Origin of the sequence: Arthrobacter ramosus, from assembly GCF_039535095.1 — a bacterium.
Taxonomy (GTDB): Bacteria; Actinomycetota; Actinomycetes; order Actinomycetales; family Micrococcaceae; genus Arthrobacter; species Arthrobacter ramosus.
The window spans coordinates 112,499-225,147 of the sequence record NZ_BAAAWN010000001.1 but is presented as its reverse complement, the minus strand read 5'-3'; the positions used below and the strand labels follow the sequence as shown (position 1 = coordinate 225,147).

The window sequence follows — 112,649 nt, the reverse complement described above, 5'->3', positions numbered from 1 at the left end:
CGCTCGGCGTGTTCGAAGGCTTCCAGGCCGAAGTAGCCCACGTGGCGATGGACAACGACGGCGTGGATCCCGACCGCCTCCAGGACGTCATTTCCGGGCTCAAAGCCGCGGGCAAGACCATCAAGTTCTTCTACACGATCCCCAACTTCAACAATCCCTGCGGCATCAGCCTTTCCCTTGAGCGGCGGCAGCGTGTGGTGGACATTTGCCGCGCGGAAGGCGTACTAATCGTCGAGGACAACCCTTACGGCCTGCTGAGCTTCGATGGCACGCTCAAGCCGGCCATGCACTCACTCGACCCGGACAACGTGTTCTACCTTGGCTCGTTCTCCAAGATCTTCGCCCCCGGCCTTCGCGTCGGTTGGGTCGTTGCGCCTCAGGAGGTGCGCGGGCGCCTCCAGATCGCCTCCGAGGCCACCACCATCTGCCCCTCGGTCTTGAGCCAACTGGTGGTGGAGCAGTACATCAGCAGCTTCGACTGGCGGGACCAGATTGCCGCGTACAGTGCCGTCTACGCCTCGCGCTGCAAGGCAACCCTGGACGCATTGGCTGCCTATATGCCCGAAGGTACCCGGTGGACCACGCCCACAGGTGGCTTCTTCACCTGGGTCACGCTACCCAAAGGGATCGACACCGAGCACGTTCTCGCGGCGGCCATCGAGGCAGGAGTCGTTTTCGTGCCCGGCAGTGCCTTCTACGCCGACGGCGGCGGCAGCAACCAGCTCCGCATCGCCTTCTCCTACGCCCCGAAGGAGCAGCTCACGGAGGGCGTCAAACGCCTGGCGGAGGCCATTCGCCGGGTCTAAGCAAACCGTCCCGACACGCCGGAAGGCTGCGGGATCGCCGGAAGGCTCCGGCGAACCGGCAGCTTTCCGGCGAACTGGCGCAGGCCTCGTCAGCCCGCGTACACCCGCACGCCGTTGACCCAGGTCTCGAGAACCTCGATACCGCTGATATCGCCTTCCGGTGCCTCCAGAGGGTCCGCGGCGAGGAGCACGAAGTCGGCCAGCTTCTCCGGCTCCAGGGAACCAAGATCCTTCTCACGCCCCATGGCCCGTGCCCCGTTGATGGTGTGGGCGCGGAGGGCCTCGACGACGTCGATCTTGAGATCATCCGAACCCAGTTGGACGCCGGAGCGGGTCTTGCGGGTCACAGATGTCTGGATGGCTTCCAGCGGACGGGGATCGGCAACGGGAGCATCCGAGCTCATCGTCACCGGCACGGCCGCGGCCACGAATTCGCCGAGGGGGTTGAAGCGCTCGCCCGGGGAGCCGATGGCATCCGTGACGCCTGGACCCCAGTTGTAGTAGTGCTGCGGCTGGTTGACGGGCATGATCCCCAGCTCGGCCATTTGCTCGATCTGCTCCAGCGTTGGCAGTCCGCAGTGCTCGATCCTGTGCCGGTGATCCGCCCGTGGCGAAACAGAAAGAGCCTCGCTGACGGCGTCGAGCACCAGCTGGATGGCAGTGGGCGATTGGGCGTGGGTCGCCGTCTGCAGCCCGGCGTTGTGCGCCTTGGCGACGAGGGCACGGTACTCGGACGGCTCATGGTAGAGCGAGCCGGTGCGGCAGGGATCGTCGCGGTAGCCCTCCGGGAAGTACGCCGTCCAGCCGCCCAGAGTCCCATCCGCATAGAGCTTGATCCCGGCGAAGGAAAGGAGGGAATCTCCGAATTTGTCCACGAGACCCAGTTCCAGGACCTCGTCCAGGAGGCTCGACAGGAAGTAGGCGTTGATGCGCGTCACGAGCTCGCCCCGTTCCACGAGGTCCAGGTAGGCGCCAAATTCGCGCTTGGTCACCTGCGCGTCGCCGATGGTGGTCACGCCGTGGCTGAGGAACTCGCGCTGGGCGTGCAGCAGCTGGGCGCGGTGGTGTTCTTTGCTGTCCCCTAGGTGGAAGTTCGGTCCGTGGTGCCCGAGTTTGACGCCTTCATCTCCCGTGAGGATGTCGCAGGCGGCGTCGGAGAGCTCACCGGTTAGCTCGCCGTCGGCGTCCCGGAAGAACGTACCGCCCGGCGGATTGGGAGTCTCGCGGTCCACTCCCGCCTTCGCGAGCACGTAGGAGTTCACCACTCCGCCGTGTCCGCTCGCGTTCATGACGTACACCTCCCGCGTGGTGGAGACTTTGTCGAACTCCTGCCGTGTGGGGTGGCGCTGTTCGGCAAGGTTGCGGTGCTCGTAGCCATAGCCCCGGATCGGAGTGTCCCCCGGGTTGTCGGCCGCCGCCTTCGCCAGCAGTTCAAGCATGGTGGGGATGTCCGGTGCCGCTTCCGGACCGCAATCCACCCAGGACAGCAGCTGTCCGTACATCAAGGGATGCGCGTGCGGGTCGATGAAGCCGGGCACCAGCGTGCGGCCCCGTAGGTCGACGACGTCGGGCACCGCCGTCGTGAGCTTAAGCGCCGCCTCGCGGCACTCCTGTGGCGTCCCGACGGCGGCAACACGGTTGCCGATGACCAGCATCGCCTCCGCGACGGAGTTCAGAGAGTCGACGGTCCGGACGCGGCCGCCGAAGAACAACGTTGCCGGGGGGGCTATGGGGGAAGTTTCATGGGATGCCAGGAATGACATGGGAATGACCTTTGCGTGTTGAAGTTTGCGGTAGGGCCGGAACTCAGCGGGCGGGCGCCAGCTCGAACAACGGGGTGTCCGGGGCTCCGGTGCGGGCCTGGGAAATGACGTTCTGCGCCTGGATCCTGACGTATTCGGCCAGCGTGTAGTCCGAGAGGAAGCCGACGTGGGGCGTCACGAGGATCCGCGGGTGGCCCATGAGCGGGTGGTCGGCAGGTGCCGGTTCGACGTCGAGCACGTCCAGCGCCGCTCCGCGGATGTGGCCGGAGTCGACGGCGGCACGCAGGGCTTCGTCGTCGATCAGCTGCCCGCGGCTGACGTTCACCAGGTAGCTGCCCGGCCGCATCACGGCGAGGCTTTCGGCGTTGATGATGTGCCGTGTTTCCTCCGTGAGCGGCATGTGCAAGGACACGACGGCGGATTCCGCCAGGACTTCTTCCAGGCCAGTCCGGCGGATGCCTGCCTTCGCCAGCATCTCCCTGGTAGCCGGGGTGTCCGGGAGGTAGGGATCGTAGCCGACCACCCCGCCGAAGACACCGGAGGCAAGCTCCCCGAGACGGCCGCCGATCCGACCGAGTCCGATCAAGCCAAGCCGCTCCTGGCTGAGCCGGAACACCCTGCTGTCCGGGCGGCCGTTCCAGTCCCCCGCGGCCACGCGTCGCTGGAAGAACGGGATCTCGCGCGTGACGGCGAGGGCAAGAGCCAGCGCGTGCGAAGCGACTTCCTCGGTGGCCACGCCGGGAAGGTTGCTGACCCAAATGCCGCGCTCCTTGGCGGCATCCAGGTCAACGTTGTCGAAGCCCATGGAGACCAGGGCGATGATCTTCAAGCCCGGGATGGCGTCCATGACCTCGGCAGTCACGGAGGCGTAGCCCACCAGCAATGCCTCCGCGTCTTTCGCCTGCTCCGCGATGACCGCGGGATCCTGGGTGCCGAGGTACCGGACGTCGTAACCGTTGTCCTCGAGCAGGGCGACGCCGGCGGAGTAGTCGAGGTCTTCCATGTCCGTGTAGACGGCGACGGGGCGGAGCTCAGTGGACATGGCTCAAGAACTTCCTGGTGCGCTGGTGCTGGGGGTTGTCGAAGAACTCGTCCGGAGTGGCTTGTTCCACGATCACACCGCTGTCGAACAGGGTCACTTCATCAGCCACCCGGCGGGCGAAACGGACCTCGTGGGTGACCACGATCATCGTCATGCCGTCGTTGGCCAGGCTCTCCATGACGTCCAGGACTTCGCCCACCAACTCGGGGTCGAGGGCGGAGGTCGGTTCGTCGAAGAGTAGGACGTCGGGGTTCATCACCAAGGCGCGGGCGATGGCCACGCGTTGCTGCTGGCCGCCGGAGAGCTCCGAGGGGAAATGCCCGGCACGGTGCGAAAGACCCACGCGCTGGAGCATGGCCATGGCCTGTTCTTCGGCTTGCTTATGATGGATGCCCTTCACGGAAGTCAGCCCGAGCATCACGTTGCGGCACGCCGTCAGGTGCGGGAACAGGTTGAACTTCTGGAAGACCATGCCAATATTGCGGCGCTCCTTGGCGAGTTCGCGTTCGGGGAGCGCCACGGCTCCGCTTGCCTTCTCACGGACACCGATGCGCCTCCCGCGGAGCCGGATCTCGCCGTCGTCGGCTGGCTCGAGGAGCGCCATCAGGCGCAACATCGTGGACTTGCCGGAACCGGAGGGACCCAGCACTGCCTTCACTTGTCCCTGACGGATATCGAATTCGACCCCGCGCAGGACGTGCTGGTCCTGGTAGCTCTTGTGGAGATTCCGCACGCTGAGCACGGGATCGTTGGTGGACCAGGTTTCCGGCATGAGTTCCGGGCCGCTGTGGGTCATGACTGCACTCCTTGGCCGACTGGTTCCAGGATGGATGGCTTCTTGGTTTTGGACCGTGACGTCCAGACGAACTTCTTTTCCACATAGCTTTGGAGAAGCGTCAGAAGGCTGACAATGATGAGGTAGTAGACGATTGCCGCCGCGTAATACTCGGCATAGCGGAACGTAATGTTCACGCCCACCTGGGCCGTGGTCAGCAGCTCCTGCAGGGAAATCACGGAGGCCAGCGAGGAGAACTTCACGAGGCCGATGAACTCATTGCCGGTGGGAGGCAGCGCCGTACGGATGGCCTGCGGCAGGACAACCTTGAGCATGACCTTGACCGGCGACATTCCAAGCGCCCGGCCGGCAAGAGCCTGGCCCTCGTCGATACTGAGCAACGCCGAACGGATGATTTCCGCCATGAAGGCCGCTTCCACGATGCCCAAGCCGATGAACGCGGCGATGAACGGGGAGAACCAGTCCTGGCGAAGGACCGGGAAGAGCTGCGGCAACGCGTTCCAGATGATGAGCAGCACCAGCAGCGCCGGGATGGCCCGGAAGAACCAGGTGTAGATTCCGGCGACGCCCTGGGCGATCCGGCTACGGGAGGTGCGTCCCAGGGCAACGGCAAAGCCGATGGCCGTGGCCAGGATGAGTGAAAGCACCGCGACGGCGACCGACAGGAAAGCCCCGGACACGTAGCTCGGATTCACGAGTTGTTGGACGAAGATGTTGACGTCGAATTCCATCACCAACTCCTTTCGCGATAGGTGGCGGAGGCCGCAGCGCAGTTGCGGCCTCCGCGGGGGGATGGCTAGGGGACGTCGACGATCGTGGAATCGAGCTTGTTATCCTTGGCGATCTTGGCCAGGGTGCCGTCCTGGTGGAGTTCCTTCAGCGCTTGCGCGATGGCGGGAGACAGCGGATCGTTCTTGCGGGTGAACACGCCGAATGTGGTGTCGGCCGGGAAGACTCCCGGGGCCACAGTGAGCTTGCCTTCGTTCTGGCTGGCCATGTAGGCGGCCGCCACATTGGTCTCGATCAGGGCCTCGGACTTGCCGTTGAGGACTGCAAGCACCGTTTCAGCGGTCTTGGGGTATTCGGTGAGCTTGGGCTCGTCCTTGCCGGCTTTCTTGCACTCATCTTTGAGTGCAGTGATGCGCGCGGCGTTGGCTGAGGCACTCTGCGCTGCGACGGAGTGGCCGCACAGGTCCAGAGACGTCTTGTAATTCCCGGCACTGATCGGGGCGGCGAGGATCGCGGGACCGGCGTTCATCACGGCTGAAGCGTCGGCGACGTCCAGGCGGGCCTTGCTCATATAAAGACCACCGAAGATGGCATCGCAGCGGCGGGTTTGGAGCCCCGGCATGAGGCCGTCGAATGTGGTCACTTCGAACTTGGCATCGACTCCCCAGTGTTTGGCGAGCGCCCGGGCGGCATCGGCGTCGAACCCTGCAATGTCACCGCTGGAACCGTTGGCGTAGTACTCCAGCGGCGCGTATTCGGGGTCGATACAGAGGGTGAGCTTGCCGCTCGTGGTGAGTCCCTTCGGCGCGGTAGCCGATGCTTGCCCCGTGGAACTGGGCGAAGCTGCGGCGGAGCAGCCGCTCAACAGCAGGGCCAACGCAGCGGCCGCCAGGGCGGGCTTCGTGAACTTGAGCATGTGCAGATCTCCAATGACTGTTGGGGTCGCGTGGAAACGCGGGTCGGAGTGCGCCGATGTGGCGTTGATCACGATGCTAGCGAAAAAACGGCGCAAATCAAGCGAATCAGTTGTTTAATACTGATGTGACACAGTTTTTGTACGTTCATCACGACTTCTTGATCCAAATCACTTGCCTATCGCTCGACTCGTGAAAGTATTGATTACGACGGCGGCGCTCGGCTCGCCGGGGCGCGGCACCTTCGCCAAGCACCCACTGCCGCGACCCCCAAGACAAGGCGGTTATTGTGAAGACCATGCATGATCTGGACGACAGGCTGATCCGCCTGCTGCAGGCCGATGGCCGCGCCTCGTTCAGCGAGCTATCGAAGCAACTGGGCGTGACGCGCTCCGCCGTGACAGCCAAGGTCAATGAGCTCACGTCCTCCGGGGAACTGCGGATTGTCGCGGCAGTCCATCCGCGCCTCCTGGGACTGACCGCCGTCGCGCACATCTCCATCCAGCTGAACGGTTCCGCACGCGCCGCCTTGGAGAAGCTGGGCCAACTGGACGGCGCCGTGTTCGCCTCCCTCACGACGGGCAGGTACGGCATCATCGCCGAACTCCGCCTGCCCACGGTGGAAAGGCTCTACGAAGACGTCGAGGCCATCCGCCTTTGCGAGGGCGTGGCGGCCGTCGATGTGCTCATGTACAAAGAGGTGGTCCGCAGCCTCTTCCTCGGCAAAGAACCACCGGACCCCCGCCTCGAACTTGATCAGGCGGACCTGCTCCTCATGAGCGAGCTGCAGGTGGACGGTCGCCTTGGTTTCGAGGCCCTCGGCGAGCGGATCGGGCTTTCGGCCAGCGCTGCCAGGATCAGGGTCCTTCGCCTGCTGGAAGCCCGCGTCATGCAGATCGGCCCCATCCGGAGCCGCTCCGGTTCTTCGCGGTCCATGGCCTTTGGCTTCGGAATCTCGACAGCAGCCGGAACCGAGGAAGCAATCGACTTCTTCTCGGCGACGCCCGGCGTGGAGTTCATCGCCAGTTGCCTCGGTAGGCACGATCTCGTAGCCACCGTGGGCGTCAGCTCCCTCGACGAAATGTACGAGGTCCTGGACAAGGTACGCGCGATGGACTCGGTGGCAAGCGTGGAGTGCTGGCTGCACCTGAAAATCGTCCAGGAACGATACGCCAAGCCCCTCGACAAGATGCTCGCGACCAAGGCCCAATCCAACGGCCACTAGCCTCCAGCCTCCCCGCCGACGCTCGCTCACAAACAAGGCCGTCCGGCGCGACGCCCGCTCGGGATTTGGCGGTCATATGTGAACGGGCGTCAGGCTTTGGCGATCGCTTCTTCGAGCGCACCAAGGACGAGCTTCACCGATGCCCTGTTGGCATTCGGACCCATCATGCCGATCCGCCAGACGGTCGACGTAAACGCACCCGCCCCGGAGCCGATTTCCATACTGAAGTTCTCCAGAAGGTAAGCACGGACGGCAGCCGAGTCCACGCCGTCGGGCACTTTGACCGTGGTGAGGCTCGGCAATCGCGAGCCCTCCGCGGCAAACAGCTCAAGCCCTATCGCTTCAAGGCCATCCCGCAACTCGGCCCCGGCTGCATGGTGCCGCGCTTGAACAGCCGCGAGCCCCTCGGCCAGGATGCGGTCCAGTCCGGCCTCGAGCCCGGCGATCATGGTCACGGGCGCCGTATGGTGATACGTCCGGCTGCCGCTCGCCGCGCCAACATACCCACCCAGAAGGCCGATATCGAGGTACCACGAACGCGGCTCCTTGATGCGCCGCTCGAACGCGCGCTCGGACACCGTGAAGGGGGACAAGCCAGGGGGCACTCCCAGGCACTTCTGCGTGCAGGCGTAGCCGACGTCGATCCCCCAGTCGTCAGCCCGGAGTTCCAGCCCGCCGATGGAGGTCACGGCATCCACGATCAGCAGGGCGTCACCTTTGCCTTCACCCAGGGGCGCGACGTCGGACAGGACACCTGTGGAGGTTTCGGCATGGACGGCGGCAATCACCTTGGGATGCGGGTGCGCGGCGAGGACCCGCTCCGCGTCCACGGGCTGGCCCCATTCATGATCGACGCGGACCACCGTGGCGCCGCAGCGCCGGGCGACCTCGCACATGCGCTCCCCGAAAAGCCCGTTGACGGCAATTACCGCCACGTCGCCGTCGGACACTGTATTAACGAAGGCAGCCTCCATGCCGCCAGAACCAGTAGCACTCAACGGCAGGGTGCGGGCATTCCGGGTCCCCCACACCGTCCGGAGCCCGGCGCATGTCCGGTCCAGTCGCTCTATGAACACCGGATCCAGGTGCCCGATCACCGGATATGCCAACGCGGCGGTCACTTCCGGATAGCAATTACTGGGACCCGGTCCGAAGAGATACCGGGAGGTCAGGACCTCTGGCATGGCGGAACTCCTTTGCCTCGTTGCTGACATTGTCCACCAGACGGCAAAGGTGAGCGAGCGTCTCGGTATCAGACGGCAAAGGTGAGCGAGCGTCTCGGTATCAGACGGCAAAGGTGAGCGAGCGTTTCGGTAAACGCCGCCAAAGGTGAGCGAGCGTCGCAGGGCGGGCCGGGAGGACCGGGGTGCGGTATTCTCTTGACACCACGGCAGTCATTGGATTCACTATTACGTATGCTGAAATAACAGTTCCATGATGTGGAAGGCCTGAGGTGCGGAGGCGCGCAGGTCCATCCGGCAGGAATCGCCGGAGTTCCGCATAGCCAACACCATGGATGCCAGCACTCGCACGAGGAATGAACAAGCATGCAGCTTGAAGTATTCAACAGCGTGGACCGTGCGGACGCCATCGACGTCCTCCGCCCATGCCTCGACATCCAGCGTTGGGTGGAGCACATCGCAGATGCGCGCCCCTTCAGCGGCTTGGACTCCTTGCTAGGCTTCGCCCGGGAAACCGCCGAGCCCTTCACCTCGGACGAAGTGGCGGCCGCGATGGCCCATCACCCTCGGATCGGCGAACGGCCCAAGGCCCAGACCACCGAAGCCGCGATGTCCCGCTCCGAACAGGCCGGCGTCGACCCCGGCGATAACGGCGTCGTCACCGCTTTGGCCGAAGGCAACCGCGAGTACGAGGCCAAGTTCGACCGCGTGTTCCTCATCCGCGCCGCGGGCCGGACAGCCAAGGAAATCCTGGCCTCCCTCCAAGAGCGCCTGAGCCACACCGCGGAAGAAGAAGACGTCATCGTGGCGGGCCAGTTGCGCGAAATCGCACTGCTGCGCCTTGCCGGCGTCATCAGCGAAACCAGGGCGAGCAATGAAGGAGTGTCCAACAAATGAGCGTTTCCCAGATAACCACCCACATCCTGGACACCGGCTCCGGACGCCCGGCGGCCGGCGTCGCCGTCGTTCTCTCCGTGCGCGACGGCGACAACTGGAAGCACGTGGCGAGCGGCACCACCGATGCGGACGGCCGGATCAAGGATCTGGGCCCTGAAAGGGTCGACGGCGGCAGTTACCGCCTCAACTTCGCGACCGGCCCGTATTACAAGGCACAAGGCGTGGACACCTTTTTTCCGGAGGTGGACTTGAGCTTCACGGTGTCCGACGCCGGCGAGCACTACCACGTGCCGCTCCTGCTCAGCCCCTTCGCGTTCTCCACGTACCGAGGAAGCTAACCCGCCGATTGCCCCGCCGGCCAGGAGCCCGGTGGGGCAATCGATGGACCTGAAAAGGCAGCTAGTCGATCGGGGTGACGTAGGCTCCGGAGATTCCGCCGTCAACCATGAAGGTCGACGCGGTAATGAAGGAGGCGTCGTCGCTCGCCAGGAAGGCGACCGCAGCGGCCAGTTCTTCGGGCTCGGCGAAACGTCCCAAGGGCACGTGGACCAAGCGGCGCGCTGCCCGCTCCGGATCGGAGGCGAAGAGTTCCTTCAGCAACGGGGTGTTGACCGGTCCGGGGCACAGCGCGTTGATTCGCACACCCTTACGCGCGAATTCGACGCCGAGTTCGCGCGTCATTGCCAGCACGCCGCCCTTGGAGGCGCTGTAGGAGATCTGCGAAGTTGCCGCACCCATCACGGCCACGAAGGACGCAGTGTTGATGATCGATCCCTTGCCCTGCTCCAACATGTATGGCAGCGCGTATTTGCAGCAGTAATAGACGCTCGTCAGGTTTACCTCCTGGACCCGGCGCCAGGCTTCAATTCCGGTGTCGAGGATCGAGGCATCATCCGGCGGCGAAATACCCGCGTTGTTGAACGCTATATCCACGCTGCCATAGTGGCTCTTGGCTGCGGCGAAGAGGTCGATGACTTCCTGCTCGTCTGTGACGTTGACTTTCACGAAGATGCCATCGACGGCGGCCGCGGCCGCTTCTCCAGCTGCCGGATCGATGTCGGCGATGACCACATTGGCACCCTCCGAGGCGAAACGCTTTGCCGTGGCCAAGCCGATCCCGCTGCCGCCGCCGGTGATGACGGCTGTGCGGTCCTTGAGTCGGTTTGAAATGAATTCGGTCATGGTGATCTCTCCTTGAATGATGGGGCTTCCAAAGTTGGTGGGTTCAGTGCGCGATGAAGACGTTCTTTACTTCGCTGAAGGAATCGAGCGCGTCAGGACCCAGTTCGCGGCCCAGGCCCGATTGCTTAAAGCCGCCGAACGGCGTCGAATACCGGACTGAAGAGTGCGAGTTCACCGAGAGGTTTCCGGCATCCACTCCGCGGGCTACGCGCAAGGCCCGGCCAATGTCTTGGGTCCAGATGGATCCGGAGAGGCCGTATTCGGTGTCATTGGCAATCCGCACAGCGTCCGCCTCGTCGTTGAAGGGAACGACGACGACGACCGGTCCAAAGATCTCCTCACGCACCGCCGGGTCGTCAAAGGAGTCGGGAGCCAGGACAGTGGGCGGGAACCAGAATCCCGGCCCTTCGGGCACCTCGCCTTGGAAAGCTATGGGCGCTCCTGAGGGCACGAAGCCCGCGACGGTTTCCCTTTGCCGGGCGGAAATCAAGGGCCCCATGACGGTACTTTCGTCCGCCGGGTCGCCAACTTTGACAGCCCGAACGGCGGGTTCCAAGAGCTCAAGGAAGGCGTCGTAGGCCGATTTTTCCACAAGAATCCGGGACCTGGCACAGCAGTCCTGGCCGGCGTTGTCGAACGCACCACCGGGAGCTGCGGCGGCAGCGGCCTGAAGGTCGGCGTCGGCGAACACAATGTTCGCGCTCTTGCCACCCAACTCGAGCGTCACCCGCTTCACTTGATCAGCACAACCGGCCATGATCTGCTTGCCGACCCCGGTAGACCCGGTAAAGACGACCTTTCGCACAGCGGGGTGGGTCACGAAGCGCGCCCCCACCACGGATCCCTTCCCCGGGATGATGGTCAGCACGCCGTCGGGCAAGCCGGCCTCGCGCGCCAGCTCACCCAGCCTCATCGCGGTGAGCGGCGTAAGTTCTGCAGGCTTGAGTACCACTGTGTTTCCTGCCGCGAGCGCCGGAGCGAAGCCCCACGCCGCGATCGGCATCGGAAAGTTCCACGGCACAATAATCCCTACGACACCCAGCGGCTCGTGGAACGTCACATCGAGGCCTCCGGCAACCGGGATCTGCCGACCGAAGTGCCGCTCGGGAGCCGCCGAGTAGTAGCTGATGACGTCGCGCGCATTGCCCGCTTCCCAGCGGGCGTTGCCGACCGTGTGTCCCGCATTGCGGACTTCCAGTTGTGCGAGGTTCTCCAGATCGGCGTCGACGGCGGCCGCGAACCGGCGCAAGAGCAGTGCCCGGTCCGACGGCGACACCTTCCGCCAGGTTTCAAACGCGCCAGCCGCGCGTGCAATCAGGGCGTCGGTCTCGGCCAGGGACGCCAGTTCAACAGTTTGAAGGAATTCCTCGGTAGCCGGATTGATGATGTCAAAAGTTGTGGCACTCACGCCCAGCTCTTTTCTGTCGGTTTGAATTCCGTCGATGGGTCGAAGCGCTCAGCGTAAAGTTCGCCGTCCCGGTACCTTCCGGCGGCCTCGACGAATCCTTCAAAGAGGCGCAAGTCGGAACCATTTTGTTCCGGGTGGAACTGAACGCCCAACACCCAGCTTCCTTGGGTCGACTCGACGGCCTCGATCGTGCCGTCCGCCGCGTACGCCGTGACGCAAAGCCCTTCGGCAACCCGGTCCAGAATCTGATGGTGATAAACGGGCGCCGATGCCCTCACGCCTAGTTGATCCGCGATGATGCTCCCCGGCCTGGTACAGAACTCCACTTCGCCAAAAACCCCCGAAGCGGGTTGGTAGTTGGCCTCGGGCAGCACGTCCGGCACGTGCTGGATAAGGTTTCCGCCCAGGGCCACGTTCAGGATTTGCGCCCCGCGGCAGATGGCGAAAAGCGGAACCCCCTTCTCCAACGCGGCCAGCGTCAAGGCGAGGTCATGCTCGTCCCGCGCGGGCTGGCTGCGGGTTCTCGGATGAGGCTCGGCGTCGTAATTTCCGGGGTCGACGTCGCTGCCTCCCACCACAATCAGGCCATCCACGAGGTCAAGTACGGAGGTATCCGTGCCGATAGGCGGCAGAAGAAGGGGTGTGCCGCCCGCCGCCACGACGGCCTCCAAATATGTTCCCGGAAGCACCGCTGCCCGCGCGTCCCAATCCCCCCATTTCGCGTCCTGCAGGTAGGTGGTCAGGGCGATCCGAGGCCGTCGGACTGGATCTGGAGCCGGCGTCTGATTCCTAGTCATCGCCCCTACAGCCTTTCGAAACCGCGGCGGAGCTCCCAGTCCGTGATGGCGGACTCAAATGCTGCCAGTTCGACGTCGGCGTAGTTGACGTAGTGCCGCACCACTTCCTCACCGAAGACTTCCTTGGCGATCACGGAGTTGGCGAACAGATCCCGCGCTTCCCGCATCGTCGTCGGCACAGTGGGAGCGCCCGAGGTGTAGGCGCTGCCAATGGTTGTCGGTTCGAGTTCGAGCTCATTTTCGATTCCGTAAAGCCCGCCGGCAAGCATGGCCGACAATGCCAAGTACGGGTTGACGTCGCCACCCGGCAGCCGGTTTTCCAGCCGGGCGCTCTGGCCATGCCCCACGAGGCGCACCGAGCAGGTGCGGTTGTCGAGGCCCCACGCCACCGCCGTCGGAGCGAACGAGCCTTTGACGAACCGCTTGTAGGAGTTGATGTTGGGAGCGTAAAAGAGCGTGAATTCCCGCATCGTGGCGAGGACTCCGGCAATGAAGTGATCGTAGGTTTTAGTGCGGGCGCCGCTTGCCTTGTCCCAGAAGACCAGCTCATCGTCCAGTCCGCGAAGGGACAGGTGGATGTGGCAGGAATTGCCCTCGCGCTCGTTGGGCTTGGCCATGAAGGTAATGGACTGGCCCATGTCATGGGCGATGTCCTTGGCCGCGGTCTTGTAGACGGAATGGTTGTCCGCCGTGGTGACCACTTCGTCGTACTTGAACGCGATCTCGTGTTGGCCGAAGTTGCATTCACCTTTGGCGGATTCCACGGTCATCCCGGCTGCGTACATCTCGTTCCGGATCCTGCGAAGCAGGGGTTCCACACGACCGGATCCCAGGAGCGAGTAGTCCACGTTGTATTGATTGGCAGGAGTGAGGTGCTTGTAGTCCAGGTCCCATGCCTGCTCGTAGGAGTCGTTGTAGACCACAAACTCGAGCTCGGTTCCGGCAAGTGCCTTCCAACCGTGCTCGGCCGCCTTGGCCGTCTGGCGCTTGAGCATGGCGCGGGGTGAAACGGAGACCGGAGTGCCGTCGGTCATGGACAAATCGCACTGGATCAGCGCACTCCCCTCGCGGTAGGGAAGGACGCGGATGGTGTCCAAATCCATGTCGAAGAGCATGTCTCCATAGCCCTTTTCCCACGAGGAAATGTCATAGCCATCTACAGTATTCATTTCGGTGTCAACGGCGAGGAGGTAATTGCAGCCTTCAGTGCCATGCTCCAGGACGGAATCCAGGAAGAATTGCGCGTGAAGGAGCTTGCCCTGAAGCCTGCCCTGCATGTCGGTGAAGCCGAGAATCACGGTGTCTATGGCGCCCTCGCCAATCTGCGCCTTGAGTTGCTCAACGGTGAGCATACGGTCATTGCGAGGGTGAACGGTGGAATCCACGGTGTTCGAAATGTCGTTCATGGTGCTGCTCATTTCAGTAGTCCCTTGAGTAGTGCGGCAGTGGACTCGCAGTGCAATTCCATGACGCTTCGGGCCGCTGCAGGCTCGCCGTCGAGGATGGCCTGCACTATCAATCGATGTTCTTGGTTTGAATGTTCGATATTCCGCTGCAGAAAGGGGATTTCCGCGAGGAATTCGTGGATCTTTGTCTGGATGGTAGTGCTGGCTTTGTTGAGTTCAGATGATCCCGCAACAGCGGAGAAAGCCAAGTGAAGGCGGGCGTCCGCTTGCCTGTATTCCACCGGTGAACCCGCGTTTTCGACCTCGGCCAACGAGTCAATCAGAAGCCGGCGCTGATCCTCGCTGAGCCGCATCGAGGCCGCCCGCTGGCAGGCCCCGGGTTCAATCACCGAACGGAAGATGAGGATGTCGCTGATTTCCTCCTGCCGGTCCTTGTTGCCTAGACGCTCCGGAGGACGGGCGTTGCCGACCGGTTCGACGATGGTTCCGCCGCCCCTCCCCCGGACGGTCGTGACGAAGCCGGCTGCGCGCAACGCGCTGATCGCTTCGCGCAGCGTGGCCCGGGAGACCTGCATACGCTCGGCCAGGTCGCGCTCGGGCGGGAGGCGTTCGCCGGTTTTGAAGATCCCCAGCTGAATTGCCGATCCCAAGTGCTCGACGCATGACTCGAAGGCCATATGTCCACGCGCGGGGAGCAAGACCGTCTCCAGTAGGGGGGATTCAATCGGTTCAACGAGGAACATGGCGACCTTCCTGGCTGGGAGGCCGCCGGCGAAGAACCGCCGGCGGCCCATGGTTGTGCTAGTTGAGCAGCTTATCCGCGTCGATCGTCAGATGCTCCTGTTCGGCGCTCGTCATGAACGTCCGACGCCCCGTGGTGTACCAAAGCACTGTGGCGAGAAGGAAGACGACCACGACGGCGATCGGCGCGTAGTTGAAGGTGTCGATAGTGATGTCTGCGACGGGCGGGAGGACGAAGAGAATCACGATGATGGCGACCCACACAATCGCTACCCAGTTGATGATGGGACTCCACTTGCCCAGGTGCCACGGGCCAGGGGTGAAATTCTTGTTGAGCCTGCGGAGCAACACCGGGGTGATGTACGCGATGTAGAGGCCGATGACGGCAACGCTCGTCACCGCAAAATACGCGGTTGTGTTGAACAGGGCGGGTGAAGCGAGCACAATCGCGCAGCCAACGCAGAGCCAGATGGAATTTGTGGGGGTGCCGCTCCGGGTGTTGACTTTGGCCCAGATGCGGGAGCCCGGCAGGGCATTGTCGCGGGAGAAGGCGTAGGTCATGCGTGAGTTGGCAGTCACTGACGCCATGCCGCAGAAGAACTGTGCGCCCACCACGATGGCGAGCAGGAACTTCGCTACCCCTGGGTTGCCCAGTGCGTCCAGGAAAATCTGTGCCGGCGGCAAGCCGGTTGGCGTGGCACCAAGGGTGGTCAGGCCGTCCTCTGAACCGTTCGGGATGGCAGCGACGAGTGAGTAGAGCAGAATCCAGCCACCAATGATGGAGATGACCACGCTCATGACAATCCCCTTGGGAGCCGCGATGGCTGCGTTCTTGGTCTCTTCGGCAACGTGGGCCGAAGCATCGTAGCCGGTGTAGGTGTACTGCGACATGAGCAGGCCCATGAGGAAGACGTACGGTCCGAAGGTGAAGCCGGTTTCGTTGTGCCACGCCGTCATTGTCCAGTCGAAGGACTGGTGGCTCGTGGGCATGATCCACAGCGCCGCCACGATAATCGCGACGCCCACGATGTGCCACCAGGCGGAGACATTGGACAGGAAACTGACAATCTTGACGCCGAAGCTGTTGAGCAGGGCGTGGATGATCATCAGGACGACGAACAGGGCAAACGTCGCGCCGGCGGTGGGCTCGACGCCGAAAGTCAGCGCCGCAAAAGCCATCATTGTTGTGGCACAGCCAAAGTCGATTGCGGCCGTGACGGCCACTTCACCGAGGAAATTGAACCAGCCGACGTACCAGGCCCAGGCCCTCTTGTTGCGTTTGGCGAGCCTGCCGGCCCAGAAATAGAGGCCACCGGCTGTGGGGTACCGCGAACAAACCTCGGCCATGGAGAGGGCCACGCACAGGACCAAGAGGCCAACGATTGGCCAACCCAGGTTGATGGCAGCCGGGCCACCGGACTTGAGCGCAATGCTGAAGGAGGTAATGCAGCCAGCCAAGATCGAAATGATGGAAAACGAGACTGCGAAGTTGGAGAAGCCGGACATGCCGCGATGTAGCTCTTGCTTGTAGCCAAGCTCGGCGAGGGCCGCAGCATCTGCGTCTTGCACAGCCTGCACCTTCGCTGCCGTAGAACGATCACTCATGATTATTCTCTTTCTAAACGGAAGGGGGGAACGGGCCGACACCGCTCGCATCGATAGTGACCCACTTCACACCGTTCTGTCAATGGTCTGACTTCAGACCACAAACCAACCTCCTCGAAACGGTAGGCTGGAAGGCATGGTTTCTGAGGACTCGAACGTCGACGGCACGTCACAAAGCGGCACGTCACACAACAGCACGGCACGCGACGCTACGTCAGAGGGCGGCACCCCCGAACGCCGCGGGATCACGGTCCGCCGTGCGCCGAAGTTCGTTCCATTCATGGGCCTGGGCGGGGTGCTCGGCATCATCGTTGCCGCGTTCGTGGCCTACGGGATCCCCGGCGACGAGAGTTTCGACACCGGGGCGGTCTTCGGTTTCTTCCTTGTGACCTTTGCCGCGGGCGGCGTGCTGCTCGGTGCCATCGCGGCCCTCGTCCTGGACAAGGTCAGCGTGCGGCGCTCCCGGCGAGCCGTCGTCGAGTCCGTACCCAGCCCGACAGAGGACGACGCCGAGGCATAGGATCCCGGTCACAATGTCGCGTGAGGGAAAGTACCATGCCAACATCATGCGACAATTGACCAGTGGCACGTGGCGACGGAAAACTTTCTCATGATCTTCTCCCCGACGAAAAAGGACCTCAGGACGCTTGTGGCGTCTTCGGGGTCTGGGCGCCGGGCGAAGAAGTAGCAAAACTCACCTATTACGGGCTGTATGCGTTGCAGCACCGCGGACAAGAATCGGCTGGTATTGCTACCAGTGACGGCAAGCGCATCAATGTCTACAAGGACATGGGCCTCGTGTCCCAGGTCTTCGACGAGACAACCCTGAACACCCTCACCGGGCACCTTGCCGTCGGCCACTGCCGCTACTCCACCACCGGAGCAAGCCACTGGGCAAACGCACAGCCCACCCTGGGCGCAACCGCCACCGGCACCGTTGCCCTCGCGCACAACGGCAACCTGACTAACACTGCTGAGCTCCGGGAAATGATCCTCGAGCTCAACGGAGGTCAGTTGACCGGTGAAATGAAGCAGGGCAACACCTCGGATACCGCCATGGTCACGGCCCTCCTCGAAGGCGAAGAGGGCAAGACCCTCGAACAGACCGCGCTTGAGCTGCTCCCCAAGATCCGAGGCGGCTTCTGCTTCGTGTTCATGGACGAAGGCACCCTCTACGCCGCCCGCGATACCTTCGGCATCCGCCCCCTGTGCCTTGGCCGCCTCGAACGCGGCTGGGTTGTCGCCTCCGAGCAGTCCGCCCTGGCAACCGTCGGCGCGAGCTTCATCCGCGAGATCGAGCCCGGCGAATTCATCGCCATTGACGAGAGCGGCGTCCGTTCCCAGCGCTTTGCGGAAGCGACGCCGGCCGGTTGCGTCTTCGAGTACGTGTACCTTGCGCGTCCCGACGCTTCGATTGCCGGGCGCTCCGTGTATGAGTCCCGCGTGGAGATGGGCCGCCAGTTGGCCCGCGAAAACACCCAGGTAGCGGACATCGTCATACCGGTCCCCGAGTCCGGAACTCCGGCCGCGGTGGGCTACGCCGAGGAATCCGGCATCCCGTTCGCGCACGGCTTCGTCAAGAATTCCTACGTGGGCCGCACGTTCATCCAGCCCTCGCAGACCCTGCGCCAGCTCGGCATCCGGCTCAAGCTCAACGCCCTCGAATCCGTAATCCGCGGCAAGCGCGTGGTGGTGGTCGATGACTCGATCGTCCGCGGAAACACCCAGCGCGCCATCGTCCGGATGCTCCGCGAGGCCGGCGCCGCAGCCGTCCACATCAAGATCTCCTCCCCACCCGTCCAGTGGCCCTGCTTCTACGGCATCGACTTCGCGTCCCGCGCTGAACTGATCGCCAACGGTGCCACGATCGAGGAAATCTCCCAGGCCATTGGAGCGGATTCGCTGGCCTACATTTCCGAAGACGGCATGATCGGCGCTACCCAGCAGCCGCGGGAACGCCTCTGTACCGCCTGCTTCACGGGCCAGTACCCCATCGCACTTCCGGGTTCGGACAAACTGGGCAAGAACCTCCTGGAGCGCACCGACCTCGGCGGGCTGCCGACGTCGGGCATCTCCGCCGAAGCCGTGACCGCGGACTCGGAAGACCCGGCCAACAAGCCCGGCGCCACGGGCTGCGATCCCGGACCCGACGCCGAGTTTGAGAACCTGCTGACCGACGCCGATAAGAAAGAGTCTGTATGACCTCCGCATCCTCCGCCGCTGAGAACACCACCGGCATCACCTATGCGTCCGCCGGCGTCGACGTCGAAGCGGGAGACCGCGCCGTCGAACTCATGAAGGACGCCGTCAAGGCGACCCACAACAGCTCGGTACTCGGCGGCGTCGGCGGTTTCGCGGGCCTGTACGACGTCTCCAAGCTGCTCACGTACAAGAGGCCCCTGCTGGCCACGTCCACGGACGGCGTCGGCACCAAGGTCGCCATCGCCCAGGCCATGGACATCCACGACACCATCGGCTTCGACCTGGTCGGGATGGTGGTGGACGACATCGTTGTAGTCGGCGCGGAGCCGCTATTCATGACCGACTACATCGCGTGCGGCAAGGTTGTCCCCGAGCGCATCGCGGACATCGTCCGCGGCATCGCGGCAGCGTGTTCCGTGGCGGGCACTGCCCTGGTGGGCGGCGAAACCGCTGAGCACCCGGGCCTGCTCGGTGAGCACGAGTACGACGTCGCGGGTGCAGCTACCGGCGTTGTCGAAGCCGACGCCCTGCTTGGCCCGGACCGCGTCCGCGCCGGCGACGTCGTGATCGGCATGGCCTCCTCGGGCCTGCACTCCAACGGCTACTCCCTGGTTCGCCGCGTGATCAACCACGCCGGCTGGGCCCTGGACCGCCAGGTCTCCGAACTCGGCCGCACCCTGGGCGAAGAACTGCTCGAGCCCACCCGGGTCTACGCCGCCGACTGCCTGGACCTGGCCCGCGCCTTCCCGGTGAGCGGCCTGAGTGCTGCGCCCGGAGCCGTGCACGGCTTCAGCCATGTCACCGGCGGCGGCCTCGCGGCCAACCTGGCCCGCGTCCTGCCGCAGGGCCTCGTGGCCACGGTTGACCGCGCCACGTGGGAACTGCCCGCCATCTTCAAGCTTGTTTCCGAGCTCGGGAATGTGCCGCTGGCCGACCTTGAGCGCACGCTCAACCTCGGCGTCGGCATGGTGGCCATCGTGTCGCCCGAAATCGCCGACGCCGCTGTGGCCCGCCTCAACGAACGCGGCCTGCCGTCGTGGGTCATGGGTACCGTGGCCGTAGACTCCGACTCGATCATCAAGAGCGGCCCGGACTACGTCCAGGGCGCCAAGGGTGTCGACGGCGGCGCCGTGCGCCTCGTGAACGCCTACGCTTAAGCGTTCTTAACGCAAAAGAGTGCCCACCCAATTGCCGATCCGGCAGTTGGGTGGGCACTCGATTTATTTAGGCACTTTCGCCGGCCATCACGCTAAAGGCTGCTCCGGCGGGATCGCCGAGGACTGCCATGCGGCCGACACCGGGGACATCGAAGGCAGGCGCGAAGACCTGGGCCCCGAGTTCCACGGCCTTAGCCACGGATTCGTTCACGTCCGCAACATTGAAGTAGGTCATCCAGAACGGCGGCACGCCCTCCATAGGCTGCTTCATGGCGCCGGCCACGGACTTCCCGTCCACCACGAACTGGGTGTATTCCTGCAGATCGCCGGCCGCGGCCGTCTCGCTGGAGCATCCCGTCACGGATTCGTAAAAGGCCACGGCCTTGGGGACGTCGTTTGTCTGCAGCTCGCTCCAGACCACCGTGCCCGGTTCATTGACCAACCCGGCGCCGTGGTGGCTTCCGGCCTCCCAGAAACCAATCTGCGCACCCGTCGGATCGGCGGCGAAGAACATCCGGCCACTCCCGTTGGGGACGCTGTCCGGCGGGAAGAGGATGTTGCCACCCGCCACCGCCGCGCGCTCAGCAGCCTCGTCGACCGAATCGACGGCGAGGTAGTTGGCCCAGTAGGACGGCGCACCGGCCGCAGCCATGTCCGGCATCTGCTGCATCATGCCCGCAACGTAGCGGTCCTGCAGCTTGGCCATGTAGTAGGTCATGCCGTTACCGGCATCCATCGCGTCCAATTCCCAGCCGAACAGATCACCATAGAAGGCCTTGGAAGCCTCGACGTCCGACGACGACAGGTCCACCCAACACGGAGTTCCCTGCTTGTAGCTATCAACCTGCGGCATTGCTATCCCTTCGTTGAGTAGCCGGCTTACGCCAGCGGATACCACGTTCAACGTAGTACGGGGGTCCGACACTGACAACAGCCAGCGGCGTCGAAGGCCCTAAGCGTGAACTGCCCGGCCCGTGAAAGCGACCAGGCGCTCCAGGCTGGATGCCGTCTCTGCGACTTCCTGGGCCGGGGCGAAGCTGCCGCTTGCGCGGACCTGCTCGCTGATGGTGTTCTGCGCGAGGACCTCAACGTAGTCGGTGAGCTCATCCGCAACCGACAACTCAAGGCCCAGGGCCTTGGAGAAGTCCCAAGCGTGAACGAGGAACTCGAGGTTGAGGATGGAGGCGACTATCGCGGCCGGCAATTCGGCGAAGCCCATGTCGATGGTGCCTTCGAGGCCGCGGCGGTAGAAAGCTTCCAGCGTGGGCTGGGCGAGGTCGGCGATGCGCACTTCAGGCGACTTTCCGGCGTCGTCGGCTACTTCGGCACCCAGGGCCTTGGCGATGCTAACAATCGAGCCGGCAAGGTGGTCAAGCAACTGCGACACGTTGAAATCGGCGCACGGAGTCTGGGTCTGCGCGTCGGCTTCGGTGACGTGCGCCAGCACGCGCTGTACGACGGCAAGCGTGGCGTCCGCAGAAGTGAGCTCGTTGAGATCGGCAGGGGCCGCGGCCCATTCGTCGGCACCTGCGTCGCCCGTGGAGGCCTCGGCGAGGAGACGGTCGAGGTAGTGGTTCCAGCCCTCGGAGTGGGCTGCGACGGCTTCCGGCGTCGGAAGGCCTTCGTGCACGAAGCGCACGGTGGTCCCGCCGTCGGCCGGCTCAAGGGTGATGGCTACGGTGGAGACGTTGTCCGCCGGGGCCTCAGGCTGCTCCCAGGCCCACGTGAAGACCACGCGCTTGCCCGGTTCGATTTCGATGAAGGTTCCGGCTGCGTGATGGCCCGGAGTAACGGTCCAGCGGTACTCGCCGCCGACCTTCAGGTCGACGCGTGCGGCAACGGTCTGCCAGCGGCGGAGGCGTGCAGGCTGCGTGATGAGTTCGAACGCCTGGTCGACGTTGAGGGGAAGAAGAACGGTCTTGTCGTAAATCATGATGATTCCTCTGTTGTTTGAAGGCGGTCGGTGGTGAAGTTTTGTGCGTCAGCGACGAGCATGTCCAGCTCCGCGGTCCAGAACTGCTCGAAAAGCATCCGGAGTTCTCTCATGCCGGCGTTGTCCAAGCGGTAGAAGCGGTTGCGTCCTTCTTTGCGGGCAGCAACGAGGCCTACCTGCTCCAGCAGCAACAAGTGCTGCGAGATGGCGGATCTGCTCACCGTGAATTCGAGTGCCAGCTCCGTCACGGTGCGCTCTCCCGCCGCAAGCAGGTGCAACAGACGCCGCCTATTCGGCTCCGCGGCAACTTCCAGTGGGTCGAGCATGATTAATACGTTAGCCGCCACTAACGCATTCTGTCAACAACTTTCGAGAGCGCACTATCAACACCTACAGAACTGCCGAAAAAAACGCCTTGGGGTTATAGGGATCTGCGTCGGTTCGTGTTGCTGCCTGATCGCCGCTGTCGCCTGGCAATGGCTTCCGGTAAGCGAAGCTAGTGTCCTGCGCCTGAAATTCGGTTCAGAAGTCGGCCGATTGATTCGAGAATCTGTTCTGCCGTCTTGGTCCAGGTGAAGGGTGTGGGGTTGGTGTTCCATTCACTGACCCATTTGCGGATGTCGGACTCGAGCGCCTGGACGCTGCGGTGGTCGCTGCGGCGCAGGAGGTCTTCAGTGACGAATCCGAAGAACCGCTCGACCTGGTTCAGCCAGGATGAGTAAGTCGGAGTGAAATGCATGTGGAAACGCGGGTGGTTCTGCAGCCACGTCTTCACAACAGGCGTCTTATGGGTCTGGTAGTTGTCGCAGATCAGGTGCACGTCCAGGCCCTCGGGGACCTGAGCGTCGATCTTGGCCAGGAACTTCCTGAATTCGATGGCCCGGTGTTTGCGGTGCAGGCTGGAGATCACGGACCCGTCCGCGGTGTTCAGCGCCGCGAACAGGGTTGTGGTCCCGTGCCGGACGTAGTCGTGGGTCCGCTTCTCCGGCATCCCTGGCATCATTGGGAAGGCCGGCTGGGACCGGGCCAGAGCCTGGACCTGCGACTTCTCATCCACACTGAGCACCACGGCTGATTCGGGCGGATTCAGGTACAGACCCACGACGTCGTACACCTTCTCCACGAAGAAGGGGTCGTTCGAGAGCTTGAACCCGTCTGCGCGGTGGGGCTTGAGCTCGAACGCCTTCCAGATCCGCCCGATCGTGGACTTCGACAGACCCGACCGCTCAGCCATCTTCGCCCTTGACCAGTGCGTGGCGTTCTTCGGCGTCGATTCCAGCGTCGCAACCACGACATCCTCGACCTGATCGCTGGTGATACTTGCAGGACGGCCGGGTCTGGGATCATCGACCAACCCGTCCAGCCGGCGCTCCAGGAAACGGCGCCGCCACTTCGCTACCGTATGAGGTTCGACTCCGCACCGGACGCCCACGTCCATGTTGCTCAGGCCCTCGGCGCTGCCCAGCACGATCTTGGAGCGCGTGGCCAGCGCCTGTGCCGACTTGGACCTGCGGGCCCACCGGGACAGCGTTTCCCGCTCTTCATCCGACAGTTCCAGTGGGGCCTTCGGCCGTCCAACGTTCGCCATACCCCATTCTATAATTACGAAGCGAATTTCAGGCGCAGGACACTAGTTCGAGGATCTATGGACACCGTCGGATTCTGCTGGATCATTCTCTTCGCCGAAGTTGCCGGTCCCGTGATTCCGCGGGCCCGGAATTTATCCATTCGAATGATTAAGCAGAATCCGACATCCGAGCGAAGACGATCCCGGGACGGACATCACCCGCCGGGGATTTACACCGTTTTGTCCTAGAAAACGCCTTGGTCCGGCAAAAGGGAAACGAAAAGGCCCGTAGCGCACGCCAATCATGGCGCGCCCTACGGGCTCTGTGTTTCGGGAGGCATCTGGGGATGCTAAATGACTTCGTGTACGACGGCGGTACGCAACTCGATGCCGAAAGGCACCTGATTGTTGCTACAGCTATCCGATACGGCGGGTGTCTACCTCGTCGTCATCGTCTTCCAAGTCCTGTGCGTACTTGTCCTCGTAAGCCGAGTAGTCCGGCTCCGGCGGATCGTCCGCGAATCGGCTCGTCGCACGACTTGATGGCCCAGTCAGCTCCCGCTGAAGGGCCGAATAGTCAGTGTTCGGGGAGTAGTACTTGATGTCCCGAGCCTGCTTGGTAGCTTTTGCCTTTTGACGGCCGCGCCCCATGGCGTGACCCCCTTTTGTACTTGGACCGGAGGTGGTCACCTTGGCGATCGGTGAGGCCCCGGAATGTTTGGTCAATTTGTCGTATGTCTAGATTACATGCTTTCTGGAGCAACTGCGTGCCACGACCTTCGCGAAAGCGGCGTCACAGTTCCACTTGGCAGTATCTCCATTCATTGGCATGAAAAACTTGGGTAGAGTCGCCCTAATATCGGGCCGCACGCATGAAAGGCAGCAAACTCAGACATGGGCCAGGACAACACGATCCCGGGCAAAAACGGTGCAGGCGACAACGAGTCGCCGGTAGACCCTGGTTCAGGGACCGGGTATCCGGGGACTTCGGGCAATTACCCGGATACCGGCATGCCTGGCGAAACCGGGCCCGAGGACGGCTTTCCCTCCGAAAAAGGCTCGTCCCTGCGGACTGCCCTGGACGCCATAACGCGGTATCGGCTCATCATTGGCGGCATTGTGCTGGCTGTATTGATCCTCATCGGGGTAGTGATCTGGGTCCTCGTTGGAGCCTTGGCCAACCATCCGGTGGCCGCGCCCACCCCCGTACCGGCCACGTCCACCAGCCGCGGCCCCCTCCCCGCGGACGTCGAGGCAAAGGACTACCAGCTGGGCGATTGCTTCGCCGATTTCGACTCCAACGCCACCAAGTCCAAAGTGGTGGACTGCACCACCGATCACTCGGCCCAGCTGGGCGCCATCTTCCGGTACAAGGCTGACGACACCTTCCCCGGCGCCACTGCCTTGCGTGACAAAGGCCGCGAAATCTGCCGTGATGTGATGCTCAACGAGGCCTCCACGAAGTACGCGCTCCTGCAGCAGAACGTGTACCCGAGCGCCACCAGCTGGGACAACGGCGACCGCCGCGTGGACTGCTTCATCGTGGTGAACTCGGGGAACACACTCAAGGAATCCGTGCTGCAAAAGTAGTCCATCCGGCCGTCCCGGCGGCCAGGCCAGTCGGCCGCAGTTAGTCCTTCCGCCTCACCGTCAGGCCGCTACCCGCCGGGGCCCCGCCGTCGGGACCTGTCAAAGCTTCGAGCCCCTCGATGGTGAGTTCGTCGACGTCGGCCGCGGTGTCCACCAGTACCGTGTCGCCGTCCGCGATCTCTCCGGCGAGGATCTCCTTGGCCAAGCGGTCGCCGATCTCGCGTTGGACCAGCCGTCGCAACGGACGGGCGCCGTACGCGGGATCGTAACCGGACATCGCGAGCCAGGCACGGGCGCCGTCACTGACCTCAAGGGTGAGCCGGCGGTCGTGCAGCCGCTTGGTCAGCTCGTCCACGTGCAGCTCGACGATCCTGGCGAGCTCGTCCACGCTGAGCGGATCGAACAGGACAATCTCGTCGAGCCGGTTGAGGAACTCCGGCTTGAAGGACGCGTTGACCACGGCCATGACCGCATTCCGCTTCGCCGTGGCGTCCAGCGTTGGATCCACAAGGAACTGGCTGCCCGAGTTGGAGGTCAACACCAGGATGGTGTTCCGGAAGTCCACAGTGCGGCCCTGCCCGTCGGTGAGGCGACCGTCGTCGAGCACTTGCAGGAGGATGTCGAACACTTCCGGGTGGGCCTTCTCCACCTCGTCGAGCAGGATCACGGAGTATGGGCGGCGGCGGACCGCCTCAGTCAGCTGCCCGCCTTCCTCGTAGCCCACGTATCCGGGAGGGGCGCCGACCAGCCGGGCCACGGAGTGCTTCTCCCCGTACTCGGACATGTCGATCCGCACCATGGCGCGTTCGTCGTCGAACAGGAAGTCCGCGAGTGCCTTGGCGAGCTCGGTTTTGCCGACGCCGGTGGGGCCCAGGAACAGGAACGAACCCGTCGGGCGGTTGGGGTCGCTGATGCCCGCACGGGCGCGTCGGACGGCGTCGGAGACAGCAGCCACAGCCTTGGACTGGCCGATCAGCCGCTTTCCGATCTCCTCTTCCATGTGCAGCAGCTTCTGGGATTCTCCCTGCAGCATGCGGCCGGCGGGGATGCCCGTCCAGGCCGAAATGACCTCGGCGATATCGTCCGCCGTGACTTCGTCCGCGACCATCAGGGCGGGCTTCGCTTCACCCCGCGCTTCCCGGGCTGACTCTTCCTCGGCGGCTGCGCTGAGCTCGCGCTCCAACGCGGGCAGTTCGCCGTAGAGAATGCGCGAGGCAGCTTCAAGGTCGCCTTCGCGCTGGTACTTTTCGGCGGCCGAACGTAATTCGTCGATTTTTGCCTTGAGGTCACCGACACGGTTGAGCCCGGCCTTCTCGGATTCCCAACGGGCGTTCAATGCCGCCAGGGCTTCCTTCTTGTCCGCCTTGTCCGCGCGCAGCGCAGCGAGTCGTTCGATGGAGGCCGCGTCAGTCTCGCGGGCGAGGGCCAATTCCTCCATGGTGAGACGGTCCACGGCACGGCGAAGCTGGTCGATCTCCTCGGGAGCCGAGTCGATTTCCATGCGCAGCCGGGACGCGGCCTCGTCCACGAGGTCGATGGCCTTGTCAGGCAACTGCCGGCCCGAGATGTAGCGGTTGGAGAGCGTGGCGGCGGCTACCAAGGCGGAGTCGGCGATGGCCACCTTGTGGTGGGCCTCGTACCGTTCCTTGAGGCCGCGGAGAATCCCGATGGTGTCCTCCACGCTCGGCTCACCCACGTAGACCTGCTGGAAGCGGCGTTCCAGGGCAGGGTCCTTCTCGACATTCTCGCGGTACTCATCCAGGGTGGTGGCACCGATGAGCCGCAGCTCGCCGCGGGCCAGCATTGGCTTGAGCATGTTGCCTGCGTCCATGGCGCTTTCGCCGGTAGCACCGGCGCCCACCACCGTATGGATTTCGTCGATGAACGTGACGATCTGCCCGTTGGAGTTCTTGATCTCCTCCAGCACCGCCTTGAGCCGTTCCTCGAATTCGCCGCGGTACTTCGCTCCGGCCACCATGGACGCGAGGTCCAGCGCGATCAGGGTCTTGCCCCGCAGGCTTTCCGGGACGTCGCCGGCCACCATGCGTTGGGCGAGCCCTTCGACGACGGCGGTCTTGCCGACGCCGGGTTCACCGATCAGCACGGGGTTGTTCTTGGTGCGGCGGCTCAGGACCTGGACGACCCGTCGGATTTCGCTGTCCCGCCCGATCACGGGATCCAGCTTGCCGGAGCGCGCGACGGCTGTGAGGTCCATACCGTATTTCTCGAGGGCCTGGAAGGTGTTTTCCGGGTCTTGTGAGGTGACTTTCCGGTCGCCACGGACACCCGGCAGGGCGGCGAGGAGCGCTTGGTGGGAGGCGCCGGCGTCGCGCAGTAGCTTCCCTACGGCGTCGCTACCGGCAGAGAGCCCCAAGAGGAGGTGCTCAGTGGACACGAAGGAGTCGCCGAGCTTCTCAGCCTCGTTCTGGGCGGCCTGGATGGCCTGCATGGAAGGACGGGAAAGCTGCGCTTGCTGCACGGAACTGCCCGACGACGACGGCAGGGCCTTGATGGCCGAACTCGCCTGAACGCTCACGGCATCCGGGTCCGCTCCAGTGGCGCGCAACAGCGCAACGGCGACGCCCTCGCGCTGGTCCATGAGCGCTTTGAGTAGGTGAGCCGGCTCCAGCTGCGGATTTCCGGCGGTCGAAGCGTTCATGGCCGCTGCGGAAAGAGCCTCCTGGCTCTTGGTGGTGAATTTGACGTCCATGGAAGAGCTCCTCTCGGGAAGACGACTGTTTCTCAAAGTTGAGTCTACTATGCTCAACTTTGACGAATCATACCTCCTGCTCCATGTTTGCCGACGGCGAAACCGCTGTCCATAGCCTTCACCGCTTACGTTGAAAAGCCCCTCGCTGTTTCCGACTCGTAGCCCTAGGATCAGGTGTGACCGGGCGGAACACCCCCTGGCGAGCATGAGAAAAAGGACACGCAATGAAGAAGTTCGTCGTTCTCTACAATGCACCGCAATCGGCAGAATCGGCCATGGCTGACAGCACCCCCGAAGCAGCAGCCGAAGGCATGAAGCTGTGGATGGACTGGGCCGCGAAAGCCGGCGACGGGATTGCCGATCTTGGCACGCCACTCGGCGGCGGCAAGGTGGTCGGGAACTCCGGAGTATCCGATGCAGAGACCGGAGTGGGCGGTTACAGCGTCCTGCAGGCCGAGGACATGGACGGAGCCCTGAAGCTCCTCGAAGGCCACCCCCATTTCCTCATGGCACCCGAAGCCTCGATCACCGTCTACGAAGCGCTCGACATCCCGGGCATGTAACGCAGCACCCGCGGCGGCACCCGCCGTCGAAACCGTGGGTCCGGGCCGTGGGCTGCGTGCCGGAACGCAGCGCGCGGCCCGCACCCACGATCCCGACAAAGCACCGTACGATATGCACATGGCACCCTTCACAGTCACTCGCAATGCGCTGATCCCCGCCGCGCCCTCCGACATCTTCCCCTTCGTCAACAACTTCCACGAGTGGACCAAATGGTCTCCGTGGGAAGCCGTTGACCCCAAGCTGAGCCGGAGCTACTCGGGCAACGAGTCCGGCGTCGGAGCTAAGTATGCCTGGAGCGGCAACAACAAGGCCGGCACCGGAACCATGGAAATCGTCGGCTCGGAGGAGCCCGGCAAGATCGACATCCGCCTTGAATTCACCAAGCCGATGAAGGCCGTCAACCCCACGGGGTTCACGTTCGTGCCCGAAGGGGACGGCACCCGTGTCACCTGGACTATGACCGGCGAGAACAAGGGCCTCGGCAAAATCTTCGCTTTGTTCATGAACATGGAGAAGATGGTGGGCGGCGACTTCGAAAAGGGCCTGACCGCGCTCTCAGCGGTAGCCACCCGAAAAAACCCGTAGTTTCTTGGGCGCAGGCCATGGCCGTCTACGTTGATCCGCCGCTGTGGCCCGCGCACGGGACCGTGTTCTCCCACCTCGTCTCTGACACCTCGCTCGAGGAGCTGCATGCCTTCGCCGAGGCCGCGGGGATTCCCGAGCGCGCCTTCGACGGCGACCACTACGACGTCCCGGAACGCCGCTACCAGGACCTCCTGTCCGCAGGTGCCATCCCCGTGGAGGCCCGGATTTTGGTGCGGAAATTGATCGCGAGCGGCTTGCGGATCCCCGCCCGCCAACGCAGCAAGGCCCTCACCGTGCCCTTGCTGGAGCGCTGGAATTCGATACTTCCGGGACATGAGGAACTGGGTTTCGAGCTGCTCGAACGCTGGGGCGAGGACCATCGGAAGTACCACAGCCGCACGCATTTGCTGGCGGTCCTGGAAGCCTTGGATCTCCTCACCGAACCCGGGCCGCCCGCGCGCTCGGTGACTTTGGCCGCGTGGTTCCACGACGCCGTCTACGAGGGAATCGCAGGGCAGGACGAAGAGCAGTCTGCCAGGCTGGCTGAAGACCGGCTGGCCATTGCGGGACTTCCCGGGCCAGTGATCGACGACGTTGCCCGGCTGGTCAGGCTGACCTCCACCCACAACCCCGTACCGGGAGACCACGCCGGTGCCCTCTTGTGCGACGCCGATCTGTCCATCCTCGGCGCGGAACCCGCGGCTTACGCGCGCTACCTGGCTGCTGTCCGCGAGGACTACGCCCACGTCGGCGATGCCGACTTCGCCGCGGGCCGGGCCGCCGTCGTCCGCCAGCTGCTCGCCTTGGATCCGCTCTTCCACAGTGAACGCGCCAAAAGCCTGTGGCTCGAGGCCGCCCGCCGCAACCTGGAGGCCGAACTGTCATGACCACGGCGGGGACGGTGCACCGGCAGCTTCCGTTCACGGTGAGGTTTGAATGGGGGCTCGACGGCGCCCGTGCGGTCGCGTCCGGAGCGGACCTCGCCGTCGTGGTTGACGTCCTCTCCTTCACCACATGCGTCAGTGTCGCCGTCGACCGGGGCGCCATGGTGTTCCCGTATCCGTGGAAGGACGCCGGGGCCGAGGATTTCGCCGCCCACCATGATGCCCAGCTGGCTGGTCCGCGGGGTGGAGGCGGACTGAGCCTGTCGCCGTCGAGCTTGCGGGACGCACGGATGTTGAGCCGCATCGTGCTGCCTTCGCCCAACGGCTCATCCATCGCGCACGAGCTCGCCCGGGACGTCCCCCTTATCGCGGCCGTGTCACTGCGTAATGCAGCGGCCACCGCGGATTGGGTGGCGTCCGAACTCCCCCCGGATGCGGTGGTGGCAGTAATCGCGGCCGGCGAGCTATGGCCCGGCGGTTCGCTCCGGCCCGCGCTGGAGGATCATATCGGAGCCGGCGCCTTCATTGCCGGGCTCGCTGCCGCAGGGCGGGGCGGCTTCACTCCGGAGGACGGCAGGGAAGGTTTCGCGCCGGAGGCAGATGCCGCGATGGCGGTGTACAACGCTGCCGAACCCCGGCTCCATGAGGTTCTGCGGGGCTGCTCCAGCGGCCGTGAGTTGATCGGCGCAGGGTACGCGGACGACGTCGAGATCGCCGCCGAACTTGACGCCGGGACCGCCGTGGCCCTGTTGAGGGACGGCGCGTTCCAGCGGCCCTGAGTGCGCTCAGTGCGGTTTCCATAGGGGCTTGCGCTTCCACTACTTAGCGGTACTATGTACCAGTAGCTAGTAACACTGAGTAGTGAAAGGAGGTGTCCGATGGGCAGGCAGATGACGGAGATGCTCAAAGGGACCCTGGAGGGCATCGTCCTCGCCCTCCTGACCGGTAATCCCGCGTACGGGTACGAAATCACGACGCTGCTCCGGGGGCAGGGCTTCGCCGAGATCGCCGAGGGCACCGTGTATGCGCTGCTCGTCAGGATCGAGCAAAAGGGCCTTGTCGATGTCGAGAAGCGGCCGTCCGAGAAGGGCCCGCCGCGCAAGGTCTATTCGCTCAACGAGCAGGGCGAGAAGGAACTGGACGAATTCTGGAATACGTGGAGTTTCCTGTCCGAGCGACTGGAACAGCTCCGAAAGGGAGGAAAGTGAACATGGCCACAGGGTGGATCGAGCAGCTCACGGGATCGCTCGAACAGAAGAAGCAATACCGGCAAAACAAGGCACGCGTGGAGCACCTTCCCGCGGACTATCGCGCGGCGGCGACCGCGCTGGAACGGTACCTGATGTACTTCGGGGCCATCACCAAGGGCGACGTGCTGCTGCGGATGCTCGGCGATCTCACCGACCTTTTCGAAGAGAGCGCCGCGGACGGAACGCCGATCCGCTCGATCGTCGGCGACGACCCGGTGGAATTCGCCGAAACGTTCATGCGCAACTACACGGGCGGTCAGTGGATCAACAAGGAGCGGGAACGCCTGGTCAAGGCAATTGACGCCGCCGCCGGAGACGATGGGAAGGAGAGGTAGTCATGACCAGTGCATCCACCACCCGCGAACCCGCGATCCGCGTGCAGGGCATGGAAAAGTCCTACAAGGAGTTGCACGTGCTGCGCGGCGTGGACTTCGACGTGGCACCGGGCACCATCTTCGCCCTTCTGGGCTCCAACGGAGCAGGAAAGACCACGATAGTGAAAATCCTGTCCACGCTGCTGAGTCCGGACGCCGGCACGGCCACCGTCAATGGATTCGACGTCGTGACCCACCCGCTGCGGGTTCGGGAATCCATCAGCCTCACCGGACAATTCGCAGCAGTCGATGAAATCCTGTCCGGTCGGGAAAACCTGGTGCTGGTTGCAAGGTTGCGGCACCTGAAGGACCCCGGCCAAGCGGCGGATGATCTTCTCGCGCGCTTCAACCTGTCCGATGCGGCATCTCGAAAGGTGTCCACGTATTCAGGAGGCATGCGCCGTCGCCTTGACATCGCCATGAGCCTGGTCGGGCAGCCCGAGGTGATCTTCCTCGACGAGCCGACCACCGGACTCGACCCCGAAGCACGCATCGAGGTGTGGCAGGTGGTCCAGGAGCTCGCCAACCACGGCACCACGGTTCTGCTCACCACGCAGTATCTCGACGAGGCCGAACAACTCGCGGACCGGATCGCCATCCTTCATCACGGTCGGATCATCGCGAACGGCACCCTCGCCGAGCTCAAGCAACTACTCCCGCCAGCGAAGGTCGAGTACGTCGAAAAGCAGCCCACCCTGGAGGATATCTTCCTCGCACTTGTGGGCAACGAGGGCAAGGTCGCGTCAAGTGAGGACCAGTCATGAGCACACATTTCTTCGGAGACACGGCCGTCTTGCTGGGCCGCTCCATGCGTCACATCTTCCGCAGCGCGGACACCATTATCACCACCGCGATCACACCGATCGCCCTCATGCTGCTGTTCGTCTACGTGTTCGGCGGCGCCATCAGGACAGGCACCGAGAACTACGTCAACTACCTGCTGCCGGGAATCATGCTGATCGCGATAGCATCGGGCATCGCGTACACCGCCGTTCGCTTGTTCTACGACATGCAGAGCGGGATTTTCGAGCGGTTCCACTCCATGCCGATCGCACGATCGTCCGTGCTGTGGGCGCATGTGCTGACTTCCCTCGTCGCCAACGGGCTCTCACTCGTGATCATCATGGTGGTGGCCCTCCTCATGGGATTCCGCACATCGGCAAGCCTGCTGGCATGGCTCGCCATCATCGGGATCCTGGCGCTGTTCACCCTGGCACTCACTTGGCTCGCAATCATTGCGGGCCTGACAGCGAAGTCCGTGGACGGTGCCGGAGGGTTCTCCTACCCGCTGATCTTCCTGCCGTTCATCAGCTCGGCTTTCGTCCCCACGGCCACCATGCCGGGTCCCGTGCGCGCCTTCGCAGAGAACCAGCCGGTCACTTCGATCGTCAACACGATCCAGGATCTGTTTGAACAACGGCCAATCGGCAGCGACATATGGGTCGCTCTCGCATGGTGCCTCGGCATCCTCGTTCTCGCCTACTTCTTCGCCACGGCGGCCTACCGGCGCAGGATCAGCTAAGCACCCAAGGCGCCATCTCGTATCATGGAGGTGTGACCTCCTACCTCCAGCGCAATGGTGCCGCACTCCCCCAAGCCCGTCCCGACGTCGAGCACGTCCTGGCGGTGCGCGGCACGGGAGGCTACCGGCAGTACCGCATCCCCGCGCTGACCGTTTCCACGGCGGGAACAGTGCTCGCCGCCTATGACGGCCGGCCGAACCTGGACGACCTGCCCAATCCGATCGATCTCCTGCTCCGGCGCAGCACGGACAGTGGCCGCAGCTGGGAGGAACAACGGGTAGTCCGCAACGGCTCGGGGCTCAACGGCTACGGCGATCCGAGCCTCCTGGTGGACGCCGTGACCGGGCGGATTTTCATGTTCCACGCCGCAGGGACACATGCCGGTTTCTTCGAGGCGGTAGGCGGCCTGGAACCGGATGACGACGTGCAGCATTGCGATGTCAGCTTTTCCGACGACGACGGCGTCACCTGGCAGCATCGGCGGCTCACCGATCAGCTCAAGCTGGGCCGCAGTACCGGTGCCCGCGACCGCGGCATCACGGGGATCTTCGCCGCTGCCGGGCAGGGAATCCAGATGCACACCGGTCCGTTCGCCGGGCGCCTGGTGCAGCAGTTCGTGGCGCTCGCGGACGGCGAAATCATGGCGGCTTCCGCGTACAGCGACGACCACGGCGAGAACTGGACGCTCGGTTCGCTCATCGGAAAGGGCCCGGGCGGGGTCGGCCCCAACGAGAACAAGGCTGCGTGCCTCGACGACGGCCGCCTCCTCCTGCACTCGCGCGCCACTCCCCGGCGGGTGGCAGCAGTCTCCAATGACGGCGGAGAGACGTGGAGCCAACTGGAACCCGTCGACGACCTCCCCGACCCAAGCGACAACGGCTCTCTGGTCCGCTTCGACGGCCTGCCAAGCGTGATTTCCTTGGCCACCCCGGCCACGAACAGCTGGCTGCTCGCGAGCAACAACCAGGACACCTCCCTGCGACGCAACACCGTCCTCAGCCTGTCCACGGACAACGGGGCCAGCTGGCCCGCCAAGCTGGTCCTGTGCGAGGGGAGCTCGGCCTACTCGACGGCGGCGCGGCTTCCGGATGGCAACATCGGCGTCTTGTACGAGCGGCAGGGATACCGCGAGATCGTCTTCGTTTCCGTGCCGGTGGAGCAGTTGACAGGGCAACTCCCCGGGGCGGCGGGTGCGGCCAGGGCACCCGAAACCCAGCTCCGGTCCGACCATCTCGAGTTTCACATGGAACTGCGCTCCATCACGCCCGGCCGACCCGCTGTGTGGCAGAACGCCGGCGAATTCCATGTCATCTCCCCGGAGAACGACTGCGATTGGGACGTGCAGACCTGGAAGGAAGTGGGCCAAGGCTACTCCGCGGAGCAGGCACAGGTCCTCGGAACCCGTGAAGCCCAGGACCTCAACTACGGGCCGATCATTCCGGGCTACAAAGCCGGGGACATCCTCGCCTTCACCGGACGCGCCCGCAACGTGGGCACCCAGCCGGCCACCGGCGTCGTACTCCTGGGACCGCACGCCAATCCGGCGGACTTCCCGCCCGCGGATCTGGCACCGGGCGCGGAAGCCCTGTACTTCACTCCTGTGTACACGGTCACCGAGGAGGATCTGGCGCGGGACTCGCTCGAACTGGCTTTTGCGGTGGCGTACGACGGCGGCACGGGGGTCATCGAGCGCAGCTTCAGTTTCGATCTGCGCACGGGAGCCGTGACGGCTAACTAGGGCGGGGCTCGGCTCCGACTAGAAAATCTGGCGGATGTTGGTCTTCGCGAGGTCGATGAGCTGGTCGCCGCGGCCGGAGAGGACCGTCCGGATCGCGTAGAGAGTGAAGCCCTTGACCTGTTCGGCGCTGATTGCCGGCGGAATGGACAGTTCCTGCCGGGCCGTGCGGACGTCGATGAGGGCCGGGCCGTCGTGGGCGAAGGCCTCAGCCAGTCCCGCCTTCAGCCCGGAGGAGTTGTCCACCCGGATACCGCGGATGCCCAGAGCTTCTGCTAGTTTGGCGAAGTCCGGATTCTCGAGCTCCGTGCCGAAATTGACGAACCCCGCGGCCTTCATTTCGAGCTCGACGAAGTTCAGCGAGGAGTTGTTGAAGACCACCACTTTGACCGGGAGCTTGTTCTGCACCAAGGTGATCAGCTCGCCGAGCAGCATGGTCAGGCCGCCGTCGCCGGCCAGTGCCACCACCTGGCGCCCGGGGTACGCGGCCGCCGCGCCGATTCCGTGCGACAGTGCATTGGCCATGGTTCCGTGGTTGAACGAGCCGAGCAGCCGGCGTCGGCCGTTCATACCCAGGTACCGGGCCGCCCACACAGTGGGGGACCCGACGTCGCACGTGAAAACCGCATCCGGTGCCGCCAACTCGTCCACTAGCCTTCCCACGAACTGCGGATGGATGGGCTGTCCGTCCTTTGCAGGAGAGGCGAGGTCGTCGAGTTTGGCGCGGGACTTGGCGTAGTGCTTGAGCGAAGTACTCAAGTGTGTTCGTTTCCCCTTGCGCTCGATCAAGGGCAGCAGCGAAGCCGCAGTGTCCTTGACCGTGCCCACAAGGCCAAGATCGATCCTGGCCCGCCTGCCAAGCTGCTCGCCCCGGATATCCACCTGGATGATCTTGGCGCTCTCCGGGTAGAACTGCTGGTACGGAAAATCGGTGCCCAGCATGAGCAAGGCCTCGCAGCTCTCCATCGCGCGATAGCCGGAACTGAACCCCAAAAGGCCCGTCATGCCGACGTCGAACGGGTTGTCGTATTCGATGTGCTCCTTGCCGCGCATTGCGTGGACGATCGGCGCGCCCAGCGCGTCCGCCAAGGCCATGACCTCGGCGTGCGCACCCGCAGTGCCGGCGCCGGCCAGGATGGTGACTTTGCCGGCCGCGTTGAGCATGTCCGCTGCCTCGGCGAGCTCCTGCGGGTTGGGCCGGATTTCCGGCCGGGCGGCGCGAATCACCGCTGTGCGGTCGCTTTGCGACTCCGCGAGGGCGACGTCGCCGGGAATCACGACGACGGCGACACCTCGCCTCTCGACCGCCGTCCGCATGGCGATCTCCAGGACCCTGGGCATCTGGGAAGGATGGGCGACGTGCTCCACGTAAACGCTGCACTCCCGGAACAACTCCTGGGGATGAGTCTCCTGGAAGTACTGGCTGCCGATCTCTTCGCTGGGAATGTGGGCGGCGATGGCCAACACGGGAACCCTGGACTTGTTGGCGTCGTAGAGGCCGTTGATCAGGTGCAGGTTGCCAGGGCCGCAGGATCCGGCGCACACCGCGAGTTCATCAGTGAGACCGGCCTCGGCTGCGGCCGCCAACGCCGCGGCTTCCTCGTGGCGGACATGCACCCAACGGATGCTCTCTTCCTCCCTCAGCGCGTCCGTGAATCCGTTCAGCGAATCCCCGGGGATCCCGTAGACGCGCTGGACGTTGTTGGCTTTGAGGGTGGCGACGATGTTCTTGGCAACGGTGTTCCTGGCGGCGGACATGGACTGTTCCTTTCGAGGGGAGGCAGTGCAGACACGGCCTACGCTACTCCGGAACAGTCCATGGCGCCGGATGCCCGACGCGGGAAGAGCTAGTGGTAGGTGCTGACGAACGGGCGGTTGCTAGGCACGATTTGCTTGCCCAGCGGCATGAGCGATACCGGAATGAGCTTCAGGTTGGCGATGGCCAGGGGGATCCCGATGATAGTGATGGCCATGGCGAAGGCCGTGACCACGTGGCCGATCGCAATCCAAATGCCCGCAACCAGCAACCAGATGACATTGCCGATGAGGGGGAAGACTCCCCCGCCTCCGGGCTTGTCCACGACCATGCGCCCAAACGGCCAGAGCGTGTACGAGGCAATCCGGAACGACGCGATGCCCCACGGGATGGTGACGATCAACAAGCAGCAGACAATTCCGGCCATGAAATAACCCAAGGCCAGAACGAAGCCGCCGAAGACGAGCCAGATGATGTTGAGCAGCGTTTTCATATCTCCCATTGTCCCCTGCGGAACGCGGACTGGGCCTAGGGGTTCGCCCTGAAATCCCCCTGATTTATCGTTTCCCGGTGTCCAGGACCGCTGACAAATCGAACTTCACGGGTTCCTCAAGCTGCTCATAGGTGCACGACTCCGGATCCCTGTCCGGCCGCCACCGCACGAACTGCGTGGTGTGCCTGAACCGCTCCCCTTCCATATGGTCGTAAGCCACTTCCACAACGAGTTGGGGCCGCAGGGGCGTGAACGACAGGTCCTTCCCTGCGCTCCAGCGGCTGCCTTCGGCGTTGCGGGGTGTCCGGCTGCCTTCCTCCTGTTTGGCCCATGCCCAGGGATGCCCATCGAACGCAGTCACGAGGGGTTGGAGTTCGTCGAACAGTTCCTTGCGTCTGTGCATCGAGAAGGATCCCACCACGCCGACGTTGGATAGCCGGCCGCCGTCGTCATAAAGCCCCAACAATAGTGAACCAATAAGGTCGTCACCGGTCTTATGAACCCGGTAGCCGGCCACAACGCAGTCGGCGGTCCGCTGGTGTTTGACCTTGAACATCACGCGCTTGTCCGGTTGGTAGGTACCATCGAGCGGCTTGGCGAGCAGGCCGTCCAGGCCTGCGCCCTCGAACTGGTTGAACCACTGCTCTGCCGTTCCCATGTCACGGGTTGCCGCGGTGAGGTGGATGGGAGCGGCGGCGCCTGCAAGTGCTTGTTCAAGCGCTGCCCGCCGTTCGGCGAAGGGCCGTCCCGTGAAGTCCTCATCGCCAAGGGCGAGCAGGTCGAAGGCCACGAATTTCGCCGGCGTCTGCTCGGACAACAGCTTGACCCTGCTGGCTGCCGGATGGATGCGTTGCTGGAGGGCTTCAAAGTCCAAGCGGTCACCGGAGCTGCCGACCAGGATGATCTCACCGTCGAGGACGCAGCGTTCCGGCAGGTTTGCCTTCAACGCCTCGATGAGCTCCGGGAAGTACCGGTTCATGGGCTTCTCGTTGCGACTACCGATTTCGACGTCGTCACCGTCACGAAAAACGACGGAGCGGAAACCATCCCATTTAGGCTCGTAGCTCATGGCGCCGTCCGGGATGGCGCCAACCGCCTTGGCAAGCATGGGTGCGACAGGGGGCATGACTGGCAGCTGCATGAAGCCATTCTTGCCGCGGCGCCGGGACCGCGCTACCTGTTCATTCGCTTAAGTGGATAAAGGACTACTTGCAGTTGGCGCTCAGCCAAGTGGTAACGGGAGCCATCGCCTTTTCGAACTTGCCGCGCGAGTAGACAGTCTGGTCTTTCAGACCTGCGATCGCAGTGTCCTTGAGATTGGTGAAATCAGCCTTGAGCGCGTCCGGGACGCGATCCGCCGTGGCGGCGAGTTCTGCCTTGTATTGCTCCAGCTCGGCGGTCTTTCCCTGCGCCGCGGACATTGGCAGCAACGAAGCTCCCGTCGCTTCTTTAGAGATGGTGGAGCACATTTCGGCTGCCGAGGCGAAGCCCCCGAATGGCCCCGATGAAGGAGTTGGGCTTGCGCTTGCGGTTGCGGAGTCGCCCGCAGAAGAGGACGACGGCGTGCCCGCCGCGGCCGAGCCCCCTCCCTGTGTGGAGCAGCCGGACAGCGCCAGTGCGGCGAAGAGGGCGACTGTCAGGTATCGGATAGGGCTGTTGAGACGTTTCTGAAGGATTTTCAAAGGTCGCATTCTGCTTGATCGTCTGTCTCCGGAGCCGTTCGGCCTCCAGAGCAATGGCATTCTGTCCCCGCCGTGGAGTCTAGCCCGGATGGGCCCTGGCCTTCCAAGTTGACTTCGGGCCCCCTTTTAGACCGCTTACCTATTCCCGCAGCAGCAAGGTGTCCAGTTTGGTAAACGAGGTGCCCCATCCCTCCCGGGTCATGTCCACCCATTCGTCGGAGTCGAAGGGACCCTGCGTGAGATGAAGCCGCGTACGGCCGCCATCCAGTACCTCGAACTCAAGGCGCATTTCCAGCAAAAGTGTGATCCCGGCGTCGGGCTCTGCTTTCTGGGTGGCGACCAGCAGGGCCGGCGGATCGTACGCGGTGATGACGGCGTCGATGGGTGATTCCTTGGCATCGCCGTCCTCCTCCCAGGTCATGACGAGCTGCCAGACTCCGCCCACCCGGGGGTCGACGACTATCCGGTCGCGCGGCGAATCCACGCCCACCGGCCCGAACCACGCGGCGAGCTGGTCGGGGTCCACGAAGGCTTGGAAGACGAGCTCGCGCGGGGCATCGAATTCGCGGGTCATGGTGAGGATGTGCTGTTCCGTGTTCATTGCTTGACTCCTGGATCCTTTGAATCGTTCTGAATCTTGCGTAGGTGGGCGTCGAGGCTGATCAGCCCCGCGTTTTCCAGGACCTTGAGATGCCGCGAGACGGCGGGAAGGCTGATGTCGAACGGTTCGGCAAGTTCGTTCACGGTGGCCTCGCCCTCCGAAAGCCGGGCCAGAATGGCCCTTCGGGTGGGGTCGGCAAGAACCGAGAAGATGAGACTGAGCCGGTCTGCGGACATCGGCTGTCAAGGGTTTCTTGCGACGCTCGCTCACTTTTGAGGGCAAAACCGCGGACCCTCGCTCACATCATCTGAGCGAGCGTTTGGCGAAAGGGCGTTAAAGGTGAGCGAGCGATTCGGAGGGGACGTCAGGATTTTGCGGCTTGGACGAAGGCGCGCACGAGGTCGAGGTCCTTCACCCCACGCGAGGACTCCACGCCGCTGGACACGTCGACGCCCCAGGCCTCGGCTTCGAGCACGGCGGCTCCGACGTTGGACGGGGTCAACCCGCCAGCCAACAACCAGTGGCGCGCACCCAGGCCAAGTTTCCGGACCGAGGCATAGTCCCACGCCTCACCCGAACCCGGCACAGCGGCGTCGATCAGCAGAAGTTCCTCGCCCCACTCCCCGAACTCGTCCGGAGCGGCACCCATGGTGACGGCCCGGATGAGCTGCATGCCGGCGTCGTGCACGATCTTAACGTCTTCCGGCGAGCGGCTTCCGTGCAGCTGGACCCATTCGAGGCCGGCTTCGCGGGCGGTTGCGACGGCGTCGGCGGCTGCCTCGTGACGGAAGACCCCGACGGCAGTGACACCTTCCGGTACATGGACCAGCAAGTCTCGGGCACGGTCGGGCGATACCTCGCGGGGACTCTTCGTCAGCACGAAACCCACGGCGTCTGCACCGGACTCGACGGCGGCCTGCACGGATTCAGGCGTGCTCAAGCCACACACTTTGACGAACATTCCGCGCCTCCAACCGTTTATCTCCCTACGACGTTAGCAAGGGCGTCCGGGATTGTTGAACCGTGCCAAGGTTGCACCGATGTTACGCGAGCGTTCAATCAGCCAAAGGCTGGCTCGGGCTAGGCTGGAGCGCATGGAGATCATCCGCTTTGCCGAGCTCAAACCCGAACCGTGGCGCAACGGAGGCGGGGTGACCCGCGAACTCGCAAGCCATCCGAAAGCGGCGTCGGCGCAAGACGGAGCGTGGGACTGGCGGGTCAGCATCGCCGACGTCGGATCGGCCGGCGATTTCTCGACGTTCCCGGGCATGGAGCGAGTCATCACGGTGATCGACGGCGAATTGCTGCTGCTTACGGTGGACGGCGAAGAACACCCCTTGGAAAAGTATCGGCCGTTCCGGTTTTCCGGCGAGGCGGCCTCTGCCAGCGCACTCCCGACTGGCGACATCCGGGACCTCAACGTGATCGCCCGGGCAGGCGAATTCAAGGGCTACACGTCCATCGTCGAGCTCTCCAAGAAGCGCGCACACCCCGTGTTCGAAGGCCAGTTGGCCCTCCTTTTGGAGGGCAAGGCTTCAGTTAGTCCCGGCGCGGAAGCTGCGGAAACGGCTGTTCCTGCGGACAGCTCGGACGGGGAGGCTGCCGCACCGACCGCCGAATCCGTCGAACTCGCCCGCTACGACGCAGTAGTAGGTTCCGACACCCGCAGCCCGGAAATCCTGGGCCGTGGATTCATCGCCGTCATCTCCATCGACCGCGTGGAGCATGCGCACTCCTAGGTCCCAGCACTGGACATAACAGCAATATGCCGACACGCTCACCCCAACGTTGGACATGTCCCTCGATTAGGCCCGCGACCGCGCATGTCCCTTGGTGAGGCTCGCCACCAAAGCTGGCCACCCGGCGTCGGGCTTTGCTAGCCTCGAAGCAAGGCCCGCACAGGGACCTCCGGACGACGGTTCAGTACCCGGCACGCGACAAGACTGGCCAAAGGATCTGTCATGTCGTGGTTAATCCTCATTCTGTCCGGCGCGCTTGAGGCCGTCTGGGCCGCAGCGCTCCACCGTTCCAACGGCTTCCGCAAACCGGTCCCCTCCGCCATCTTCCTGGTCACCGTGATTGCGAGCACCGCGGGCCTGGCCTTCGCGATGCAGTCCATTCCCACCGGAACCGCGTATGCGGTGTGGGTCGGAGTCGGCGTCGTCCTCACGGCCGCTTACGCGATGATCACCAAAGTTGAGCGCCCGACGGCGGCCCGGCTGCTCCTGCTCGCCGGGATCGGTGTGTGCGTGGTCGGTTTAAAGGTGGTGGCGTAGCCATGACCGCCAAGTTTGCATGGGCCATTCTGCTGGCCTCCGCCGTGCTCGAAGCTGTGTGGGCGACGGCCCTCGGACTATCCGACGGCTTCAGCCAAGCCCTCCCCACCGTGGTCTTCGCCGTCACTGCAAGCCTCAGCATGATCGGCCTCGGCATCGCAGTGAAGCGGATTCCCCTGGGAACGGCCTACGCCGTCTGGGTCGGGATCGGAGCAGCACTGACGGTCGGCTGGGCCATGGCCACCGGCGTCGAACCGGCCAGCCCGCTCAAGCTGCTGTTCATTGCGGGAATCGTTGGTTGCGCGGCCGGGCTGAAGGCCCTTCCCACTGAAGCGGTGGAAGTGGCCGAGCCGGCCCGGCCATAAGCGCGGAATACTCCCCCGCCCCACGGAGTTGCCAGCGATGAGACGAACACTCGGCGAAGGAGAACTACCATGAGCCCGGAAACCACGAACGTACAGCTCGGCGATGGCCTGACCGTGAGCCCCCTAGGTTTCGGCGGGATGGCACTGACGCCCGTTTACGGCGAGGTGGATCCCGCCGAATCCCTCAAGACGCTGCATCACGCCGTGGATGCCGGCATCAGCTTCATTGACACCGCGGATATTTACGGCGCGGGCGACAACGAGGAACTGATCGCGAAGCTGCTGAAGGATCGCCGCGACGAGGTCCAGTTGGCCACCAAGTTCGGAATCGTGGGCAACCCACGCGAGGGCTACACCGATGTCCGGGGAGATACCGCGTACGTGGCCCAGGCGGCGGAAGCGAGCCTCCGCCGCCTGGGCACCGACGTCATCGACCTCTACTACATGCACCGCCGCGACCTCCGCGTTCCGATTGTGGAAACCGTGGAGGCCATGGCAGAGCTTGTCCGGGCAGGCAAAGTCCGGCACCTTGGCCTGTCTGAAGTGACAGCCGAGGAGCTGAGGGAAGCCAACGCCGTGCACCCGATCGCCGCCGTGCAGAGCGAGTGGTCCATCTGGAGCCGGGACGTTGAACGCAACGTCGTCCCGACTGCGGCAGAGCTGGGTGTGGGCTTCGTGCCCTATTCGCCGCTTGGACGGGGCTTCCTCACCGGAACCGTCAGCGCCGATCAACTCGGCGAGAACGATTTCCGACACCGCATCCCCCGTTTTGCCGACGGCGCACTCGACGCCAACCAGGCGGTCGTTGCCGCGGTGCGTGCCGTGGCCACCGAGCTGTCCGGGAGCACCGGCCGGGATGCAACTCCCGCCCAAGTGGCTTTGGCCTGGCTTTTCGCCCAGGGCCGCCGCCTCCAGCTCAGCGTGGTCCCCATCCCCGGTACGCGCAAAGCGAACCGGATCGATGAGAACCTGGGCGCCCTGTCGCTCGAGTTGAGCGCCGCCCAACTGGACGTGCTCGACGGCGCCGCGGACGCCGTCGTCGGCTCACGGTCCGCGGATCCCACCTGGGTTTCGCAGGGCCGCGAATAGGCGGTAAGCCGCAGGCAGCTTCCGTAGAGTGGACGAATGGACTCACTCATTCATTCACTGCGCGACATCACCATCCGGCGAATCTCGGTCAGCGAGATGAACAACAACGTGTATCTGCTCACTGCCAAGGCAAGCGGCGCGCAACTCCTGATCGACGCCGCGGACGACCTTCCGGCCATCCAACAGATGATCGAAGACTCGGCCGCGGACACCACCGCCACGCCGAAACTGGCCCTGATCGCCACGACGCACCAGCACTGGGACCACGTCCGCGCGCTTCCCGGGTTGGTGGAAGTTACGGGCGCGAAGACCTCGGCCGGAGTGGACGACGCCGACGCGCTGCCTGTGCCCGTGGACGTGCCGCTGCGCCATGGCGACGTGGGAAACTTCGACGGTTTCGACATCACCGCGGTGCACTTGCGCGGCCACACTCCGGGTTCAATCGCCTACGTGTACCTGGACCCTGAAGGGCCCGCGCACATTTTCAGCGGCGACTCGTTGTTCCCGGGAGGGGTTGGCAACACCCAGAACGATGCCGCACGCTTCACTTCGCTGTTGAACGACGTGAGCGAACGGCTGTTCCAGGCCTACCCGGATGACACCGTGGTGCATCCTGGCCATGGAGATCCGACCACGCTCGGTGCAGAGCGGCCACACCTTGCGGAATGGCGCGAGCGCGGCTGGTAATCCCTAGGGACATGCTCATTCTTCGGGCCTAGGAACGGACATATCAGGAATATGTCCACGCCTTGCTACCAAGGTTGCGCATGTCCAGCGGAGAACCTGGCGAACGGACAATGAGCATGCCCTGCTCTTGGTTCAGAGAGTGGACATATCAGGAATATGCCCACTCCTCGTTGCCCACGTTGAGCATGTCCAGCGGAATGCCTAGACCAAAAGTGGCTTAGCGGCTGCGGCGCTCGTTCGACGCCGGAGCCGAGGCACGGCGCGGGCCGCTGCGGGCTGGACGGCCGGAACCCGAGTTGCCTGAGCCGGAGCCATAGGAGCCACCGGAGTTGCCACCCGTGTTCGAGGACCATACGGACTTGTTGCCGCTGGTACGCGTGGAAGTAGCGGATTCGGTGCGCGGAGCCGAAGCCGAGCGGTTGCCGGCGGCAGCACGCTGACCGGTTGCCGGACGTCCGCTGCGACCACCCTGGCCCTGTGCGCCTGGAACGTCGTTGCGGTGACCGGAAGCAGCGTTGCCGCGTCCACGTGAGCTGCGGGCGACGTCGTCGTTCGCTGCTGCGCGGCGATCGGCGCGGTTGATGTCGGTGCGCACGGGCTCGGCCGCAACCTTGCCACGGCCACCGCGACCACCACGGCCACCCGCAGTGGGTGCAGCCTGGGTGGAACGGCGGTTGCGCTTGCGCTGGGCGTTGGCACCAGTGGAGGTGCCGCCGCCCGGCTGCTGGGTCTTCGCTGCGAGCAATGCCGCACGGGTGCGGGGATCAACCTTGTCGGCAACCTGGCCCACCAGCTCGGCTATCAACGGGGAGTTGGCCGTGACGCGCTCGAACGAGACGTCGACGCCCGCAGCCTTCATGAGCTTCTTGACGTCGGACTGCTGCTCGGGAAGCGTCAGCGTGACCACGGTGCCGTCGGAACCTGCGCGGGCCGTACGGCCGGAGCGGTGCAGGTAAGCCTTGTGCTCTGTGGGCGGGTCGACGTGGATGACGAGTTCGACGTCGTCGACGTGCACGCCGCGGGCCGCGACGTCGGTGGCCACCAGGACCCGGACCTCGCCACTGGCAAACTCGGCGAGGTTACGGTCACGGGCATTCTGCGACAGGTTGCCGTGGAGATCGACGGCGGGGATGCCGCAATCGGTCAGGGTCTTGGCCAACTTGCGTGCGTGGTGCTTGGTCCGCATGAAGAGCAGACGTCGGCCGGCGCCGGAGGCCAACTCCACGATCAGCTGCTTCTTGACGGTCTGGTCGTTGACCACCAGGACGTGGTGCTCCATGGTGGTGACGGCGGCCTGGGGGTCATCCACCGAGTGGGTCAGCGGGTTGGACAGGTAACGGTTGACCAGTTTGTCAACACCGTTGTCCAACGTCGCGGAGAAGAGCAGGCGCTGACCCTGGGTAGGGGTCATGTCCATGAGCTTCTTGACCACCGGGAGGAAGCCGAGATCGGCCATGTGGTCGGCCTCGTCCAGGACTGTGATCTCGACAGCTTCGAGGGTCAGGATGCGCTGGCGGATGAGGTCCTCAAGGCGGCCCGGGCAGGCGATGACAATGTCGACGCCGGCGCGCAACGCCTTTTCCTGGCGGGCCTGGGAGATGCCACCGTAGATGACCGTGGTGTTCAGGCCCATGGCCTTGGCGAGCGGTTCGATGGTGGCGTTGATCTGGGTGGCCAGTTCGCGGGTCGGTGCGAGGACCAGTCCCATCGGGCGGCCGGGCTTGCGGAAGTGCTTGGCTTCGCGCTCGGCGAGACGTGCCACAAGCGGGATAGCGAAAGCGATGGTCTTACCGGAGCCGGTGCGGCCACGGCCCAGGACGTCGCGGCCCGCGAGCGTATCCGGGAGGGTCTTGACCTGGATGGGGAAGGCTTCTTCGATGCCATCTGCAGCGAGGGACTCGGCGATGGCCTTGGGCGTGCCAAGGGCAGCAAAAGTAGTCATGTGTTTCAAGGGTCTTTCTGGCGGTGTCCAACGGACATCGTCCCCCGACGCCGGTTGGGCCAAGGGTTCGCCGAGGAAAAAGTCAGTGATCGACCGGTAGGCAATAAGCCTGGCCAGGACCAGAGAAAACGCGTTCATCGACGCAGGATGTGCCTCTCACATGAAAAAAGCCCACTTCCCAAATTTGGAACTAAGCCAAATTCGGGGACTAGCGGGCATCACTGCACATCAAGTAAACCCATTCTAGCATCTGCGGGTCGCCGGCCTTTCCACAGGGGCCTTTGGGCGGCCGTTGCGTCGCCTGGGCACGTCAGGGCAGGCTTGAGCCATGACGCACCAGCACGACGGCGGAGCCCACCTTCACAGCGAACCCGAACACGACGCCGACGCGGCGCAGTTTTGGGACGAGGTGTACCGGGAAAAGGCGAAGAGGTGGAGCGGGAATCCCAATCCGCAGCTGATCGCGGAAGCCAAGGGCCTGGCTCCCGGCACCGCCCTGGATCTCGGCTGCGGCGAGGGCGCAGACGCCATCTGGCTCGCCCAGCATGGCTGGACGGTGACCGCGGTGGACGTCTCCGCCGTCGCGCTTGAACGGGCAGAAGCCCATGCCGCCGACGTCGGGCTACAGGACCGGATCACGTGGCTGCAACGGAACTTCGGCTCCTGGCGCCCTGACAAGGGCTTCGACCTCGTGTCTTCGCAATTCCTTCATTCTCCGCTTCTTCCGTGGTGCGATTCGCTCGTCTCGGCCGCGTCCGCGGTGGCTCCCGGCGGCGCTTTGCTCGTGGTCGGGCATCATCCTGATGGCCTGACTCCTTGGAGCGGGCACAAGGATATGAAGGACAAGTTCTTCACTCCCGAGGACTTAGTCGAGGCGCTCACGCGCGGCCCGGGCTCGTGGAGGATCAATGTTGCTGATTCCCGGGAACGCGCGGTGACGGGTCCGGATGGCCAACACGCCACCACCATCGACAGCGTTCTCCGGGCCACGCGAACGTCCTAGGCCCGCACGTCGTCCGCCTCGGCGGCGCGGTGCGCCTCCGCACCGTCCACGCTTTCAGCACCCGAGGGCCGCCGGACAGCAACCCGCGGCGCAATGATGAGTCCGACGACGGCGATGGTCGACGTCAGCGCGAACACTCCCGCGAAGGAAGCCGCCGTCGTCGTCAGCGCACTGAAGACGAGTCCCGTCACGGCGAGCGAGAGGGCACCGCCGAGGGAATCGGCGATGGACATTGCCGAACTGTTGAAGCCTTGGTCCTCGGGCTTGGAAAGGGCCAGGGTCATGACGCTCAAGCGTGGGTACATCAGGCCCATCCCGGCGCCCGCGAACAGCCAACCAGCAATCGCCACCGCGGCGGGCCACGAAAACAATGTGGTCACGAGGACAATTACCACCGACCCGAGCACCAGCGCCGACCCGATCCGTACTGCCAGGGCGTTGCCAAGCCTGGAACCCATGCGGCCCTGCACAGCGGACGCCGCTGCCCAGGCGATTGCCGATCCAGTCAGCGCGAGCCCGGCAAATGCCGGGGTGAAGGTGTATCGCTCCGTGAGGAGGTACGGCACGTAAACCTCGGTACCGAAGAATGCGGCCGAAGCGACTCCGCGCATCAAAATGACGCTCGGCAGTCCGCGGTGCGCGCCGAGCGTGCCGCGGGGAACCAGCGGCCGTACTGCCAGCATCGCGGTGACGAGCGCGACGGCGGCAATCACCCAGCCGACGCCGGGCACGTGGCCGGAGAGGTTCAGGCCGAGAACCGCAAGGGCCGCGAGCGCTGCCCATCCCATGCGGCCGAAGGCCCAGGGAACGTCGGCGCCTTCGGGCTTTGCCCCGCCGGCAGCCGCCTTCGAGGAGCCCGTCTTCGGGGAGCCGGCCTCCCGCGGGGCCGCGTTCCGCGCGTCCGGCGTGGACCGCACGCCCCGCATGGCGGGGAGGATCATTGCCAAGGCCGGAACCACGAGGCCGACGACGCCGAGGAACACCCAGTGCCAGCTGCTCAACTGGGCAACCACGCCGGCGGCGAAGGGACCGATCATCGAGGGAATGACCCAGGCCGCCGAGAACGCAGCAAAGACTTGGGCGTGCAACCTGGCGGGATAGACCCGGGCGATCACCACATACAGCGCCACGGTCATGGCTCCGCCGCCGAGGCCTTGGACCAGCCTGCCGGCCACGAGTATCGGCATGGAAACCGAGGTACCGGCGATGAGCAGTCCGGCCGCGAACAGCGCCACGGATGCGTACAGCGGGGCGGACGGACCGCGCCTGTCCGCCCAGTTCCCTGCGGCCACCATCCCGATCACGCCAGTGGCGAGCGGTCCGGCGAACGCCAATGCATAGAGGCCGGCACCGTCCAGCTCGCGGCTCACCAGCGGCATGATGGTGGTGACGGCCATGGATTCGAAAGCTGCAAGGAAGACCAACGCGCAGGCACCCGCTGTCGCCAGGAGATAGGGGCGCTGCAGTATGCCGGCTGTTGAGTCGTGGCTTGTCATCATCCCAGCCTAGAAGCCCAAACGAGTTTGGGGCCACAGAGCCGGCGCGCGGCGGGCGGCCATGCCTGCAGGAGGGCAAGCCATGTGCGGGTGCGTTCGGCGGGTCGTGGAGCGATAACCCGGGCATCCGCTCCCTGGTTTTCCTAGGACTGAGCGACCCACCTTCCCTATGGAAAGCCCGAATGCGGCAGCGGAGAATTGAAGGCATGGGTCAGGAGTTAGCGCTAGGTTTCCGGTGTTTGAGGCATTGTGGTGGAGCTTAAGAGAAGGGCATGGCTAACGAACGCGGCGGCCGCTCGTGTGAGTGGCTTTGAGCGGTGGATGAGGTAAACGTCGTAACTGATCTGTGGTTGCAACGCGGACGCGACGGCTCCTTGTTTCTGGGCTTCCCGGGCTACAGAGCTGGTAACAAACGCGCTTCCGACCCCTTCCAGGACCAAGGGCACAACGGCTTCACGGTGTGGAGTTTCAACGACGATCCTGAGATCGATCCCGCTCTCCCTCGCTTCATTCAGAACTGTTCGGGTACGGGTTCCTGGGAGGCTGCTGATGAATGAGCGCCCAGTGAGGGCTTCCAAAGGAATCTGCGTGGGCTCCTCGTGTCCGGTCCCTGGTGGTGAAATGACCATGATCTCGTTGCGGGCGATGACGTGCGCGACCAGATCCGAGGAGTGAGGTTGACGATCGACAATTCCGATCTCGCATGCAGCGGACAGTACGGCTTGAGTCGCCAGGTTGCCGTCCTCTGCAGGCAGCATGGACAACGTTACGGCGGGGTACTTATCGCGAAATCTGCCAACAATCTGGGCGAGCGGGTCGACACTAAGACCGGGAGGCGAGGTTAGACGAACGTGGCCGCCCTGGAGCCCCTTAAGGGCAACCATCGCTTCGCGCGCTTCGTCCAGGTCCCGAAGAAGGTTTCGGGCCATCGGAAGAAGAACAAGACCGGACTCGGTCAGCACAACTCCCTTGCCCACTCGATGGAAAAGGGGCGTTGCGAGTTCGCGTTCCAATCGCCGGATGCCCTCCGAGAGAGACGGTTGGCTGACGTACAGCACATCCGCCGCGGCGGTGAAACTCCCCGCATCTGCTGAGGAGACGAAGTATTGAAGCCCTCGGAGGTCCATAGACAAATCCTATGGGTATCGAAAGAAAAATAGGCTACCAGGAGGGCAAGTAATGCGGTTCAGTAGATCAAACAGCCGCCACCGTTCAGATTCCCCCTTTGATCACGGTGCCCGGCCAAACATAGGAGAGGCTATGCCCACTGAAGCAACAATCATTCGCTCGAAGGACGATGTTGTCCGCGAAGTCAATGAGACCCCCCGGCTGGGAGGCCGAACGCGGATGATCGGCACCATCGCACTTGGCGGTTTCTTTATCGACGCCTACGACTTCACCAGCCTGAGCGCAGGTTCTGTCCAACTTCAGCAGGAGTTCCATCTCGATGCCCAGACTTTGGGCCTAGTTACTGCAGTCATGGCCTTTGGAGCCATCCTGGGAGCCTTCTCAGGCGGCTACTTTGTCGATCGCTTCGGCCGGCTGAAGATGTTCATGGTGAATATACTGCTGTTCGTCGTCGCCACGATCGGTGCAGCTCTATCGCCCAACTACGGGACGCTCGTGTTTTTCCGCCTCCTCATCGGGATAGGCGTCGGGCTGGACGTGCCCGTCGCGATGGCATTCCTCGCTGAATTCATGGCCGTGAAGAAGAAGGGCAAATGGGTTGAATCGGCAGCGGCCATGTGGTCCGCCGCCACCATCGTCGGGCTCCTCGTCGCACTCGGCATGAACCACGCCGGCGTCGGAACTGAACTCTGGCGCTGGGCAGTTGGCCTGGGCGCTGTACCCGCCATCGTTATCCTTGCCCTGCGGTTCAAGTACATGTCGGAAAGCCCCATGTGGGCAGCAAACCGCGGCGATCTTCCCGAGGCGGCACGAATTCTGAGCAAAATGAACAACCGCCCTTATTCCGTGGATAAGAATGCTGCACTCAACATCATCGAAGCTAAGGACTCACCCGGATTCTTCAAGGTCATGAAGATGCTGTTCGCCAAGCAGTACCGGAACCGCAGTATCCTCATCGTCCTCATCAGCGCGGCCCAAAGCGTTCAGTTCTCCTCTGTCGGCTTTTACCTGCCATTGATCGTTTTCTCTTTCATCTCCAAGAGCGTCGACGTTTCTCTCACGGCGTCAATTGCTGCCAACGCATGCGGATTGGTAGGAGCGCTACTCGCCGGCTCGATGGTCAACCGTCTGGGCTTGCGGAGGCTCTCTATCGTTGGCTTCGGCGCTGTCGGCGTTATCCTCGTCATTCTCGGAATCTGGGGTCAGTCGCTGCCGGCTCTGCTCGGGGTTGCACTCCTGGCGCTCTTCATTGGCTTCCACACCTTCGGCCCCGGCTCGACTGCCCAATCCTTCTCGGCTTTGTCGTACCCCACGCAAATCCGCGGTGCAGGCGCTGGTCTTTCCCAAGCGGCCAACCGCACGGGAAGCCTTACCGCACTGTTCCTGGTACCCATTCTTCTCGCAACGTTTGGTCTTTACGGAACACTGTTCACTCTTGTTATCGCCCCCGTGGTGGGTCTGATTGCTCTTGCGATCGTCAAGTGGGAGCCGATCGGTAAGAACACGGAGGAGGAGGTCGAGGAGTCCCTTGTCCCGATGCACTGAGGCAGCCGTGAAGCAGCCAAACCAACAACTACGAGGACCCTTGAAACCACGAGCGGAATTACTTCAATGGCTCAACCCAAATCTCGACTACGTCACCGCAGAGGGTGCCGGGGACTTGCTGGATGCGGTCGCGGCCAGCCTGCAGGGCCATGGTCCTACCAATCTCTTTGATGACCCGCCACCGCTGATCTTCGATCCTGTGAAAGCATCGGCTTATCGGCCCGATCCGGTTGAGCTCCCCGGTTCCCGGACCGACGAAGCCCGGGAACCAGATCTCGACGGCCTTCCCTGGATTCCCGGACATGTGCTGGCCGACCTTACGGCGCGGGGTGTCCTGACGCGCTCCGAGGTGATAAAGGCCTTCTCCTACCAGATAGACACGTGGGACTCTTCCCTCAACGCCTTTATCCGCGTAACCCTTGATCCCCAGACTGATTTCGGTGATTCGGGCGGTCTTTTGAAAGGCATCCCCATAGGACTGCAGGACATGGTCTGCACGTCCGGGATCCCTACGACTGCGGGATCGAGTATTCTGCGTGATTTCGTTCCTGACAGAGATGCGGCGGCTTGGAAGCGGTTGAAAGGCGAGGGAGCGATGCTCGCCGGCAAGCTCAATACTCAGGAGTTCGCAGCAGGAACGACCGGAACGAACGATCACTATGGCAGCATGCGCAACCCCTGGGACCTGGCACGCACGGCCGGAGGGGCAGCGGGCGGTGCCGGAGCCGCTGTTGCTGCGGGCCTCGTCTCTTCTGCGGTTGGCACTGATCCGGGAGGATCAATCAGGGTTCCGGCAGCACACTGCGGAATCGTGGGTCTCAAGCCGACATTTGGTGTCATGGATCGAAGCGGGGTAGTTCCCCTTACGTGGACTACCGAAACCATGGGCGTTTTGGCACAGACAATCAGCGGTACAGCGAGTATCGCGGACATGCTTCTGGATGGTCGGGCACGGCAGAGGTATGGAATGTCCTGTCAAGAAGCGTCGGCCCGTGGGTCTGCCCGGGATCGGATTGATCTACGCATTGGCGTGCCGACTAACTGGCTTGAGATGGGCTTGGACGACGGGGTACAGCGCGCTTATCTTCAGGCCCTAACGGAGCTGGCCAGCTTAGGCGCGACCGTTCATGAGGTGGTATTGCCGGACGCAGCTGCCATAGCGCCAGTTCACCGCGCTATTGCCTTTTCGGAAGCGTCCAGTATTCATGAGGAGCTCATCAGGGATCGAGCGACTGAGTATGGCCAGGACATCCGACAGCGACAGGAAGCAGGCAGAGGGGTCATGGCAAGTGAGTATCTCAAGGCCGCTCGGCTGCGAGGGTTCTTTGCCCGCCAATTCTCGGAAGTCTGGAAGGACGTGGATGTCATCGTAACGCCGACGACGCCGGTCCCCGCAGCTCCGGTGGATACCCCTTCCATCAGTACTGGATCCAGGGGCGAAGAAGCGGCTCACACTGTTTACACGCGCTATGCGGCTCCTCTAAACACTTTGGGATTACCTGCGCTCTCGGTGCCGTGCGGGTTCACGAAGGAAGGGCTCCCTGTCGGGCTGCAGTTGTGTGGACCGCCGCACAGTGAACCGATGCTCTTCTACGTTGGTGCTGCGTACGAAAGCAAGACGCCTTGGCATCTGCGTCATCCGAACCACCCTGTAACTCCCGGCGGAAAGTGAACAAGCTCGTGAACAACATCGAACCCTTCGACGTCGTCATTGTCGGCGGAACTGTCGTTACCCCTGAAGGCACCCGACGGGCCGATATCGGAATCCGAGGCGAAACGATCGCCGCGGTGGAACCGGATCTAAGCCAGATGGCAGCGAAGAATGTTGTGTCAGCCGTAGATCGAATCGTTCTTCCCGGCGCTATTGATTCGCATGTGCATTGTAGGACCTGGACGGATCACTCAGATGAAATCGGGGACAGTCATCGTTCCGCGGCCTTTGGAGGCGTAACAACGGCCATTACCCAAATTCGGGCACCAATCGACATGGCTCCGTCGGATGCCATCGAGCATTTTATCGACCTAGGCAGCCGTACATCGGTTATAGATTTCGGACTTCACACGATTGTGCGACCTGAGCACGACCTGGACAAGGAAATTCCCAAGCTGATGGTGCTGGGAAGCGCCTCGGTCAAGTTCTTTATGTCCTATAAGGACATGGGAATCATGATGCCCGACAATCTTTTGCTCCGCGGCTTGGGTTTGATCCGCGACGCCGGTGGCCTTGCCATGGTGCACGCTGAAGACGGGGAGATGATCGGCCACCTTATTGCGGGAAGCCGCGCAGCAGGCAAGACCGCCATCAGCGATTTCGCGGCAGCGGAACCGGCAGCAGCAGAGGATCTGGGAACCATCAGGGCGTTGACTTACGCCGCGGTGATGGATTGCCCGCTCTACGTTCTTCATATGACAACGAGCGGCGCCATCCGGGCACTGCGGGAGGCACAGAAGGCCGGGCAGAGGGCGTGGGGGGAGACTTGTCCGAAGTATCTCACCCTGACTAATGACGACCTCATCGCCCGGGGTCCTTTGGCGAAAGTTGGGCCGCCTTTGCGGACGGCCTTCGACAACGACAGTCTTTGGCAAGCACTTTCTGACGCAACGCTTTCTGTGGTCGCAAGCGATCATGCACCGCGTGATCGTGAAAGCCTGACGGAGACGACAGACATTTTCGCAGAACCCTACGGTGCGCCTGGAACTGAGACCCTGCTGCCCATCATGTTTGATGAGATGGTCAGTCGCCGGGGCCTGGATCCGGCGGAGCTTGCTGCCGTTCTGAGCAGTAATCCTGCGAAAATCTATGGGCTCTACCCCAAGAAGGGGGCAATCCAAGTAGGATCCGACGCTGATTTGGTCATTATCGATCCCAAGCGGACGGAGACAATTCAGGCTCGTACGCAGCACACGGGTGCGACGTACAGCCTTTACGAGAACCGCTCAGTTACGGGATGGCCTACACACTCCTTCCTCCGTGGGCGCGCGCTCTTGGTGGACGGTTCTTTGGCTCAGGAACCTGGCTACGGCAGTTATCTGCCGAGGAAGGCCGAGAATCTCATGCAGCTGGCTCCGGGGCAGAAGGCCACGTGAGAAAAGCCATCCTTTGGCAGCTCTCGGCGGTTGAACAGGCTGACGGAGTCCGGGAAGGCCGGTGGTCCGCAGAAATGCTGACCACCGCCGTCCTGGAGCGGATCGCTGACGTCAACCCGAGGCTGAACGCCTATGTCACCATGAATGATCAAGCATTGGATGAGGCCCGGGCCGCAGACCGCAGGCAAGCGGCGGGGGAGCCGACCGGTCCACTGCACGGCGTACCATTTTCGGTGAAGGACCTCATCCCCACAAAGGGGTTGCGTACAACACTGGGAAGTTTGGCCCATCAGGACTGGGTTCCGGATCAGGACGAAATCTCGGTGGCAAGGCTCCGCGAGGCCGGAGGCATACTGATCGGCAAGACGAATACTCGAGAGTTGGGATACGGCGTCGTCACAGATAACGAGCTGTTCGGCCCGACACGCAACCCGTGGGATGTTGGCATGACGGCGGCGGGCTCATCGGGGGGTGCCGCAGCCGCCGTCGCCGCGGGCATGGGATCGATAGCGCTGGGTAGTGATGGCGGCGGATCTTTGAGGGTTCCGGCAGCCATATGTGGCGTTTTTGCACTAAAGCCCACATTCGGCGTGGTCCCGTTGTACCCGTCGTCGCGCCTGCCACTCAGAACTGGTCTAAATAGCTGGGAATCGCTTGAATGCATCGGGCCGATCACGCGCACAGTCGCTGACAGCGCACTGGTCATGTCGGTTATTGCCGGGGTGGATGTTCGGGATCGGCATTCCGTACCGCTGGACATGGGACACGGAACATCCCGGCAAAGAGATCTCGTCCTTGGGTACAGCCCAAGTCTTGCCGGGGCGGAGGTTGACTCCGAAGTGGCCGAGATAGTCGAGGCGGCCGTTAGGGCGGTGGCTTCGCGGCAGTCATGGATCGTCCGGGAAGCGTCCCCTCAGTTGCCGGCATTGCCGGATCTCCGGGAAATATTTGCGGCAACAGTGGCGATGGACACGGACCTTGAGGAACTTCGCAAACTCGCAGATCATGTGACTGTTTCTCCGGATATCCGGGAGCTTGTTGATCGACAGTGGACCGGTGATGAGCTGACACGGGCGCGGAGGAATCGACAGATCGTCTATGACACCATGCGAAGGTTTGGTGAACTCCACGACGTTCTCCTAACGCCTACCACAGCCACTCCGGCATTTCCTGTCGGGATGCGATTTCCCGAGGATGGAGACTGTGGAATTGCTGACGGACGCCAATGGTCACCGTTCGCATTTCTCTCCAACCTCACAGGGCAGCCTTCGGTCAGCATCCCGGTGGGACGTACCCGCAACGGGCTTCCAGTGGGTGTGCAAGTCAGTGGCCGGCATTTTGCTGACGATACATTGCTGGACGTCGCGCAGGCATTTGAGCAAGCGCATCCCTGGGATCACAGCTTCCAATATGGAGGCCCTGGATAGCGCTCCGACGCCGCACACCTACCCGGCCCGGTGAGTCACGCCGTCGTCGTCCATTCGATTGCGGGCAGCATCTCACCGGCGGCGGTCGGCACGACGGCGCCAGTCGCCGTCGAGTCCGGGTTCAGCATCCAGCCGACCCGCTTGGCCGTGCTCAGCATCACGACGCTCTCGACGAGTTCGATGCCGGGAATCCGCTGCTGGATGGCGAGTTCCATCTCCATGACCTCGGCCAGCGAGCGCAGCCACATGATGATCACAAAGTTGGTGCTGCCGGTAGTGGAGGCCGTGAACCTGACGTTCCTGACGGCCCGCAGCTCGGCGGCCGCGGCTTCATGCTGGCCTGCTGGAACATTCGCGAACCACTGGCACGTCATGGGATAGCCGGAGAATTGCTGGGCGATTTCGCAGCGGAAGGACAGCATCCGGCTCGCGAGCACCCGGCCGAGCTGCCGCTGGACCGTGGCAGGGTGACGTCCCAATGCACGTGCGATTTCCGCGGCGGACGCCCTTCCATCCCGGGCGAGGAACGGAAAGAGTGCCATATGGCTCTCAGGCAGCGGGGTGACCTGAGCGTAGGGGGCGGACGGATTGAGCGCTTCCGGCCCGGCGAGGGCGCGCAGCGCCTGCTGCTCCGCCCGGCTCAGGACGTTGAGCCGCCACGCATAGCCGCTTGTGTGGATGCGGGTGCAGAGCGAGGTCCGGTACTTGGTGAGTCCCCGGATTTCCTTGAGCTGGGGCAATAGCCGGCTGCTGAATTCGCCCAGGTCCTGGGTGATCACGGTGAGCATGAGGTCCCGGTTGCTGGCCGCCTCCTCAACCGTGATGATCTCCGGAATCGCCGCGAGCGCGGCCGTGACCTCGGGCCTGAGGTGCATTTCGCAGTCCACGTCCAACAGGGCAAGGCAGGCGTGCTTGGGGTCGCCCATGAGGTGCGCCGTGGTCCAGGCAGCTCCGGACTCTCGCAGGCGGTCCCATCGGGAGGCCAACGTGGTTGCGTGGACGTCCAGGACCTCGGCGGCGTCGGACCAACTGATCCGCGGCGAGATCTGGAGGGCATTGATCAGCCGGAGGTCCTCTTCACTGAGTTCCATCAGCGATCCTCTCCTTGGTGATGCATGATTCTTGTTAATTCTGGCATGATCTTGAATTTTTTCAGGGCTTTAGAAGATTGTGAGGCTAATCACTCCACAATGGCTATGGATACCTACCAAACGTTCAGGAAACAGGAGAACAGATGTCGATCGCCTCAGACGCCAAAGAGATGCAGGGAGAAATCGCCCGGTTCCGTCACGAGCTCCACCAGGAACCGGAAATCGGCCTGGATCTCCCACGCACCCAGGAAAAGGTGCTCAAGGCGCTCGACGGGCTCCCGTACGAAATCACCCTTGGCGAGAGCACGACGTCGGTCACCGCGGTCTTGCGCGGCGGCGCGCCGCACGCCTCAACCCGGAAGCCGGCTGTGTTGCTCCGCGCCGACATGGACGGACTTCCCGTCCAGGAGCGCACCGGCGTCGAGTTCTCCTCGAAGATCGACGGCGCCATGCACGCCTGCGGCCACGACCTCCACACGTCCATGCTCGCCGGAGCCGCAACCCTGTTGGCCGAACGACGCGATCAGCTGGCCGGCGACGTCGTCCTGATGTTCCAGCCGGGCGAAGAAGGCTTCGACGGCGCGGGCCACATGATCCGCGAAGGCGTCCTCGACGCCGCCGGCCGCCGTGTTGACGCCGCCTACGGCATGCATGTCTTCTCCTCCTTGGAACCGTATGGCCAGTTCTGCACCAAGCCGGGCGTCATGATGAGCGCCTCCGACGGACTCTTCGTCACGGTCCTCGGTGCCGGCGGTCACGGCTCAGCGCCGCACGCGGCCAAGGACCCGGTGACTGCGGCCGCGGAAATGGTGACCGCCCTGCAGGTCATGATCACTCGGCAGTTCAACATGTTCGATCCCGTAGTCCTGACCGTGGGCGTACTGCAGGCAGGTACCAAGCGCAACGTCATCCCCGAGTCCGCGCGTTTCGAAGCCACCATCCGCACGTTCTCGGAAGCCTCCCGCGACCGGATGATGACCGCGATTCCGCAGCTCCTCCAGGGTATTGCCTCCGCGCATGGCCTGGAAGTAGACGTCGATTACCGCGGCGAATACCCCATGACCGTCACTGACGAGGACGAGACCCACACCGCCGAGAACGTCATCTCGGACATGTTCGGCGATTCCCGGCTCTCCCGCTGGGCCACGCCGATCAGTGGCTCGGAGGATTTCTCCCGGGTCCTGGCCGAAGTTCCGGGAACCTTCGTGGGCCTCAGCGCCGTACCGCGGGGCGTGGACCACACCACCTCACCGTTCAACCACTCCCCTTACGCCACGTTCGACGACGGCATCCTGTCCGACGGTGCGGCGCTCTACACAGAGCTCGCGGTCTCCCGCATCGCCACCCTCGCCGCCGGCAACTAACCCCCACCCCAACCTTGGAGCAAGACATGACCGCCACCGTTGGCACTTCAGACACAGTCCAGGTTCACAAGTCCCATCTGCGAACCCTCATCGGCACCGGCATCGGCAACGCCGTCGAATGGTACGACTGGGCCATCTACGCCACGTTCTCGCCTTTCATTGCCAGCGCGCTCTTCAGCAGTGCCGATCCCACGTCCGCGGTTCTCTCCACCCTGGCGATCTTCGCCGTCGGATTCGTGGCCCGACCGTTCGGCGGCTTCGTCTTCGGCTGGATCGGCGACAGGATCGGTCGCAAGACGTCCATGACGTTCGCCGTCGGCCTCGCCGCTGTCGGCAGCCTGCTGATCGGTATCGCCCCGACCTTCCAGGCTGTCGGGGCCTTGGCATCCGTCATGCTGCTGGTGGCCCGCCTCATCCAGGGCCTCGCCCACGGTGGCGAGCTGCCGTCGTCGCAAACGTACCTGTCCGAAATGGCGCCCAAGGAAAAGCGCGGATTCTGGGCGACCCTCATCTACACCTCCGGAACCGCCGGCATCCTTGCCGGAACCTTGCTGGGCGCCATCCTGACCGGCGTGCTGAGCAAGGCCGACATGAACGCCTGGGGCTGGCGCGTGCCGTTCCTGGTGGGCGGCGCCCTGGGCATCTACGCCTTGGTCATGCGGGCCAAAATGAAGGAGACCGAGGCATTCGAAGCCGAGGTGCCCAAGGAAAAGCGCGAGCCCATGTGGCCGCAGATCGTCAAGTACCGCAAACAGGCCCTGCAGGTTATCGGGCTGACCGTCGGCCTCACCGTTGTCTACTACATCTGGGGCGTCGTTGCGCCGAGTTATGCGGCGAGCACCCTCAAGATGGACCGTGGAGCAGCCCTGTGGGCCGGCGTCATCGGAAACATTGCGTTCATCGCGGCGCTGCCGTTCTGGGGCAAGCTGTCCGACCGTATCGGCCGCAAGCCCGTGCTGATCATGAGCTCGGCAGGTGCGGCGTTGCTGCACTTCCCCATGACCTGGCTCCTGAAGGATTCCCCGTGGCAGCTGGCCGTTTCGATGTCCGTGATGTTGTTCTTCATCGCCGGCAGCGCCTCGATTGTCCCGGCCGTATATGCGGAGCTGTTCCCGACCAAGATCCGCACCGTGGGCGTCGGCGTCCCGTACTCCATCTGCGTAGCGGTCTTCGGCGGGACGGCCCCGTACTTGCAGACCTGGCTCGGCAGCATCGGCCAGGCCAACATGTTCAACGTCTACGCCGTGATCCTGCTGGCCATCGGAATCGCGTTCGCCTTCATGATCCCCGAAACCAAGGGCAAGGACCTGACGCACTAACTCCCACGCCCGGACCCAACTGACTCGCAGTTAACGTCGTTTAGAGCGCTGAAAACGACAACAACTGCGAGCCAGTTGGGTTAAAGCTGGGCGGCGAGGTGCCGGGAGGCGGCTTCCACCAGGCGCTTGATGAAACCCTCGCCCTCGCTTACCACCTCGTCCACGGCACCACCTTCGAAGAGTGCGCGCGCTCCGATCCGTTGCCGCTCACTCAGCTCGGCCGCCAGGGACGTGTCACCGTGCACAATGATGCTGGCACCTTCCGGCGGCAGTGGCGCGAGCCAGGCGTGCTCGGCCGCCACCGTGCGGCGGGCAGCCGCAAGAGCGAGCGCACCCCCACCGGCCCCCTCGCCGAGGAGCACGGCAACGCTTGGCACCGTAAGTCCGAGCATTCCCGCGATGCAATCAGCGATTCCGCCCGCGATTGCGGATTCCTCGGCCCGGACCGAAAGCTCGGCCCCCGGAGTATCCACCACCGTCACGAGCGGCAGCCCTAGTTCCTCCGCGAGGCGCATCCCCCGGCGGGCCTGCGCCAAACCCGCGGCGTCGAGGACGCTCCCCGCCCGCTGGGCTGCGCGGTCCTGGCCAACGACGACGACGGGCCGCCCCTCGAGTTCGGCCAGCACGACGGCGGTGCTCGCCGAAGCTGCCCCACGGCCCGTGCCGTGCAAGCGCACGAGGCGGCCGAACCCGGCGTCGAGCAGTTCCGCCAGCCCGGGACGCCGGGCGTCGCGAGTCAGTACGACCGAATCCCACGCGGAAGCGTCGTCGCTGCTGTTAGCTGTGACCGGCGGGGTCCCCGCATCGATCCAGGACCCCCGGCCAGCGAGGATGCCCAGCACCTCAGCGGCAAGGTTCCTGAAACCCGGTGCGTCCAACACGGCGTCGACCGTTCCACGAGCGAGAAGATGCTCGCTGCTCTGGATTCCCACCGGAAACTCCTGCCCAGTGAGTCCGGCGTAGACCTTGGGACCCAGGAAGCCAACCAGCCCACCTGGTTCCGCGACGGTGATGTGCCCCAACGATCCCCACGAGGCGAAGACGCCGCCTGTGGTGGGGTGCCGGAGATATGCCAGATAGGGCAGCCCTAGACGCTTGTATGCCGCGAGCGCCTCGGTAATCCGCACCATCTGCAGGAAGGCTAGGGTACCTTCCTGCATTCGGGTGCCGCCTGACGCAGGAGCGGCCACGAGGGGCAGCCGACGTCGGCCCGCCTCTTCAATTGCTGCGACGATCCGCTCGGCGGCGGACCGCCCGATCGAGCCGCCGAGGAAGGCGAATTCGCTGGCCAGGACGGCCACGGGCTGCCCATCCAGCGTCCCTTCGCCCGTGAGCACGGACTCGTCGGTACCGCTACGATCGCGGGCCCGGGCCAGATCCGCGAGGTAGGCAGAATCCGCCCCCGGCGGCGCCGGGACAGGCCGGCCCCAACTCCGGAAACTGCCGGCGTCGAGGAGCTGCTCAAGAAACTCGGCCCCGCTAAGGCGGCGCTGCCGGTGTCCGGTGGAAGCCGCTTCCGGGCGAGTGGCCTCCGCGACCGCCGTCACGACGCCCCCGAACCAATTAATGCGTCGCCGGGCAATGCGTCGCCGGGCAACCCTGCGCTGTCAAGCCACGCCCGGACGGCGTCGTCGTGCTCTCCGAGCCTCGGCGGCGCAGTGTGCCGCAACCTGGTGGTCTCGGTGCCGTCCGGTTGGAAGAAGCGCAGCGGCGATCCCGGGACCTCGATGCGTCCCAGCGTGGGGTGCTCGAGTTCGACGGCGAGGTGTTGGCTCCGCGCCTGTTCCCACCCAAAGACTTCGTCCAGGGAACGGACCCGGCCTCCGGGCACCCCGGCCGCTTCGAGCCGCGCGAGCAGCTCTTCGGCGTCGGACTCCGAGAATGCGGCTTCGATCGCTTCGGCCAGCTCGGCCCGGTGGGCCACGCGGGACTGATTGTCGCGCCAGCGTTCGTCCCGAACGGACAGTCCGAATTCTTCCGCGAAGCGGCGCCACAAACCTTCGGATCCCACGGCAATCTGCACCGAGCCTCCCGCGCAGCGGAACAGCCCATATGGCGCGATCGAAGGATGGTGGTTGCCTTGGGCCTGCGGAACCTCGCCGCCCACCGTCCAACGCGTGCCCTGGAAAGCAAGAACGCTGACGATCGAGGACAACAGGGACGTGCGGACCATCTGGCCACGGCCCGTCCGCTCACGCTCCAGGAGAGCCGCCAGCACACCGTAGGCGCCGTGGATTCCAGCCAGGACATCGCCAATCGGTACGCCAACGCGCTGCGGGTCCCCGGGACCTGAACCCGTGAGGGACATCAGCCCGGCTTCGCCCTGGGCAATCTGGTCGTAGCCGGCACGGTTCCCCTCCGGACCGTCGTGGCCGAAACCACTGATGGCGAGAACCACCAGCCGCGGATTCAACTCTTCGAGGCTCTTGGGATCAAAACCCAGCCGGTCCAGGGTTCCCGGACGGAAGTTCTCCACGAGGACGTCGGCCCGCCGCAGCAGTTCCCGCAACGCGGCCTTGCCGTCTGCCGCCTTGAGGTCAAGCCGGATGGACTCCTTATTCCGGTTGCACGAAAGGAAGTACGTTGACTCGCGGCCCTCAGGAGTATCGACGAACGGCGGCCCCCAGCCGCGGCTGTCATCACCGCCGTCGGGATTCTCCACCTTGATGACGCGGGCGCCGAGGTCACCGAGCATCATGCCGGCGTGCGGACCGGCAAGGGCGCGGGAGAGGTCGACGACGAGCTTGCCGACGAGCGGTCCCTCGTGGTGTTGCTTGTGGTCGGGGAATCCGGGCTGCGTCATGCTTCGACTCCTACGGTGCTGTGCCCTTCAACCGCGCTGTGTCCATCAACCGCAAGATGCTCCGGAACTGGCCCGACGTCGTCCGCGCGACGACGGCGGATAAGTTCAGCGACGGCGAGCACCACAAGGTTCGGGGCGAGGGAAATGAGGCCCGAATCGACGCCGCCCGTGGGGACGTTGCCGAAGGTGATGACAGCTACTGTGAGCGTGCCGACGATGATCCCCAGGTTGACCGGAACGGCGCCGATGCGCACCTTGCGGCCGATCGCGATGGCGACGGCGGGAGCGAGCTGGGTGAGGCCACCGTACGTGAGCAGGAGCAGCGCTCCGATGTCCGATTTTGCGAGCCCGAAAGCCAGAGCCAGTCCGACGGCGATGGCGACCACCACGTGGTTGATCCGGAACCGCAGCTTGGGGTTCTTCACGGACAGCAGGTTGTTCGAGACAAGCGAGGAAATGCCCATCGCGATCGCGCCCGCCGGAACCATGGCAGCCGCTGCGCCGCCGATGGCAATGATCGCGATCAGTGGCTCCGGCAAGGTGTGCTGGGCGATGCCCAAGAGGACGAAGTTGCTCTTGGTCTTCGGATCGAGGACCAGGGTGGCGGCAATTCCGGCGGTGATCGGGATGAGCAGGAGGAACTGGTAGACCGCAAGCCATTTGACGTTGTCCCGCAGCACGGCACCGCTTTTCGCGGCAAGAACCGGCGGCCACAAGTGCGGGAAGGTGTTGAGCCCGGCGCCGATGCTTGTCACGATCACCGAGGTCACCCAGAAGGTGGCGTCAAAGCCCGGACGGCTGATGGTGAGGTAGCTCGGGGCGGTATCCATGACTTTGGCGAAGATATCCGGGATGCCGCCAATGCCGGCGACCACACCGGCCAACATGATGACCAGGGCGGCCAGCATGGCGAAGTCCTTGAAAACAGCCACCTTGGCGAGTCCCCGGATGCCCGCCCAGATGACGAAGACGACCACCAGCACGCTGGCCACGGCCATGCTGTAACCACGCGCCGATTCGCTCCCGGTAGCGAGCTGGACGATCAATCCAAGCCCGGTGATTTGCAGTTGCAGGTACGGGATGAGGAACACCGCACCGACGAGGGCCACGGTCTTGCCCAGGGCCTTGCTGTTGAATCGGTCCTGGAAGAAGTCCGCCATGGTCAGGTAGCCGCGGTTCGCACCCAGCGCTCGCTGCCGGGGAATCACGAAATACTGGACGATGCAGTTGATGGTCAGATAGGCGACGGCGAAGAGTGCGGCAACGCCGCCACCGAAGGCGATTCCGGCGAGGCCGAGGAAGCTGAACGTGGTCAGCGACTCGCCCGCTTGGAGGAACCAGCTGGTCCAGCGGGGCAAATCCCGCTTGCCGACGGTCCAGCTGGAGAGTTCTGTCTGGCGTCGGCGGCCCACGATACCGAGGGCGCCGATGCCGACAATTCCGATGATGATGGCGACTGTAAGCATCAGTAGGCCTCCGTTTCGGTGATGGTGGCCGGCCTATTGGTAGCGGCGCCATTCGTTGTAGCGGCGCCTGCCAAGGCGCTTTGCTCGGCTTCAAGACGGTCGAGTTCGGCACCGCCTTCGCGAAGGTACGTGCGCTCGATAATCTGCAGTGCGACGATCGTGGCGACGATCATGAGGCCCATCCAGACGATCGCCGAAGGGAGGCCAAGCCATAGCGTTGGTGTGGAAACGAAAGGCAGGAACGGTGTGATGATCATGCCCACGATGGGGACTGAGGCAATGGTCAATCTCTTGGGGGATGACAGGGTAGTGCTCATAGAACTGCAGCTCCTTGGGGGCGAACGGATGAGCAGGAAGAGATCTTCTCGAAGGCGGAAGCCAGGCGGAGGAGGCGGGCGTCGCTGCCGCGTGCTCCGACCATCTGGAGGCCTACGGGAAGTCCGGCGGGGGTGAAACCGGCCGGAACCGACAGGGCGGGGAGGCCAAGCGGGGTGAACAGGTACGGGGCACGCATCCAGTCGAGATAGTTCTGGAGCCGTTGCCCCTCGATCTCGGTGGGGTATTCGAGATCGACGTCGAACGGGACAACCTGGGACGCAGGGGCAATAACCAGGTCGTAACGCTCAAAGAATCCGGCCGCCTTGCGAATCAGGCGGGTCATTCCTTCCTCGGCGCGAACTACGTCGCGGCCACTGAGCAGGCCACCTTCGCGGATGTTGCCGGCCAGGAAATGGTTGAAGGCATCGGGTTCCCCAGCCAGCTGTTCGCCCCACATCGAGTCGAAAGAGGCTGCGCGCAGTACGCGGAACACTTGCTCGGAACCGTCGAGGTCCGGGCAGTCCAGCTCGACGTGTGCGCCCAGGGCCGCGAGGGCCGCTGCCTGCGGTTCAATGACGTCGAGAACCTCGCGGCTCACAGGGATCCGGCCGCCGAGGCTCGGAGCGAACGCGATACGCAGGTCGGCAAAATCGGCTGGGGACAGTTCGGTGGCGGGGGCATCGCGGCGTTCGGGACCGGTCGGGAAAACGGAATGGGGATCGTCGGGCGAAGCGCCGGTCATGACCTCGAACAAAAGCGCAGCGTCCGCCGCCGTGCGGCCCATGGGTCCGGCCACGCCCAACGGGAAAAAGACGTTGTTGCCGTCCGTGTTGGGGACCATGCCGGGGGTGGGACGCAGGCCGACCACATTGCAAAACGACGCCGGGTTGCGGAGGGAGCCGCCCATGTCGCTTCCATCGGCGATCGGCTGGAAGCCCGCTGCCAGGGCAGCTGCCGCACCACCGCTGCTGCCGCCGGCGGACTTGCCGGGGTCGTAGGGGTTGCGCGTTGCACCGAAGACACGGTTGAAGGTGTGGGATCCGGCGGCGAACTCGGGGACATTGGTCTTGCCCACTCGAATTGCTCCGGCGTCGAGGATGCGCTGGACGTGCAGATCATTTTCCTCCGGAACGTGGTCCCGGAAGTGCGGGTGCCCGAACGTGGTGCGCATCCCCGCGGTATTCGCGGTGTCCTTGAAGCTGATGGGCAAGCCGTGGAGCGGTCCCACTGGCTCTCCGGCCACGATCTTGCGGTCGGCTTCCGCTGCGGCCGCTCTGGCGCCCTCTTCGTCGAGGGTAACGACCGCGTTGATCAGCGGGTTGAGCTTGTCGATCTGGTCCAGGTGCGCCTCGAGGACCTCGGTGGCAGACACCTCCCGGGAACGCAGGAGCCCGGCCAGCTCCACTGCCCCACGGTAAATCAAGTCGTTTGTCATGATTCATGTTGCTTTCATTTAGTTTCCTTTTGAGTCACTTCTTTGTCTCAAATGGAATTAATGAACCACGATAGTGTGGTGAATCACATTTGGCTAGGGGTGCGCATGAGATTTTTTGGCGCGCAAGGCACCCTTTTCTGGGCAGGAGCGAACCCAGACGGGAGGAAGCTGGTTTCTAACTGGCTCAGTCGAGGGCGGGCATGCGCAAGCCGCCGCGCTTGTACGCCCGCACCACGAGGGAACTGCGCACAGCCAGGGCACGCTCGGCCCATGGAGATGACGTGAGGAAATCGCGCAGTTCGTTCAAGCTGGCGAGGGTGACGTTGGCCATGAGCTGGAATTCGCCCATCGCCATGACCGCGTAGCGGACTCCGGGCGCTTCAGCGAGCAGCCGGCCAACCTCGACAGCGTCGGCGGGGGCAGTGCGGACCCAGACCACGGCTTCGATCGGAAGGCCGATGTCCGCGGGCTCAACGATCGCCCGGACACTCAGCGTGCCGTCCTCGAGGAGGGTGTTGAGCCGTCGGCGCACGGCCGGGGCGGAAAGCCCCACGGCTTCCCCCAGCTCGGCGACCGGAACGCGGCCGTCAGCCACGAGGATCCGCACGAGGTGGGAGTCGACGTCGTCGAGCACTCCACTCGCACTCGGACGGGACGGCGGAGGCGGCACTTCCTGAAGCGCGGCAGTTTCCTCTGCGGTGACCGGGCCCGGGTGCCATTCAGCCACCGTGCGGAAGTACTCCATGACGGGCGACGCGCTCACCTGCACCACGCCGTCGAGTGCTGGTAGTTCCTCCAGCACAAGACTCGAGAGGCGTCCCGGACGGGCTTGAACTTCGAACAGGATTCGAGTGGGGCCGGTGAGCGCATAGACGAAAATAGCGTCCGGATCGCCTGAAAGCTCCTCCGCGATGGCGACCAACCGCGACGGTTCACAGTGCACTTCCACAAGATGGGTGGGGCCAAGGGTCACCAGGCCGGCCACCCGCACGATACTCGAATCCAGCAGGGCGATGCCGCGGCGGGTCACCGTGCTGAACGGCTCGCCCAGAACTTCGGCGATCCGCCGCCAGGAGGCGCGGCCATTGACCTGGAGAGCGCCGACAATCCGCCGATCGAGCCCGTCCAGCTCGCGCGAGGGTGCCAGCATGACCATGTACCCGATTATGCCGCCTCGCTGTGTTCCCTCCCCAACTGGCTCGCAGTTAACGTCGTTTAGAGGCCCGAAAACGACAACAACTGCGAGTCAGTTGGGCTAGCCGACATACCGGTTCCGGCCGGCGCGGAAGCCGAAGAAGGCCGCCAGGGATCCCACTATGAGGAACAGGATGCCGGCAGCCGCGAAGCCACCGGTCGCTTGGTGCAACTGGCCGACCATCAGGGTTCCCGTGGAGCCCAAGCCATAGCCGACGCCCTGCATCATGCCGGAAAGATGCGCCGCGGTGTGCGAATCGCGCGTACGCAGCATGATCATAGTCAACGCCACGGCCGTGAGGCTCCCCTGGCCAAGGCCTAACAGCCCGGTCCACACCCAAATCAGATCCGTGGGGCCGAAGATGCTCAAGGCGAAGCCGCCGCCGGTCATGAGCGCCACCACGGTGTTGATGACGCGCTGATCCTTGAAACGGGCCGCGAGCCCCGGGGCGATGAACGAACCAAGCATCTGCAGCACAATCGACACGGACACGATGAAGCCGGCCGTCCCGCCGTCGATCCCGCGATCGCGGAGAATCGGCGCCAACCAGGCGAACACGCTGAAGGACATCATCGCCTGCAACGCCATAAAGATGGTGACCTGCCAGGCGACGGCGGAACGCCAGACGTTCGCACCGCCGTCGGCGGCGTTGTGCCGGACGGGATGCTGGCGGATCGCGAGCGGCAAGAAAAGCAAAAGTACGACGGCGGCGGGCAGCGCCCAGAACCACAGCGCCGAGGTCCAGTGCCCGGCCGCCGTGAAGACGGGATAGGTGAAACCGGCGCCAAGCGCGGCAGACGCGCAAATCGCCGTCGTATATAGCCCGCCCATGAGCCCAAGCCGATGCGGGAAGTCGCGCTTCACCACCCCGGGCAGGAGCACGTTGCATAGCGCGATCGCAGCGCCGCACGCCGCGGTTCCGGCGAGGAGCGCGGGCAAGTGCCCGGCGCCGGCGAGGTCCACGGGACGGAGCAGCAGCCCAGCCGTTAGCACTGCCATCGCGCCAAGCAATACTCTCTCGGCACCGAAACGGCGCGCCAGGACCGGCGCCAGAGGCGCAAAGACACCCAACAAGGTCACTGGCACAGTGGTGAGGACAACCACTGCCCAGCCCGGCAGCCCGGCGTCGGCGGTGACTTCCGGAAGGACCGCCGAAAAGCTCGAAAACACCGTCCGCAGGTTCAGGCCGATGAGCACAAGACAGATCCCCAGGAAGACGAGTCCGCCCCGCGTCTTGACCTGCGTGGGCTCGGCGGCGGGAAGCTCGTCGATCTCGGCGTCGACGAGGGTCTCGGGGACGCCGGGGTGCGGCTTGGTGTTCTTGGAGGAGCTTGAAGCGCGGGTCACCAACCCATTCTGGCAGTTTGTCCACATACGCCGGCTCCCGCCGCGGGCGTTTGGTCCTACAACGGTATTCTGGAGGGGATGAGTGAAACCCCAGAATCCCCTGAAACACCGCAGTCTTCGCGCCCCGTGACCCCAGGCAGCCAGGCCTCCTTCGGCACGTATGGTGGCCGGCCGGTCAGTTTTGTGCGCCGCGGGACGCGCCTTCAGGGCCGCCGCCAGGCCGCGTGGGAAGAGCACTCGGACCGCTGGGCCATCCAGGTTCCGCGGCATGTCGCCAACACGTCCGTGCACCCGGACTACGTGTTCGACGCCGAAGCGGAGTTTGGGCGCAAGGCGCCGCTGATCGTTGAAATCGGTTCGGGACTCGGCGACGCCGTATGCCACGCGGCGGAGGAGAACCCGGACAGGGACTTCCTCGCCGTGGAGGTATATACCCCGGGCCTGGCCAACACCATGATCAAGATCAACAGCCGCGGGCTCAGCAACGTCCGCGTGGTGGAGGCCAACGCCCCCGAGGTCCTGGCCACCATGCTCCCCGCGGGTTCGGTGAGCGAGCTCTGGGTCTTCTTCCCCGACCCGTGGCACAAATCCCGGCACCACAAACGCCGCCTCATCCAGCCCGCGTTCGCCGAACTCGCAGCACGGTCCCTCAAGAAGGGTGGCCTGTGGCGGATCGCCACCGACTGGTCCAACTACGCCATACACGTCCGCGAGGTCCTGGCCGGCTCCACCGAGTTCGAGAACGTGCACGACGGCGAACGGACCGGCGCTGACAGCCCCCTCACCCAGGTGTGGGAATCCGGAGTCGAAACCATGGTTGGCGGGGCACCTGTCAAGGAAGGCCGCGCCCCGGTCAGCACCGAGCACACAGGCCCCAACGAGGGAGTGGACCACGTGGGCGGGTGGGCTCCGCGCTTCGACGGCCGCATCCGCACCAGCTTCGAAAACAAGGCCCACGAGGCCGGACGTATGATCTTCGACCTCAGCTATCGCAGGATCTAGCAGCATCGCCTCCACACCGCACCTTCTACCGGAAGGCTGGCTGTTCTAAGCTCGGGCGACATCGCGTGCGTAGCATCCCTACGATGGTTAGCTGGTGGCCCGGCCGGCGCCGACGGTGTCCGCACCGGCCTCAAAGAACAGTGCGATGGTGACCGCGCCGGGGTCGAGCACCCCTCGCGCGAGTTCGCCCACGTAAGTGGCCCTGCCGCGCGCGGCGATGAGGTTGGCGGTGGACTCGGCACCGGCCCGGGCAGCCAGGGCTGCTTCCAGAAGCGCCTCGCCTGGCGTGCTGCCGCGCTCGGCGGCCACGGTGAGGGCAGCGGATGCCGGTTCGAGCGCGTCGATCATTGTGTTGTCACCGACCCGGGCACCGCCGAGCTTCTGGATGGTCGACAGACCCGCGGCGATGCCTTGGGCGATGTCAGTGACGGCTGCTGCGTCATTCTTGGTCCCTTTGGCGATGTCGCGGAACCACATCCCGAACAGCGGTCCGCTGGTGCCTCCGGTGGCCATGAAGCCACGGCTTGCGGCTTGGAACACGGTGGTAAAGGTCGCCTCCGTGGCGGGCGGCAAACCTGCTCGTGTGCGTTCCAGGGCGGACGCGATGTTCACGCCGAAGTCGCCATCACCGGCGAGCCTGTCCAGCTCTGTCAGGTAGGCCTGTGTCGAGTCGAATCGTTCGCTGAACGAGGTGATCCACGTCAGTGCAGCGGTGCCGTTGATGAAGTTGGTCATGGTGTTTCCTTCGGTTTGTTGTGTTGTTACCAAGTGAGGGCTGGTGTGCGGACGGTGTCGTCCCACAGGCTGATCAGTTCGTCGTCGGCAACGGTCAGGGTCACGGAGAGGCCGTGCATGTTCAGGGAAGAGACGTACGTGCCGGTCAAGGAGCGCGCGACGCTGATGCCACGACCGTTCAGAAGGTTGTGTACGTGGCGGGCTGCGATGGACAGCTCGAGCGGGTAGGCCCCGCCGAGGCCGTTCACGATCGCAATCACCGACTGGCCGCGCTTGACCTGCAGACTGTTCACCAAAGGGGTGACGAGCTGTTCGACCAGATCATCGGCAGGCGCATAGGCGATGCGGCCGGTGCCGCGTTCACCGTGGATGCCCACCCCGAATTCGACCTCGTGCGGTTCCAGCTCAAACGCCGCAGCGGACTCACCGGGGTGCGCACCTGCGTCCAGGGCGATCGCCAGGCTGCGTGAACGGGTTACGACGTCGCGGCCGCGGGCGGCGATCGTGGACACGTCGGCGCCCCGCTCGGCGAGAGCGCCGCATACCTTTTCGACGGTGACCACTGCGGCAGTGCCGCGGCGTCCGGGACCGTCGTTGCCGTTGTCGGAGGCGAGGTCGTCGTCAACCAGGACCTGCTCCACGGGAACGCCGTCGTCATCGGCCAGGGACGCGGCGATCTGGAAGTTGAGGACGTCGCCGGTGTAGTTCTTCACGATCTGCACGACACCTGCGCCGGTGTTGGCGAGTTTGGTGCCCGCATGCACCTGGTCTGCGGTGGGGCTGGCAAACACTGCGCCGCAGACGGCGACGTCGAGCATGCCGCTCCCGACGAATCCGGCGTGCAGTGGCTCGTGGCCGGAGCCTCCTCCTGAGACAAGTCCGGCCTTGCCGGGTGTCAGGGTTTTGCGGGAGATCAGGTTGTGTTCGTTGTTGAACGTCACCAGCTCCGGATAGGTCAGGGCGAAACCGTCCAGGGCTTCGTCGATGACGCGGTGGGGGTTGTTGACGATGTGTCGACGCACGGATGTGGGCATGGAAGTACTCCGGTTCTGTAAATAGGACAGCGGAAAGAGAGGGATGAAGGCGTTGGGGAAGGAGGCTAGGACAGCTCGCCGAACCCTTGGAGGACGAGTTGCTTTACGGCGTTCACGGCCCGACTGGCGTCGGGGCCGTTGGCATCAATGCGGAGCTGATCGTTCTTGCTCGCCGCGAGGGAGAGCAGACCGATCACACTGGATGCGCTGACCGGTCCTCGCCCGGCGGTGGTGTTTGTGAGTTCGATGTCGGCACTGAACTCCCCGGCCGTCTGCACGAGTAGGGCTGCCGGGCGGGTGTGCAGGCCCATCGGATTGATCAGACGTTCCTCTGCGCTGGCGGCGGGGTTCTCCGGATCGGTGTCTTCCGCGACTGAAGCGCCTGCTCCGGTGACGGTCTGGGTCTTCTTTGCGCTGAGGGCGTTGCTCGCTTCAGCGGCAACGTCGGCCAGCGAACTTCCTGCCGTTGCGCTGACCACTGCAGCCGTAGTTGCTTCGACGAAGGGGCCGTCGCTGATCAAGACCTCGTAGGTGCTGCTGCGGATCTCCAAGGCCAGGGATGAGCTAAGGATCGCTGATCCCAGGTCGGTGATCACGAGCACACCCTCAATGGTGGCGAGGTCATCGATTGCGGACGCGATTGCTGTTGCGTCGGTGCCGAAACCTCCGGCCACGCCCGCGGCGATCCGGATGGGAGGTTGCGCGCCGTGAACCATTTGCAGGGCGAGATCCATCGCGGCGTTTGCGAGGGCTTCACTGTGTGAGACGAGTACGATGCCGATCATGCGGTTCCTTCCCCGATGCTGGCGGCCAGCGCTGCAAGCAGGATGGCCGCTGACGCGGCTCCCGGATCGATGTGTCCGGCGCTGCGCTCACCGAGGTAGGACGCCCGGCCTTTGCGTGCGACGAGCGGTTTGGTGGAGTCCCGGCCGGTCGTCGCCGCAGCGGCGGCGGCCGCAATTGAGCACTGCAGTTGCTGGCCGTCAGCCAGGGACTGGGACAGTGCCGTGACGGCCGGTTCGAGGGCGTCAATCATGGTCTTGTCGCCAACCGTTGCATGTCCCCGTGCAATGACGCCGTTGACGCCGGCATGCAGTGCGTTCTCCAATTCAGATCCGTTCAATTGCACGTCCGCGGGGCTGTTTCGGGCCATTTCAATGAAGAAGGTGCCGTACAAGGACCCGCTGGCCCCACCGACGGTGGCCACCAGGGTCATGCCGACGGCCTTAAGCAGTTCCTGTACGGTGCCTGTCGCCCCGCCATCGAGCTTGGTGACCACTGCGGCTGTGCCGCGGACCATGTTGGTCCCGTGGTCAGCATCTCCAATCGCCGAGTCCAGCTCGGTCAGCCAGTCCGCCTGTGTCGTGATTTCGGACGCGAAGCGGTACAGCCACTGCTGCAGCGCACCGATCGTAAGTGCTTCAGACATGTCAATCCTGCCAGCGGATGGCAGGGGTGTTCACCGGCGCGTCCCATAGATCGAGAATTTCGTCGTCTACGCCGACCAGAGTCAGCGAGCAGCCCGCCATATCGAGACTGGTGACGTAATTGCCGACCAACGAGCGCGCTACCTTTATATTGCGTTCGTTGAGTCGGTCGGAGACCTCGGCGAACATTGCGTAGAGCTCGATCAGCGGGGTTCCTCCCAGGCCGGTCAGCAAAGCGATGACAGGTTTGCCGCCGAGGTCATAGTCGGTGGTGATCGACTCGACCAACGCGTGCGAGAGTTCCGCGGCCGACATCACCGGCACACGCTTGCGTCCTGGCTCGCCGTGGATGCCGACGCCGAGTTCCATTTCGCCCTCGGGGAGGTCGAAGCTGGGCCTGCCGACGGCAGGAACAGTGCAGCTGGTGAGTGCTGCCCCCATGGAACGCCCGGCATGGGCGGTCCGTTCGGCGAGCCCGTGTACCTTCTCAAGGGACCAGCCGCGGGCAGCTGCTGCGCCGGCAACTTTTTCCAGAATCAGCGTGGTGCCGACACCGCGCCGGCCCGCTGTCCAGGTGGAGTCCTCCACCGCGACGTCGTCTGCGACGACAACGGTGGCCACCTCGATTCCCTGCTCCCGGGCGAGTTCGGCGGCCATTTCAAAGTTGAGCAGGTCGCCGGTGTAGTTTTTCACCACGAAGAGCACCCCCGCCCCGGTGTCCACCCGGGTGGCGGCGGCCAGAATCTGGTCGGGCGTCGGTGATGTAAAGATCTCACCGGCGCACGCGGCATCCAGCATCCCTGCGCCGACGAACCCGCTGTGCAGCGGTTCATGGCCCGAGCCACCTCCGGAGACCAGTGCGACGCGTCCCTCCCGTGGTGCGGTGCTGAAAACGATGCGGTTCTCGAAATCAACGGAAAGTTGGCCGTGCGCGGCGGCGACACCGCGCAGGGCGTCTGCCAGCAGAGTCTGCGGGGAGTTGATCAGCTTGTTCACGCCCGGGACTCCTGCTCGGTCAGCGCCTCGGTGAGCGAGGTGCGGTCAGCCTGGGTGCGCGAGATGAGCCCGAACAACAATCCCGCGGCGACGCCCGCGGCAAGTTCGGCGACAACATAAACAGGCCATTGCTCCCAGTGAACGGTTCCGCCCATCAGGAACTGTACGAGCATCGGCCCGGTGGTCCTGGCGGGGTTGATCGATGCCCCCGTGGCGGGCGCGACGGGGATGATTGCGGCGAACACGATGAAGCCGATGACAATCCCGGCGAAACCCGGTGCGGCCTTGCGGTGGATCACGCCGAAGACCGTGAAGACCAGAATGAACGTGCCGATGAATTCAGCGGTGAAAGCCTGCCAGACGGGGATGTCACCATAGGCGGCCACCCCGAGGCCCAGCTCACTGGCCTTCTGGCCGAGGACCGCAATGATCGCGAGGGAACCTGCAACAGCACCCAGTACCTGGGCTGCGAGGTATCCCGGCACGTCACGCCACGGGAACTTCCCTGTGGCGGCCAGCGCCACGGTCACTGCGGGGTTGATGTGGTTTCCCGAGATGTAACCGAAGACGTAGACGGTGCCAATGACGACTGCACCAAACGACAGGGAGATGAAGCCCAGCTCCGAACCGGTAAACGGCGCATTGCCGCGGGCGATGGCGAGGGCCGGGACGGATCCTACTCCTACGAACACGAGGAACGCGGTCCCCAGGAACTCGGCAGCGACGCGCTGCCACATGCGGTTTTCGTCCATGACGAAAGTTCTCCTTTGAACGGTGGATGAAATTAGCCGAAGAGTCGGATTCGACATTGTCAACTCTGATTCGGTATTATCGAATAATGCCGTTTAGGATCCCTGGTTGTCAAGGGGTTAAATTGACATGTCGAACGGAGAAGCCAATTGATGATGGGAGAGTGGAGCTGTGATCCAGTCGATTGACCGAGCGGCCAAAATCCTCGGGCTCCTTCAGGGCGCCAGGCGCCTTGGAATCTCCGAACTGGCCGCCGCATTGGAGCTTCCGCCTTCCACGGTCCACGGACTCGTGAAATCGCTGCAGGCACACGGGCTGGTCGCCCAGGAAAGCTCCGGAAACCGCTACATGCTCGGGCCCGCGCTGCTGAAACTTTCGAGCGTCTACCTCGACACCCTTGACGTCCGGGCCCGCGCGATGCGGTGGATGCACGAGTTGTCCCGACGGACCGGTTACGCGACGCGACTGGGTGTGAACCTTCTCGGCGAAGTTTTGATCATTCATCACGACCGCCGCCCAGACGGCACAGAGCAAATGCCGGAAACAGGACTCAACCTGCCCGCCCACGCCTCTGCTCTCGGAAAAGTACTACTCGCCTACAACCCCGAGTTCGAAAACGACGTGCTCAGCAAGCCGCTGGCCGAATTTACCGGCGAAACCATTACCAACCCCGCAGTCCTCCGATCCCAGCTTGAGGAAGTGCGCAAGAACGCGCTCGGGTTGGAATACGAGGAAGCGGTGATTGGCGAAGCTTCCATCGCGGCCCCCGTCTACGATGAAAGCGGGACCGTCATCGCCGTTTTGTCGGTAGTGCTCTCCGCGAGCGAGTGGCCGGCAAGCGAGGCCACCGTCCGCGAACTCCGCGACGCCGCGTGGACAATTTCGCGGGAACTCGGAGCTTCCGTATGGTCCTCACAAGGCGCCCGCTAGACCTTGCGCCAACCAGAACCCGCGACAATTGCGACAGCCACTCTTTGCGTGCCGCACAGGCACCGGATACCATGTGAGACGTGTCACCGAAAGGCGGCACGTGCTTATGATCTGCGGCGGGAGAGCCCTGCCGGTACGTTTCAGCAGGCGCCGTAGGAGCAAATCCTCCCCAGGAATCTCTCAGGCCCATGTACCGCCGCGGCAAGGCAACTCTGGAAAGCAGCCCGGGCAACCGGACTCACCGACGGTGCAAGCGTCCAGCCGAGAGGCGGAGACGCGGAAACTCTCAGGTCCAATACAGAGCGGGGAGGAACCGAATCATCGTGGTGCGTCCGCGCCACCTGAATTATGGAGTTCCTCATGACCCTGGCACCTGAAGGCCGTAAGCTGCTGCGCGTTGAACAACGCAACAAAGCCGTCCCGGTCGAACGCAAGCCCGAGTGGATCAAGGCCAAGGTCCAGATGGGCCCGGAATTCGTGGGCCTGAAGAACCTCGTGAAAAAAGAAGGCCTGCACACCGTCTGCGAGGAAGCCGGCTGCCCGAACATCTTCGAGTGCTCGGAAGACAAGGAAGCGACCTTCCTGATCGGCGGCTCCGAATGCACCCGCCGCTGCGACTTCTGCCAGATCGACACCGGCAAACCCTCCCCCGTGGACATGTTCGAACCCACCAAGGTCGCCCGCTCCGTCCAGGCCATGGCCCTGCGCTACGCCACCGTCACCGGCGTCGCCCGCGACGACCTGGCAGACGAAGGCGTCTGGCTCTACGCCGAAACCGTCCGCAAGATCCACGAACTGAACCCCGGCACCGGCGTCGAACTGCTCATCCCCGACTTCTCCGGCAAACCCGAACACATCCAGGCGATCTGCGACTCGAACCCGGAGGTCTTCGCGCACAACGTCGAAACCGTGCCCCGGATCTTCAAGCGCATCCGCCCCGCGTTCCGCTACGACCGCTCCCTGGACGTCATCACCCAGGGCCGGGCCGCCGGCATGGTCACCAAATCCAACCTGATCCTGGGCATGGGCGAAACCCGGGAAGAGATCTCCGAAGCCCTTACCGACCTGCGCGCCGCCGGCTGTGACCTGATCACCATCACCCAGTACCTGCGCCCCTCCGAACGGCACCTGCCCGTGGACCGCTGGGTCAAACCCCAGGAATTCGTCGAACTCGCCACCGAAGCCGAGGAAACCGGCTTCCTCGGCGTCATGTCCGGCCCCCTGGTCCGCTCCTCCTACCGCGCCGGACGCCTCTGGGCCACCGCGATGCGCAAGAAAGGCCGCGAAATCCCCGCCCACCTGGCCCACATCGCCGAAGGCATCCAGGACTCCGGCACCACCCGCCAGGAAGCCCGCACCCTCCTCGCACACCACACGACGGCCTGATCCGCAAGGAGCCAGCATGTTCCCCACCCGGATTGAAATCATTCCCTCGGACGGAATCGTTGAGAAAGTCCAGGCCGCTGTGCCGCTTTCCACTGCGCTCACCGTTACCTGCCTGCCCCATCACGGCATCGCACGGACCATGGAGGCTTCCATCAAGCTCAGCCTTCTGGGCTACAACGTGATTCCGCACCTCTCGGCGCGCGGGCTGGAGCACCGGGCGCAGCTTTCCGGCATCCTCCGGGACTGCGGGGCCGCCGGGATCGCGGAGGTCTTCGCCATCGGTGGAGACGGTGCGCAAGCTGCCGGCCCCTATCGATCGAGCCTTCCCCTCTTGGCGGACATCGCCGAGTACTCCGGCGGTAGCATCACCGCGGGCATCGCCGGTTACCCCGAGGGGCACCCTTCCGTGAGCGGACTGGACTTGCTGGATGCCCTGTTGGCCAAACAACATTTGGCCACGCACGTTGTCACGCAAATGTGCTTCTCCGCCCCGAAGGTCCTCGATTACGCAGCACTCCTGCGCCGCGAAGGGGTCGACCTGCCAGTGTGGGCCGGTGTTGCCGGGGCCGTTCCGCGGACAAAACTGCTGGCGCTCGCGACCCAGATCGGCGTCGGGACATCCCTGAAGTTCCTCAGTAACAAAGGAACCACCCTTGCCCGCAAGCTTCTAGGCGTGGACAAGTACTCACCGGAAGGCCTGGTTTCCGAACTCATGGCGCACCCGGATGGTGTCTCTGGAATCCATCTCTACAGTTTCAACCGACTGGACATGCCCACCTGGGAACGAGGCGATCTGCCCGATCCTGCGGCCAGCGAAGCCGCATCAGCGTAGCCGCGTACGCTGACCGCCTAGGTCCTGGGGACCCCTAGCTCCCCGGGACCGAAATCACCGCGACCGTCTTTTGGTTGTCATCGCGCAGTTCCACGCCCGAAATCCCGGCGAGCTGGACCGGCGTCGCGCCCGTGACCTTGATGTGGCCGCTGGACGTCGCGGTCCAACCGCAAGCCATTTCCTCCGTGCCGTCGCGGCCCTTGACCCACAGGTACATCGTGCCTTGCGCCGGCATGCTGCGGCCTTCCAGTTGCAGCTCGGTCCCCCACGCCTTCCTGACGAGCCCCACCGTGAGCTGCAGGCCGTTGTCTGTCTGCAGCGAATAGCTGGCGTCAGGCTTGGGCGGCTGGTTCAACACGGGCCCCGCCAGTATGCCCAACCCAAGGCATGCGGCGGCTACGGCACCCACCAGAGCCACCCACCGGCGTCGGGATTTCCGCCGCCGTGCTGCCATTTTCAAGAGAATCGGCTGCGGGAGCGTTTCTGAAAAAGCCCCCAAAAGTGAGCGGGCGTCGGACGGAACTGCGGCGGAGGGTTCGACGGCGGGTCGCCCGGCGGCGACCGCGACGGCGTCGGGCACGGGGACGGCGTCGAGCAGGGCCGGGAGGCTCTCCAGCTCCCCCAGTTCGAGCCGGCAATCAGCGCAGCTTGCCAAGTGCTCCTCGAAAAGCCGGGCCTCCGCGGGCTCGAGGCCGCCGAGCAAGTAGGCGCCCAGCAATTGGTGAAGTCCGGTTTCGTTCACCGCTGCACCCCCATTTCGTCGAGAATCGTGCGAAGCGCCCTGACGGCGTAGAAGGCCCGCGATTTCACCGTACCGCTGGGGATGTTGAGTCTCAGCGCGGCCTCGTTCACCGTGAAACGTTCGTAATGCAGGGCTACCAGGACCTCCCGGTGTTCGGTGCTGAGCCGCAGGAGCGCCTCCTCCATAAGGACCCGGTTGAGGAGTTCGTCCACTCGCTCGGTGGCCTCCTCCGGGTCCGCCATGTCGCGTTCGGCAGCCTCTGCCGGGCGCCGCTGGGCCTTGCGGTAGTTGTCGATGATGACATTGCGGGCAGTGCGGAACAAATAGCTGCGCAGGCTGCCGGTGATCTGCGGGGCGTGCTGCCACACGCGAAGGATGGTTTCCTGCACCACGTCTTCAGCCAGGTGGGCGTCCGGCGTGCAGCTCAGCACGAAGCGGCGCAAGGCTGTGCCGTGGTCGCGGTAGATCGCGGCCACCACATCCTCGTCGAGCGGCATCGGCGCCTCCTTGGTGCTCGGCTTCCCCTTCTCCTGCGATACGACGTGCCCGCCACGAAAAAGGTTCAAGCCCTGTGAACCATTCTTCACCCGGCGGCGTCGTACGGGTTAGCTTCCGGCACGTCCACGGCCGGTGCAAGCGAAGGAGCAAACCATGAAGAAGCAACTCGGCACCGGGCTCGGCATTCTTGCCCTGGCCATCGCCCTCACTGGCTGTGGAGGAAGCCCCGGCGCGTCTTCCACGTCGTCGAGCGCCACCACCCCCAGCTCCGCGGCGTCGGCGAGTTCAAGCGCTCCGGCGTCGAGCACGCCTGCTGGCGCGGCGGAACTGAAGACGGCGTCGTCGAGCGTCGGCGAGCGCGTGGTTGCGGCGAACGGCAAGAGCGTCTACATCTTCTCGAAGGACGTCAAGGACTCCGGAAAGAGCGCCTGCACCGGCGGTTGCGCTACAAACTGGCCTGCCGTGACAACGACGTCGACCATGCCGGCGGTTGACGGGGTGAGCGGAACCATAGGCACCATCCCCACAGCAGACGGCAAGATGCAGATCACCATCAACGGCATGCCCATCTACTTCTACTCCAAGGACGAAGACTCCAGTGACACATACGGCCAAGGCGTGGGCGGTGTCTGGTCCTTGGTCAGCCCGTCCGGTTCCATGCTGACCCCAAGCAGCAGCACCCCAAGCGGGAGCAGCACCCCAAGCGGGAGCAGCATGGGCTACTAAACCCTCGCTCACCTTTGCACCCCAAATGGCAAACGCTCGCTCAGATCTCTCCGGACCGGCCGGCAGATCTGAGCGAGCGTTTGTCCTGGAGGCCTCATAAGTGAGCGGGCGTCCGCCTGAGAGGCCCTAAAGGTGAGCGGGCGTCTTAGGCGTCTTCGAACTCGTCAGCGTCTTCGAACTCGACGGCCGCGATGATTTCCTTCGTCTCCGGGTGGATCATGAAGGCTTCGTCGTCCTCTTCGATCATGATGTAGTTGCCGTGGTCCGTGGTGAAGTGCCAGGCGAGGATCGTCTCGCCGTCGTGCTCGTAGTTGGGATCGCCCATGGTGATCTTCTCCAGCTGGTAGCCGGCAACGTCGCACAGTTCGCGGATGATGAGCTCGAATTCAGGGGCGTTCTCGAGTTCCGCTTCGGCGGCCTCGGCCTGGCGCTCTTCGAGGTTCGGGATGAGGGCCACGCGCTCGGCGATGTGTGCCTTGAGCTGCTCCTCGTCCAGGTAAAGCACGCCGGCTTGGCTGCGGAGCCACGCTGCGTTGAGTTCGATGATGTCTTCGGTTTCCAGGAGGGATTCGAATTCGCCGTCGAGGGCCTCGAGCTCAGCAACGGCTTCCGGTGCCACCTCGGACTCGTCAAGATCGCCGTCCAGGTAGGCCTCGGCGTCGTCCTCGGAAAGCGCGTCGAAAGCTGCGGCGGTGCGGTTGAACAGCTCAAGGTGGCCTTTGGCGCCCATTCCTTCGAGACCTTCGCGGACAAACGCATCCACCTCTTCGCGTTCCGGGACCGTGAACACGTACTGGGCGAAACCGCCCGCGAGTGCTTGTGTCAGGTAGTAGTCCACAAAGTAGCTGCGCAGAGCATTGGTAGCGATTTCCTCATGGTTGAGGAGCTCCTCGTACATCTCGTTGACCACGGTGACGTTCGCGTCCACAACGTCGGCGCTGTCGGCCTCGATGCTGTCCTTCGTCAGAACGACGGGGTTCTCATTGCTGGTCATGGGATTTCCTCACTGCTAGGAAGCTTGTGCTGCTCCGGACCCTTTCAACGTACGCGGGGGCGGTTGTCGGGCAAGCTAGGCAGAGGTGAACGTCCGGCAAAGTTTCAGGGCTGCTCCGTGGGCCCACGCCGCCCGGGTTCCCTGGCTGAGCGGAGCGAAGTCAGGGAGGAGGCGTTGGGCCCACGCCGCCCGGGTTCCCTGGCTGAGCGGAGCGAAGTCAGGGAGGAGGCGTTGGGCCCACGCCGCCCGGGTTCCCTGGCTGAGCGGAGCGAAGTCAGGGAGGAGGCGGGGACTAGGATTCATAGATAGCCTCCTGCCGAAAGTAGCCCCAACGAATGCCTTCCCACTCAGACGACTCCTGGGAACTGGCGATTCAGACACCCGCCATTAACGACCGCTCCCTGGCGGCCGGCTTGGCCTATGCCATGGGAAGCCGGGTCAGCAGCATCACTTTCGACTCCGCCACCGGTCTGATGATGGGCAAGGTCAGGGGCAGTGGCCCGTCAGCGTATTCGACGTCGGCCAAGCTGGTCCGCAAGCCCGGCGGCTGGAGCTGCACCGTTGGCGTATGCAGTTGCCCCGTCCGCAAGGACTGCAAACACGTGGCCGCCCTTCTCTTCGCCGCCGAAGACCATCCTGCCGTGCGCGCACAGCTGCTCAGCGCGCCTGCGTTCGGACAGACGGCCCAGCCTGGGGGAATCGTGCAGCGGCCGGCCTGGGAGCAGGCACTCAGCAAGCTCATCGCCACCCCGGGAACCGCCCCGCAAGGCCAAGGCCTCCCCTTGGCACTGGCGTTCGAGGTTGAAGAACCTGCCCCGCACTTCTCCTACACAGGCCGGCGCGATCCGCTCCGCAGCGTGCGCCAGCTCAAGGCCCGCCCGGTGATGATGGGCGCCAAGGGCAAATGGATCCGGGGCGATGTTTCCTGGACCAACCTGAACTACCTCGGCTACAAGCGCGAGTTCAACGAAGCCCATATCGACTGGATGCAGAACTTCCTGGCCGCGCATTCCACCTCGGACTACCGGCAGCTCACTTCGAGCATGTGGATGCTGCTCAACGAATTCGCCGGCAAGAACCTGTGGAGCCTCATAGCTGAGGCCGAGAAGATAGGGGTCGCGCTCATCCACTCCGGCGGGACCGAGCCTGTCCGCATCGCTGCGGAGCCCGCCGTCGTCGGGCTCGACCTGAGCCGACTGGAAAGCGGCCGGCCCGACGACGGACTGCAGCTGGCGCCGTCGGTGACCTTGGGAGCGGACGCCCTTGATCCGGCGACCTTGGGCTTGATTGGGCGCCCGGCGCATGGCTTGTTCTTCACGGGGCCCGGCGAGGGGCACTTGCCCGGCGTATCGGCACCCGAGAACCTCATCACGCTGGCTCCGTTGGAGGGCGGTGAGTCGCAGGAACTCCTCGATTTTGTCATGGGCGCATCCCGGCTCCAGATCCCGGCGAAGGACGAAGAGCGATTCCTCACGGCGTTCTATCCGAAGCTTAAGCAGTCCACCCGGGTCACGGCAGCGGACCATTCCGTGGAGTTGCCGGTCCTCGCCGTGCCCACGCTGTCCCTGCTGGCGAACTACGGCTCCGACCACCGGGTGCGGCTGCACTGGGAGTGGCACTACAAGGCCGGCAAGCTCGTGACGGCCCAGCCCCTCTGGCGGCACCCGGACGACCACGGCTACCGCGACGACGCCGACGAAGCCCGGATCCTGGAGTCCCTGGGCCGGCCTTGGGATGTGGTTGCTGCGCTGGGCGAATCCTCGAGCGGCGGATGGGGGGCTCCACGCCTTGCGGCCTCGGTGGCGCTGGACGGGCTCGACACCCTGGCCTTCACCGAGGAGGTACTGCCCCGGATGCGCGAACTGCCCGACGTCGTCGTGGACACCTCCGGCGAGATCGCCGACTACCGCGAAGCCACCGAGGCTCCGGTCGTCTCCATTTCGACCAAGGCCACCGACAGCCGCGACTGGTTCGATCTCGGCATCGTCATCACGCTCGAGAGCGAACCTGTGTCCTTCGCCGCGGTGTTCTCCGCCCTCGCGGCCGGCCAAAGCCGGATGTTGCTGCCCAGCGGCGCCTACTTCTCGTTGGACCTGCCCGAACTGCACCAACTCCGCGCGCTGATCGACGAGGCCAGGTCCTTGCAGGACAACCCGGACCGGCACGGCACCCTGCAGATCAGCCGCTTCCAGGCGGGGCTTTGGGATGAGCTCGCGCAATTGGGGATTGTGGACGAGCAAGCGGCCGCATGGCGCGAGGCCGTGGGCGGCTTGCTCGACGACGGCGTGACCGGGCTACCGCTGCCGGGCTCGCTTGATGCCGAGCTCCGTCCGTACCAGTTGGAGGGCTTCAACTGGTTGAGTTTCCTCTACCGGCACAGCCTGGGCGGCGTCCTGGCCGACGACATGGGCCTCGGCAAGACAGTGCAGGCGATTGCCTTGATGTGCGCGGCGAAGGAGCAGGCTGAATCCGCCGCTGACGGCGCGGGCGGCAGCGCCCCCTTCTTGGTGGTCGCGCCTACCAGCGTCGTGGGCAACTGGGCCGCCGAGGTCCAACGCTTCGCGCCCGGCCTGAGCATAAAGACCGTCGGGGAGACCTTCGCCAAGAGCGGCACGGATCCGCAAGAGGCCATGGCCGAAACCGACGTCGTCATCACCTCCTACGCGCTGTTCCGGATCGACTACGAGGCCTACGCAGCCAAGGAATGGGCCGGGCTCATGCTCGACGAAGCCCAGTTCGTCAAGAACCATCAATCCAAGGCGTACCAGTGCGCCCGGAAACTCCCGGCATCCTTCAAGCTGGCCATCACGGGAACGCCGCTTGAAAACAACCTCATGGAGTTCTGGGCGCTGACTTCGATCGTCGCACCCGGGCTGTTCTCCAGCCCGCGCCGCTTCGCGGAATACTACCAAAAGCCGGTCGAAAAGAACGGCGACAAGGCCCAGCTCGCCAAGCTCCGCCGTCGGGTACGCCCCCTCATGATGCGCCGCACCAAAGAGCAAGTCATCAAGGACCTGCCGCCCAAGCAGGAGCAGGTGCTGGAAGTGGTGCTGAACCCGCGGCACCAGAAGGTGTACCAGACCCATCTTCAGCGTGAGCGGCAGAAAATCCTTGGGCTCATCGACGACGTCAATAAGAACCGCTTCACTATTTTCCAGTCGCTCACACTGCTGCGGCAGCTCAGCCTGGATGTCTCCCTCGTGGACGAGTCCCTGTCCGCAGTGCGCTCGTCCAAGCTCGATGTGCTGTTCGAACAGCTGGAGGACATCGTTGCCGAGGGGCACAGGGCCCTCATCTTCAGCCAGTTCACGGGGTTCCTGGGCAAGGTCCGGGAGCGGCTCGACGCGGAGAACATTGAGTATTGCTATCTCGACGGCAGCACCCGGAACCGGGCCGACGTCGTGAGCGAATTCAAGAACGGCGCAGCGCCCGTGTTCCTCATTTCCTTGAAAGCCGGAGGCTTCGGCCTGAACCTGACCGAGGCCGACTACGTGTTCCTGCTGGACCCATGGTGGAACCCCGCCTCCGAAGCGCAGGCCGTGGACCGCACCCACAGGATCGGGCAGGCGAGGAACGTCATGGTCTACCGATTGGTGGCCAAGGACACCATCGAGGAAAAGGTCATGGCCCTCAAGACCAGGAAATCGCAGCTGTTCGCGGACGTCATGGAAGGCGATGCCCTGACTGGTGGCGCCCTGACGGCGGAGGATCTGGCGGGGCTGTTCGCGGAGTAGGGTGCGCACCTGAGGAACGACCAGGACCGCCGCTATTCACTTTTGATGCCACAAATGTGAATAGGGAGCGACTAACTCACCGTTTCAGGAGGCTATATGGCTGCTTCCGTCCTGAGCCCACCTCCTTCGGCATATCGAGTTCCGAACGGCCGTCACTTGATGTATACAATTGAAGGCGGCCTGAGCAATACAGCGTCGCCGAAGGGGGAACCATGGAGGGCAGCGAAGCACAGCCAGAGACGCAGGCAAGCATCGACAGGGCTGTGGAATGGGTGGACACTGACGCGTCGGGCCATCAACACAACTCCGCGATCATGCGCTGGGTCGAGGCTGCCGAGGCAGAGCTCTTCCGGAATCTGGCGCTTCCGGAGTACTTCCCGAGTGCTCCGCGAGTGCAGCAAGTGGTCAACTACACGGCCAAGCTGTGGTTTGGCCAACGGGTGACGACAACCGTGAAGATCCAAAAAGTCGGCCGTACGTCCATGACTCTTGCCTTCGAGGTCCACGGCCACGCGCATCCAAACTCGCCGGGCGGCCTGGCTGCCCATGGGACACTGACCACCGCCCACGTCCCAGCGGGCTCAGCCTCGGCCCAGCCATGGCCGGAGCGGATCCGGCAGGCCGCTGGCGTAGCGGTCCCGAACAGTCCGGGGCTCTGAACCATGATGGACATGCCCGCTCCGCCGGTGCGCCATCAGCAACTGATCGTCACCCTGTATGGGCTCTACGGCCGTAGTTCGAGCGACGCCCTCCCTGTCTCCGTGCTGATTTCCATGCTGGGCGACCTCGGCTACGACGCGCCGGGAGTCCGTTCCTCAGTCTCGCGGCTCAAAGCCAAGGGTGTCCTCAAAAGTGTCCGCCAGGACGGTGTCGCCAAATACGAACTGTCCGACACTGTTCTGGATGTTTTCCGCGAGGGAGACCGGAGAATCTTCGCCGCCGATCGCTCCGCCCAGCTGGAATCCTGGGTCCTCGCGGTGTTCTCCGTCCCCGAAACAATGCGGAACCGCCGGCACCAACTGCGGTCAGAGCTGTCCGGGCTCGGTTTTGGGTCCGTGGCATCGGGGGTATGGATCGCACCGGCCCAAGTACTTGAACAAGCCCGTGAGCGGCTTGCCTCGCGCGGCCTTGTTCAGTTTGTGGACTTCTTCCGGGGCGACTACTTGTTTGAGGGCCCCATGCGGCCGAAGGTGGCCGAATGGTGGGATCTGAAGGCCATCGACGAGCAATTCGCCGAATTTCTGGATCTCTACGAAGGGGCCGGAGATCTTTGGGCCGGACTGGTAGGCCATGATCCCGGAGCTGCCCTGGCCAACTCGACGGCCCAGCTGCGCCGGGATGCTTTCCGTTACTACATTCCCATGCTGACTCTGTGGCGCCGCTTCCCGTACCGGGACCCGAACCTGCCATTGGAATACCTCCCGAAGGACTGGCGCGGTCCGGTGGTTCGCGAGACGTTCCAGGCGGTTCATCGCCTTGCCGCGCCCCTCGCGGCAGCCCACGCACACGAACTCATCCACGGCAATACGGGCCTGGTGGCACCCTAGTGCGATCCAGCAAGAGGCAACACGGACGTTGACATACCGCCGAGTCGACTGTTAAGTTCGCGCACAGGTCTCGCAAGGCCAACGCCACGTCGTCTCGTCCCGCCTCATCAGGGAAGCAACCTTCAAATAGTCGAGGAATTGTGCACGAATCCATCGCTCCGGACGAGCTTGACTTGGCGTTGTTGGAGTCACTGCAGCGCGCGCCGCGCGCGCCATGGGCTCTGATCTCCCAGGCGCTGGACGTCGCGCCAATCACTTTGGCTCGCCGGTGGGACCGCTTGCGCGAAGCCGGGCTCGCTTGGGTGAGCGCTACGCCCGGTCCGGCTTTTCACACTGTTGGCGTGACCGCGTTCGTCTTGATGTGGTGCCGTCCACGGCTTCGGGAAAAATTGGTCGTAAGGCTGCAGAACGACCCTTCAGTGGCGACCTTGGAAATCACGGGGGGCGCGCCCGATCTCTCCATGACGGTGTTCTCAAGCAGCCTCTACTCGCTTCACGAGAGTGTATTGAGCCGGCTGGGGAGCTATCCCGGAGTTGACCGTGTCGAAGTATCGATTGTAACCACACTGTACGGAGAGGGTAGCCGCTGGCGGCTCCGCGCGATGGACGCCGGTCAGGTTGGCAGGCTCGCATCAGTAACTTCACGGGATACGCTCGACCGCCGGGAGATGCCGCAGCTAGATCCAGTGGATCGTTCTCTGCTGGACGCGTTGGTGATTGACGGCCGAACGGCCTTCCAGGATTTGGGGGCACAGGCGGGCGTGACCCCGGCGACCGCCCGGCGTCGCGTGGGCCGGCTTGTTGACAGTGGGGTGGTGCGAGTCAGGTGCGATCTTGCCGCGCCAGTGTTTGGCTGGCCCATCTCGGCAACAATCTGGGGCAAGGTTCCGGCGAACAGGCTTCAGGAGGTGTGTCGGACCTTGGCAGGATCCTCTCAAGTTCGCGTCGCGGCGGCAACAACAGGACCCAACAACCTCATGGCGACCTGTTGGCTCCACTCGCTGGGAGAGATCGAGGCGGTAGAGGCAACCCTGCTTGAGCGGTTTCCCTTTGTGGTTGTGTCTAACCGGGTTATCGATCTGCGGTCCGTCAAGCGAATGGGCAGGCTTCTCGGCGAAAATGGTCGGTCCGCGGGCGTCGTCCCGCTCCGACCGTGGACGGACTGAGCCCAACCAGCCGGAGCGAGGATCGTTTTCCTACAATTTTGGCCGTGTTGTTGCTGAATTCAAACAAATTTCTGCCTCTTATGATCGTTGACCTCAGACTTTTCTTAAAGCGCGACAACGCGCAAGCACTGAGTGAGATCCATAGGAGTGACAAAATGGCGCAAACGCGAATCGGACAAGACTCTGCGGCCTCCCCCGCGACGTCTCGCGGTGGCCTGGTTAAGGACGGACCATCCCGTCCCGCAAACACGGCTGACGCCCCCCTGGCCGAGCCGAGGTTGCGGGCTCACGATTGGATCGCTCTGATCGGTTCGCGCTTCGGGCTGATTATCACCTGGGCCCTGATGATCGTGGCCTTTGGCGTGCTCCTGCCCGGAGTTTTCCTCTCAGGCTCGAACTTGGGTTACCTCCTCAGTTCGCAGGCCACGGTCCTGATCGTGGCAATCGCAGTGACCATTCCCATGGCCGCCGGGGAGTTCGATCTCTCGTCGAGCGGTGTAGTTGTGATCACGGTTGTCACGATGGGGTATCTAAACGTCATCCAAAGGTGGCCGCTGATGCCGACAGTGCTCGTGGCGCTGGCAATTGGGTTGGTCGTCGGATGCGTGAACGCCTTTTTCGTCGTCCGTATCGGGATCAGTTCACTCATTGTGACACTCGCGATGACCTCGGTGCTCATCGGCTTCGCTTTGGGGCTGAATAACCTCACCGTCACCGGCATCTCTGTGGACCTGGTCGATGCCGCCCGAAGCACTGTGGGCGGGATCCAGCTCGTCTTCTTCTACGCCTTGGGTGTGGTTGTGGTGGCGTGGTACGTCTTCCAGCACACGCCCATCGGCCGCAGCCTGTACTTCACAGGTGCCGGGCGAGAGGTAGCTCGCCTGTCCGGAGTTCGAGTGGACGCGATCCGAGCCGGGTCCCTTATCGTATCCAGCCTTCTTGGCGCGGTGGCCGCAGTTCTGCTTACCGGAGTGCTCGGCTCGGCTGACCCAAACGTTGGTACCAGCTACGCGCTCGCACCGTTCGCGGCCGCGATGCTCGGATCCACCAGTTTCACGCCCGGCCGTTTCAACATCTTAGGAACGGCGGTCGCGACATACTTCCTAGCAACCGGCATCACCGGGCTCCAGCTCCTGGGACTGGCCGGCTGGGTGACGCAGGTGTTCTACGGCATGGCTCTGATCCTGGGAGTCGCCCTCTCAACGTTTGCGGCCCGCCGCAACGGCCGAACAATTCGCGCATAAGCATCCAAGAACAATGTCGTTCTCGACCCAAACAAATTTAGGTGATTTCAAATGATGAGACAGAAACGTGCAGCCATCCTGCCCATCGTGATTTCCGTTGCGCTCCTGGGCATGACGGGCTGTCAAAGGGCGAGTGAGACCACAAATGCCGCCGCGGGGACCTCAAACCCCGAAAGCGTCGCCACCAAGGCGCTAGCCCTCGACATTGCGCCCGTGACCGCTAGCCCCAAGATCCCGTCGGTCAAGAACGGGACTTCCTTACGGGGCAAAAACATCAGGTTCATCGCGAGCGGCCTCAGTTTCCCGTTCAGCCAGGACGTTCTTGCCGGCGTCAAGGAGGGCGCCGCGGCGGCGGGTGCCACCGTCACTGTTTCGGACAGCGAGGGCGATCCTCCGAAGGCCGCTTCCCTCGTAGATCAGGCAGTTGCCCAATCCGTCGACGTCATCCTGCTTCAGGGCACGCCCCCGAAGAGCGTTGCATCGAGCATCACCGGGGCCAAAAGCCACGGGATCCCCGTGATCAGTGTCGGCAGTGACGCGCCGGGCAAGGTCTCTAAGGAACTTGCCGATATCGGTGTATTCGCCTACGCGTCGGCAACGAACGACGTGGGCACACGGCAGGCCAACTTCGTGGCTGCGGACTCGTCGTGCCACGCAGGTGTGCTCTACCTGGGCTCTTCGAGCTTCGGAACCTCGAGTTCCGATGTGGTCGACCAGTTCACGAAACAGTTCGCCCAGTTGTGCCCCGATGCCAAGGTCGCCGTGCAGGACGCACCTTTGGAAGCTTGGTCGTCCCTCCTGCAACCGCAGGTAAACGCGTTTCTGCAGCGCAATCCAGAAACCCGCTACGTTGTGAGCCTCGTCGACGACATGAATCTGGCGATCAAGCCGTCGATCACCGGGCTCGCCGGCCGAAACATCCGCTTGGTGGGCTCGAACGCCATTGTCGGGGCGCTGAGCGGGCTCCAGGACAAGGCGGACCCGGAGGCGGCGACAGTAGGGACAAACCTCTACCAAATGGGGTGGGCGGCGGTTGACCAGGCGATGCGCGCGATCGCAGGCGAGGATGCGGTTGCAGACGAGCAGGTCCCGAACCGGACATTTACGCGGGCCAACATCGACACGATCGACCTCGCGAAGAAGTCCGGCGACTGGTACGGCTCGTTCGATTTCCGTACCTTCTACACCCGGCTCTGGCAAGGGTGATAAGTACCATGAACTCAACGAACCAGGAGCCCCTGCTCCGGGCCGAGCATCTCACTAAGTCCTACGGCGCCCGTCCCGTCCTCAAGGAGGCATATCTCAACATCGTGTCCGGTGAGATCCATGCCCTCCTGGGCGAGAATGGCTCAGGCAAGTCCACACTGATCAAACTCCTCGCCGGCCAGATCGCTCCGGATGGGGGCTACGCGGCAGACAATGCTCCCCGCGTCACGGTGTCCGGCCGGTCGGAGGGACTCCCGATCGACCCTAAGACGGCAGAACGCCTGAAGCTTGGATTTGTGCACCAGGATCTCGGCCTGGTCCTTTCATCCACCGTCATGGAGACGCTAGGGCTAGGCCGTTACCGAACACAGTGGGGAAGGATCAACTGGCGCGCCCAACGGTCCTATACCGAGGAGACCCTCCGACGGTATGGGCTCGGGCTCTCGCCCGACGCGGTGGTCGGACGCCTGTCCGCAGTAGAGCGGGCCATGCTGTCGATCATCAGGGGCATCGAGTCCATAAGCGGCGAAGAAAGGGGTGTGCTCGTCCTGGACGAACCCACAGCCTACCTCCCGGCGGACGCGGTGCACCAGGTATTCGAGGTCCTCCGCAGGATCAAGGCCACCGGTAGCTCGGTGGTGTTTGTGACGCACCGACTCGACGAAGTGAAGGATGTTTGCGATCGGGCGACCATCCTGAGGTCAGGAGAAGTCGTGACAACCATGGACGTCGCGTCAGCGACTACCGACGACCTCATAACGGCCATCCTTGGCACGGAGCTCACGAACCTCTACCCGTCCGAACATACGAGCGTGACTGAGCCCGTCCTACGGGCTACAAATCTCAGCGGAGCAGAAACGCGTGATGTCTCATTCGTGGCGTCCCGCGGAGAGATCCTCGGGCTGACGGGTCTCGTGGGAGATGGTTTCGAGGAGATCATAGGTCTGTGCTTCGGTGCCAGCCGCGGAGAAGGGAAAGTCGAAGTCAAAGGCACGGAAGTCGAGCAGAAGTGGCTTCGACCGCGCCGTGCCATGAGCATGGGGATGGCATATATCCCCGCAGATCGGGCGACCTCCAGCGGACTCATGGCGGCTTCGGCGGCCGAGAACCTCACGATGGCCACCCTGAGGCGTTACTGGCGTTCGGGTCGCATGGCCTACTCAGAGGAGCACAAGGACGCAATCGAGGCGATGCGCCGTGTTGGGTTGCGGCCGCTGGCGCCCGATCTGCCCCTGAGCTCATTCAGCGGCGGCAACCAGCAAAAACTAATCCTTGCGAAGTGGCTGCTCACCCGTCCCCACGTTCTCTTCCTCCACGAACCGACCAACGGCGTGGACGTGGGAGCCAAGAAGACTCTGTTTGACCTGATCAACCGCGCTGCCCAAGACGGCTGCTCCGTCGTGATCGCCAGCAGTGAATATGAGGATCTCGCCCATCTTTGTCATCGAGTCATCGTCATCAAGAACGGGGCCGTCTCCGGAGAGCTGACCGGGGATCAGCTAACCACCGATGCCATCACCCACCGCTGCCTCGCCTCCACAGCGACGCCTGCCACATCGTGAAACCAACATTAAGGAATCCCGCAATGAGCGTATTCGAGGTCGGATCCCTCCACGTACCCGCAGGGGAACTGCGACACGGTCGCCTGACCGCTACCACGTCCGCCTCCGGACAAGTAGTCAGTGTGCCGGTGAGCATCATGCACGGGGCGGAGCCTGGTCCTGTCCTTCTTGTCACTGGAGCCACGCATGGCACTGAAATCACGGGAACACGAACACTTCTCAAGCTCATCGCGCGCATTGACCCGGCGAGGCTGCGAGGAACATTGATCTCAGTTCCGGTGACCAATCCCCTTGCTTTCGACCGGGCGACCTACGCCTCTCCCGAGGACGGCATCCACCTGGGAATGCCGTGCTACTGGCCCAGCGACCCAGCCGGATCACCAACGCTGCGGATAGGGGCGCAAGTCCGCAGTCTGTTCGATGTCGCGACTCACTACATCGACTTGCACAACAACGCGGAGCCAGCGGTGCCCATGTCGATGGAGTTCGCGGCACAGTGCTCCTCACCCGAGGTCCGCCAAGTCCAGCGCGCAATGGCGGAAGCTTTCGGCGTCACCCCGGTGCTGATGACCGACCCAGAGGACGGCACCGCGGAGAAGGTGGGGTCCGTGGACGGCCAGCCCGCTGCTGCCGCGTCAGCACATGGTATTCCGGGGCTGATGGTCGAGTTGCTCGACGAGCATGGACACCAAGGATACGAAGCGGGTGTCCGAGGTGTCCTCAACATCATGTCCAAGCTAGGAATGTTGGAGGAACCAGTTGCACCCCAGTTGATGGAAAGGCTCCAAGGAAGTTTCACCTACCATGGGGTACTCACCTCCCGCGAGTCAGGTGTTCTATTCCCGGTTTGCGATCCAGGAACAGTTATGGAGCAAGGCAGCGTTGTTGCGCACATCGTGGGCATGGATGGGTCGGTGTTGGAAGAGGTCAAGATGCCCGTCACGGGATTCGTGTGGGCTTTCCTGACGACGGCGCCAGGGGGCGGGTCCTTTGCCGTGCCCGAAGGCCATGCCGTCGGATTCGTTGCGGCGGCCGACGTATGAGCGCCAACGCAGCCATCCCCGAGACCATAGGGGCATCTGCCACCAGGAATACCCAACTCCGAAACGCCATTAAAGGGGCAGTGCAGGCAGAGATAGAGGCTTTTCGCGACCAGGCGATCGACCTCAGCCATCGCATCCACGGCATGCCCGAACTCGGTTTTGCCGAGTTTAACTCCAGCAGGGAAGTCGCGAACGAGCTGCGCGCAGCCGGATTCACAGTGACAGAACGCGCCTTTGGGCTGGACACCGCGATCTCCGCAGTTGCCGGAGCAGGCTCCTTCAAAGCGATCGTCGTAGCAGAGTACGACGCGTTGCCAGAGCTCGGCCACGCCTGCGGCCACAACCTGATCGCAGCATGCGCAGTCGCTGCGGCTGTGGGACTGAAGGGCGTGGCTGAGCAGCTCGATCTCACGGTCGAAGTGTTGGGCACCCCGGCAGAGGAGACCGGCGGCGGCAAGATCCTCATGCTGGAACAAGGTGCATTCATCGGCGCCGACATGGCCATGATGATTCATCCTGCGCCATTCGAAGACGCCTCACCGGGCTTCCTCGCCAGCACCGGTTTCTCCTTCGAGTTCTCAGGTAAGAGCTCGCACGCCGCCGCGTCGCCATGGGAGGCAGCGAACGCCGCCGACGCATCGACCATCGCGCAGGTCGCCGTCGGTTTGCTTCGCCAGCAGCTCCCCAACGACACCCGAGTCCATGGTGTGGTCACGAACGCCGGGTCTGCTGCCAACGTGATCCCAGGAAGGTCCGCGGGTGTGTACGGGATCAGGGCCCAGACCCTGGCGGACCTTGAGGATATGGTCCCACGTGTCGAGGCCTGCTTCACGGGGGCAGCCCTCGCGGCCGGCTGCACAGTGGAATTGGAATGGGAACTGACATACCCGAATGTTGTGCAGTCGCCACGGCTGGCCTCGCTGTATCAGCAGAATGCGGAGGCCCTAGGCCGAAGCTTTCCGCAGGATCCCGAAGCTCGCGCATTCCGTGCCTCCACCGACTTCGGCGCCGTCTCCCAAGTCGTCCCAAGCCTTCATCCGCACGTCAAGATTTGTGACTCGCCTGTGTCAAACCATCAGTCCGCGTTCACAGAAGCTGCAGCCTCGGAGCGAGCTGATCATGCGCTCATCGAAGGCGCGATCGCGATGGCTTGGACGGTTGTGGACGCCGCGCTATCACGAATCGATTCAGCCGACGACCGCGGGCGTTAGCAGAATCTCCGGTTCGTGCGGCATGGGCACCGGGTTCACGGCTTATCGAGTGCTGGAACTTCCCTCGGGCCGACGAACCGGGAGCCGAGTTCAAGGCAGCGCTGGACGGTCTGTTCAAGCTGGCCGTTAGACGCTCCGTTGAACGGCCTCGCCCAACGCACTACCGTCTTCGCCACGGCGAAAGGCCGACGGGACCGTTGTCCCGTCGGCCTTTCGTCCATGTCCTGGCGCTCTGCGCCCTTGGGCTAGCGCTCCGGGATGACCGCGATGCCTTGGATCTCGATGAGAGCTTCCTTCTGCCAAAGCCGCGTGACGCCGATTCCAGCCATGGCGGGATACTCGGATCCGGCCATTTCGCGCCAGATCCGTCCGATCTCACGGCCGTTGGCCATGTAGTCGTCCACGTCGGTGAGGTAGATGGTCACACTGACCAGGTCCTCGGGTAATCCGCCCGCCTCGCGCAGGGTAGTCAGCACATTGGAAAACGCCTGAGTGAACTGTTCTACGATCCCGCCGGGAACGATGTTCATGGCTTTGTCCAGGGCCGTCTGACCACCCAAGAACAGCGTGTTTCCGGCAAGCACTCCGTGCGCAAAGCCCGACGGCTTTGGGAGCGACTCGGGATTGACGGTCTTGTGGCTCATGTTGTTCCTCCTCTTGGTGGCGGCTGCGACATGTTCTAAAAAATCCCTGTGCAGATCATTCCCCGCCGTGCTACGTTGAGCATATGTGACGATCGTAAAAAAGTCGACACATCGGAATGAATGTAGGAATCGGCAGCACACGAAGGGACAACACGCATGAAGCTGGCCACCTTACGGACAGCCGACGGGGGCACGACGGCGGCGCTCGCCATGGGCGGGAACAGTTACGTACCGCTGCCGGCCAACGACGTCGGAGCACTTCTCTCCGTCCCGGACTGGCGCGCCCTGGCGGAAGCAGCGTTTGTTGCAGCGTCTGGACCGGGAGTCGTTTCCGCACCCCCCAGCGAGCTGGCACCTCTGCTTCCACGGGCCGGAAAAGTCATCTGCTGCGGGCTGAACTATAGCGACCACATCCAGGAGATGGGCCGCGAACTGCCGGAATACCCCACGCTCTTCGCGAAGTACGCGGACACCCTTATCGGGCCGGCTGACACCATCCATGTCCACGGCAGCGCGAAGGTCGACTGGGAAGCCGAGCTGGCCGTCGTCGTCGGCTCCGAACTGTTCCGCGCGGACGAGGACCAAGCCCGCGCGGCAATTGCCGGGTACACAATCGCCAACGACGTTTCCATGCGCGACTGGCAGAACCGCACGCTGCAGTGGTTCCAGGGCAAGGCGTTCGACGGAACCACCCCGGTAGGCCCGGTCATGGTGACCGCGGACGAAGCGGACTGCGACTTTGAGGTCCGCGGCTACGTCAACGGTGAGCTCGTGCAGCACGGGAGCACCAGCACCTTGGTGTTCGGACCGGCGAAACTCCTTTCCTACATTTCCCAGTTCACCATCCTGCGGCCCGGAGACCTTGTCCTGACTGGTACGCCCGGCGGAGTGGGGATGGGCATGACACCGCCGCGCTTCCTGAACGACGGCGACGTGCTCACCACCGAAATCGACGGGATCGGAAGGCTGGAAAACCAATTCAGAATCCACGCACCCGTCCCCGCCAACGTCTAGACCAATACCAAGCACTTCAAAGGAGTGACCACTATGAACACAACCGCTACCGACTACCGCCTCGAAGGCGACAACTCCATCTACGCCCAGGCCGACGGCAAGGTGGTGCCGGTCGTCACCCGCGCCGGTGAAGAAGATACCAACACCGCCCAGTCCGGCGACTGTGTCCGCGTCTCCGGCGTCAGCATCCAGCACACGCCGGCCACCAAGATCTGGTTCGGGCAGGTCTCCAACGTTCCCGGCTACCGCTCCCTGCCGCACCACCACGGCGAAGCGGAAACCGGCGGCTACGTGCTCCGAGGCCACGGCCGCATCTACTTTGGCGAGAACTACTCCGAGTTCCTGGACATGAAGACGGGCGACTGGGTATTCGTCCCGCCGTTCATGCCGCATGTCGAGGCCAACATGTCCGTCACCGAAGAACTCGTGTGGCTGACTGCGCGCACCCCGGAGAACCTCGTGGTCAACCTCGAAGACGTTGCCGACGAGACCCTCGTAGACTTCCGCAGGGCCTGATGGACATGTCCACTGGAATCCTGACCTCGGAGACATTCCTCAAAGCCATCGAGCTGACAGCCGTCCCCGCCCAAATTCACGACGAAGCCTACGAAGCCACCTCGCAGTACGTTCCGTGGCCCAAAGCCTACGGAGGGGACATGGTGGCCCAGGCCGCGGCAGCGATGATGCGATCGGTCGACGTCGACCGCGCGCTGCATTCCATGCACGGCTACTTCATGCGGCCCGTGGAGATCGGGGCCACGGTCCGCTACGAGGTCGAACGCCTCCGCGACGGCCGTGGATACTCGACCCGCAGCGTGCGTGGACACCAGAACGGCAAGACCGTGTACGCGGCGATGGGTTCGTTCCAGGTTCCCGAAGAAGGTCCGGAGTTCCAGCCTCTGGCGCCAACCGCCGTCGAACCCGAATCCCTGCGCAGTGCCGCCGAGGTGCTACAGGGGGTCGAGGGGCCGGCTGCCGAGTACTGGTCCTCAAAGCGCAGCTTCGACATGCGACACATTCCCGGGCCGGTATATCTGCAGGTCGAAGGCGATTCCGTGCCGCACCAGGCAATCTGGGTGAAAGCCTTCGAGCAATTGCCCGACGCCGGTGACGAACACGCGACGGCAGATCTGCACCGAGCCGCGCTGGCATACGTCTGCGACTACACCATCCTCGAGCCTCTGCTCCGGGTGAACGGGCTCCACTGGTCCAGCCCCGGACTCGCCACGGCCAGCCTGGACCACTCCATGTGGTTTCACCGGGACGGCCGCGCCGATGACTGGGTCCTGTACGCACAGGAGGCCGTGTCCGGGCAAAGCAACAGGGGGCTGGCCACGGGCCGTTTCTTTGACAGGCAAGGACGCCTGCTGGCAACGGTTGCCCAAGAAGGCATGATCCGCGCCGGCTCCTGAACACCTTCGACTTATCCGCCGTATTACTGAAAGGAGTGGCCATGACAATGTTGAGATCAGCCCACGTGGACACCTTCACCCGCGACCATCTGCCACCGGCCGGCACGTGGCCGACCCTCGAATTCACCCTGCCGGAACTCCAGTACCCGGCGACGCTCAACGCGGCAGCGGCGCTCATTGACGACGCCGTCGCAATCCATGGTGCAGAGCGGGCCGCCCTGGTTACCCCCGACGGCACGGTCTGGACGTACGGTGAGCTGCGGCGGCGCGCCAACCAAGTTGCCCAGGTCCTCACCGAGGACCTGGGCGTGGTGCCTGGCAACCGCGTCATGTTGCGCGGTCCGAACAATCCTTGGATTGTCGCGGCCTGGCTTGGCGTGCTCAAGGCCGGGGCCGTCGTTGTCACCACTATGCCGATGTTGCGTTCCAGCGAGGTCGGCACGATTATCAGCCTCACACGTCCCACCGTAGCCATCTCCGACCACCGGTTCATGGACGAACTGCTCGCGGCGGTAGGAGAGGACACCGTTGTCCTCTCCTATGGATCCGACGACGCCGGTGACCTCGCGTCCCGCTGTGCCGCCAAGAGCGGCGAGTTCGCTGCCGTGCCCACCTCAGCCGACGACGTCGCGCTGCTCGGCCCAACGTCGGGCACCACGGGCACGCCGAAGATCACCATGCATTTCCACAGGGACATCCTCGCGAACGCCGACACTTTTGCCCGCCATATTCTGCAGCCAACCGCCGACGACGTGTTTGCCGGTTCACCACCCCTCGCCTTCACGTTCGGCCTCGGTGGGCTGGTGGTCTTCCCCCTGCGCTTCGGCGCATCCTCGTTGTTGACCGAACGGGCCACCCCCGTGGAACTTGCCGAGAGTGCAGCCGCTGCCGGGGCCACCATCCTGTTCACCGCACCCACTGCGTACCGGGCCATCCTCAAGGAAGGCCGCGGATCGTTGCTCCGCAAGCTCCGGGTAGCGGTCTCGGCGGGCGAACACTTGCCCAAGGAAACGTGGGAAGCCGTTCGGGAGGCCACCGGTCTCCGGCTGGTGAACGGCATCGGAGCCACCGAACTCTTGCACGTCTTCATTTCCGCGTCCGGAGACGACATCCGGCCCGGCACCACCGGACGGGCCGTGCCCGGGTACAGGGCAGCCATCCTCGACGACGAGGGCCTGGAACTAGGACCCGGGCAGCTTGGGCGGCTCGCCGTCATCGGCCCCACCGGATGCCGCTACCTGGACGACCCACGGCAATCGAACTACGTGGTCAACGGCTGGAACGTCACCGGCGACACTTTCACGAAAGATGAGGACGGGTACTTCACCTATGAGGCCCGGTCCGACAACATGATCGTTTCCTCCGGCTACAACATCGGCGCCCCCGAGGTGGAAACCGCCATCGACCTGCACCCGGATGTGGTGGAGAACGCGGTCATCGGCCGGCCCGACGAGGCACGCGGCAGCGTCGTCTGCGCGTTCATCGTCCTGCGCGAAGGCGTCAGGGGCGATGACGCGAAGCGCAAGGAAATACAGGACTTCGTCAAACGGACGATCGCCCCCTACAAGTACCCGCGGGACATCCGGTTCGTTGACGAACTTCCCCGCAATCCCAGCGGCAAGCTGCAGCATTTCAAGCTGCGCGACCGTATCGACAACGACCCCGAACAGCTTGCCGGCGCAGGCTTGGGCCAGGCCTGCGAAGGAGCAAAAGCATGAAAATCGCAATCGTAGGAGGCGGCCCCGGCGGCCTGTACTTCGCGGCATTGATGAAGCAACTCGACCCGTCACACAAGATCACCCTCTGGGAACGAAACGCTGCCAGTGACACTTTCGGTTTCGGCGTCGTATTTTCCGATGAGACTCTCGGCGGGATCGGCAACGCCGACCCCGTCGTGGCCGAATACATGAGCCAGCGCTTCGCCCGCTGGTCCGACATCGACATCCACTTCGGCGGCGAAACAGTGACGGTGGGCGGCCAGGGCTTTGCGGCCATGAGCCGCAAGGAACTGCTGGAACTGCTTCAGCGCCGCTGCGCCGAGCTCGGCGTCGACCTGCGTTTCCAGACCGTTGCGCCACCGCTTGAGGAGCTTGAGGCCAACTACGACCTGGTCCTCGCAGCAGACGGCATCAACTCCCAGATCCGCGCCAAATACGCGGATTCCTTCATTCCGAGCCTTGACCTCCGGCCCAACAAGTTCATGTGGCTCGGCACCGACCAGGTGTTCGAGGCTTTCAAGTTCTTCGTCAAGGAGACCGAATGGGGAGTCATGCAGATCCATGGCTACCCGTACTCCGACGAAGGATCCACGTTCATTGTCGAAATGCACGAGGACGTGTGGCGGGCTGCCGGGTTCGACGAGACCGCAGCCGACGTCTTCCCGCCCGGCGTCTCCGACGAGAAGGCGATCAGCAAGATCCGTTCCATCTTCGCCGAGGAACTCGACGGCTACGAAGTCCTGTCCAACAACTCCAAGTGGCTCAATTTCACCACCGTGCGCAATCAAAGCTGGCGCCACGGCAACGTCGTGCTGCTCGGCGATGCGGCGCACACAGCACACTTCTCCATCGGCTCCGGAACCAAACTGGCCATGGAGGACTCCCTGGCACTCGCCGCCTGCCTGCACGAACACCCGGATGTGGAATCTGCGTTGTCTGCCTATGAAACGGAGCGTCGTCCGGTTGTCGCTTCCACCCAGCGTGCCGCCCAGGCTTCGCTTGAATGGTTCGAGCGGATCGCCCAATACAAGGGGCAGGACCCGACGCAGTTCGCTTTCAACCTCCTCACCCGGAGCCGCCGCATCACCCAGGAAAACCTGCGGCTGCGCGACCCGGAATTCGCCGACGCCGTGGACCGCAACTTCGCCGAGTCCCAAGGACTGACGGAGACTGCGCCGGCCATGTTCCAACCGTTCCGGATCGGCGGACTGGAGCTCAAGAACCGCATTGTGGTCTCCCCCATGGACATGTACTCCGCGGTGGATGGCGTCCCGGGCGACTTCCACAAAGTGCACCTCGGTTCCAAGGCACTCGGCGGCGCCGGATTGGTCATGACCGAAATGGTGTGTGTTTCCGAGACCGGGCGGATCACCCCCGGCTGCACCGGCCTGTACACGGACACACAGCGCGACAGCTGGAAGGAAATCGTGGAATTCGTCCACGCCAACTCGACGGCGAAGATAGGCGCGCAGCTCGGTCATTCCGGCCGCAAGGGCTCCACCAAGCTCATGTGGGAAGGCATCGACGAACCGCTCGCATCCGGCAACTGGCAGGCTGTTGGACCGACGGCCCTGCCATACGGTCCCGGCAACCAGACGCCTGTGGAACTCGACCACGCAGGAATGGCGGCCATCAAGGCTGAGTTCGTCGCCGCGGCCCTCCGTGCCGAAGAGGCAGGCTTCGACCTCCTTGAGGTCCATGCCGCCCACGGCTACCTGCTTTCCTCGTTCCTCTCGCCGGTGTCGAACCGCCGGACGGACGAGTACGGTGGCAGCTTGGAGAACCGCCTGCGGTTCCCCCTGGAAGTGTTCGACGCCGTCCGTGCGGCGTGGCCTGCCAGCAAGCCTGTGACGGTACGCATCTCCGCGACGGATTGGGTCGAAGGAGGCAACACCTCAGACGACTCGCTCGACATCGCGCGGGCATTCGTGGCCCATGGCGCCGCGGGCATCGACGTCTCCACCGGGCAGGTCGCCAAGGAAGAGCAACCGGCTTTCGGCCGCAGCTACCAGACGCCGTTCGCCGACCGCATCCGGCAGGAAGTTGCCGCACCCGCCGGAGCAGCGGTCATCGCCGTCGGCGCCATCTCCAGCTATGACGACGTCAACTCCATCCTCCTTGCGGGACGGGCAGACCTCGTGGCACTGGGCAGGACGCACTTGTTCGACCCCCAGTGGACGCTCCACGCCGCAGCCGAGCAGGAATACCAGGGCACCGGAGCGCAGTGGGTGCCGCAGTTCCGGGCGGGCCGACGCAAACCGCCGAGCTCCCGCACAGATGCCGTTAGGCCCAGGCTTTCACTCTTGAAAGAGCCCGCCTCCAACTCTGAAAACACGCACCTGCGTTGGATCCCGAGAGCAGTCTCCGCGCCCGCGCTGGCCAACTAGGCTGGACCGCATGGCTATCATCCATCGAGCAACCCTGAATCCCAGCAAACTTGAACTCATCGAAAGGTATTTGCCCGTCCAGCCGTGGTTCACCAAGGATGGCTCCGCGCCCGAGCTGCTCGGCGCGTACCGCTTCGATGATCCGGACGGCGAAGTCGGCCTCGAAACCCACCTGGTCTCCCACGGCGGCAAGGTCTATCAGGTTCCGCTGAGCTACCGGGGTTCGGAATTGCACGGTGGGGAGGACTCGCTGCTCGGCACCATGGAACACTCGGTGTTGGGCACGAGGTGGGTGTACGACGCCTGCGCCGATCCCGTCTACGTCGCTGCCCTGGCCACCGCCATCCTCACGGGACAGCAGGAAGCCGAACAATTCGTTGACGTGGACGGTGCCATGGAGCCGCGCAAGAGTTCGGTCAACGTCAAAGGCAGCGGAACGCCCGGTAGCGAAGTCCCTTCGGTGACCCCGGCAGCCCCGGTCACCGAAGGCAGCGTCACCAGCATCGACGCCGGTGAGCTCACACTGCTCGTGAATCGTGTCCTGGATCCGGGGACACCGGGTCCGGAAAATTCAGCTGCCCTGCGGGGTAGGTGGACCGGGCAGGAAGCGCCGGTGCTGCTGGCGTCCCTCTCGCAGGCCTAGGGGATTACTCCCCCGGTCGCGGCCGCCACACCACCACGGCCTGGGACCGCGCCCGGGGGCGCTGCCCGCGGGCCAGGCTGACGACGTCGCCCGCTGCTCCTGCAGCGAAAATACGGGCCTCCATCGGGCTCCGCCGGCGTTGCAATTCCTCGCTCAACTCGGCCACGCGGAACTGCAGCGCGGCCACTTGGTTTTCGAGCTCGAGGATGCGCTTGATGCCCTCGAGGGACACGCCCTCGTGGGAGAGCCGCTGGACCTCGCGCAAGCGGTCGATGTCCCGTTGGGAGTAACGCCGGGACTTGCCCGGAGCGCGGCTCGGCGACACGATGCCGAGGCGGTCGTACTGGCGCAGGGTCTGCGGGTGCATGTCAGCCAGTTCGGCCGCGACGGAGATGACGAAGATCGGCTGGTTGATGTCGATGCCCATGCCTACGTCCTCCCGTGTGTTCTGCCGCTACAAGCGGGCCTTGGCGGCCAAGTCGTGGCGAGGATCGGCGTCGGCTGTGGCCGCGGCGAATGCCTTGACGGCCTCCTCGGCCTCTTTGTTGAGGTTCTGCGGGACGGAGACGTCGATCGTCACCAACAGGTCTCCGGTGGCCTTCGATGTCTTGACGCCGCGACCCTTGACCCGGAGCGTGCGGCCGGAAGGGGTGCCGGCCGGGACGCGGACGGTGACGGTGTCGCCGTCGAGCGTTGGCACGTGGATGTTGGAACCCAAGGCGGCCTCCGCGAAGGTGACCGGCACGTGGATGCGGATGTTGTCGCCGTCGCGGTTAAAGAAATCGTGGGGCTTGACGTTCACCGTGATGATGAGGTCCCCGTTGCCAGCTGCGCCGGGGTTGCCCTTGCCGCGCTGGCGGACCTTCTGGCCGTCCCTGATCCCCGCGGGAATCTTCACGTCGATGACGTTGCCGTTGCTTTCGCGCAAGCTCACCGTGGTGCCGTGAATGGAGCCGGCAAAGGAAATTGAGGTGGAAGCCGTGCGGTCGCTGCCCTTTTGGGGGGCGCGCTGGAAACCGGTCTGTCCACCGCCGAAGCCGCCGCCGAACAGGTCAGCGAACTCGGGAGGGATACCACCGGCCCCCGCAGGCTGGCGTGCGCCGCCGCCGAAAAGCCCGCCGAACAGGTCCTCGAAGCCGCCATTGGCCGGCCCGCCGCGAGCTGCGCCCGGAGCGAAGCGTGCCCCGCCCATGGCGCGAATGGCATCGTACTGCTGACGCTCCTCGGCATCCGAGAGCACCGAATAGGCCTCCGAGATGTCCTTGAACTTCTTCTCCGCAGTAGCATCCCCGGAATTAGTATCCGGATGGTACTTCCGCGCAAGCTTGCGGTACGCCTTCTTGATGTCAGCGTCAGAGGCGTCCTTGGCGACACCAAGGATGGCGTAAAAATCCTTCTCAACCCAGTCCTGGCTGGCCACTCGGCTTCTCTCTTTCGTTTCTGTGTTCGGTTGCGTGCGCTACGCGATGCATAGGCCCCCGCCCCTTCGCGTGGCGGCTAAGTCCTACGGACTTCAGCCGCCACGCTCCGGCAGGCCCGATGCCACTCCCGGGGCCTATGCTTCGCTTCGCGCCTGCTGTCATCTCACCTCAGGCGAGCTTACAGCGGGCGCGAAGCCGGATATGGGGCGGCGGTGTGGAGGGCACCGCGGAGCGGGCACCGCCCCATATGCGGCGAAGCGCCACGGTGAGCACACCTAGCGCGGTGAGTACAACTAAGCCGGCACAGCCACAATCACCTGGGCCGCGCGCAGCACGCGGTCGCCGGACCGGTAGCCGGAGCGCAGCACTTGGCTGACGGTGTCTACTTCGATGTCCTCGCCCGGCTGCTGGATGAGGGCTTCGTGGATCGTGGGGTCGAAGTCGACTCCGGTTTCCGCGATGCGCTCCAAGCCGTACGTCTTCAGCGCGTTCTCCAGCTTGGCGGCGATCGCGGCGAACGGGCCGTCCACGAGGTCGCCGTGCTGGCGGGCGGCGTCGACGTCGTCCAGTACCGGCAGCAGGGAGTTCAGGACGCCGATGACGGCCATTTCCCCTGCGACGGCGCGGTCGCGTTCGACGCGCTTGCGGTAGTTGACGTACTCAGCCTGCAGGCGCAGGAGGTCGTTGCGGAGTTCCGCGGCCTCTGCTTCTGCAGCGGCACCGGGGGCTACCGACTCTTCAGTCGGAACTTCCATGCCGTTGAGGATTTCCTCAGCCTGGGACAGGGCGTCGCCCTCGGCGGCAGCGGCGTTGGAATCAGCTGCCGATCCTTGGGGGTGGCGGGCGGCCCCGGTCTCCGGGTCAACCTTGCGGTTGTCGCGAATGACCGGCTTCTGCTGACCGGCTCCTTCACGCTCGTCGCGTTTGCCCTCGTTGTTGGAAGGTGAGTGCTCTGCGTCGTTGCCGTGGTGAGGCATGCTTACTTCTTTTCGTCTTCGTCGATGATCTCGGCGTCGACGATGTCCTCGTCAGCAGCCTTGGCCCCGGCGTGAGCGCCCTCGGCACCAGCGGCGCTGCTTGCGCCATCCGGGGAACCGGCGTGCGAGTAGATCGCTTCGCCGAGCTTCGACTGCGAGTGCTGCAGCTTCTCGAAAGCGGTCTTCACTGCTGCGTCATCGGTGCCTTCGAGGGCCTTCTTGAGGGCGTCGACGTCGGCCTTGACCTCGGTCTTGACCTCTTCAGGCAGCTTGTCGTCGTTTTCGGCGATGAGCTTGTCCACGGAGTAGGCGAGCTGCTCGGCAGTGTTGCGGGTGTCGGTAGCCTCGCGGCGTGCCTTGTCCTCGGCTGCGTGCTCCTCGGCTTCACGGACCATGCGATCGATGTCTTCCTTGGACAGCGCGGTGCCGCCGGTGATAGTCATCGACTGCTCCTTGCCGGTGCCCTTGTCCTTGGCGGACACGTGGACGATGCCGTTGGCGTCGATGTCGAAGGTGACCTCGACCTGGGGGACGCCGCGCGGTGCCGGAGCGATGCCGGTCAGTTCGAACGTGCCCAGCGGCTTGTTGTCGCGGGTGAATTCACGCTCGCCCTGGAAGACCTGGATGGCCACGGACGGCTGGTTGTCGTCAGCGGTGGTGAAGGTCTCGGAACGCTTGGTGGGGATGGCCGTGTTGCGCTCGATCAGGTGCGTCATGACGCCGCCCTTGGTTTCGATACCGAGGGACAGCGGGGTGACGTCGATCAGGAGAACGTCCTTGCGCTCGCCCTTCAGCACACCGGCCTGGAGGGCTGCGCCAACGGCCACAACTTCGTCAGGGTTGACGCCCTTGTTGGGCTCCTTGCCACCGGCGAGTTCCTTGACGAGGTCGTAGACAGCGGGCATGCGGGTGGAGCCGCCCACGAGGACGATGTGGTCGATTTCGGAGAGCTTGATGCCGGTCTCGGCGATGACGTCGTGGAACGGCTTCTTGGTGCGCTCGAGCAGGTCCTTGGTGAGGTCCTGGAACTTGGCGCGGGTCAGCTGCTCGTCCAGGTGGACCGGGCCGTCGGGGGTGACGGAGAGGTACTGGAGGGAGACGTTGGTGCTGGTGGAGGAAGAGAGTTCCTTCTTGGCCTGCTCCGAAGCCTCGCGCAGACGTTGCAGGGCGATCTTGTCCTTGGAAAGGTCGATGCCCTTGATCTTGAGCTGGTTCAGCAGGTAGTCAACAACGCGCTGGTCCCAGTCGTCGCCGCCGAGGCGGTTGTCGCCGGCAGTGGCGCGGACCTGGATGGTGGAGAAGCCGTCTTCGTCCTTGCCGACTTCCAGCAGGGAGACGTCGAACGTTCCGCCGCCGAGGTCGAAGACCAGGATAAGTTCGTCTTCCTTACCCTTGTCCAGGCCGTAGGCAAGTGCAGCGGCCGTGGGCTCGTTGACAATGCGGAGGACGTTCAATCCGGCGATTTCGCCGGCTTCCTTGGTAGCCTGGCGCTCGGCGTCGTTGAAGTAGGCCGGGACGGTGATGACAGCGTCGGTGACCTTTTCACCGAGGTAGCTCTCGGCGTCGTTCTTCAGCTTCATGAGGATACGCGCGGAGATTTCCTGCGGCGTGTACTTCTTGTCGTCAATAGCGACGGACCAGTCGGTGCCCATGTGGCGCTTCACGGAAGCGATGGTGCGGTCGATGTTGTTGACGGCCTGGCGCTTGGCAATTTCGCCGACCAGGACTTCACCGGACTTGGAGAATGCAACGACAGACGGCGTGGTGCGGCCACCCTCGGCGTTGGCAATGACGGTGGGCTCGCCACCTTCGAGAACAGAGACGACGGAGTTAGTGGTTCCGAGGTCGATACCTACAGCGCGTGACATATGTTGCTTCCTTTCAATGGCCGACGATGGAGATTTCACCCGATTCCTTTACCCGCAAAGGGCTTGGAGGGCGGGGAGCACTCAACCTTCGGCTAGTTGAGCGTTCTGCACTCAACTGTACTCAGCCCTCATTCAATGTCAACCTAAAGTTGAGTCGAGTACGCTCAACTCTGCTGAATGCGGTTCAAGAGACCCCGGCAACACGGGGATTTGTCACCGATTTCGCCGTGGGAGAACGCCCGTTGATGGCCGACGTCGAACTCGCGGGAACAGTGCCGGTTCGCCGGTACACTCCGGCGACTCCGCAGCGTTCCGGCGACGTCGACGGCGGGTGTTCAGTCAGGCGGCATCGGCTTGTAGACCCACGCCACCAGCACCACGGAGATGATCATCAGGAGGAACCACGAGACAAGCTTGTCCGGGGACACCAAATGCCAGCCATCCAGTTGGCTCGGATACAGCCAGGCGTGCGACCAGGTGGCGATGTTCTCTGCAATCCAGATAAAGAGCGCCACCAGCAGGAATGCCAGGACCAGCGGCATCCGGAGTCGACGCCGAAACACCCGGAAGTGCATGACGCATCGGCCATAGATCACGACGACGGCGGCCAGCAGGACCCAGCGGGCATCGACGATGTAGTGGTGCGAAAAGAAGTTCACATAGATGGCCGCAGCGAGGACCGCAGTGATCCAACGCCGCGGATACCGGGCGAAGCGCAGGTCGAAAACCCGGTAAACGCGCACCATGTACGAGCCAACCGCTGCGTACATGAAGCCACTGAAGAGCGGAACGGCCCCGACCCGGAGGACACCCTCGGCTTCATAGGACCACGAGCCGACGTCGGTCTTGAACAACTCCATGACCGTTCCCACCAAGTGGAAGAGCACGATGACCCTGAGCTCGCGCAAGGTTTCCAGCCTCGTGGCCACCATCAGGATTTGGATCACGACGGCGGCGATCGTCAGGAAATCGTTCCTCGCGAGGCCGGCGTTGGCTGGATACCAGAGGTGGGCAGCGAAAATGACGGCAAGGAGCGAAGCGCCGAAGATGCACGCCCACGCCTGCTTGAGGCCGAAGACGGTGAACTCAGTGAGCTTGGATCGAAGACCGTGGGCCGGGGCACCGCCCAGGAAGCGGCCCGCGCTCCCGTCGATAAGTTCCTCTACCGCGGTGAGCTCGCGCATCGGTTCTACTCGCCCGGGCCGAGCTCGCCCGGTCCGAGCCGGCCAAGATAGTAGTTCTTCGGCCAATGCCTGACTTTTTCCGGGAGCCTTGGATAAGCCACCGCCAAGAGTCGTATGGTGCCGTCGAAGCTGCGCCGATGCCGCGCATTCCAAGGAAGTCCGAAACCCGCACGAAGTTGCTCCGGCAGCAGGCCCGCCGTAAGAAGCCGGACCAACGGCATGCTCAAGCGCATCAAGAACGGCCCGCCCGCGGGGTACATGAGCTCGCGAGCCACCCTCAATGCGGCTGCATCCGGTTCGAGGTTCCGCAAGGATTCATCCCAATAGCTCGCGAAGGCCGAGCGGTCGGCGGGCCAGAGCTCGGCGGGCAGCTGTAAGGCTGTCCCGATCCGCGCATACTCACGGTAGACACGATCAGCAGTGTCGTCGTCGAGGGTTCCATGGATCTTTTCGTAAACGGTCACGGCGGTGTCATAGAGGGTCGCCACTACCCAGAGCTGGGATTGCGCGTCAAAGGCGTTGTATCCCGTCGATCCCTCGTCCGCTGGCCGGCGAACCGGGGCATGCGCACGATTCACAGCCCGGCGCACCGCGGCCAATTGTTCGTCCGAGCCATAGACCACGGCGTAGACGTACGTCATGGTGGCATGCAGCCGGTCCAGTGGCCTCTCGGCGAAATTGCTGTGCTCGGCGACGCCGTGACCGACCGCGGGATTGGCGATCTGCATCAGAATGGCGCGTCCTGCTCCAGCGAGCAAAACGCCCTCCGCGCCGATGTCAGAAAGTCCGCGAGCCATGCAGTTACTGTACCTTTCGGTACCGTCTTTCATGCACGGTTGCGCCGGCGGCTACAGCCCCACGATTCCGCGCAGCACCTCGAGCTGGTGCTCAAACAACTCGTCGCGCGCGGCGAAAGTATCAGCCCCGTATTGGCCGAATACCTCGAAGCTGACCGCTCCAAAAACCGACGTCCACACCAGCACACCCCGGGCCAACGCAGGCTCGGGAACGGCCACGCCTAGTTCGGCCCGGATGGCCGCCAGGTCCGCGGCAAGAGCGGGAGGAACGACGACGGCGGGCGCGACGTCGGCGGCCAAGGCACCTGCGCGGTAGGCGGCGTCGAAGATCCCCACCATCCGGTAGATCACCCGCGTTCCGGGTTCGGTGGTGCGCTCGGCGGGCGCTTGGTATCCGGGCACCGGGCTGCCGAACAGGAGGGCGTACCTTGCCGGCTCGCGCAGGGCCCACTGACGAACGGCCCGCCCAAGCGCCAGGAACCCGCCACGGTAGTCGTCCCCCGGGAGTGCGTCGACGGCGGCATCCACTTCGTCGCCGAGCTCGCCGTAAGCGTCAATCAGCAGGAGGGTCAGCAGTTCGTCGCGGCTCTCAACGTAGCGGTACACGGCAGAGGACACCACACCGAGATCGCGTGCGACCGCCCTCAGGGACAAACCCGCGGCGCCATGCAAGGCAAGGTGCTGGCGACCCAGCCGGATGATGTCCGCCACGGTCCGGGCCCGGGCCCGCTCGCGGGGCGTCGATTGTTTGGCCAGTGCGGCTAAAGGGAGCTCCATGCATCCAGCATGCCATAAAAGAGAGCAGTGGAAACAAATGTGAGCAGTGCTCTTGACATGCGATTCAACAAGGTTCATTCTGAATTCAGAGAGCACTGCTCTCGAAATGGTTTCCACCAAGAAGAACTAGGTTCCCAGCCAGAAAGCGAGCAATACCATGTACGTCGTCACAGGAGCAGGCCCCGTCGGATGGACCATTGCAGAGCAACTCGCGGACCGCGGAGAACACGTGCGTGTCCTGACGCGCTCAGGCAGCGGACCGGACCACCCGCTGGTCGAAAAGCTCCGCGTGGATGTCTCGGACCCGGCCAAGTTGGCGGAAGCCTTCGACGGTGCCACGGTGGTCTTCCACTGCATCCACGGTTCTGCCTACCGGGCCAAGGCCTGGGCGGCCGAGCTTCCTGGAGCAGACCAAGTGGTGATGGACGCCGCGGTGACGGCGGGCGCCGTCGTCGTCTTCCCTGAGAGCCTCTACTCCTACAGCGAGCCGGACAAGACCATCACCGAAAGCAGCCCGCGCGAAGCGGCCGGCGGCAAGCGCGGGATCCGCTCCGCCCTGCTGAAGGCCCGGCAAGCCCACCCGGCGAATACCGTCAGCGTGGTGGCGGGCGATTTCTTCGGACCGCGGGCCCGCCTGGCGCACGCCGGCGAGCGCATGGTCCCCCTCATCCTCAAGGGCAAGACAATCCAGGTCTTGGGAAGCGCCGAGCAGCCGCACTCTTTCACCTACGTCCCGGATCTTGCCGCAGCCATGATCGCCGCGGCCCAAAAGCCCGAACTCTGGAACTCGGTGCTGCACGCCCCCACGGGACCGGCAATGACGATGCGGGAAATTGCGGGAAACTTCGCACGCTCGGCCGGCGTTCCCGAACCGAAGCTGAGCGTGGTTCCGGGCTGGCTGCTCCGGACGCTCGGCCTGTTTTCAACCGATATGCGGGAGCTGGCCGAAATGCTGTACCAGTTCGAGCGGCCGTTCGTCATGGACTCCACTGCGAGCCAGGCCAAGCTCGGGCTGGAACCGACGTCGCTTGCGGACACGATGGCGGCGACCGTGGCTTGGTGGCGGGATCAGGAAACCGTGGCTGCCCTCTGAGTCTCGTTCGACGCGACGATGTCACGACAAACAGCCAACCATCGAATGGAGTTACGCCTGAACCCCGGTGACTCGTGGACCAGTGCGGGAGTAACGTAGAGCACAACGGCTAGCTGGACCACTTTGTGGACTGGAGTGTCACCGTGGGTGTTGTGCGATCATCCCTGACCGAGCTCCTCGGGATACTTTCCGACGCCGTCTCGCCCGTGCGCGTCCGCTTCGATGACGGTTCCGAACCACCCACAGGTCAATCCACCGATGCCCCTGTCACGGTCCATGCCGTCGCAATGAACAGGGTGGGCCGTTCCCGTCGGGAGGGGCCGCTGCTGGACCTTGAGCTCAAAGTGGCGGTGGAATGCCATGGTCCCACGCAACTGGACAACATGGAGAAGCTCCTGGTCGCGATCGAGCAAAACACCCAATACTCGGTGGTCTCCAGTGGCGAATTCCAGCCGGACGAATACGACGCCGGCATCCGCAAAGGCCTCGGTTTCCTGGTCCGCGTCCCCATCGGCATAAGCCTCGACGAGCCTTCCGGGCCTCCGGTCGCTGAACCCCTGCTTGCCGCCACCGCTTTGGCCCGCCTCATCCACGGCAGGTTGGTCGACGTCCATAACAAAGGCATCCCTGAGGCATATATCCGCCCACATTCGTCCGGAACCGCCGTCGTGAGCGATCCCACAGGCCATTTCGAGGTCTTGGCCTCGGCGGACGATCTCCAGCATTTTGTCGTGGCAGTCCGCGGCACTGAACGTGAAGTCTCGGCCAATACGAGTAGCCTGCCGGTCATCATCCGATGGGAATGAGGAGAACAGGCGCCCGGACGTGAAATGATCAACCATGCGTCCGATGCAGCACTCCAGCAAACTACAGAACGTCCGTTATGAACTCCGTGGGCCCATCCTTCAAGCGGCCAAGACCATGGAGGCCGAGGGGCACCGCATCCTCAAGATGAATCTTGGGGACACCGCGCCGTTCGGGCTGGAAGCTCCGGAGTCCGTGGTGGTGGACATGATCCACCACCTCCGCGGCGCCCAAGGATACAGCGATTCCAAGGGCATCTTCACGGCGCGGACAGCGATTTCGCAGTACTACCAGACCAAGAACCTGATGAATATCGGCGTCGAGGATATCTTCATCGGCAACGGCGTCAGTGAACTGATTTCCATGACGCTGCAGGCCTTCCTGGAAAACGGCGACGAGGTCCTCATCCCCGCACCGGACTATCCGCTGTGGACGGCCACAGTGACCCTCACGGGCGGCAACCCGGTGCACTATCTCTGCGACGAGAGCCAGAATTGGTGGCCGGACATGTCTGACGTCGAAGCCAAAATCACCAAGCGCACCAAGGCCATCGTCATCATCAACCCGAACAACCCCACGGGCGCGGTATACCCCCGCCACATCCTGGAGCAGTTCGCGGCACTGGCCCGCAAGCACGATCTTGTCCTCTTCTCGGACGAGATCTACGAGAAAATCCGCTACGAGGACGCCCAGCACATCCACACGGCATCCGTGGCAGACGACATCTGCGTCCTGACCTTCAGCGGCCTCTCCAAGGCTTACCGCATGCCCGGCTACCGTGCCGGCTGGGTCGCTTTGACCGGCCCGCACGCGGCAACCGCCGAATACCGTGAGGCTCTGGAACTGTTGGCGTCCCTCCGTTTGTGCTCCAACGTTCCGGCGCAGCACGCCATCCAGACCTGCCTGGGCGGCTACCAGAGCATCGAGGAACTCATCAGGCCGGGTGGCCGGCTCCGCGAACAACGGGACCTGGCCTTGAAGCTGCTGACTGCGATCCCCGGAGTGAGCTGCGTTCCCGCAGCCGGGGCGATGTACTTGTTCCCGCGGCTGGACCCTGACGTCTACCCGATCGAGAGCGACGAGAATTTCGTCCTCGATCTCCTGCAGGACCAGAAAATCCTGGTCTCCCACGGCTCGGCCTTCAACTGGCCTGCCCCGGACCATTTCCGCTTCGTCATCCTGCCATCCGTCCGCGAGATCGAGGAGGCCGTGCGCAGGATCGCCACGTTCCTGGCGGCCTATCGGAACCGGCCGCAGGAGTAGGGCCACCAGGTCCCGACGTCGGCGCGCTAGCCACGACGCTCGCTCACCTTTCGCCGGTTTTCCCCCAACGCTTGCTCACTGGATGTGAGTGAGCGTCACCAGAAAGGGCACCAAAAGTGAGCGAGCGTCGGGACGTTCAGTCCAGTCGGTCTTGAGTATTCCCCCGTCAGTGCCCGGCGGTCGCTGCTTCTTTTTCGCGGCCGAGTTGTTGATCGCTTCTGACCTGCGCGGCCTGTTCGGCGGCCAGGTTGAGTGAGCGGCTGAGCAGGAAGTAGGCGACGGAAGTCACTAGTAGCCCGACAAGCCAGGCGATGTCGACACCACCCAAGGCCTGGGCGAGAGGTCCCGTGTAGCTCCAGGGACCAATCTGGGGCAGGACCATGAAGGGAATTTCAGCCAAGAGACCGATGGCGAAGGAGAACAAGCCCCGCGACCCCCAAGCACCGTAAATGCCTTTGGGGGTGAACAGATCCGTGATGGCGTAGTGACCCTTGCGGACCAGGAAGTAGTCGACCAGGTTCGTCGCCGTCCAGGGAACCAGAAGATACAGCATCAGGGTCAGCGAGGAGAACACTGTGCTGACGGCCCCGGAGGTGATCGTGCTGGCGATGAGGTACCACACCGCTGTCAGGACAAGGATGGTGATGACCCGGGCTTTGCGGTTCGGCTTGATGGGACGGACGGAATCGACCGTGGTCAACACGGTGAGCATTCCCCCGTAGGCGTTCATTCCCATGGTGGCGGCCAGGGCCATGGCCGAAAGCAAGGCTGTGGCGTCACCGAGGTGTACAAAAACGGTGTTTCCAGCCAATTGGAGACCGGCGAGGCCATCGGTGGCGCCAAGCCTGATCGCCAGCCAGGCCCCAAGGACGATCAGCCAGATCGCCGACGACGATGCGCCGAAGAACACGGCAGCGATGACGGACCGGCTTTTGGTTTTGGAGGGCAGGTACCGGGAATAGTCGGAAACATAGGGGGCATAGGTGATGTTGTATGCCGCTGCCGCGGCGAACTGTGCCATGAACGCGCCCCAGTTGAAGCCGTACTGCGTGCTGCTTTCGGCTCCGCCGGCATTTCCGAAGATGACTCCGATGGTCAGGATCAGCATCAGCGGCAGGGAAACGTAGAGGAGCACGCGGAAGGCCTTATGCAACCAGTCATGGCCGAAGATCGCAAGTGCCGCCGCGCCTGCGGCAGCGACGATGGCGATGAGGGCCGGGTTCCAGCCGAAAGCACTGCCCAGTCCGTCACCGAGGAGCACGGTATCAACGACGTTGAATGCCACATAGGTGAAAAGGGTGGCGATCAGGGGAACGACCACACCCCGGTACCCGAATTGGGCCCGCGATTGGATCATCTGCGGCAGGCCCATGGTAGGGCCTTGGGAGGCGTGGAAGGCCATGAAAATGGTTCCCACTCCAATGCCCAGGACGCTCGCCACGACCGTCCACCCCAGTGACAGGCCCATCGACGGGCCGATGAAACCGATCGGGATGGAGAAGTATTGGAAGTTGCCCAGGAACCATAGCGGCGCCTGATGCCACAGGCGGCCGTGCCGTTCGTTATCGGGAACCCAGTCGATCGAGCGGACCTCGATCAAGGGTGCGCCGGGCCGTGCCTTGGGTCGGTCGGATGCTTCTGTCGTCATTGCTCGACTCCGTGATCAGAATGTGTTGAGTGATAGGTGCTCGTGCACGGCCATGATGCCGCCAGAGCCGGCGCGGGTGAACACGATGGTTTCCCGTTCCTCAGTGACTGCCCGCTGTCCCCGCTCTTCCGTAGTGGTAGCCACACTGTGGGAAAAAACCGCGGTTGTGCCGTAGATCTGGATGAATGGATCGCTGCTGTGGCAGCCGATCACTTTCCATCCCTCGGACACCCAGATGCGCCACTGCACTCTGTAGTCTTCCCGGCTGGTGAGCCGCTCAGGGGTCGCGTGGAATAAGAAGGTGGCTTGCGGATCGAATGAGCTGAAATATACGTCCTCGTCCATGGCCGAATAGGCCCCAACGATCCGTTCCGCGGCCGAAGTGACTTCTTCCGGTGTTAGCTGCGAGCTCATTTTTCTCCACTTCTGATCTGGAATGCCCTGCGGCAAGCTGATGTCGCCGCCAAACGGGCGGGCACTCGGAGTGATCCGAATCACTTTTTCCATCATGCAACGGTTGATGCCTTTTAGGCAACACATTTCCTTAAAAGTCATCAAGCAGTTCCGCTCCCTTTCCACTCCATCGGGGTAGCGTTTCCCTATGAACGAGCAGAAGCCTGAAGACGTCTACACACACGGCCACCACGAGTCCGTAGTACGCGCCCATGCCTCCCGCACAGCCGAGAACTCTGCCGCGTTTGTCATCCCGCATCTCACCGCCGGGACATCAGTGCTCGACGTCGGATGCGGACC

The 112,649-nt window shown here is 63.8% G+C and carries 108 protein-coding genes, 2 pseudogenes and 3 riboswitches (2 of these 113 running past the window's edge); of the genes and pseudogenes, 54 read left to right on the top strand and 56 right to left on the bottom strand.

The annotated features are described in order from the left end of the window. On the top strand, positions 1–806 hold the 3' portion of the coding sequence (locus ABD742_RS01115; protein WP_234754347.1) for an aminotransferase-like domain-containing protein. Its footprint begins 406 nt before the window's first position; the window shows 806 of its 1,212 coding nt (coding positions 407–1,212); its start codon lies beyond the left edge, outside the window; it ends in the stop codon at positions 804–806. Positions 807–895: 89 nt separating this feature from the next. On the opposite strand, the gene ABD742_RS01110 is transcribed toward ABD742_RS01115, so the two are convergent. The 5 genes from ABD742_RS01110 to ABD742_RS01090 form a co-directional block, all read right to left on the bottom strand. Beyond that, on the bottom strand, positions 896–2,569 hold the full coding sequence (locus ABD742_RS01110) for an amidohydrolase (RefSeq protein ID WP_234754349.1): 1,674 nt from the start codon (positions 2,567–2,569) through the stop codon (positions 896–898). A 43-nt stretch (positions 2,570–2,612) separates the two neighbouring features. Beyond that, positions 2,613–3,611 carry a C-terminal binding protein gene (locus tag ABD742_RS01105; RefSeq protein WP_234754356.1) on the bottom strand — a complete coding sequence of 333 codons (999 nt, stop codon included), beginning with the start codon at positions 3,609–3,611 and terminating at the stop codon, positions 2,613–2,615. Next, the gene (locus tag ABD742_RS01100; RefSeq protein WP_308193901.1) at positions 3,601–4,407 is read right to left on the bottom strand and encodes an amino acid ABC transporter ATP-binding protein; all 807 of its coding nucleotides are present in this window, start codon (positions 4,405–4,407) and stop codon (positions 3,601–3,603) included. The genes ABD742_RS01105 and ABD742_RS01100 overlap by 11 nt, the downstream gene beginning before the upstream one ends. Next, positions 4,404–5,138 carry an amino acid ABC transporter permease gene (locus ABD742_RS01095; RefSeq protein WP_234754358.1) on the bottom strand — a complete coding sequence of 245 codons (735 nt, stop codon included), beginning with the start codon at positions 5,136–5,138 and terminating at the stop codon, positions 4,404–4,406. Before ABD742_RS01095 ends, ABD742_RS01100 begins: the two co-directional genes overlap by 4 nt. A 65-nt stretch (positions 5,139–5,203) precedes the next feature. After that, positions 5,204–6,124, bottom strand: coding sequence for a transporter substrate-binding domain-containing protein (locus ABD742_RS01090; RefSeq protein WP_234754360.1), 921 nt, complete (start codon positions 6,122–6,124; stop codon positions 5,204–5,206). Positions 6,125–6,348: 224 nt separating this feature from the next. Here ABD742_RS01090 and ABD742_RS01085 point away from each other — a divergent pair, with 224 nt between their 5' ends. Beyond that, positions 6,349–7,275, top strand: a complete 927-nt coding sequence (locus ABD742_RS01085) for an Lrp/AsnC family transcriptional regulator (RefSeq protein ID WP_234754399.1) — start codon at positions 6,349–6,351, stop codon at positions 7,273–7,275. A gap of 89 nt (positions 7,276–7,364) precedes the next feature. On the opposite strand, the gene ABD742_RS01080 is transcribed toward ABD742_RS01085, so the two are convergent. Further along, positions 7,365–8,459 (bottom strand): pyridoxal-phosphate-dependent aminotransferase family protein, encoded by a 1,095-nt coding sequence (locus ABD742_RS01080; protein WP_234754362.1) that lies wholly within the window; start codon positions 8,457–8,459, stop codon positions 7,365–7,367. A 363-nt stretch (positions 8,460–8,822) separates the two neighbouring features. Between ABD742_RS01080 and uraD the strand changes: the two genes are divergently transcribed. Both uraD and uraH read left to right on the top strand, forming a co-directional pair. Beyond that, positions 8,823–9,353 carry a 2-oxo-4-hydroxy-4-carboxy-5-ureidoimidazoline decarboxylase gene (gene uraD / locus ABD742_RS01075; RefSeq protein WP_234754364.1) on the top strand — a complete coding sequence of 177 codons (531 nt, stop codon included), beginning with the start codon at positions 8,823–8,825 and terminating at the stop codon, positions 9,351–9,353. Further along, the gene (uraH, locus tag ABD742_RS01070; protein WP_234754367.1) at positions 9,350–9,691 is read left to right on the top strand and encodes a hydroxyisourate hydrolase; all 342 of its coding nucleotides are present in this window, start codon (positions 9,350–9,352) and stop codon (positions 9,689–9,691) included. Before uraD ends, uraH begins: the two co-directional genes overlap by 4 nt. A gap of 61 nt (positions 9,692–9,752) precedes the next feature. Here uraH and ABD742_RS01065 read toward each other — a convergent pair whose 3' ends face one another. The 6 genes from ABD742_RS01065 to ABD742_RS01040 are packed head-to-tail and all read right to left on the bottom strand — an operon-like array spanning position 9,753 to position 16,492. Next, entirely contained in the window at positions 9,753–10,535 is a 783-nt protein-coding gene (locus ABD742_RS01065) for a 3-oxoacyl-ACP reductase (RefSeq protein WP_234754369.1), read from the bottom strand. 43 nt (positions 10,536–10,578) lie between these two features. After that, positions 10,579–11,943, bottom strand: coding sequence for an aldehyde dehydrogenase family protein (locus ABD742_RS01060; protein WP_234754371.1), 1,365 nt, complete (start codon positions 11,941–11,943; stop codon positions 10,579–10,581). Next, a complete protein-coding gene (locus ABD742_RS01055) occupies positions 11,940–12,740 on the bottom strand; it encodes a gamma-glutamyl-gamma-aminobutyrate hydrolase family protein (RefSeq protein ID WP_234754375.1) in 801 nt (266 codons plus the stop codon). Before ABD742_RS01055 ends, ABD742_RS01060 begins: the two co-directional genes overlap by 4 nt. Before the next feature lie 5 nt (positions 12,741–12,745). Then, positions 12,746–14,158: a glutamine synthetase family protein gene (locus tag ABD742_RS01050; RefSeq protein ID WP_308193902.1), complete on the bottom strand. Its 1,413-nt coding sequence runs from the start codon at positions 14,156–14,158 to the stop codon at positions 12,746–12,748. Continuing rightward, complete coding sequence (locus ABD742_RS01045) at positions 14,155–14,889, bottom strand: FadR/GntR family transcriptional regulator (RefSeq protein ID WP_234754377.1); 735 nt, start codon at positions 14,887–14,889, stop codon at positions 14,155–14,157. The genes ABD742_RS01050 and ABD742_RS01045 overlap by 4 nt, the downstream gene beginning before the upstream one ends. A gap of 58 nt (positions 14,890–14,947) precedes the next feature. After that, positions 14,948–16,492, bottom strand: a complete 1,545-nt coding sequence (locus tag ABD742_RS01040) for an amino acid permease (RefSeq protein WP_234754379.1) — start codon at positions 16,490–16,492, stop codon at positions 14,948–14,950. Positions 16,493–16,628: 136 nt separating this feature from the next. Here ABD742_RS01040 and ABD742_RS01035 point away from each other — a divergent pair, with 136 nt between their 5' ends. The 3 genes from ABD742_RS01035 (at position 16,629) to purM (ending at position 19,851) form a co-directional block, all read left to right on the top strand. Continuing rightward, positions 16,629–17,012, top strand: a complete 384-nt coding sequence (locus ABD742_RS01035) for a hypothetical protein (protein ID WP_234754381.1) — start codon at positions 16,629–16,631, stop codon at positions 17,010–17,012. Between the two features lie 62 nt (positions 17,013–17,074). Continuing rightward, complete coding sequence (gene purF, locus ABD742_RS01030) at positions 17,075–18,694, top strand: amidophosphoribosyltransferase (protein ID WP_234754383.1); 1,620 nt, start codon at positions 17,075–17,077, stop codon at positions 18,692–18,694. Continuing rightward, complete coding sequence (purM, locus tag ABD742_RS01025) at positions 18,691–19,851, top strand: phosphoribosylformylglycinamidine cyclo-ligase (protein WP_234754385.1); 1,161 nt, start codon at positions 18,691–18,693, stop codon at positions 19,849–19,851. Before purF ends, purM begins: the two co-directional genes overlap by 4 nt. Positions 19,852–19,918: 67 nt before the next feature. On the opposite strand, the gene ABD742_RS01020 is transcribed toward purM, so the two are convergent. The 5 genes from ABD742_RS01020 to ABD742_RS01000 all read right to left on the bottom strand — a co-directional run bounded on the left by ABD742_RS01020 (position 19,919) and on the right by ABD742_RS01000 (position 24,002). Next, entirely contained in the window at positions 19,919–20,704 is a 786-nt protein-coding gene (locus tag ABD742_RS01020; protein ID WP_234754387.1) for a VOC family protein, read from the bottom strand. A gap of 99 nt (positions 20,705–20,803) precedes the next feature. Then, entirely contained in the window at positions 20,804–21,784 is a 981-nt protein-coding gene (locus tag ABD742_RS01015) for a TIGR03086 family metal-binding protein (RefSeq protein ID WP_234754389.1), read from the bottom strand. Next, positions 21,781–22,110: an ArsR/SmtB family transcription factor gene (locus tag ABD742_RS01010; protein ID WP_234754391.1), complete on the bottom strand. Its 330-nt coding sequence runs from the start codon at positions 22,108–22,110 to the stop codon at positions 21,781–21,783. Before ABD742_RS01010 ends, ABD742_RS01015 begins: the two co-directional genes overlap by 4 nt. 170 nt (positions 22,111–22,280) lie before the next feature. After that, positions 22,281–23,372, bottom strand: a complete 1,092-nt coding sequence (locus ABD742_RS01005; protein WP_234754957.1) for an IS630 family transposase — start codon at positions 23,370–23,372, stop codon at positions 22,281–22,283. Positions 23,373–23,768: 396 nt separating this feature from the next. After that, positions 23,769–24,002, bottom strand: a complete 234-nt coding sequence (locus ABD742_RS01000) for a DUF3073 domain-containing protein (protein WP_028265518.1) — start codon at positions 24,000–24,002, stop codon at positions 23,769–23,771. Between the two features lie 243 nt (positions 24,003–24,245). On the opposite strand from ABD742_RS01000, the gene ABD742_RS00995 reads away from it, so the two are divergent. Beyond that, entirely contained in the window at positions 24,246–24,941 is a 696-nt protein-coding gene (locus tag ABD742_RS00995) for a septum formation family protein (RefSeq protein WP_234754764.1), read from the top strand. Between the two features lie 40 nt (positions 24,942–24,981). Here the strand turns inward: ABD742_RS00995 and clpB are convergent, their stop codons facing one another. Then, positions 24,982–27,651 (bottom strand): ATP-dependent chaperone ClpB, encoded by a 2,670-nt coding sequence (clpB, locus tag ABD742_RS00990; RefSeq protein WP_234754762.1) that lies wholly within the window; start codon positions 27,649–27,651, stop codon positions 24,982–24,984. A 224-nt stretch (positions 27,652–27,875) separates the two neighbouring features. Here clpB and ABD742_RS00985 point away from each other — a divergent pair, with 224 nt between their 5' ends. The 9 genes from ABD742_RS00985 to ABD742_RS00945 all read left to right on the top strand — a co-directional run bounded on the left by ABD742_RS00985 (position 27,876) and on the right by ABD742_RS00945 (position 34,569). Continuing rightward, positions 27,876–28,214, top strand: a complete 339-nt coding sequence (locus ABD742_RS00985; RefSeq protein WP_234754760.1) for a YciI family protein — start codon at positions 27,876–27,878, stop codon at positions 28,212–28,214. Between the two features lie 118 nt (positions 28,215–28,332). Then, on the top strand, positions 28,333–28,800 hold the full coding sequence (locus ABD742_RS00980) for an SRPBCC family protein (protein ID WP_234754758.1): 468 nt from the start codon (positions 28,333–28,335) through the stop codon (positions 28,798–28,800). A gap of 17 nt (positions 28,801–28,817) precedes the next feature. Beyond that, the gene (locus tag ABD742_RS00975) at positions 28,818–29,687 is read left to right on the top strand and encodes a DUF4031 domain-containing protein (protein ID WP_234754756.1); all 870 of its coding nucleotides are present in this window, start codon (positions 28,818–28,820) and stop codon (positions 29,685–29,687) included. Then, positions 29,684–30,463, top strand: a complete 780-nt coding sequence (locus ABD742_RS00970) for a 2-phosphosulfolactate phosphatase (protein WP_234754753.1) — start codon at positions 29,684–29,686, stop codon at positions 30,461–30,463. Before ABD742_RS00975 ends, ABD742_RS00970 begins: the two co-directional genes overlap by 4 nt. A gap of 99 nt (positions 30,464–30,562) precedes the next feature. Further along, on the top strand, positions 30,563–30,892 hold the full coding sequence (locus ABD742_RS00965) for a PadR family transcriptional regulator (protein WP_234754750.1): 330 nt from the start codon (positions 30,563–30,565) through the stop codon (positions 30,890–30,892). 2 nt (positions 30,893–30,894) lie between these two features. Then, complete coding sequence (locus ABD742_RS00960; RefSeq protein WP_234754748.1) at positions 30,895–31,269, top strand: DUF1048 domain-containing protein; 375 nt, start codon at positions 30,895–30,897, stop codon at positions 31,267–31,269. A 2-nt stretch (positions 31,270–31,271) separates the two neighbouring features. Beyond that, entirely contained in the window at positions 31,272–32,072 is an 801-nt protein-coding gene (locus ABD742_RS00955) for an ABC transporter ATP-binding protein (RefSeq protein WP_234754746.1), read from the top strand. After that, entirely contained in the window at positions 32,069–32,830 is a 762-nt protein-coding gene (locus tag ABD742_RS00950; RefSeq protein ID WP_234754741.1) for an ABC transporter permease, read from the top strand. The genes ABD742_RS00955 and ABD742_RS00950 overlap by 4 nt, the downstream gene beginning before the upstream one ends. Positions 32,831–32,862: 32 nt before the next feature. Further along, a complete protein-coding gene (locus ABD742_RS00945) occupies positions 32,863–34,569 on the top strand; it encodes a sialidase family protein (RefSeq protein ID WP_234754739.1) in 1,707 nt (568 codons plus the stop codon). Between the two features lie 18 nt (positions 34,570–34,587). Here ABD742_RS00945 and poxB read toward each other — a convergent pair whose 3' ends face one another. From poxB to ABD742_RS00910, 7 genes and pseudogenes are all read right to left on the bottom strand, one after another. Then, positions 34,588–36,324: a ubiquinone-dependent pyruvate dehydrogenase gene (poxB, locus tag ABD742_RS00940; RefSeq protein ID WP_234754737.1), complete on the bottom strand. Its 1,737-nt coding sequence runs from the start codon at positions 36,322–36,324 to the stop codon at positions 34,588–34,590. Positions 36,325–36,413: 89 nt separating this feature from the next. Next, entirely contained in the window at positions 36,414–36,815 is a 402-nt protein-coding gene (locus tag ABD742_RS00935; protein ID WP_234754734.1) for a YccF domain-containing protein, read from the bottom strand. 64 nt (positions 36,816–36,879) lie between these two features. Then, positions 36,880–37,956 carry an ATP-dependent DNA ligase gene (locus ABD742_RS00930; protein WP_234754733.1) on the bottom strand — a complete coding sequence of 359 codons (1,077 nt, stop codon included), beginning with the start codon at positions 37,954–37,956 and terminating at the stop codon, positions 36,880–36,882. A gap of 64 nt (positions 37,957–38,020) precedes the next feature. Continuing rightward, on the bottom strand, positions 38,021–38,497 hold the full coding sequence (locus ABD742_RS00925) for a hypothetical protein (protein WP_234754731.1): 477 nt from the start codon (positions 38,495–38,497) through the stop codon (positions 38,021–38,023). Positions 38,498–38,636: 139 nt separating this feature from the next. Beyond that, a complete protein-coding gene (locus tag ABD742_RS00920; RefSeq protein WP_234754728.1) occupies positions 38,637–39,098 on the bottom strand; it encodes an SRPBCC family protein in 462 nt (153 codons plus the stop codon). A 56-nt stretch (positions 39,099–39,154) separates the two neighbouring features. Further along, positions 39,155–39,334 (bottom strand): annotated as a pseudogene (locus ABD742_RS00915) (ArsR/SmtB family transcription factor); the annotation flags it as partial. A gap of 128 nt (positions 39,335–39,462) precedes the next feature. Next, the gene (locus ABD742_RS00910) at positions 39,463–40,059 is read right to left on the bottom strand and encodes a phosphoribosylanthranilate isomerase (RefSeq protein ID WP_234754726.1); all 597 of its coding nucleotides are present in this window, start codon (positions 40,057–40,059) and stop codon (positions 39,463–39,465) included. A gap of 133 nt (positions 40,060–40,192) precedes the next feature. On the opposite strand from ABD742_RS00910, the gene ABD742_RS00905 reads away from it, so the two are divergent. From ABD742_RS00905 to ABD742_RS00885, 5 genes are all read left to right on the top strand, one after another. Beyond that, positions 40,193–40,837, top strand: coding sequence for a HutD/Ves family protein (locus tag ABD742_RS00905; protein WP_234754724.1), 645 nt, complete (start codon positions 40,193–40,195; stop codon positions 40,835–40,837). 147 nt (positions 40,838–40,984) lie between these two features. After that, a riboswitch (guanidine-III (ykkC-III) riboswitch) is annotated at positions 40,985–41,050 on the top strand. A gap of 9 nt (positions 41,051–41,059) precedes the next feature. Further along, positions 41,060–41,374 (top strand): DMT family transporter, encoded by a 315-nt coding sequence (locus ABD742_RS00900; RefSeq protein WP_234754723.1) that lies wholly within the window; start codon positions 41,060–41,062, stop codon positions 41,372–41,374. Between the two features lie 2 nt (positions 41,375–41,376). Further along, entirely contained in the window at positions 41,377–41,739 is a 363-nt protein-coding gene (locus ABD742_RS00895; protein ID WP_234754721.1) for a DMT family transporter, read from the top strand. A 69-nt stretch (positions 41,740–41,808) separates the two neighbouring features. After that, complete coding sequence (locus tag ABD742_RS00890) at positions 41,809–42,828, top strand: aldo/keto reductase (protein ID WP_234754720.1); 1,020 nt, start codon at positions 41,809–41,811, stop codon at positions 42,826–42,828. A gap of 36 nt (positions 42,829–42,864) precedes the next feature. Further along, positions 42,865–43,515, top strand: coding sequence for an MBL fold metallo-hydrolase (locus ABD742_RS00885; protein WP_234754718.1), 651 nt, complete (start codon positions 42,865–42,867; stop codon positions 43,513–43,515). 217 nt (positions 43,516–43,732) lie between these two features. On the opposite strand, the gene ABD742_RS00880 is transcribed toward ABD742_RS00885, so the two are convergent. Next, positions 43,733–45,457 carry a DEAD/DEAH box helicase gene (locus ABD742_RS00880; RefSeq protein ID WP_234754716.1) on the bottom strand — a complete coding sequence of 575 codons (1,725 nt, stop codon included), beginning with the start codon at positions 45,455–45,457 and terminating at the stop codon, positions 43,733–43,735. Positions 45,458–45,785: 328 nt separating this feature from the next. On the opposite strand from ABD742_RS00880, the gene ABD742_RS00875 reads away from it, so the two are divergent. Continuing rightward, complete coding sequence (locus tag ABD742_RS00875) at positions 45,786–46,460, top strand: SAM-dependent methyltransferase (RefSeq protein WP_234754714.1); 675 nt, start codon at positions 45,786–45,788, stop codon at positions 46,458–46,460. Here the strand turns inward: ABD742_RS00875 and ABD742_RS00870 are convergent. Both ABD742_RS00870 and ABD742_RS00865 read right to left on the bottom strand, forming a co-directional pair. After that, on the bottom strand, positions 46,457–47,956 hold the full coding sequence (locus ABD742_RS00870; protein WP_234754712.1) for an MFS transporter: 1,500 nt from the start codon (positions 47,954–47,956) through the stop codon (positions 46,457–46,459). The genes ABD742_RS00875 and ABD742_RS00870 overlap by 4 nt on opposite strands. Positions 47,957–48,180: 224 nt before the next feature. Continuing rightward, entirely contained in the window at positions 48,181–49,083 is a 903-nt protein-coding gene (locus ABD742_RS00865) for a LysR family transcriptional regulator (protein WP_234754710.1), read from the bottom strand. 133 nt (positions 49,084–49,216) lie between these two features. On the opposite strand from ABD742_RS00865, the gene ABD742_RS00860 reads away from it, so the two are divergent. Genes ABD742_RS00860 through ABD742_RS00845 form a run of 4 tightly spaced genes read left to right on the top strand, consistent with a single transcriptional unit; the run spans position 49,217 to position 55,143 of the window. Beyond that, positions 49,217–50,629, top strand: coding sequence for an MFS transporter (locus ABD742_RS00860; RefSeq protein ID WP_234754708.1), 1,413 nt, complete (start codon positions 49,217–49,219; stop codon positions 50,627–50,629). A 40-nt stretch (positions 50,630–50,669) separates the two neighbouring features. Then, on the top strand, positions 50,670–52,301 hold the full coding sequence (locus tag ABD742_RS00855) for an amidase (protein WP_234754706.1): 1,632 nt from the start codon (positions 50,670–50,672) through the stop codon (positions 52,299–52,301). 8 nt (positions 52,302–52,309) lie between these two features. Then, complete coding sequence (locus tag ABD742_RS00850; RefSeq protein ID WP_344786899.1) at positions 52,310–53,716, top strand: amidohydrolase family protein; 1,407 nt, start codon at positions 52,310–52,312, stop codon at positions 53,714–53,716. Continuing rightward, the gene (locus ABD742_RS00845) at positions 53,713–55,143 is read left to right on the top strand and encodes an amidase (protein WP_234754695.1); all 1,431 of its coding nucleotides are present in this window, start codon (positions 53,713–53,715) and stop codon (positions 55,141–55,143) included. The genes ABD742_RS00850 and ABD742_RS00845 overlap by 4 nt, the downstream gene beginning before the upstream one ends. 35 nt (positions 55,144–55,178) lie before the next feature. Here the strand turns inward: ABD742_RS00845 and ABD742_RS00840 are convergent, their stop codons facing one another. Beyond that, positions 55,179–56,234, bottom strand: coding sequence for an Lrp/AsnC family transcriptional regulator (locus tag ABD742_RS00840; RefSeq protein WP_234754694.1), 1,056 nt, complete (start codon positions 56,232–56,234; stop codon positions 55,179–55,181). A gap of 143 nt (positions 56,235–56,377) precedes the next feature. On the opposite strand from ABD742_RS00840, the gene ABD742_RS00835 reads away from it, so the two are divergent. Beyond that, positions 56,378–57,598 carry a M20 metallopeptidase family protein gene (locus ABD742_RS00835; RefSeq protein ID WP_234754692.1) on the top strand — a complete coding sequence of 407 codons (1,221 nt, stop codon included), beginning with the start codon at positions 56,378–56,380 and terminating at the stop codon, positions 57,596–57,598. Between the two features lie 26 nt (positions 57,599–57,624). Next, a complete protein-coding gene (locus ABD742_RS00830; protein WP_234754690.1) occupies positions 57,625–58,917 on the top strand; it encodes an MFS transporter in 1,293 nt (430 codons plus the stop codon). Positions 58,918–58,997: 80 nt separating this feature from the next. Here the strand turns inward: ABD742_RS00830 and ABD742_RS00825 are convergent, their stop codons facing one another. The 7 genes from ABD742_RS00825 to ABD742_RS00795 all read right to left on the bottom strand — a co-directional run bounded on the left by ABD742_RS00825 (position 58,998) and on the right by ABD742_RS00795 (position 67,481). Then, entirely contained in the window at positions 58,998–60,464 is a 1,467-nt protein-coding gene (locus ABD742_RS00825; RefSeq protein WP_234754687.1) for a carboxyl transferase domain-containing protein, read from the bottom strand. Continuing rightward, entirely contained in the window at positions 60,461–61,720 is a 1,260-nt protein-coding gene (locus ABD742_RS00820; protein ID WP_234754684.1) for a CaiB/BaiF CoA transferase family protein, read from the bottom strand. Before ABD742_RS00820 ends, ABD742_RS00825 begins: the two co-directional genes overlap by 4 nt. Beyond that, a complete protein-coding gene (locus ABD742_RS00815; protein ID WP_234754682.1) occupies positions 61,717–63,186 on the bottom strand; it encodes a sodium:solute symporter family protein in 1,470 nt (489 codons plus the stop codon). Before ABD742_RS00815 ends, ABD742_RS00820 begins: the two co-directional genes overlap by 4 nt. Further along, entirely contained in the window at positions 63,186–63,503 is a 318-nt protein-coding gene (locus tag ABD742_RS00810; RefSeq protein ID WP_234754680.1) for a hypothetical protein, read from the bottom strand. The genes ABD742_RS00815 and ABD742_RS00810 overlap by 1 nt, the downstream gene beginning before the upstream one ends. Then, complete coding sequence (locus ABD742_RS00805) at positions 63,500–64,939, bottom strand: amidase family protein (protein ID WP_234754678.1); 1,440 nt, start codon at positions 64,937–64,939, stop codon at positions 63,500–63,502. The genes ABD742_RS00810 and ABD742_RS00805 overlap by 4 nt, the downstream gene beginning before the upstream one ends. A gap of 184 nt (positions 64,940–65,123) precedes the next feature. Further along, positions 65,124–66,095 (bottom strand): Lrp/AsnC family transcriptional regulator, encoded by a 972-nt coding sequence (locus ABD742_RS00800; RefSeq protein ID WP_234754676.1) that lies wholly within the window; start codon positions 66,093–66,095, stop codon positions 65,124–65,126. Positions 66,096–66,194: 99 nt separating this feature from the next. After that, positions 66,195–67,481, bottom strand: coding sequence for an MFS transporter (locus ABD742_RS00795; RefSeq protein ID WP_234754675.1), 1,287 nt, complete (start codon positions 67,479–67,481; stop codon positions 66,195–66,197). Positions 67,482–67,559: 78 nt separating this feature from the next. Between ABD742_RS00795 and trmB the strand changes: the two genes are divergently transcribed. Continuing rightward, on the top strand, positions 67,560–68,483 hold the full coding sequence (trmB, locus tag ABD742_RS00790; RefSeq protein ID WP_234754673.1) for a tRNA (guanosine(46)-N7)-methyltransferase TrmB: 924 nt from the start codon (positions 67,560–67,562) through the stop codon (positions 68,481–68,483). An 87-nt stretch (positions 68,484–68,570) separates the two neighbouring features. On the opposite strand, the gene dhaL (ABD742_RS00785) is transcribed toward trmB, so the two are convergent. The 6 genes from dhaL (ABD742_RS00785) to ABD742_RS00760 form a co-directional block, all read right to left on the bottom strand. Next, entirely contained in the window at positions 68,571–69,218 is a 648-nt protein-coding gene (gene dhaL, locus ABD742_RS00785) for a dihydroxyacetone kinase subunit DhaL (protein ID WP_234754671.1), read from the bottom strand. Positions 69,219–69,244: 26 nt separating this feature from the next. Further along, complete coding sequence (locus ABD742_RS00780; protein WP_234754669.1) at positions 69,245–70,252, bottom strand: dihydroxyacetone kinase subunit DhaK; 1,008 nt, start codon at positions 70,250–70,252, stop codon at positions 69,245–69,247. Between the two features lie 65 nt (positions 70,253–70,317). Continuing rightward, positions 70,318–71,037, bottom strand: coding sequence for an HPr family phosphocarrier protein (locus tag ABD742_RS00775; protein ID WP_234754667.1), 720 nt, complete (start codon positions 71,035–71,037; stop codon positions 70,318–70,320). Next, positions 71,034–71,681, bottom strand: coding sequence for a dihydroxyacetone kinase subunit DhaL (gene dhaL / locus ABD742_RS00770; RefSeq protein WP_234754665.1), 648 nt, complete (start codon positions 71,679–71,681; stop codon positions 71,034–71,036). Before dhaL (ABD742_RS00770) ends, ABD742_RS00775 begins: the two co-directional genes overlap by 4 nt. Position 71,682: 1 nt before the next feature. After that, positions 71,683–72,675 carry a dihydroxyacetone kinase subunit DhaK gene (gene dhaK, locus ABD742_RS00765; protein WP_234754663.1) on the bottom strand — a complete coding sequence of 331 codons (993 nt, stop codon included), beginning with the start codon at positions 72,673–72,675 and terminating at the stop codon, positions 71,683–71,685. Continuing rightward, positions 72,672–73,427: an MIP/aquaporin family protein gene (locus ABD742_RS00760; protein ID WP_234754662.1), complete on the bottom strand. Its 756-nt coding sequence runs from the start codon at positions 73,425–73,427 to the stop codon at positions 72,672–72,674. The genes dhaK and ABD742_RS00760 overlap by 4 nt, the downstream gene beginning before the upstream one ends. Positions 73,428–73,596: 169 nt before the next feature. On the opposite strand from ABD742_RS00760, the gene ABD742_RS00755 reads away from it, so the two are divergent. The 3 genes from ABD742_RS00755 to ABD742_RS00745 all read left to right on the top strand — a co-directional run bounded on the left by ABD742_RS00755 (position 73,597) and on the right by ABD742_RS00745 (position 76,573). Continuing rightward, entirely contained in the window at positions 73,597–74,355 is a 759-nt protein-coding gene (locus ABD742_RS00755; protein WP_234754660.1) for an IclR family transcriptional regulator, read from the top strand. Between the two features lie 107 nt (positions 74,356–74,462). After that, positions 74,463–74,561: riboswitch (glycine riboswitch) on the top strand. Position 74,562: 1 nt separating this feature from the next. Continuing rightward, positions 74,563–74,666, top strand: a riboswitch (glycine riboswitch). Between the two features lie 49 nt (positions 74,667–74,715). Further along, positions 74,716–75,741 carry a lipoyl synthase gene (lipA, locus tag ABD742_RS00750; protein WP_344786884.1) on the top strand — a complete coding sequence of 342 codons (1,026 nt, stop codon included), beginning with the start codon at positions 74,716–74,718 and terminating at the stop codon, positions 75,739–75,741. 16 nt (positions 75,742–75,757) lie between these two features. After that, a complete protein-coding gene (locus ABD742_RS00745; RefSeq protein WP_234751051.1) occupies positions 75,758–76,573 on the top strand; it encodes a methylenetetrahydrofolate reductase in 816 nt (271 codons plus the stop codon). A 34-nt stretch (positions 76,574–76,607) separates the two neighbouring features. Here the strand turns inward: ABD742_RS00745 and ABD742_RS00740 are convergent, their stop codons facing one another. Both ABD742_RS00740 and ABD742_RS00735 read right to left on the bottom strand, forming a co-directional pair. Beyond that, a complete protein-coding gene (locus ABD742_RS00740) occupies positions 76,608–77,315 on the bottom strand; it encodes an anti-sigma factor (protein ID WP_234751050.1) in 708 nt (235 codons plus the stop codon). Next, entirely contained in the window at positions 77,312–77,812 is a 501-nt protein-coding gene (locus ABD742_RS00735) for a sigma-70 family RNA polymerase sigma factor (RefSeq protein ID WP_059389901.1), read from the bottom strand. The genes ABD742_RS00740 and ABD742_RS00735 overlap by 4 nt, the downstream gene beginning before the upstream one ends. Positions 77,813–77,966: 154 nt before the next feature. On the opposite strand from ABD742_RS00735, the gene ABD742_RS00730 reads away from it, so the two are divergent. Then, entirely contained in the window at positions 77,967–78,539 is a 573-nt protein-coding gene (locus tag ABD742_RS00730) for a COG4315 family predicted lipoprotein (protein WP_234751049.1), read from the top strand. A gap of 145 nt (positions 78,540–78,684) precedes the next feature. Here the strand turns inward: ABD742_RS00730 and ABD742_RS00725 are convergent, their stop codons facing one another. Both ABD742_RS00725 and ABD742_RS00720 read right to left on the bottom strand, forming a co-directional pair. Continuing rightward, the gene (locus ABD742_RS00725; RefSeq protein ID WP_234751048.1) at positions 78,685–79,533 is read right to left on the bottom strand and encodes a DMP19 family protein; all 849 of its coding nucleotides are present in this window, start codon (positions 79,531–79,533) and stop codon (positions 78,685–78,687) included. A 75-nt stretch (positions 79,534–79,608) separates the two neighbouring features. Continuing rightward, positions 79,609–79,836: a hypothetical protein gene (locus tag ABD742_RS00720; protein WP_344786880.1), complete on the bottom strand. Its 228-nt coding sequence runs from the start codon at positions 79,834–79,836 to the stop codon at positions 79,609–79,611. A gap of 32 nt (positions 79,837–79,868) precedes the next feature. Here ABD742_RS00720 and ABD742_RS00715 point away from each other — a divergent pair, with 32 nt between their 5' ends. From ABD742_RS00715 to ABD742_RS00675, 10 genes and pseudogenes are all read left to right on the top strand, one after another. Beyond that, positions 79,869–83,267 (top strand): DEAD/DEAH box helicase, encoded by a 3,399-nt coding sequence (locus ABD742_RS00715; protein ID WP_234751046.1) that lies wholly within the window; start codon positions 79,869–79,871, stop codon positions 83,265–83,267. A gap of 212 nt (positions 83,268–83,479) precedes the next feature. Then, positions 83,480–83,926 (top strand): acyl-CoA thioesterase, encoded by a 447-nt coding sequence (locus ABD742_RS00710; RefSeq protein ID WP_234751045.1) that lies wholly within the window; start codon positions 83,480–83,482, stop codon positions 83,924–83,926. Positions 83,927–83,929: 3 nt separating this feature from the next. Continuing rightward, complete coding sequence (locus tag ABD742_RS00705; RefSeq protein ID WP_344786876.1) at positions 83,930–84,814, top strand: PaaX family transcriptional regulator; 885 nt, start codon at positions 83,930–83,932, stop codon at positions 84,812–84,814. A gap of 140 nt (positions 84,815–84,954) precedes the next feature. Continuing rightward, positions 84,955–85,098, top strand: a pseudogene (locus ABD742_RS24260) (AsnC family protein); the annotation flags it as partial. Between the two features lie 57 nt (positions 85,099–85,155). Beyond that, positions 85,156–85,980 carry an Lrp/AsnC family transcriptional regulator gene (locus ABD742_RS00700; RefSeq protein WP_234751043.1) on the top strand — a complete coding sequence of 275 codons (825 nt, stop codon included), beginning with the start codon at positions 85,156–85,158 and terminating at the stop codon, positions 85,978–85,980. A gap of 155 nt (positions 85,981–86,135) precedes the next feature. After that, a complete protein-coding gene (locus ABD742_RS00695; protein WP_234751042.1) occupies positions 86,136–87,224 on the top strand; it encodes an ABC transporter permease in 1,089 nt (362 codons plus the stop codon). 51 nt (positions 87,225–87,275) lie between these two features. Continuing rightward, positions 87,276–88,430: a sugar ABC transporter substrate-binding protein gene (locus ABD742_RS00690; RefSeq protein WP_234751041.1), complete on the top strand. Its 1,155-nt coding sequence runs from the start codon at positions 87,276–87,278 to the stop codon at positions 88,428–88,430. 8 nt (positions 88,431–88,438) lie between these two features. Beyond that, a complete protein-coding gene (locus tag ABD742_RS00685) occupies positions 88,439–89,992 on the top strand; it encodes a sugar ABC transporter ATP-binding protein (RefSeq protein ID WP_234751040.1) in 1,554 nt (517 codons plus the stop codon). A gap of 23 nt (positions 89,993–90,015) precedes the next feature. Beyond that, positions 90,016–91,035, top strand: coding sequence for a succinylglutamate desuccinylase/aspartoacylase family protein (locus ABD742_RS00680; RefSeq protein ID WP_234751039.1), 1,020 nt, complete (start codon positions 90,016–90,018; stop codon positions 91,033–91,035). 80 nt (positions 91,036–91,115) lie between these two features. Continuing rightward, positions 91,116–92,246, top strand: a complete 1,131-nt coding sequence (locus ABD742_RS00675) for a M20 family metallopeptidase (protein WP_234751038.1) — start codon at positions 91,116–91,118, stop codon at positions 92,244–92,246. A 245-nt stretch (positions 92,247–92,491) separates the two neighbouring features. On the opposite strand, the gene ABD742_RS00670 is transcribed toward ABD742_RS00675, so the two are convergent. Continuing rightward, positions 92,492–92,890, bottom strand: coding sequence for a RidA family protein (locus tag ABD742_RS00670; protein ID WP_234751037.1), 399 nt, complete (start codon positions 92,888–92,890; stop codon positions 92,492–92,494). Positions 92,891–93,046: 156 nt separating this feature from the next. On the opposite strand from ABD742_RS00670, the gene ABD742_RS00665 reads away from it, so the two are divergent. The 6 genes from ABD742_RS00665 to ABD742_RS00640 are packed head-to-tail and all read left to right on the top strand — an operon-like array spanning position 93,047 to position 100,064. Further along, entirely contained in the window at positions 93,047–93,904 is an 858-nt protein-coding gene (locus ABD742_RS00665) for a fumarylacetoacetate hydrolase family protein (RefSeq protein ID WP_234751036.1), read from the top strand. Positions 93,905–93,937: 33 nt separating this feature from the next. Then, a complete protein-coding gene (locus tag ABD742_RS00660; protein WP_234751035.1) occupies positions 93,938–94,420 on the top strand; it encodes a cupin domain-containing protein in 483 nt (160 codons plus the stop codon). A 5-nt stretch (positions 94,421–94,425) separates the two neighbouring features. After that, positions 94,426–95,316 carry an acyl-CoA thioesterase gene (locus ABD742_RS00655; RefSeq protein ID WP_234751067.1) on the top strand — a complete coding sequence of 297 codons (891 nt, stop codon included), beginning with the start codon at positions 94,426–94,428 and terminating at the stop codon, positions 95,314–95,316. Positions 95,317–95,357: 41 nt separating this feature from the next. Beyond that, on the top strand, positions 95,358–97,034 hold the full coding sequence (locus tag ABD742_RS00650; RefSeq protein ID WP_234751034.1) for an AMP-binding protein: 1,677 nt from the start codon (positions 95,358–95,360) through the stop codon (positions 97,032–97,034). Continuing rightward, a complete protein-coding gene (locus ABD742_RS00645; protein WP_234751033.1) occupies positions 97,031–99,421 on the top strand; it encodes a bifunctional salicylyl-CoA 5-hydroxylase/oxidoreductase in 2,391 nt (796 codons plus the stop codon). The genes ABD742_RS00650 and ABD742_RS00645 overlap by 4 nt, the downstream gene beginning before the upstream one ends. 10 nt (positions 99,422–99,431) lie before the next feature. Then, positions 99,432–100,064, top strand: coding sequence for a CG0192-related protein (locus ABD742_RS00640; RefSeq protein WP_234751032.1), 633 nt, complete (start codon positions 99,432–99,434; stop codon positions 100,062–100,064). A 4-nt stretch (positions 100,065–100,068) separates the two neighbouring features. Here ABD742_RS00640 and ABD742_RS00635 read toward each other — a convergent pair whose 3' ends face one another. From ABD742_RS00635 to ABD742_RS00605, 7 genes are all read right to left on the bottom strand, one after another. After that, positions 100,069–100,491, bottom strand: a complete 423-nt coding sequence (locus ABD742_RS00635) for a heat shock protein transcriptional repressor HspR (protein WP_234751031.1) — start codon at positions 100,489–100,491, stop codon at positions 100,069–100,071. 27 nt (positions 100,492–100,518) lie between these two features. Then, on the bottom strand, positions 100,519–101,484 hold the full coding sequence (locus ABD742_RS00630; protein ID WP_234751030.1) for a DnaJ C-terminal domain-containing protein: 966 nt from the start codon (positions 101,482–101,484) through the stop codon (positions 100,519–100,521). Positions 101,485–101,778: 294 nt separating this feature from the next. After that, complete coding sequence (locus ABD742_RS00625; protein ID WP_234751029.1) at positions 101,779–102,462, bottom strand: nucleotide exchange factor GrpE; 684 nt, start codon at positions 102,460–102,462, stop codon at positions 101,779–101,781. 2 nt (positions 102,463–102,464) lie between these two features. Then, on the bottom strand, positions 102,465–104,330 hold the full coding sequence (gene dnaK, locus ABD742_RS00620) for a molecular chaperone DnaK (RefSeq protein ID WP_234751028.1): 1,866 nt from the start codon (positions 104,328–104,330) through the stop codon (positions 102,465–102,467). A gap of 335 nt (positions 104,331–104,665) precedes the next feature. After that, a complete protein-coding gene (locus ABD742_RS00615) occupies positions 104,666–105,514 on the bottom strand; it encodes a DUF817 domain-containing protein (protein WP_234751027.1) in 849 nt (282 codons plus the stop codon). A gap of 5 nt (positions 105,515–105,519) precedes the next feature. Beyond that, the gene (locus tag ABD742_RS00610; protein WP_234751026.1) at positions 105,520–106,311 is read right to left on the bottom strand and encodes an oxygenase MpaB family protein; all 792 of its coding nucleotides are present in this window, start codon (positions 106,309–106,311) and stop codon (positions 105,520–105,522) included. A 51-nt stretch (positions 106,312–106,362) separates the two neighbouring features. Next, positions 106,363–107,088: a TetR/AcrR family transcriptional regulator gene (locus tag ABD742_RS00605; RefSeq protein ID WP_234751025.1), complete on the bottom strand. Its 726-nt coding sequence runs from the start codon at positions 107,086–107,088 to the stop codon at positions 106,363–106,365. Positions 107,089–107,245: 157 nt separating this feature from the next. Here ABD742_RS00605 and ABD742_RS00600 point away from each other — a divergent pair, with 157 nt between their 5' ends. The 3 genes from ABD742_RS00600 to ABD742_RS00590 all read left to right on the top strand — a co-directional run bounded on the left by ABD742_RS00600 (position 107,246) and on the right by ABD742_RS00590 (position 110,248). Beyond that, on the top strand, positions 107,246–108,181 hold the full coding sequence (locus tag ABD742_RS00600; protein ID WP_234751024.1) for an NAD-dependent epimerase/dehydratase family protein: 936 nt from the start codon (positions 107,246–107,248) through the stop codon (positions 108,179–108,181). 143 nt (positions 108,182–108,324) lie between these two features. Continuing rightward, positions 108,325–108,987, top strand: a complete 663-nt coding sequence (locus ABD742_RS00595) for a hypothetical protein (RefSeq protein WP_234751023.1) — start codon at positions 108,325–108,327, stop codon at positions 108,985–108,987. 34 nt (positions 108,988–109,021) lie between these two features. Further along, the gene (locus ABD742_RS00590) at positions 109,022–110,248 is read left to right on the top strand and encodes a pyridoxal phosphate-dependent aminotransferase (protein WP_234751022.1); all 1,227 of its coding nucleotides are present in this window, start codon (positions 109,022–109,024) and stop codon (positions 110,246–110,248) included. Between the two features lie 166 nt (positions 110,249–110,414). Here ABD742_RS00590 and ABD742_RS00585 read toward each other — a convergent pair whose 3' ends face one another. Both ABD742_RS00585 and ABD742_RS00580 read right to left on the bottom strand, forming a co-directional pair. Then, positions 110,415–111,896, bottom strand: a complete 1,482-nt coding sequence (locus ABD742_RS00585; protein ID WP_234751021.1) for a purine-cytosine permease family protein — start codon at positions 111,894–111,896, stop codon at positions 110,415–110,417. Positions 111,897–111,911: 15 nt separating this feature from the next. Next, positions 111,912–112,451: a YybH family protein gene (locus ABD742_RS00580; protein ID WP_234751020.1), complete on the bottom strand. Its 540-nt coding sequence runs from the start codon at positions 112,449–112,451 to the stop codon at positions 111,912–111,914. Between the two features lie 46 nt (positions 112,452–112,497). On the opposite strand from ABD742_RS00580, the gene ABD742_RS00575 reads away from it, so the two are divergent. After that, a protein-coding gene (locus ABD742_RS00575; protein ID WP_234751019.1) for a methyltransferase domain-containing protein crosses the window boundary here: on the top strand, positions 112,498–112,649 show its beginning. Its footprint extends 664 nt past the window's final position; 152 of the gene's 816 nt are visible here — the first part of the coding sequence; the start codon lies at positions 112,498–112,500; its stop codon lies beyond the right edge, outside the window.

Excerpts from the sequence above, each read along its gene's own strand:
- ABD742_RS00745 (WP_234751051.1), top strand. The coding sequence starts at position 75,758 with ATGTTCCCCACCCGGATTGAAATCATTCCCTCGGACGGAATCGTTGAG.
- ABD742_RS00970 (WP_234754753.1), top strand. The coding sequence starts at position 29,684 with ATGACCACGGCGGGGACGGTGCACCGGCAGCTTCCGTTCACGGTGAGG.
- ABD742_RS00930 (WP_234754733.1), bottom strand. The coding sequence starts at position 37,956 with ATGCAGCTGCCAGTCATGCCCCCTGTCGCACCCATGCTTGCCAAGGCG.
- ABD742_RS00710 (WP_234751045.1), top strand. The coding sequence starts at position 83,480 with ATGGAGGGCAGCGAAGCACAGCCAGAGACGCAGGCAAGCATCGACAGG.
- ABD742_RS00830 (WP_234754690.1), top strand. The coding sequence starts at position 57,625 with ATGACCGCCACCGTTGGCACTTCAGACACAGTCCAGGTTCACAAGTCC.
- ABD742_RS00840 (WP_234754694.1), bottom strand. The coding sequence starts at position 56,234 with ATGGAACTCAGTGAAGAGGACCTCCGGCTGATCAATGCCCTCCAGATC.
- ABD742_RS00610 (WP_234751026.1), bottom strand. The coding sequence starts at position 106,311 with ATGGCTCGCGGACTTTCTGACATCGGCGCGGAGGGCGTTTTGCTCGCT.
- ABD742_RS01105 (WP_234754356.1), bottom strand. The coding sequence starts at position 3,611 with ATGTCCACTGAGCTCCGCCCCGTCGCCGTCTACACGGACATGGAAGAC.
- ABD742_RS00960 (WP_234754748.1), top strand. The coding sequence starts at position 30,895 with ATGGCCACAGGGTGGATCGAGCAGCTCACGGGATCGCTCGAACAGAAG.
- ABD742_RS00720 (WP_344786880.1), bottom strand. The coding sequence starts at position 79,836 with ATGAATCCTAGTCCCCGCCTCCTCCCTGACTTCGCTCCGCTCAGCCAG.
- ABD742_RS01015 (WP_234754389.1), bottom strand. The coding sequence starts at position 21,784 with ATGATTTACGACAAGACCGTTCTTCTTCCCCTCAACGTCGACCAGGCG.
- ABD742_RS00885 (WP_234754718.1), top strand. The coding sequence starts at position 42,865 with ATGGACTCACTCATTCATTCACTGCGCGACATCACCATCCGGCGAATC.
- ABD742_RS00635 (WP_234751031.1), bottom strand. The coding sequence starts at position 100,491 with ATGGGCATCGACATCAACCAGCCGATCTTCGTCATCTCCGTCGCGGCC.
- clpB (WP_234754762.1), bottom strand. The coding sequence starts at position 27,651 with ATGGACGTCAAATTCACCACCAAGAGCCAGGAGGCTCTTTCCGCAGCG.
- ABD742_RS00685 (WP_234751040.1), top strand. The coding sequence starts at position 88,439 with ATGAACTCAACGAACCAGGAGCCCCTGCTCCGGGCCGAGCATCTCACT.
- uraH (WP_234754367.1), top strand. The coding sequence starts at position 9,350 with ATGAGCGTTTCCCAGATAACCACCCACATCCTGGACACCGGCTCCGGA.
- ABD742_RS00900 (WP_234754723.1), top strand. The coding sequence starts at position 41,060 with ATGTCGTGGTTAATCCTCATTCTGTCCGGCGCGCTTGAGGCCGTCTGG.
- ABD742_RS00655 (WP_234751067.1), top strand. The coding sequence starts at position 94,426 with ATGTCCACTGGAATCCTGACCTCGGAGACATTCCTCAAAGCCATCGAG.
- ABD742_RS00895 (WP_234754721.1), top strand. The coding sequence starts at position 41,377 with ATGACCGCCAAGTTTGCATGGGCCATTCTGCTGGCCTCCGCCGTGCTC.
- ABD742_RS00780 (WP_234754669.1), bottom strand. The coding sequence starts at position 70,252 with ATGCCCACATCCGTGCGTCGACACATCGTCAACAACCCCCACCGCGTC.
- ABD742_RS00880 (WP_234754716.1), bottom strand. The coding sequence starts at position 45,457 with ATGACTACTTTTGCTGCCCTTGGCACGCCCAAGGCCATCGCCGAGTCC.
- ABD742_RS00625 (WP_234751029.1), bottom strand. The coding sequence starts at position 102,462 with ATGCCTCACCACGGCAACGACGCAGAGCACTCACCTTCCAACAACGAG.
- dnaK (WP_234751028.1), bottom strand. The coding sequence starts at position 104,330 with ATGTCACGCGCTGTAGGTATCGACCTCGGAACCACTAACTCCGTCGTC.
- ABD742_RS00650 (WP_234751034.1), top strand. The coding sequence starts at position 95,358 with ATGACAATGTTGAGATCAGCCCACGTGGACACCTTCACCCGCGACCAT.
- ABD742_RS00860 (WP_234754708.1), top strand. The coding sequence starts at position 49,217 with ATGCCCACTGAAGCAACAATCATTCGCTCGAAGGACGATGTTGTCCGC.
- ABD742_RS00815 (WP_234754682.1), bottom strand. The coding sequence starts at position 63,186 with ATGCTTACAGTCGCCATCATCATCGGAATTGTCGGCATCGGCGCCCTC.
- ABD742_RS00640 (WP_234751032.1), top strand. The coding sequence starts at position 99,432 with ATGGCTATCATCCATCGAGCAACCCTGAATCCCAGCAAACTTGAACTC.
- ABD742_RS01085 (WP_234754399.1), top strand. The coding sequence starts at position 6,349 with ATGCATGATCTGGACGACAGGCTGATCCGCCTGCTGCAGGCCGATGGC.
- ABD742_RS00695 (WP_234751042.1), top strand. The coding sequence starts at position 86,136 with ATGGCGCAAACGCGAATCGGACAAGACTCTGCGGCCTCCCCCGCGACG.
- ABD742_RS00760 (WP_234754662.1), bottom strand. The coding sequence starts at position 73,427 with ATGGACGAAAACCGCATGTGGCAGCGCGTCGCTGCCGAGTTCCTGGGG.
- ABD742_RS01080 (WP_234754362.1), bottom strand. The coding sequence starts at position 8,459 with ATGCCAGAGGTCCTGACCTCCCGGTATCTCTTCGGACCGGGTCCCAGT.
- ABD742_RS00955 (WP_234754746.1), top strand. The coding sequence starts at position 31,272 with ATGACCAGTGCATCCACCACCCGCGAACCCGCGATCCGCGTGCAGGGC.
- ABD742_RS00805 (WP_234754678.1), bottom strand. The coding sequence starts at position 64,939 with ATGACAAACGACTTGATTTACCGTGGGGCAGTGGAGCTGGCCGGGCTC.
- ABD742_RS01100 (WP_308193901.1), bottom strand. The coding sequence starts at position 4,407 with ATGACCCACAGCGGCCCGGAACTCATGCCGGAAACCTGGTCCACCAAC.
- ABD742_RS00605 (WP_234751025.1), bottom strand. The coding sequence starts at position 107,088 with ATGGAGCTCCCTTTAGCCGCACTGGCCAAACAATCGACGCCCCGCGAG.
- ABD742_RS00600 (WP_234751024.1), top strand. The coding sequence starts at position 107,246 with ATGTACGTCGTCACAGGAGCAGGCCCCGTCGGATGGACCATTGCAGAG.
- ABD742_RS00735 (WP_059389901.1), bottom strand. The coding sequence starts at position 77,812 with ATGCCGCTCGACGAGGATGTGGTGGCCGCGATCTACCGCGACCACGGC.
- ABD742_RS00680 (WP_234751039.1), top strand. The coding sequence starts at position 90,016 with ATGAGCGTATTCGAGGTCGGATCCCTCCACGTACCCGCAGGGGAACTG.
- ABD742_RS01020 (WP_234754387.1), bottom strand. The coding sequence starts at position 20,704 with ATGCCGCAGGTTGATAGCTACAAGCAGGGAACTCCGTGTTGGGTGGAC.
- purM (WP_234754385.1), top strand. The coding sequence starts at position 18,691 with ATGACCTCCGCATCCTCCGCCGCTGAGAACACCACCGGCATCACCTAT.
- ABD742_RS00985 (WP_234754760.1), top strand. The coding sequence starts at position 27,876 with ATGAAGAAGTTCGTCGTTCTCTACAATGCACCGCAATCGGCAGAATCG.
- uraD (WP_234754364.1), top strand. The coding sequence starts at position 8,823 with ATGCAGCTTGAAGTATTCAACAGCGTGGACCGTGCGGACGCCATCGAC.
- lipA (WP_344786884.1), top strand. The coding sequence starts at position 74,716 with ATGACCCTGGCACCTGAAGGCCGTAAGCTGCTGCGCGTTGAACAACGC.
- ABD742_RS00715 (WP_234751046.1), top strand. The coding sequence starts at position 79,869 with ATGCCTTCCCACTCAGACGACTCCTGGGAACTGGCGATTCAGACACCC.
- ABD742_RS01000 (WP_028265518.1), bottom strand. The coding sequence starts at position 24,002 with ATGGGGCGCGGCCGTCAAAAGGCAAAAGCTACCAAGCAGGCTCGGGAC.
- ABD742_RS00775 (WP_234754667.1), bottom strand. The coding sequence starts at position 71,037 with ATGATCGGCATCGTACTCGTCTCACACAGTGAAGCCCTCGCAAACGCC.
- ABD742_RS00950 (WP_234754741.1), top strand. The coding sequence starts at position 32,069 with ATGAGCACACATTTCTTCGGAGACACGGCCGTCTTGCTGGGCCGCTCC.
- ABD742_RS01055 (WP_234754375.1), bottom strand. The coding sequence starts at position 12,740 with ATGACTAGGAATCAGACGCCGGCTCCAGATCCAGTCCGACGGCCTCGG.
- ABD742_RS00660 (WP_234751035.1), top strand. The coding sequence starts at position 93,938 with ATGAACACAACCGCTACCGACTACCGCCTCGAAGGCGACAACTCCATC.
- ABD742_RS01045 (WP_234754377.1), bottom strand. The coding sequence starts at position 14,889 with ATGTTCCTCGTTGAACCGATTGAATCCCCCCTACTGGAGACGGTCTTG.
- ABD742_RS00645 (WP_234751033.1), top strand. The coding sequence starts at position 97,031 with ATGAAAATCGCAATCGTAGGAGGCGGCCCCGGCGGCCTGTACTTCGCG.
- ABD742_RS01095 (WP_234754358.1), bottom strand. The coding sequence starts at position 5,138 with ATGGAATTCGACGTCAACATCTTCGTCCAACAACTCGTGAATCCGAGC.
- ABD742_RS00920 (WP_234754728.1), bottom strand. The coding sequence starts at position 39,098 with ATGAACACGGAACAGCACATCCTCACCATGACCCGCGAATTCGATGCC.
- ABD742_RS00870 (WP_234754712.1), bottom strand. The coding sequence starts at position 47,956 with ATGACAAGCCACGACTCAACAGCCGGCATACTGCAGCGCCCCTATCTC.
- ABD742_RS00665 (WP_234751036.1), top strand. The coding sequence starts at position 93,047 with ATGAAGCTGGCCACCTTACGGACAGCCGACGGGGGCACGACGGCGGCG.
- trmB (WP_234754673.1), top strand. The coding sequence starts at position 67,560 with ATGAGTGAAACCCCAGAATCCCCTGAAACACCGCAGTCTTCGCGCCCC.
- ABD742_RS00590 (WP_234751022.1), top strand. The coding sequence starts at position 109,022 with ATGCGTCCGATGCAGCACTCCAGCAAACTACAGAACGTCCGTTATGAA.
- ABD742_RS00965 (WP_234754750.1), top strand. The coding sequence starts at position 30,563 with ATGGGCAGGCAGATGACGGAGATGCTCAAAGGGACCCTGGAGGGCATC.
- ABD742_RS01065 (WP_234754369.1), bottom strand. The coding sequence starts at position 10,535 with ATGACCGAATTCATTTCAAACCGACTCAAGGACCGCACAGCCGTCATC.
- ABD742_RS01010 (WP_234754391.1), bottom strand. The coding sequence starts at position 22,110 with ATGCTCGACCCACTGGAAGTTGCCGCGGAGCCGAATAGGCGGCGTCTG.
- ABD742_RS00690 (WP_234751041.1), top strand. The coding sequence starts at position 87,276 with ATGATGAGACAGAAACGTGCAGCCATCCTGCCCATCGTGATTTCCGTT.
- poxB (WP_234754737.1), bottom strand. The coding sequence starts at position 36,324 with ATGTCCGCCGCCAGGAACACCGTTGCCAAGAACATCGTCGCCACCCTC.
- ABD742_RS00995 (WP_234754764.1), top strand. The coding sequence starts at position 24,246 with ATGGGCCAGGACAACACGATCCCGGGCAAAAACGGTGCAGGCGACAAC.
- ABD742_RS00585 (WP_234751021.1), bottom strand. The coding sequence starts at position 111,896 with ATGACGACAGAAGCATCCGACCGACCCAAGGCACGGCCCGGCGCACCC.
- ABD742_RS01110 (WP_234754349.1), bottom strand. The coding sequence starts at position 2,569 with ATGTCATTCCTGGCATCCCATGAAACTTCCCCCATAGCCCCCCCGGCA.
- ABD742_RS00890 (WP_234754720.1), top strand. The coding sequence starts at position 41,809 with ATGAGCCCGGAAACCACGAACGTACAGCTCGGCGATGGCCTGACCGTG.
- ABD742_RS00725 (WP_234751048.1), bottom strand. The coding sequence starts at position 79,533 with ATGACCAGCAATGAGAACCCCGTCGTTCTGACGAAGGACAGCATCGAG.
- ABD742_RS01050 (WP_308193902.1), bottom strand. The coding sequence starts at position 14,158 with ATGAGCAGCACCATGAACGACATTTCGAACACCGTGGATTCCACCGTT.
- ABD742_RS00670 (WP_234751037.1), bottom strand. The coding sequence starts at position 92,890 with ATGAGCCACAAGACCGTCAATCCCGAGTCGCTCCCAAAGCCGTCGGGC.
- ABD742_RS00865 (WP_234754710.1), bottom strand. The coding sequence starts at position 49,083 with ATGGACCTCCGAGGGCTTCAATACTTCGTCTCCTCAGCAGATGCGGGG.
- ABD742_RS00935 (WP_234754734.1), bottom strand. The coding sequence starts at position 36,815 with ATGAAAACGCTGCTCAACATCATCTGGCTCGTCTTCGGCGGCTTCGTT.
- ABD742_RS00905 (WP_234754724.1), top strand. The coding sequence starts at position 40,193 with ATGGAGATCATCCGCTTTGCCGAGCTCAAACCCGAACCGTGGCGCAAC.
- dhaL (WP_234754665.1), bottom strand. The coding sequence starts at position 71,681 with ATGTCTGAAGCACTTACGATCGGTGCGCTGCAGCAGTGGCTGTACCGC.
- ABD742_RS00730 (WP_234751049.1), top strand. The coding sequence starts at position 77,967 with ATGAAGAAGCAACTCGGCACCGGGCTCGGCATTCTTGCCCTGGCCATC.
- ABD742_RS00980 (WP_234754758.1), top strand. The coding sequence starts at position 28,333 with ATGGCACCCTTCACAGTCACTCGCAATGCGCTGATCCCCGCCGCGCCC.
- ABD742_RS00580 (WP_234751020.1), bottom strand. The coding sequence starts at position 112,451 with ATGACTTTTAAGGAAATGTGTTGCCTAAAAGGCATCAACCGTTGCATG.
- ABD742_RS01040 (WP_234754379.1), bottom strand. The coding sequence starts at position 16,492 with ATGAGTGATCGTTCTACGGCAGCGAAGGTGCAGGCTGTGCAAGACGCA.
- ABD742_RS00705 (WP_344786876.1), top strand. The coding sequence starts at position 83,930 with ATGATGGACATGCCCGCTCCGCCGGTGCGCCATCAGCAACTGATCGTC.
- ABD742_RS01035 (WP_234754381.1), top strand. The coding sequence starts at position 16,629 with ATGGTTTCTGAGGACTCGAACGTCGACGGCACGTCACAAAGCGGCACG.
- ABD742_RS01005 (WP_234754957.1), bottom strand. The coding sequence starts at position 23,372 with ATGGCGAACGTTGGACGGCCGAAGGCCCCACTGGAACTGTCGGATGAA.
- ABD742_RS00820 (WP_234754684.1), bottom strand. The coding sequence starts at position 61,720 with ATGACGCAGCCCGGATTCCCCGACCACAAGCAACACCACGAGGGACCG.
- ABD742_RS00615 (WP_234751027.1), bottom strand. The coding sequence starts at position 105,514 with ATGCGCGAGCTCACCGCGGTAGAGGAACTTATCGACGGGAGCGCGGGC.
- ABD742_RS00800 (WP_234754676.1), bottom strand. The coding sequence starts at position 66,095 with ATGGTCATGCTGGCACCCTCGCGCGAGCTGGACGGGCTCGATCGGCGG.
- ABD742_RS00975 (WP_234754756.1), top strand. The coding sequence starts at position 28,818 with ATGGCCGTCTACGTTGATCCGCCGCTGTGGCCCGCGCACGGGACCGTG.
- ABD742_RS00835 (WP_234754692.1), top strand. The coding sequence starts at position 56,378 with ATGTCGATCGCCTCAGACGCCAAAGAGATGCAGGGAGAAATCGCCCGG.
- ABD742_RS00910 (WP_234754726.1), bottom strand. The coding sequence starts at position 40,059 with ATGTTCGTCAAAGTGTGTGGCTTGAGCACGCCTGAATCCGTGCAGGCC.
- dhaL (WP_234754671.1), bottom strand. The coding sequence starts at position 69,218 with ATGACCAACTTCATCAACGGCACCGCTGCACTGACGTGGATCACCTCG.
- ABD742_RS00875 (WP_234754714.1), top strand. The coding sequence starts at position 45,786 with ATGACGCACCAGCACGACGGCGGAGCCCACCTTCACAGCGAACCCGAA.
- ABD742_RS00810 (WP_234754680.1), bottom strand. The coding sequence starts at position 63,503 with ATGAGCACTACCCTGTCATCCCCCAAGAGATTGACCATTGCCTCAGTC.